This window comes from Streptomyces sp. MI02-7b, from assembly GCF_033793585.1.
GTDB lineage: Bacteria > Actinomycetota > Actinomycetes > Streptomycetales > Streptomycetaceae > Actinacidiphila.
Genome location: NZ_JARAWX010000001.1, coordinates 1 through 115,017 on the forward strand (window position 1 = coordinate 1; position 115,017 = coordinate 115,017).

Annotated in this window: 98 protein-coding genes, 2 pseudogenes and 3 riboswitches (1 of these 103 only partly in view); of the genes and pseudogenes, 64 read left to right on the forward strand and 36 right to left on the reverse strand. The window is 72.2% G+C overall.

Translation table 11 applies throughout. From position 1 onward, the window contains the following. Positions 1-255: 255 nt before the first annotated feature. The gene (locus PV364_RS00005) at positions 256-1,257 is read right to left on the reverse strand and encodes an acyl-CoA desaturase (protein ID WP_319657420.1); all 1,002 of its coding nucleotides are present in this window, start codon (positions 1,255-1,257) and stop codon (positions 256-258) included. 284 nt (positions 1,258-1,541) lie between these two features. Here PV364_RS00005 and ligA point away from each other — a divergent pair, with 284 nt between their 5' ends. From ligA to PV364_RS00050, 9 genes and pseudogenes are all read left to right on the forward strand, one after another. Continuing rightward, positions 1,542-3,560, forward strand: coding sequence for an NAD-dependent DNA ligase LigA (gene ligA / locus PV364_RS00010; protein ID WP_319657421.1), 2,019 nt, complete (start codon positions 1,542-1,544; stop codon positions 3,558-3,560). A 131-nt stretch (positions 3,561-3,691) separates the two neighbouring features. Then, complete coding sequence (locus PV364_RS00015) at positions 3,692-4,165, forward strand: carboxymuconolactone decarboxylase family protein (protein WP_319657422.1); 474 nt, start codon at positions 3,692-3,694, stop codon at positions 4,163-4,165. 202 nt (positions 4,166-4,367) lie between these two features. Next, entirely contained in the window at positions 4,368-4,898 is a 531-nt protein-coding gene (locus PV364_RS00020) for a hypothetical protein (RefSeq protein ID WP_319657423.1), read from the forward strand. A 135-nt stretch (positions 4,899-5,033) separates the two neighbouring features. Continuing rightward, positions 5,034-5,570 (forward strand): NUDIX hydrolase family protein, encoded by a 537-nt coding sequence (locus tag PV364_RS00025; protein WP_319657424.1) that lies wholly within the window; start codon positions 5,034-5,036, stop codon positions 5,568-5,570. A gap of 224 nt (positions 5,571-5,794) precedes the next feature. After that, complete coding sequence (locus PV364_RS00030; RefSeq protein WP_319657425.1) at positions 5,795-8,053, forward strand: PQQ-binding-like beta-propeller repeat protein; 2,259 nt, start codon at positions 5,795-5,797, stop codon at positions 8,051-8,053. Positions 8,054-8,267: 214 nt separating this feature from the next. Next, positions 8,268-8,812 (forward strand): annotated as a pseudogene (locus PV364_RS00035) (hypothetical protein); the annotation flags it as partial. Between the two features lie 41 nt (positions 8,813-8,853). After that, on the forward strand, positions 8,854-9,063 hold the full coding sequence (locus PV364_RS00040; RefSeq protein WP_319657426.1) for a ferredoxin: 210 nt from the start codon (positions 8,854-8,856) through the stop codon (positions 9,061-9,063). Further along, on the forward strand, positions 9,053-10,429 hold the full coding sequence (locus PV364_RS00045; RefSeq protein WP_319657427.1) for an FAD/NAD(P)-binding oxidoreductase: 1,377 nt from the start codon (positions 9,053-9,055) through the stop codon (positions 10,427-10,429). The genes PV364_RS00040 and PV364_RS00045 overlap by 11 nt, the downstream gene beginning before the upstream one ends. A 31-nt stretch (positions 10,430-10,460) precedes the next feature. Beyond that, positions 10,461-11,660 (forward strand): cytochrome P450, encoded by a 1,200-nt coding sequence (locus tag PV364_RS00050; RefSeq protein WP_319657428.1) that lies wholly within the window; start codon positions 10,461-10,463, stop codon positions 11,658-11,660. Here the strand turns inward: PV364_RS00050 and PV364_RS00055 are convergent. Next, positions 11,655-12,395, reverse strand: a complete 741-nt coding sequence (locus PV364_RS00055; protein ID WP_319657429.1) for an SOS response-associated peptidase — start codon at positions 12,393-12,395, stop codon at positions 11,655-11,657. The genes PV364_RS00050 and PV364_RS00055 overlap by 6 nt on opposite strands. 118 nt (positions 12,396-12,513) lie before the next feature. Then, a complete protein-coding gene (locus PV364_RS00060) occupies positions 12,514-12,642 on the reverse strand; it encodes an NPCBM/NEW2 domain-containing protein (RefSeq protein WP_319657856.1) in 129 nt (42 codons plus the stop codon). Between the two features lie 30 nt (positions 12,643-12,672). Here PV364_RS00060 and PV364_RS00065 point away from each other — a divergent pair. Beyond that, positions 12,673-12,825 (forward strand): annotated as a pseudogene (locus tag PV364_RS00065) (response regulator transcription factor); the annotation flags it as partial. Positions 12,826-12,862: 37 nt separating this feature from the next. Here PV364_RS00065 and PV364_RS00070 read toward each other — a convergent pair. Next, positions 12,863-13,543 (reverse strand): response regulator transcription factor, encoded by a 681-nt coding sequence (locus tag PV364_RS00070; protein ID WP_319657430.1) that lies wholly within the window; start codon positions 13,541-13,543, stop codon positions 12,863-12,865. A gap of 570 nt (positions 13,544-14,113) precedes the next feature. On the opposite strand from PV364_RS00070, the gene PV364_RS00075 reads away from it, so the two are divergent. From PV364_RS00075 to PV364_RS00090, 4 genes are all read left to right on the forward strand, one after another. Next, positions 14,114-15,220 carry a ricin-type beta-trefoil lectin domain protein gene (locus PV364_RS00075; protein WP_319657431.1) on the forward strand — a complete coding sequence of 369 codons (1,107 nt, stop codon included), beginning with the start codon at positions 14,114-14,116 and terminating at the stop codon, positions 15,218-15,220. Between the two features lie 391 nt (positions 15,221-15,611). After that, a complete protein-coding gene (locus tag PV364_RS00080; RefSeq protein ID WP_319657432.1) occupies positions 15,612-17,039 on the forward strand; it encodes a DEAD/DEAH box helicase in 1,428 nt (475 codons plus the stop codon). A gap of 124 nt (positions 17,040-17,163) precedes the next feature. Continuing rightward, positions 17,164-17,243: riboswitch (cobalamin riboswitch) on the forward strand. 60 nt (positions 17,244-17,303) lie between these two features. Next, on the forward strand, positions 17,304-17,525 hold the full coding sequence (locus PV364_RS00085; RefSeq protein WP_319657433.1) for a CbtB domain-containing protein: 222 nt from the start codon (positions 17,304-17,306) through the stop codon (positions 17,523-17,525). Between the two features lie 18 nt (positions 17,526-17,543). Further along, positions 17,544-18,302 (forward strand): CbtA family protein, encoded by a 759-nt coding sequence (locus PV364_RS00090; protein ID WP_319657434.1) that lies wholly within the window; start codon positions 17,544-17,546, stop codon positions 18,300-18,302. A gap of 284 nt (positions 18,303-18,586) precedes the next feature. Here PV364_RS00090 and PV364_RS00095 read toward each other — a convergent pair whose 3' ends face one another. After that, positions 18,587-18,931: a hypothetical protein gene (locus tag PV364_RS00095; RefSeq protein ID WP_319657435.1), complete on the reverse strand. Its 345-nt coding sequence runs from the start codon at positions 18,929-18,931 to the stop codon at positions 18,587-18,589. 307 nt (positions 18,932-19,238) lie between these two features. Here PV364_RS00095 and PV364_RS00100 point away from each other — a divergent pair, with 307 nt between their 5' ends. Next, complete coding sequence (locus tag PV364_RS00100) at positions 19,239-20,192, forward strand: hypothetical protein (protein ID WP_319657436.1); 954 nt, start codon at positions 19,239-19,241, stop codon at positions 20,190-20,192. Positions 20,193-20,207: 15 nt separating this feature from the next. Here PV364_RS00100 and PV364_RS00105 read toward each other — a convergent pair whose 3' ends face one another. From PV364_RS00105 to PV364_RS00140, 9 genes are all read right to left on the reverse strand, one after another. Continuing rightward, positions 20,208-21,335, reverse strand: coding sequence for an LLM class flavin-dependent oxidoreductase (locus PV364_RS00105; protein ID WP_319657437.1), 1,128 nt, complete (start codon positions 21,333-21,335; stop codon positions 20,208-20,210). Positions 21,336-21,349: 14 nt separating this feature from the next. Continuing rightward, positions 21,350-22,444 carry an LLM class flavin-dependent oxidoreductase gene (locus PV364_RS00110; protein ID WP_319657439.1) on the reverse strand — a complete coding sequence of 365 codons (1,095 nt, stop codon included), beginning with the start codon at positions 22,442-22,444 and terminating at the stop codon, positions 21,350-21,352. Continuing rightward, positions 22,441-23,814 (reverse strand): NtaA/DmoA family FMN-dependent monooxygenase, encoded by a 1,374-nt coding sequence (locus tag PV364_RS00115; RefSeq protein ID WP_319657440.1) that lies wholly within the window; start codon positions 23,812-23,814, stop codon positions 22,441-22,443. Before PV364_RS00115 ends, PV364_RS00110 begins: the two co-directional genes overlap by 4 nt. An 18-nt stretch (positions 23,815-23,832) precedes the next feature. Further along, the gene (locus PV364_RS00120; RefSeq protein WP_415924511.1) at positions 23,833-25,119 is read right to left on the reverse strand and encodes an LLM class flavin-dependent oxidoreductase; all 1,287 of its coding nucleotides are present in this window, start codon (positions 25,117-25,119) and stop codon (positions 23,833-23,835) included. 44 nt (positions 25,120-25,163) lie between these two features. Next, positions 25,164-25,298 (reverse strand): putative leader peptide, encoded by a 135-nt coding sequence (locus PV364_RS41180; RefSeq protein ID WP_401973586.1) that lies wholly within the window; start codon positions 25,296-25,298, stop codon positions 25,164-25,166. A gap of 68 nt (positions 25,299-25,366) precedes the next feature. After that, positions 25,367-26,104 (reverse strand): GNAT family N-acetyltransferase, encoded by a 738-nt coding sequence (locus PV364_RS00125; protein WP_319657442.1) that lies wholly within the window; start codon positions 26,102-26,104, stop codon positions 25,367-25,369. Between the two features lie 40 nt (positions 26,105-26,144). Next, positions 26,145-27,176, reverse strand: a complete 1,032-nt coding sequence (locus tag PV364_RS00130) for an ABC transporter substrate-binding protein (RefSeq protein ID WP_319657443.1) — start codon at positions 27,174-27,176, stop codon at positions 26,145-26,147. 88 nt (positions 27,177-27,264) lie between these two features. Then, entirely contained in the window at positions 27,265-28,041 is a 777-nt protein-coding gene (locus PV364_RS00135) for an amino acid ABC transporter ATP-binding protein (RefSeq protein ID WP_319657444.1), read from the reverse strand. Then, positions 28,038-29,039 carry an amino acid ABC transporter permease gene (locus PV364_RS00140; protein ID WP_319657445.1) on the reverse strand — a complete coding sequence of 334 codons (1,002 nt, stop codon included), beginning with the start codon at positions 29,037-29,039 and terminating at the stop codon, positions 28,038-28,040. Before PV364_RS00140 ends, PV364_RS00135 begins: the two co-directional genes overlap by 4 nt. A gap of 578 nt (positions 29,040-29,617) precedes the next feature. Further along, positions 29,618-29,760: riboswitch (SAM riboswitch) on the forward strand. Between the two features lie 242 nt (positions 29,761-30,002). Here PV364_RS00140 and PV364_RS00145 point away from each other — a divergent pair. Then, positions 30,003-30,812, forward strand: a complete 810-nt coding sequence (locus PV364_RS00145) for a glutathione S-transferase C-terminal domain-containing protein (protein ID WP_319657446.1) — start codon at positions 30,003-30,005, stop codon at positions 30,810-30,812. Between the two features lie 18 nt (positions 30,813-30,830). On the opposite strand, the gene PV364_RS00150 is transcribed toward PV364_RS00145, so the two are convergent. Beyond that, on the reverse strand, positions 30,831-31,337 hold the full coding sequence (locus PV364_RS00150; protein WP_319657447.1) for a cupin domain-containing protein: 507 nt from the start codon (positions 31,335-31,337) through the stop codon (positions 30,831-30,833). 136 nt (positions 31,338-31,473) lie between these two features. Between PV364_RS00150 and PV364_RS00155 the strand changes: the two genes are divergently transcribed. The 11 genes from PV364_RS00155 to ssuE all read left to right on the forward strand — a co-directional run bounded on the left by PV364_RS00155 (position 31,474) and on the right by ssuE (position 42,452). Beyond that, positions 31,474-31,908 carry an Rrf2 family transcriptional regulator gene (locus PV364_RS00155; protein WP_319657448.1) on the forward strand — a complete coding sequence of 145 codons (435 nt, stop codon included), beginning with the start codon at positions 31,474-31,476 and terminating at the stop codon, positions 31,906-31,908. Then, the gene (locus PV364_RS00160) at positions 31,905-32,822 is read left to right on the forward strand and encodes a DsbA family protein (RefSeq protein WP_319657449.1); all 918 of its coding nucleotides are present in this window, start codon (positions 31,905-31,907) and stop codon (positions 32,820-32,822) included. The genes PV364_RS00155 and PV364_RS00160 overlap by 4 nt, the downstream gene beginning before the upstream one ends. A 491-nt stretch (positions 32,823-33,313) precedes the next feature. After that, positions 33,314-34,891: an ABC transporter substrate-binding protein gene (locus PV364_RS00165; RefSeq protein ID WP_319657450.1), complete on the forward strand. Its 1,578-nt coding sequence runs from the start codon at positions 33,314-33,316 to the stop codon at positions 34,889-34,891. Between the two features lie 31 nt (positions 34,892-34,922). After that, entirely contained in the window at positions 34,923-35,951 is a 1,029-nt protein-coding gene (locus tag PV364_RS00170) for an ABC transporter permease (protein ID WP_319657451.1), read from the forward strand. Positions 35,952-35,953: 2 nt separating this feature from the next. After that, on the forward strand, positions 35,954-36,829 hold the full coding sequence (locus PV364_RS00175; protein ID WP_319657452.1) for an ABC transporter permease: 876 nt from the start codon (positions 35,954-35,956) through the stop codon (positions 36,827-36,829). Next, entirely contained in the window at positions 36,826-37,725 is a 900-nt protein-coding gene (locus PV364_RS00180; RefSeq protein WP_319657453.1) for an ABC transporter ATP-binding protein, read from the forward strand. Before PV364_RS00175 ends, PV364_RS00180 begins: the two co-directional genes overlap by 4 nt. Then, on the forward strand, positions 37,722-38,567 hold the full coding sequence (locus tag PV364_RS00185; protein ID WP_319657454.1) for an ABC transporter ATP-binding protein: 846 nt from the start codon (positions 37,722-37,724) through the stop codon (positions 38,565-38,567). The genes PV364_RS00180 and PV364_RS00185 overlap by 4 nt, the downstream gene beginning before the upstream one ends. Before the next feature lie 27 nt (positions 38,568-38,594). Continuing rightward, complete coding sequence (locus PV364_RS00190; RefSeq protein WP_319657455.1) at positions 38,595-39,959, forward strand: NtaA/DmoA family FMN-dependent monooxygenase; 1,365 nt, start codon at positions 38,595-38,597, stop codon at positions 39,957-39,959. Between the two features lie 10 nt (positions 39,960-39,969). Beyond that, on the forward strand, positions 39,970-41,010 hold the full coding sequence (locus PV364_RS00195) for an LLM class flavin-dependent oxidoreductase (protein ID WP_319657456.1): 1,041 nt from the start codon (positions 39,970-39,972) through the stop codon (positions 41,008-41,010). A 1-nt stretch (position 41,011) separates the two neighbouring features. Further along, positions 41,012-41,779, forward strand: a complete 768-nt coding sequence (locus PV364_RS00200) for an alpha/beta hydrolase (RefSeq protein WP_319657457.1) — start codon at positions 41,012-41,014, stop codon at positions 41,777-41,779. 115 nt (positions 41,780-41,894) lie between these two features. Beyond that, the gene (gene ssuE / locus PV364_RS00205; protein WP_319657458.1) at positions 41,895-42,452 is read left to right on the forward strand and encodes an NADPH-dependent FMN reductase; all 558 of its coding nucleotides are present in this window, start codon (positions 41,895-41,897) and stop codon (positions 42,450-42,452) included. Between the two features lie 52 nt (positions 42,453-42,504). Here the strand turns inward: ssuE and PV364_RS00210 are convergent, their stop codons facing one another. The 3 genes from PV364_RS00210 to PV364_RS00220 are packed head-to-tail and all read right to left on the reverse strand — an operon-like array spanning position 42,505 to position 46,416. Then, entirely contained in the window at positions 42,505-44,571 is a 2,067-nt protein-coding gene (locus PV364_RS00210) for an iron ABC transporter permease (RefSeq protein WP_319657459.1), read from the reverse strand. Positions 44,572-44,575: 4 nt separating this feature from the next. Continuing rightward, complete coding sequence (locus tag PV364_RS00215) at positions 44,576-45,547, reverse strand: iron-siderophore ABC transporter substrate-binding protein (protein WP_319657460.1); 972 nt, start codon at positions 45,545-45,547, stop codon at positions 44,576-44,578. Beyond that, entirely contained in the window at positions 45,544-46,416 is an 873-nt protein-coding gene (locus PV364_RS00220; RefSeq protein WP_319657461.1) for an ABC transporter ATP-binding protein, read from the reverse strand. The genes PV364_RS00215 and PV364_RS00220 overlap by 4 nt, the downstream gene beginning before the upstream one ends. Positions 46,417-46,492: 76 nt before the next feature. Between PV364_RS00220 and PV364_RS00225 the strand changes: the two genes are divergently transcribed. The 3 genes from PV364_RS00225 to PV364_RS00235 all read left to right on the forward strand — a co-directional run bounded on the left by PV364_RS00225 (position 46,493) and on the right by PV364_RS00235 (position 48,493). Next, positions 46,493-47,311, forward strand: coding sequence for a siderophore-interacting protein (locus tag PV364_RS00225; RefSeq protein ID WP_319657462.1), 819 nt, complete (start codon positions 46,493-46,495; stop codon positions 47,309-47,311). 91 nt (positions 47,312-47,402) lie between these two features. Then, the gene (locus PV364_RS00230; protein WP_319657463.1) at positions 47,403-47,960 is read left to right on the forward strand and encodes a hypothetical protein; all 558 of its coding nucleotides are present in this window, start codon (positions 47,403-47,405) and stop codon (positions 47,958-47,960) included. Between the two features lie 50 nt (positions 47,961-48,010). Further along, complete coding sequence (locus tag PV364_RS00235) at positions 48,011-48,493, forward strand: hypothetical protein (RefSeq protein ID WP_319657464.1); 483 nt, start codon at positions 48,011-48,013, stop codon at positions 48,491-48,493. Between the two features lie 70 nt (positions 48,494-48,563). On the opposite strand, the gene PV364_RS00240 is transcribed toward PV364_RS00235, so the two are convergent. Next, positions 48,564-49,079: a hypothetical protein gene (locus PV364_RS00240; RefSeq protein ID WP_319657465.1), complete on the reverse strand. Its 516-nt coding sequence runs from the start codon at positions 49,077-49,079 to the stop codon at positions 48,564-48,566. A gap of 110 nt (positions 49,080-49,189) precedes the next feature. Between PV364_RS00240 and PV364_RS00245 the strand changes: the two genes are divergently transcribed. Then, positions 49,190-49,426 (forward strand): hypothetical protein, encoded by a 237-nt coding sequence (locus PV364_RS00245; RefSeq protein WP_319657466.1) that lies wholly within the window; start codon positions 49,190-49,192, stop codon positions 49,424-49,426. Then, on the forward strand, positions 49,426-49,800 hold the full coding sequence (locus tag PV364_RS00250) for a fic family toxin-antitoxin system, toxin component (RefSeq protein WP_319657467.1): 375 nt from the start codon (positions 49,426-49,428) through the stop codon (positions 49,798-49,800). Before PV364_RS00245 ends, PV364_RS00250 begins: the two co-directional genes overlap by 1 nt. 50 nt (positions 49,801-49,850) lie before the next feature. Here the strand turns inward: PV364_RS00250 and PV364_RS00255 are convergent, their stop codons facing one another. Next, positions 49,851-52,043, reverse strand: coding sequence for a SpoIIE family protein phosphatase (locus PV364_RS00255; RefSeq protein WP_319657468.1), 2,193 nt, complete (start codon positions 52,041-52,043; stop codon positions 49,851-49,853). A 138-nt stretch (positions 52,044-52,181) separates the two neighbouring features. Here PV364_RS00255 and PV364_RS00260 point away from each other — a divergent pair, with 138 nt between their 5' ends. From PV364_RS00260 to PV364_RS00280, 5 genes are all read left to right on the forward strand, one after another. Then, positions 52,182-53,069, forward strand: coding sequence for an SAM-dependent methyltransferase (locus PV364_RS00260; RefSeq protein WP_319657469.1), 888 nt, complete (start codon positions 52,182-52,184; stop codon positions 53,067-53,069). Continuing rightward, complete coding sequence (locus PV364_RS00265; RefSeq protein ID WP_319657470.1) at positions 53,069-53,674, forward strand: TetR/AcrR family transcriptional regulator; 606 nt, start codon at positions 53,069-53,071, stop codon at positions 53,672-53,674. Before PV364_RS00260 ends, PV364_RS00265 begins: the two co-directional genes overlap by 1 nt. A gap of 114 nt (positions 53,675-53,788) precedes the next feature. Further along, positions 53,789-54,895 carry a PP2C family protein-serine/threonine phosphatase gene (locus PV364_RS00270; protein WP_319657471.1) on the forward strand — a complete coding sequence of 369 codons (1,107 nt, stop codon included), beginning with the start codon at positions 53,789-53,791 and terminating at the stop codon, positions 54,893-54,895. Positions 54,896-55,232: 337 nt separating this feature from the next. Continuing rightward, positions 55,233-56,396, forward strand: a complete 1,164-nt coding sequence (locus PV364_RS00275; protein WP_319657472.1) for a bifunctional class I SAM-dependent methyltransferase/NUDIX hydrolase — start codon at positions 55,233-55,235, stop codon at positions 56,394-56,396. 583 nt (positions 56,397-56,979) lie between these two features. Continuing rightward, the gene (locus PV364_RS00280) at positions 56,980-61,098 is read left to right on the forward strand and encodes a carboxypeptidase regulatory-like domain-containing protein (protein ID WP_319657473.1); all 4,119 of its coding nucleotides are present in this window, start codon (positions 56,980-56,982) and stop codon (positions 61,096-61,098) included. Between the two features lie 133 nt (positions 61,099-61,231). Here PV364_RS00280 and PV364_RS00285 read toward each other — a convergent pair whose 3' ends face one another. The 4 genes from PV364_RS00285 to PV364_RS00300 form a co-directional block, all read right to left on the reverse strand. Further along, positions 61,232-62,008: an SDR family oxidoreductase gene (locus tag PV364_RS00285; RefSeq protein ID WP_319657474.1), complete on the reverse strand. Its 777-nt coding sequence runs from the start codon at positions 62,006-62,008 to the stop codon at positions 61,232-61,234. A gap of 131 nt (positions 62,009-62,139) precedes the next feature. Next, the gene (locus tag PV364_RS00290; protein ID WP_319657475.1) at positions 62,140-63,036 is read right to left on the reverse strand and encodes an RNA polymerase sigma-70 factor; all 897 of its coding nucleotides are present in this window, start codon (positions 63,034-63,036) and stop codon (positions 62,140-62,142) included. 98 nt (positions 63,037-63,134) lie between these two features. After that, the gene (locus PV364_RS00295; protein ID WP_319657476.1) at positions 63,135-63,872 is read right to left on the reverse strand and encodes an SDR family oxidoreductase; all 738 of its coding nucleotides are present in this window, start codon (positions 63,870-63,872) and stop codon (positions 63,135-63,137) included. Positions 63,873-64,021: 149 nt separating this feature from the next. Further along, complete coding sequence (locus PV364_RS00300) at positions 64,022-64,396, reverse strand: cupin domain-containing protein (RefSeq protein ID WP_319657837.1); 375 nt, start codon at positions 64,394-64,396, stop codon at positions 64,022-64,024. A 289-nt stretch (positions 64,397-64,685) separates the two neighbouring features. Between PV364_RS00300 and PV364_RS00305 the strand changes: the two genes are divergently transcribed. The 8 genes from PV364_RS00305 (at position 64,686) to thiE (ending at position 73,061) form a co-directional block, all read left to right on the forward strand. Further along, positions 64,686-65,168 (forward strand): cupin domain-containing protein, encoded by a 483-nt coding sequence (locus tag PV364_RS00305; RefSeq protein ID WP_319657477.1) that lies wholly within the window; start codon positions 64,686-64,688, stop codon positions 65,166-65,168. A 109-nt stretch (positions 65,169-65,277) separates the two neighbouring features. Beyond that, the gene (locus PV364_RS00310) at positions 65,278-66,510 is read left to right on the forward strand and encodes an NAD(P)/FAD-dependent oxidoreductase (protein ID WP_319657478.1); all 1,233 of its coding nucleotides are present in this window, start codon (positions 65,278-65,280) and stop codon (positions 66,508-66,510) included. 112 nt (positions 66,511-66,622) lie between these two features. Beyond that, positions 66,623-68,323 (forward strand): L-aspartate oxidase, encoded by a 1,701-nt coding sequence (locus PV364_RS00315; protein WP_319657838.1) that lies wholly within the window; start codon positions 66,623-66,625, stop codon positions 68,321-68,323. A 106-nt stretch (positions 68,324-68,429) separates the two neighbouring features. Beyond that, positions 68,430-69,176: an SDR family oxidoreductase gene (locus PV364_RS00320; protein WP_319657479.1), complete on the forward strand. Its 747-nt coding sequence runs from the start codon at positions 68,430-68,432 to the stop codon at positions 69,174-69,176. A gap of 158 nt (positions 69,177-69,334) precedes the next feature. Next, the gene (locus PV364_RS00325; protein ID WP_319657480.1) at positions 69,335-69,919 is read left to right on the forward strand and encodes a YceI family protein; all 585 of its coding nucleotides are present in this window, start codon (positions 69,335-69,337) and stop codon (positions 69,917-69,919) included. Between the two features lie 128 nt (positions 69,920-70,047). Next, positions 70,048-70,142: riboswitch (TPP riboswitch) on the forward strand. Beyond that, positions 70,134-71,534 carry a purine-cytosine permease family protein gene (locus tag PV364_RS00330; protein ID WP_319657481.1) on the forward strand — a complete coding sequence of 467 codons (1,401 nt, stop codon included), beginning with the start codon at positions 70,134-70,136 and terminating at the stop codon, positions 71,532-71,534. Its footprint overlaps the riboswitch before it by 9 nt. A gap of 58 nt (positions 71,535-71,592) precedes the next feature. Next, on the forward strand, positions 71,593-72,402 hold the full coding sequence (gene thiM / locus PV364_RS00335) for a hydroxyethylthiazole kinase (RefSeq protein WP_319657482.1): 810 nt from the start codon (positions 71,593-71,595) through the stop codon (positions 72,400-72,402). Beyond that, the gene (gene thiE / locus PV364_RS00340; RefSeq protein ID WP_319657483.1) at positions 72,399-73,061 is read left to right on the forward strand and encodes a thiamine phosphate synthase; all 663 of its coding nucleotides are present in this window, start codon (positions 72,399-72,401) and stop codon (positions 73,059-73,061) included. Before thiM ends, thiE begins: the two co-directional genes overlap by 4 nt. Here the strand turns inward: thiE and PV364_RS00345 are convergent. Further along, entirely contained in the window at positions 73,058-74,641 is a 1,584-nt protein-coding gene (locus PV364_RS00345) for a cytochrome b (protein ID WP_319657484.1), read from the reverse strand. The two genes, thiE and PV364_RS00345, sit on opposite strands and share 4 nt — an antisense overlap. Before the next feature lie 249 nt (positions 74,642-74,890). Here PV364_RS00345 and PV364_RS00350 point away from each other — a divergent pair, with 249 nt between their 5' ends. Beyond that, positions 74,891-75,667, forward strand: a complete 777-nt coding sequence (locus PV364_RS00350; RefSeq protein WP_319657485.1) for a sigma factor — start codon at positions 74,891-74,893, stop codon at positions 75,665-75,667. Between the two features lie 47 nt (positions 75,668-75,714). On the opposite strand, the gene PV364_RS00355 is transcribed toward PV364_RS00350, so the two are convergent. From PV364_RS00355 to PV364_RS00375, 5 genes are all read right to left on the reverse strand, one after another. Then, complete coding sequence (locus PV364_RS00355) at positions 75,715-76,620, reverse strand: sigma-70 family RNA polymerase sigma factor (RefSeq protein WP_319657486.1); 906 nt, start codon at positions 76,618-76,620, stop codon at positions 75,715-75,717. 114 nt (positions 76,621-76,734) lie between these two features. Next, positions 76,735-78,093, reverse strand: coding sequence for an NAD(P)/FAD-dependent oxidoreductase (locus PV364_RS00360; RefSeq protein WP_319657487.1), 1,359 nt, complete (start codon positions 78,091-78,093; stop codon positions 76,735-76,737). Between the two features lie 72 nt (positions 78,094-78,165). Next, positions 78,166-79,167, reverse strand: a complete 1,002-nt coding sequence (locus tag PV364_RS00365) for an ABC transporter ATP-binding protein (RefSeq protein WP_319657488.1) — start codon at positions 79,165-79,167, stop codon at positions 78,166-78,168. Next, complete coding sequence (locus PV364_RS00370; RefSeq protein WP_319657490.1) at positions 79,164-81,938, reverse strand: FtsX-like permease family protein; 2,775 nt, start codon at positions 81,936-81,938, stop codon at positions 79,164-79,166. The genes PV364_RS00365 and PV364_RS00370 overlap by 4 nt, the downstream gene beginning before the upstream one ends. 1 nt (position 81,939) lies before the next feature. Continuing rightward, a complete protein-coding gene (locus PV364_RS00375; protein WP_319657491.1) occupies positions 81,940-85,281 on the reverse strand; it encodes an FtsX-like permease family protein in 3,342 nt (1,113 codons plus the stop codon). A 340-nt stretch (positions 85,282-85,621) separates the two neighbouring features. On the opposite strand from PV364_RS00375, the gene PV364_RS00380 reads away from it, so the two are divergent. The 6 genes from PV364_RS00380 (at position 85,622) to PV364_RS00405 (ending at position 91,196) form a co-directional block, all read left to right on the forward strand. Continuing rightward, positions 85,622-86,317, forward strand: a complete 696-nt coding sequence (locus tag PV364_RS00380) for an ABC transporter ATP-binding protein (RefSeq protein WP_319657839.1) — start codon at positions 85,622-85,624, stop codon at positions 86,315-86,317. A gap of 176 nt (positions 86,318-86,493) precedes the next feature. Beyond that, complete coding sequence (locus PV364_RS00385; protein ID WP_319657492.1) at positions 86,494-86,715, forward strand: hypothetical protein; 222 nt, start codon at positions 86,494-86,496, stop codon at positions 86,713-86,715. Positions 86,716-86,930: 215 nt separating this feature from the next. After that, positions 86,931-87,320, forward strand: coding sequence for a hypothetical protein (locus PV364_RS00390; RefSeq protein WP_319657493.1), 390 nt, complete (start codon positions 86,931-86,933; stop codon positions 87,318-87,320). Positions 87,321-87,575: 255 nt separating this feature from the next. Continuing rightward, entirely contained in the window at positions 87,576-88,148 is a 573-nt protein-coding gene (locus tag PV364_RS00395) for a dihydrofolate reductase family protein (RefSeq protein WP_319657495.1), read from the forward strand. Between the two features lie 317 nt (positions 88,149-88,465). Continuing rightward, on the forward strand, positions 88,466-89,284 hold the full coding sequence (locus tag PV364_RS00400) for a siderophore-interacting protein (protein WP_319657496.1): 819 nt from the start codon (positions 88,466-88,468) through the stop codon (positions 89,282-89,284). Between the two features lie 547 nt (positions 89,285-89,831). Further along, positions 89,832-91,196 (forward strand): lamin tail domain-containing protein, encoded by a 1,365-nt coding sequence (locus PV364_RS00405; protein ID WP_319657840.1) that lies wholly within the window; start codon positions 89,832-89,834, stop codon positions 91,194-91,196. A 65-nt stretch (positions 91,197-91,261) separates the two neighbouring features. Here PV364_RS00405 and PV364_RS00410 read toward each other — a convergent pair whose 3' ends face one another. Then, positions 91,262-92,257, reverse strand: a complete 996-nt coding sequence (locus tag PV364_RS00410; protein WP_319657497.1) for a LysR family transcriptional regulator — start codon at positions 92,255-92,257, stop codon at positions 91,262-91,264. Positions 92,258-92,287: 30 nt separating this feature from the next. Here PV364_RS00410 and PV364_RS00415 point away from each other — a divergent pair, with 30 nt between their 5' ends. The 7 genes from PV364_RS00415 to PV364_RS00445 all read left to right on the forward strand — a co-directional run bounded on the left by PV364_RS00415 (position 92,288) and on the right by PV364_RS00445 (position 99,415). Then, a complete protein-coding gene (locus PV364_RS00415) occupies positions 92,288-93,184 on the forward strand; it encodes a serine hydrolase (RefSeq protein WP_319657498.1) in 897 nt (298 codons plus the stop codon). 84 nt (positions 93,185-93,268) lie between these two features. Next, a complete protein-coding gene (locus PV364_RS00420) occupies positions 93,269-94,240 on the forward strand; it encodes an MBL fold metallo-hydrolase (protein WP_319657499.1) in 972 nt (323 codons plus the stop codon). 81 nt (positions 94,241-94,321) lie between these two features. Continuing rightward, positions 94,322-95,269, forward strand: a complete 948-nt coding sequence (locus PV364_RS00425) for a GlxA family transcriptional regulator (protein WP_319657500.1) — start codon at positions 94,322-94,324, stop codon at positions 95,267-95,269. Between the two features lie 147 nt (positions 95,270-95,416). Continuing rightward, entirely contained in the window at positions 95,417-96,415 is a 999-nt protein-coding gene (gene gap, locus PV364_RS00430; RefSeq protein ID WP_319657501.1) for a type I glyceraldehyde-3-phosphate dehydrogenase, read from the forward strand. A gap of 700 nt (positions 96,416-97,115) precedes the next feature. Then, complete coding sequence (locus tag PV364_RS00435) at positions 97,116-98,486, forward strand: molybdopterin-dependent oxidoreductase (RefSeq protein WP_319657502.1); 1,371 nt, start codon at positions 97,116-97,118, stop codon at positions 98,484-98,486. Between the two features lie 2 nt (positions 98,487-98,488). Beyond that, positions 98,489-98,968, forward strand: coding sequence for a hypothetical protein (locus PV364_RS00440; RefSeq protein WP_319657841.1), 480 nt, complete (start codon positions 98,489-98,491; stop codon positions 98,966-98,968). Between the two features lie 78 nt (positions 98,969-99,046). Continuing rightward, entirely contained in the window at positions 99,047-99,415 is a 369-nt protein-coding gene (locus PV364_RS00445; protein ID WP_319657503.1) for a VOC family protein, read from the forward strand. A 52-nt stretch (positions 99,416-99,467) separates the two neighbouring features. Here PV364_RS00445 and PV364_RS00450 read toward each other — a convergent pair whose 3' ends face one another. From PV364_RS00450 to PV364_RS00460, 3 genes are all read right to left on the reverse strand, one after another. Then, positions 99,468-102,905: a phosphocholine-specific phospholipase C gene (locus tag PV364_RS00450; protein ID WP_319657504.1), complete on the reverse strand. Its 3,438-nt coding sequence runs from the start codon at positions 102,903-102,905 to the stop codon at positions 99,468-99,470. Positions 102,906-103,094: 189 nt separating this feature from the next. Then, positions 103,095-103,946, reverse strand: coding sequence for a formate/nitrite transporter family protein (locus PV364_RS00455; protein ID WP_319657505.1), 852 nt, complete (start codon positions 103,944-103,946; stop codon positions 103,095-103,097). Positions 103,947-104,113: 167 nt separating this feature from the next. Further along, the gene (locus PV364_RS00460) at positions 104,114-105,301 is read right to left on the reverse strand and encodes an FAD-dependent monooxygenase (RefSeq protein ID WP_319657842.1); all 1,188 of its coding nucleotides are present in this window, start codon (positions 105,299-105,301) and stop codon (positions 104,114-104,116) included. 233 nt (positions 105,302-105,534) lie between these two features. On the opposite strand from PV364_RS00460, the gene PV364_RS00465 reads away from it, so the two are divergent. Continuing rightward, positions 105,535-106,857: an epoxide hydrolase family protein gene (locus PV364_RS00465; RefSeq protein ID WP_319657506.1), complete on the forward strand. Its 1,323-nt coding sequence runs from the start codon at positions 105,535-105,537 to the stop codon at positions 106,855-106,857. A 509-nt stretch (positions 106,858-107,366) separates the two neighbouring features. After that, positions 107,367-110,771 (forward strand): S8 family serine peptidase, encoded by a 3,405-nt coding sequence (locus PV364_RS00470; protein WP_319657507.1) that lies wholly within the window; start codon positions 107,367-107,369, stop codon positions 110,769-110,771. A gap of 82 nt (positions 110,772-110,853) precedes the next feature. Here PV364_RS00470 and PV364_RS00475 read toward each other — a convergent pair whose 3' ends face one another. Further along, the gene (locus tag PV364_RS00475) at positions 110,854-111,759 is read right to left on the reverse strand and encodes an AraC family transcriptional regulator (protein WP_319657508.1); all 906 of its coding nucleotides are present in this window, start codon (positions 111,757-111,759) and stop codon (positions 110,854-110,856) included. A 198-nt stretch (positions 111,760-111,957) separates the two neighbouring features. Here PV364_RS00475 and PV364_RS00480 point away from each other — a divergent pair, with 198 nt between their 5' ends. Both PV364_RS00480 and PV364_RS00485 read left to right on the forward strand, forming a co-directional pair. After that, a complete protein-coding gene (locus tag PV364_RS00480; protein WP_319657509.1) occupies positions 111,958-112,275 on the forward strand; it encodes a putative quinol monooxygenase in 318 nt (105 codons plus the stop codon). Positions 112,276-112,329: 54 nt separating this feature from the next. Further along, a complete protein-coding gene (locus PV364_RS00485; protein ID WP_319657510.1) occupies positions 112,330-113,304 on the forward strand; it encodes an alpha/beta hydrolase in 975 nt (324 codons plus the stop codon). Positions 113,305-113,337: 33 nt separating this feature from the next. Here the strand turns inward: PV364_RS00485 and PV364_RS00490 are convergent, their stop codons facing one another. Next, positions 113,338-114,393: an alpha/beta hydrolase gene (locus PV364_RS00490; RefSeq protein ID WP_319657511.1), complete on the reverse strand. Its 1,056-nt coding sequence runs from the start codon at positions 114,391-114,393 to the stop codon at positions 113,338-113,340. A gap of 234 nt (positions 114,394-114,627) precedes the next feature. Here PV364_RS00490 and PV364_RS00495 point away from each other — a divergent pair, with 234 nt between their 5' ends. Next, on the forward strand, positions 114,628-115,017 hold the 5' portion of the coding sequence (locus tag PV364_RS00495) for a carboxymuconolactone decarboxylase family protein (protein WP_319657512.1). It continues 84 nt past the right edge of the window; the window shows 390 of its 474 coding nt (coding positions 1-390); it begins with the start codon at positions 114,628-114,630; the stop codon falls past the right edge of the window.

The following is a 115,017-nucleotide window of genomic DNA, read 5'->3' on the forward strand; positions in this document are numbered from 1 at the left end:
ACGTAGAGTGCAGTCGCGAGGGTGTCTATCTCGGTCGTCACACACTGAGAGTGGACACCCTCGCCTTATCTCGTGGCCGAACCCTTGGAATCGATCATCTAGGCCACGCACGCTGGGTTGCCCCGGGGCGGCGGCAACGAGTACGGCACACCCGCAGCGCCCGAGCGTCGTCAAACGCCCGTTCCTCTGATGGAACGTCAATGCCTCCCGGTGGCCCGGAATCCGGCTGCCGGGGGCACGCGACGCGTGATCGCGTCAGGCCGCGGGCTCGTGCGAGCCGGCCGGTCCGGACAGCAACCGGGCGTTCACCCGGTCCGGCCTCGGCCAGCGCACGTCGTGCACCCAGCCCAGCTTCTCGAACATCCGGATGAGGCGTGCCGACGGGTCGATCTGGCCCGGCAGAACGCCGTGGCGGGCGCCCGTGGGATCGGCGTGGTGCGAGTTGTGCCAGCTCTCACCGAAGGACAGCAGGGCGAGCGGCCAGAAGTTGGTGGCCTTGTCCCGGCTGATGAAGGGGCGGTTGCCCGCGACGTGGCAGACCGAGTTCACCGACCATGTGACGTGGTGCAGCAGCGCCATCCGGATCACACCGGCCCAGAAGAACCCGGTCAGCGCACCGGTCCAGGTGCCGGTGACGAGCCCGCCGACGAGTGCCGGGACCAGGAGCGAGACGGCGGTCAGCAGCCCGAAGAGCCGGCCGACGACCCGCAGGTCGGGATCGGCGGCGATGTCGGGCGCGAACCTCGCGCGGTTGCTCAGCTCACGCTTCAGCATCCAGCCGATGTGGGCGTGCAGAAGCCCCTTGAGGAGAGCGCGGGTGTCGGAGCCGTAGCGCCAGGGCGAGTGCGGGTCGCCCTCGCGGTCGGCGAAGGCGTGGTGGCGACGGTGGTTCGCCACCCACTGGACCGGCGAGCCCTCGACCCCCAGCGACCCCGCGACGGCCAGGGCGATCCGCAGGCCGCGCCGCGCCTTGAACGAGCGGTGCGTGAAGAGACGGTGGTAGCCGACCGTGAGGCCGAAGCCGGACACCAGGTAGGCGACCACCGCCATGCCGAGGTCCAGCGTGGACAGGCCCCATCCCCACACGAACGGCACCGCGGCGAGCAGGGCGAGCGGCGGGCCGACAACGAAGATCCACATCGCCACTCCCGCAGCGGCTGTCTGCGGGGCGTCGAGCAGCGGTCTGGCCTCGGCCGCGGTTTCGGCGTCGCGCTCGGCGACGACCTGTTCGGCACGGTCAGCGTCGCTCGGGTTCATGGGTTCCTCGCCGTTGCTCGAGCCATCACGGAGGTGGTGCCGGACCGACCGGGATCATGCGCACCTGTGCGCGCGTTGAAACGCACGTGCCCGCCCACGGCGCAGGATCGCACCGGACGGCATCGGCGCAGGTCGTCGCCGATGTCCAGGGTGTGAACGGCGCGGTACCTGTATGCGCTTGACACGCCTCACGGCACTCCGTCCGTCTCACCCCGCCCACCCGCGCCGCCGCTCACCTCCCGCACACGGACCGAGTGTCAGACCCCCGCGACATGATGCGGCGCATGACGACAGTGATCGCCGCACCGCCGGCCTCCCGCGACGACTACGACTCCGCCGTGGACACCGCCCTGGGGGCGTGCGCCGCCTACTACCGTGACGGGACCAGCCCTCTCGACGACGCGGCCTACGACCTGCTGGCGGCCGGGATCCGCGCCTACGAGCTGGAGCACCCGGACCATCTGCGGGCGGACTCCCCCACGGGCAAGGTGGGCGGCGGGGCGGCCCCCACCGGCGATGTCGCACATGTGGTGCCCATGCTCTCCCTGGACAACGTCTTCAGCGCCGAGGACCTCGTCAAGTGGGGCGCCTCCGTGGAACGCCGGCTCGGCGGCCCGGTGCAGGGCGGCTACGTCACCGAACCCAAGCTCGACGGGGCGGCCATCGCCGCGCGCTACGTGGACGGGCGGCTGACGCGGCTGGTCACCCGTGGCGACGGAACGCACGGCGAGGACATCTCCCATGCGATCGGCTCCGTCGTGGGTCTGCCCGCACGGCTCACCTCGCCGCTGTCGATCGAAGTGCGCGGCGAAGTCCTGCTCACACGGGCGCAGTTCGACAGGGCCAATGCCCTCCGCCAGGCGCACGGCGCGAAGGTCTTCTCCAACCCGCGCAACGGCACCGCCGGGACACTTCGCGCGAAGGACCGTCCGTATGTGATCGAGACGACCTTCTACGCCTACGGTGTGGTCGGCCTGGCAGGTGACACGCACGAGGCGATGATGGCCGCGGTGGAGGCGGCGGGGGTGCAGACCACGTCCGCGACGCCGGTGGGGCTCCAGGTGTGCGGGACGCTGGAAGAGGTGCGGCGCCGCGTCGAGCAGATCGCCGCCCTGCGTGCCGAGCTGCCGTTCGGTATCGACGGCGTCGTCGTCAAGGCCAACGCCGTCGCCGAGCAGGACAAGGCCGGTCTCGCCACGCGCCACCCCCACTGGGCCACGGCGTACAAGCTCCCGGCCATGGAGCGCCGGACGAAGCTGCTGGCCGTCGAGTGGAACGTCGGCCGCACCGGCATCATCGCGCCGCGTGCCGAGCTCGAACCCGTGGAGGTGGACGGCAGCGTCGTCCGCTACGCCACGCTGCACAATCCCCGGTTCATCCGCGACAGCGGGCTGATGATCGGCGACACCGTCAGCGTCTTCAAGGCGGGAGACATCATCCCGCGCGTCGAGGCCCCGGTGGTGGACCTCCGCACGGGCGCGGAGACGCCGATCGAGCTGCCCGAGGCGTGCCCGAAGTGCGGCGGCGACATCGACGCCTCCGGCGAGCGCTGGGAATGCGCCGGCGGCACGGGCGGGGGCTGCGGGCTGCTCGCCGCTCTGCGGTACGCCGTGGGCCGCGACCAGCTCGACATCGACGGTCTCGGCACCACCTTCATCGAGGCCCTGGCCGACAGCGGCGCCGTCGCCGACGTCGGCGACCTGTTCACCCTCAGCCGCGGGCAACTGGTCGAGGCGACCAGGAGCGAGAAGCGTGCCGACACCGTGCTGGCCCAGATCGAGGCGGCCAAGGCCAAGCCCCTCAGCCGCGTCTTCTGCGCGCTCGGAGTGGTCCGCACCGGCCGCACGCTCTCCCGTGAGATCGCTCGGTACTTCGGCACAATGGAGGCGATACGCGCCGCGGACGCCGACACGCTGGCCAGGGTGCCGAAGCTTCCGGCCGCCAACGCGCCGAAGATCGCCGCGCACATCGCCGCACTCGGTCCGGTCGTCGACAAGCTCGTCGCCGCCGGTGTCACCATGACCGAGCCGCCCGCCCCGGTCGTGGCGGGAGGCCCCCTGACGGGTGAGACCGTGGTGGTCACCGGGGGGATGACGGGGGCACTCGCCGGAAAGAACCGGACCGAGGTGAGCGAGGTGATCATCGCGGCCGGCGGTACGGCGTCGGGCACCGTCTCCCGGAAGACCACGCTGCTCGTCGCCGGGGAGAAGGCCGGCTCGAAGCTCGCCAAGGCCAGGGAACTGGACGTCAAGGTGCTCACCGAGGAGGAGTTCGCCCGACTTCTCGCCGACTTCCTGCCCTGACCCGCCGTCGGCCGCCGCGTCCGCCGGCCGCCGCCTCGTGCTGAGACGCGCATCACACGCGTCCGTGTCACAACGTGCCGGGCCGGTCCGTCCAAGAGACGTAACCGCCAGCAACGACACAGGAGTGCACCATGGAAGCACGGTTGAACGTCATGGCCAGCCCGGTCGCGGCCAAGGCCATCAAGCACCTCATCGCCGCGGGCCAGGCGCTCGCCGAGTCGACCCTGCCCGCCGCGACGCGCGAACTGGTGAACATCCGCGCCAGCCAGATCAACGGCTGCGCCGGATGCATCGACATGCACACCAAGGACGCGGCGGCGGCGGGCGAGAGCGCCGTACGCCTCAACCTGGTCGCGGTCTGGCGCGAAGCCACGGTCTTCACCGACGCCGAGCGCGCCGCGCTGGAGCTCACCGAGCAGGGCACCCGCATCGCCGACGCGGCCGGCGGCGTCCCGGACGAGGTGTGGGCCAACGCCGCCAAGCACTACGACGAGGACGAACTCGCCGCCTTGGTCACCCAGATCGCCGTCATCAACGCCTTCAACCGCGGCAACGTCATCACCCAGCAGCCCGCGGGCGACTACCAGGTCGGGCAGTACCACTGACGGCACGCCAGTGACCGCCGCCGGAGCCCGACTCGGCGGCGGCACACACCCCGGGTACCGCTCCGCGGAGCGGTACCCGGGGTGTCACAGCTGTCGTGATCGGCGGCCCGCGGGCATGGACACCGCGGGGAGGGGCTCGTCACACTACCGGGACGATCATGCGCGGTCGCGGCCGCGCAGCGAGCAGGCGGGGGTTGTGCCGATGGGACGCTTGCGGGACGAGGCGGTGCCTGCGGAGCGCATCCGCTACCGGTCGACGGCGCTCCAGCGCGTCCTGCCGGTCCTGCCCGTGGCCCTGGTCGACGCACTGTCGCACCTCTGGTTCTGGTGGAACGGGGGGCCGGCAGGTGCGGCATCGGGCGCGGTCGTGCTGCCGTTGGTCGTGCTGATCGCCTCGCACCCGTTCGGCGTCACCCTCACCCCGTCCGGGGCCGTTGTGCACAACCTGACCCGCCGGACCATCGCCTGGGCCGACGTGCAGGCGATCGGGACCGAGTCGGTCCTCGGCGCCCGGTTCGTCGTCATCCAGGAGGCGGGCGGCCGGCGTACGCGCCTGCGGGCACCGCTCACCGGATTCCTCAGCTGGGACCGTGCCTTCGACGAGAAGCTCGCCACCATCGGCAGATGGTGGCTGGACCACAGAGGGCCGCACTGGGCTCCCGCCCCGCCCCCGCCGGTGTGGCGGAGCGGCCCGCCGTCGCCCAGTGGGGATCCGTTCGCCCCTCCCCGGTGAGCGGCGACCGGGGACAGGCCCGGGGAACCGCCCGTCCGGCGTGGGGACGCACCTGACGCGAGCAGCCAGTACACGGGGCACCGCGGCACGCCGACGGTCTCCCCGATCGGCCGGTTCTCCACGTACGATCACCCGATGGCCGACAAGACCGAAACCACGCCCGGCTGGTTGTCTCCCGAGGATCTGGAGCTGACCCGCGCACGTATGCCGATCCTGTACGTCGACGCCGTGCCCGTCCGGGTCGACGACAGCGGAGAAGTCACGCACGTCGGTCTCCTGCTGCGCATCGGACCGGACGGGACCGTCAGCCGCGCCCTCGTCTCCGGCCGGGTCCTCCACCACGAGCGCGTCCGTGAGGCGCTCATCCGCCATCTGGAGAAGGACCTCGGGCCGATGGCGCTGCCCCGCATCCCGGCCTCCCCGCAGCCTTTCACCATCGCCGAGTACTTCCCGACGCACGGGGTGACCCACTTTCACGACCCCCGGCAGCACGCGGTCTCGCTGGCCTACGTGGTCCCGGTGGTGGGCGACTGCCACCCGCGGCAGGACGCTCTCGACCTGGTCTGGTTCACTCCCCAGGAGGCGTCGTCGCCCCACCTGCAGCAGGAGATGCCGGGCGGTCAGGGCGTCCTGCTCAAGCAGGCCCTCGCGCACGTGGGCTGCCTGTCCTGACGTCCGCGGCGGTCCGGGCGGGGTCCGGGAGCACCGGGGGCGGCGGCTTCGTCGCCCCCTGATGCCCGCCCCGTCGCGGCAATCGGCCGGACCGGTGCGGACGTCAGGACATCCGATGTTCCTTGTAAGGACCATTTACATCAAGTGCGGTGTTGCCAGGACGGACCAGCGTGTCTCCGATCTTGCACCTTGGCGCGTAGACGCCTCGCACCCTCGGGACTTACATGTCTGATCTGCCTGAGTCGTCCGGCTCCACGCACGACGCCTGCCACCACGCCGGCGTCGGCCGCCGCGGGTTCCTCGGTCTCGCCGGGGGCACGCTCGCCTCGGCCGGACTCGCCTCCCTGCTGGGCGCCGCCCCGGCGAACGCCGCACCGGCCGTCCAGCCGGACGCGCCCCTGCGCTTCGCGCTGGTGACGGACACACACGTGAACGTCGACACACCGCAGTCGACCGTGTACCTGACCCAGGTGTGGGCCTCGATAGCCGCCCGCACCCCGGACCTCGTGCTGCACTGCGGCGACATCACCGACACCGGCCGTCCCGACGAGTTCGACCGGTACGCCGAGGTACTGCCCGCCGCCCTCCACGGCCGGATGCACTACTCGCCCGGCAACCACGACGTGCGGTGGGACCCGTCCGCCAAGGAGCAGTACCACTCCCACTTCGGCCCGGGGCCCTACTCGTTCGACGCCGGTGGCGTGCACTTCATCGGCTTCGACCCCACCCAGGTGCTCCAGGAGCCCGGGCACTTCGGCCCCGGCGGCCTGGAGTGGCTGGAGGCCGACCTCGAGGGCCTGCGCCCGGGAACGCCCGCGGTGCTCTTCCAGCACTTCCCGATGGGCAACACCTTCTACTACGTCGACGACCAGCCGGCCGTCCTGGACCTCCTGGCCGACTACGACGTCCGCGGCATCTTCGCCGGCCACATCCACAAGGAGGTCGTGAGCCGGTTCAACGGCCTCACCCAGATCGGTCTCAACGCGGTCCGCAACGGCGCCCTCTACTACTGGGTGGAGCGCACCGTCGCCTCCGACGGCACGCCCGTGCTGCGGGTCAGCCGGGTCAACGTGGCCGCCGACGGGACCGAGACCGAGGTGCCGGTCGCGGACATGCCGCTGGCCGGCGACGGCCTCGGCCGCCCGCAGCGCCCGCGCGGCGTCCGCCTCGGCACGGTCGCCGACGGTGTGCTGCCGGTCTCCGTCCGGCTGGACGGCAACGCCGCCCCGGTCCAGGTCGCCGTGGACCTCTACCCGCAGTCGGTCTTCGGCGGTGCCGCCACCCCGGTCTGGAAGCCCCTTGCCCCCGAGGCGGGTTCGGACCGGCGATGGGAGGGCGGCGTCGACGTCTCCTCCGTGGTCCCCGGAACGCAGCGCCTTCGCCTGCAGGTCACCGCGGCCGACGGCACCTGGTGGGAGGACACCGCCCTGTTCGAGGTGGCGCGCGGCGCCGCCGACCCGAAGCCCCGCTGGGAGTACCAGCTGCCCGGTTCGGTCCAGGGCGGCATCGCCACGGTCGGCTCGGGCGACGGGCAGACCGCCGTCATCGCGTCCAGCAGCGGCGACGTGGTCGCCCTGCGTCCCCGCCACCGCTCCTCCGCGGACCGCGTGTGGCACACGCGGATCGGACCGGTCTACCGCCTGCCCGCGGTCGACGCCGGCTCCCGTACGGTCTTCGTCCCGTCCGCGGACCACCGGCTCTACGCCCTCGACGCCGCCGACGGCCGCCAGAAGTGGGCCTTCGACGCCGGGGCGCCGGTGCTGAGCGCTCCGCTGGTGACCGAGGTCGCCGGCCAGGAGCGGCTGTTCGTCTCGGCCGGCCGCACGCTGTTCGCGCTGGACGCCGCGAACGGGAACGCCCTCTGGTCGGTGCCCGGCCGCGGTTTCTCCTCCGGCCGGGCCGCGAGCGACGGCCTCCGCGTCTACACCGCGGCGGACGACGGCTGGGCCCGCGCCCACGACGCGGTGACCGGTGCCCCGCTGTGGTCGTTCTCCATGGCCACCGGCACCGAGAACCACATCGCCCTGTACAGCGGTTGGGACAACGTTGTCGCCGTCGGCGACGGCGTCGTGGTCGTCGGCTCGGTCTCCAGTTCCTGGGGCCTGGACGCGGCCACCGGCGCGCTGCGCTGGAAACTGGCGGGCAGCGCCATGTACGCGCCGACCCTCGTCCTCGGCGACGGCACCGCGCTGTTCACGACGGAGGTCGGCGTCATGTCGCGGGTCGAGCTGGCAACCGGCACGGTGCGCTGGAAGACCGACCTGGCGGTCCGCGTCTTCAACGCCGGTGTGGTCATCGCCGACGGCGTGGCCTGGGCCCAGTCGGCGGACGGCAAGCTGCTCGGAGTGAACCTGGCCGACGGCTCCCGGCAGGGCCGGCTGCAGCACAGCCTGGTGTACTGCTTCAGCACTCCGGCGGTCGTGGGCGACGTCCTGGTCGTCGGCAACCAGAACGGCCTGGTGACCGGCATCGACCTGCCGTAGCCCGGTCGACCGTCCGGGCCCGCCGCCGCCAGGGCGGGCCCGGACACGCCGGGCCGACTCCCACGGTGCGAACGAGCCATCACGCCCGGTGCCCTGTGGCACGACCCGGTGCAGCGGCCGCCGGCGACGAAGGCCCCGGCGGGAACGGCCGCCCGGGCGGAAGGTGATGTGCAGGTACGGTGCCGTGGGCCGCAAACGCGGTTGCCGACAGCGGCTGAGCCCGCGGGAGCGCGAGCGCACGGCAGCCTCCGACGAAGGGCTCCGGGCGTGGAGCCGGAACGTCAGGGGTACGCGGACATCCAGTCGACCCGGCCGCAGACGCCGGCGCCGTACGCCCTCGCCGAGGCGCCGGTCGGCCAATTGGCCTGGATCGCGGAGAGGTTCGAGGAGTGGACCGACTCGCGGGACCGTCCGGAGGACGCCGTCGACCGCGACCTGATGCTGTCCTGGCTGACCGGCACGGCACGCCGCCCGAACCGTCCACGGCGCCGACCGCCCAGGCCGACTTCCCGCGCCACACCTTCGTCCCTCTGCGCACATCGCGGAGCGGACGAACACCACCGTGCGGTGGACGAGCTTCGACCGCGGTGGCCACTGCTGGTGGGCGAGATCCGGACGTTCTTCCGGCGACTGCGTGAGCCCGGCCCCGAGCGCGATCCCCGCGTAGCCGCCGACGAATGCCGGGGAACACGAAGGGTGCCCGCTCGATCACCTGTCGCCACAGGCGTGCGGCGCGCGCCGGATCCGGCACGGGCGTAGAAAAGAAGGGGGGCCCGGTACGACTCAGGGAGTGACGGGCCATGCAGATGGTGGTGGACCTCACGCGCTGCCAGGGCTACGCGCAGTGCGTGTTCCTCGCGCCGAAGGTGTTCGAGCTGCACGGGGAAGAGGGCTTGCTGTACTCCCCGGCCGTCCCGGACGACCAGGCCGAACGCGTGCGCCAGGCCGCGGCCGCGTGCCCGGTCCAGGCCATCCTCACGGGCGAGGGGGTGGGCGCCGGTGCCCGGTGAGCCGCAGGAGGACGGCCGGATCGTCGTCGTCGGCGCGTCGCTCGCCGGGCTGAGGGCCGCGGAGGCGCTGCGCGAGGAGGGCTTCACCGGCTCACTGACCGTGGTGGGGGACGAACCGTGTCCGCCCTACGACCGGCCGCCGCTGTCCAAGCAGGTGCTGCTGGGGAGAGCAGCGGCGGACAGTACCGGGCTGCCGATGCGCCGGGACCCGGACGCCGACTGGCGGCTGGGCGTGCGCGCCACCGGCCTGGACCCCCTCGGGAAACGGGTGCTGCTGGCCGACGGCGACTCCCTGCCGTACGACCGGCTGCTGATCGCCACCGGGACCCGGGCCCGGCCCTGGCCGAACCCCGAGGAGGCGTCCCTGGACGGGGTGTGCACCCTGCGTACCCGCGAGGACGCGGGGGCGCTGGCCGAGCGGCTGGCCGCCGGACCGGAACGGGTGCTGGTGATCGGCGGCGGCTTCACCGGTTCGGAGATCGCCTCGGCCTGCCGGGAACGCGGACTGGACGTGACGGTCGCCGAACGCGGCGTCGCGCCCCTGGTGGGCGCGCTCGGCGGGACGCTGGCGAAGCTCGCGGCCGTCATGCACCGCAACCACGGTGTGGACCTGCGCTGCGGAGTGACGGTCACCGCCCTGCACGGGGACGGAGACGGCCGGTTCACCGGTGCGGACCTGTCCGACGGCAGCCGTGTCGACGCGGACGTGTGCGTCGTGGCGCTGGGGGCCGTCCGCAACGTCGAATGGCTGGCGGAGTCGGGGCTGGCGGCCGGCCCGCGCGGCATCGCCTGCGACGCCGGGTGCCGGGCCTTCACCAGGTACGGCATCGTCACCGACGACGTCTTCGTGGCGGGAGACGTCTCCCGCTTCCCCCACCCGCTGTTCGGGTACCAGATGCTCTCCTTGGAGCACTGGGGCAACGCGGTCGAGCAGGCCGGGATCGCCGCCCACAACATGGTCTGCCCGGGCCCGCTGCGGCGCCCGCACCTCGCCGTCCCGACGTTCTGGTCGACCCAGTTCGGGCTCAACATCAAGTCGGTGGGCGTGCCGATGTACTCCGACCACATCGTCATCGCCCAGGGGTCCTTGGAGGCGCGCCGTCTGGCGGTGGTCTACGGCTACCGGGGGCGGGTCACCGCCGCGGTCACGGTCGACATGGCCAAGTCGCTCGACTACTACCGGCACCTGATCGAGACGGCCGCCGCGTTCCCGCCCCCGCCCGGCGCCGCGGACCGCGCGCTCGCCGCCGACGTCCCGATCCCGTCCGACGTACCGGACCCGAAGGGGCTGTCCCACGGCCCCACGGTCACGCTCACCGGTCATCTGCCCGATCGCCGGCTGACAGTGGTGGCACCCACCGGCTGACCCACGTCCCGTCCGACCACGAGGGGCCATCATGGACTCCGCCACACTGCTGGCACGGATCACCGACTACGCGAACCGCCCCGACCCCTTCCCGCTGTACGCGGAACTGCGCGAGGCCGGCCCTGTGGTGCGGCAGGCGGACGGCAGTTACCTCGTCGGCGGCTACCACGAGATCGCCGCTCTGCTCCACGACCCCCGGATGAGCGCCGATCCGCGCTCCCGCCTCACCCCGTCCGCGCCCGAGGAGACACGGAAACCGCCGTTCCTGCGGCTCGACGACCCCGAACACCAGAGGCTGCGCGACTCGGCCATGCGGCCGTTCGGCCCGCCGCACAGCCCGGACCGGATCGACGCCCTGCGCGGCGACATCGCCCGGCTCACCGAGGAGCTGGCGGAGGCCTTCCGGCCGGGCCGGCGGATCGATCTCGTCGACGACTTCGCCTACCCGCTGCCCGTCACGGTGATCTGCCGTCTGCTCGGCGTTCCGCACGAGGACGAGCCGCTGCTCCAGACCTGGACCGACGCGATCGTCGCGTCCGCCGACATCGGTCCCGGGGGTGACACCGCCGAGCGGGACCGGACGGGCCGCCGGGCCCGGCAGGAGATGGGCGCGTATCTGATCGGCCTCGCCGAGCAGCGCCGCGACAACCCCACCGGGGACATGCTCTCCGGCTTCGTGAGCGAACCCGACCCCGCACTGCGGCTCACCACCGAGGAACTGGCGGAGACCACCGTGCTGTTGTTCATCGCCGGACACGAGACCACGGTGAACCTGATCACCAACGGCGTCCTCACCCTGCTGCGCCGGCCCGACCAGCTGGACCTCCTGCGCCGCGAACCCGGGCTGCTGCCGCGGGCGGTGGAGGAGCTGTTGCGCTACGAGCCACCGGTCCACATGCGCGAGCGGATCCCGCTCGCCGATCTCGACGTCGCCGGCACGAGGATCCCCCGCGGCACGTCCGTCATCCTGGCGCTGGCTTCGGGCAGCCGGGACCCCAAGCGGTTCCACGAGCCCGACCGGTTCGACCCGACGCGCCCGGACAACGAGCACTTCGGCTTCGGCAGCGGCATCCACCTGTGCTACGGCGCACCCCTGGCGCGCATCGAGGCCGAGGCCGCGCTGGCCGCTCTGCTCCCCCACCTGGGCTCCGCCCACCTGGTCGAGGACCCGCCCCCCTACCGGCAGAACGCCATGCTCCGCGGGCCCCGCCACCTGCCCGTCCAGCTATGACGAAGCGGGGTCCAGCAGGTGGGGGCCGTTGTTGCGGACACTGTTGACGGCGGTGGACACAGGGCGGGTGACCAGGTGGCCTTCGGCGGGGGCGGTGAGGAGGGCGCGGAGTTCGTCGAGGTCCTGGTGCTCGGGGTCGAGCCAGGCGTCGTAGTCGGCGGCGCCGATGGTCAGCGGCATCCGCGGGTGGACGCGGCCGGCGGCGTCGGTGGCCTCCGTGGTGATGATCGTGCACGTCGTCCACCACGCGCCCGGCTCGTCATCGCCGACGACCTCGCGGTCGCGCCAGAACTCGTACAGCCCGGCGAAGGCCATGCCCTGCCCGTGGCCGCCTTCGGGGCTGATGAAGTACGGCTGCTTGTGGGCCTTGCTCTCCTCGGTCGCCGCGACGGCCTGCCACTCGTAGAAGCCGTCGGCGGGCAGCAGGCAGCGGCGCTTGGCGAAGGCCCGGCGGTAGGCGGGCTTCTCGTGCACCGTCTCCACCCGGGCGTTGATCATCTTTGAGCCCACGCTCAGGCTCTTCGCCCACGACGGCACCAGCCCCCACCGCAGCGGCCGCAACTGCCGCTCCAGCGCGCCGGTCGCCCGGTCGACGCCTTCCAGGACGGCCCACACGTCATCGGTCGGCGCGACGTTCCAGCTCGGCGCCACCAGGGCTTCGGGGTTCCACTCGGTGACCCGGAACTGCTGGACCAGGTCTTCGGGACGTCGAGTCGAGACGTAGCGGCCGCACATGCCCCCACCCTGCCATGACGCTGTGACAGCCGCAGCAGCCGCGCCACGGTGTCCCGCGGACTGCGCAGCCCGGCGGGCGCGCCCGGGTGAGGTGTCGCCCGGGCGCGGCCGAGGCGGTTCAGCAGGTGGCGTTCAGGCCGGCCCAGTCGGCGCGGTCGTTGTAGCCGCCGTCGCCGACCACGAGGTCGAGCACCCGGACGCCGGTCAGGTCGACGTCGGCCTGGAGGACGTCGTCGCGGGTGACCACGCCGCTGCCGGAGCCCGTCCTTGGGGGCCGGGCGGCCCGGAGAGCGCCGAGGCGCTGCTCGTCCGGGACGAGAACGCCGATCCCGTCACCGACACGGTGACGGTGACCGTCGGACGGCCGCGCCGCACGCTCTGCGGGCGGCCGGTGGCCACCATCCCCGGCGTCGGCTACCGCATCGTGTGAGGCGTCACACGGCACGACACCTCGCACGAGAGGGAGTTCATCTCTGGAACTTGTAGCCGACCCCTCGCACGGTGAGGAGATGACGCGGCCTTCCCGGGTCCGACTCGATCTTGATGCGCAGGCGCCGCATGTGCACGTCGACGGTCTTGCCGTCGCCGAAATGGTCCGCACCCCACACCTGGTCCAGGATCTGCTGCTTGGTGAGAACCCGACCGACGTTCTGCAACAGAAAACGCAGCAGCTCGAATTCCTTCAACGGAAAGTAGACCTCCTTTCCGTTGACCAGGGTGAGGTGCTCTTCGACGTCCATCCGGACGGGCCCCGCCTCGAGTATGTTCAAGGGGACCTGCTCCAGACTGCCTCGGCCGCGCAGCACCGCACGGATGCGGGCGATGAGTTCCCGGCTGGAGAACGGCTTGGTCACGTAGTCGTCCGCGCCCATTTCCAGTGCCACCACCTTGTCGATCTCACTGTCCTTGGCGGTGACCATGATCACTGGCACATTCGACGTCTGACGGAGTCTGCGGCAGACCTCGAGTCCCGGCAATTCCGGGAGAATCCAGTCCAGCAGGACCATATCGGCGCCGTCGCTGCCGAACTGACTCAGCGCGTCGGGGCCGGTGTCCGCGACGGCGACTTCGTATCCCTCCGAGCGCAACACGAGGCACAGGGCTTGGCTGATCGCCCGATCGTCCTCGACGACGAGAATCCTGGTCACGGGGACCTCCGGAACCGGCGCAGGTCGCCGTGTGCGCCGGAAGCGGAACGCCGCCACGCCCGCGCCGGCGCGTCGTCCACCACGCTGCCCCTGACGCCCCGGCGACCTGTGACACGCTCGACCGCCCGGCAGCGGCGCCACTCACCGGAACCGCCCCGGACGGGAAGCACCCTTCCTGCCGCCCTCGCACCGTCGGCGCGACGCGCGCCGTGACCCACCTCGCCGCCCCGCGCGCTTGCTCTGCCGGCCCCATCGGGACCCCCGCGCCACCGCCCCTGACCGCACCACGCGGCCCGGCCCCCTCGCGCCCCCACTACGACGCCCCCGTTCCATCCTCGTACGGCAATCATTCATTTATCCGTAAGAATAGGTTCATCTAGTGAGGCTACCGAAGGGCAATCGCCCAGGCCCCCCGCCCCGTTGACACGTCTCAGTGGCACGGATCCCCATGCCGCGGACGCACAGGTTCCAGGCATTGACAGGTATGCGTCAGTAAGGTTTCCTTTCAATCCGGTGGCCACCCCTGTCCCACACGTTCGGACGTTCTCCAACGATCGGAAGAGGTGACCCATGACGCGTACTCGCTTTCGCCTGGGCCTCGCTGCCCTCGGCGTCGCCGCCGCCACGCTGACCGCGACGGTCGGCATCGGCGCGACCACATCGAATGCCGCCGGAGCCACGCAGGCCGCGGCGGCCGCGGGGCCGACCGCGGCTCAGCTGCTGGCCAAGGCGCAGAGCTGTACACCGGCCTCGAACGGCAAATACGCGACCGACGACGGCGAAGCGGCGACCGTGCAGATCTGCAAGAACGGTTCCGCGTACACCTGGACGTCGGACATGGACATCGACTGCGACGGCGTGGGTACGACGCACTGCAATGCCGCCACCGACCCCTGGTACCAGCCGCAGACGTCCTTCGAGACCTCCACCGGACAGCCCTTCACCTCCGAGACGACGCACTACTACGTCATCCCGCTGCCGAGCAGCCGCTTCAACTACCAGTCCGCAGGCATCTCCCCGGGCAGCGTGGCGGCCGTGGTCTACAACGGCAACGTGGTGTACGCCACCTTCGCCGACGAGGGCCCGGACAACATCATCGGCGAGGGCTCTTACGCGCTGGCCACCGCGCTCGGCATCGACCCCAACCCCGCCACCGGCGGCACCGAGGGCCCGGTCACGTTCATCGTCTTCCCGGGCAAGGTGGCCAGCCCGATCGAGAGCAACACCGCCATCGACAACGTCGGGGCGTCCGCGGCCACCACCTGGGTCGGCGGTACCACCACGCCCCCGGGCGGCACGGGGCCGATCCGCTCCGGGTACTCGGGCAAGTGCGTGGACATCGCCGGCGCGGCCAGCACCAACGGCACCGCGGTCCAGCTCTACGACTGCAACGGCACCGACGCCCAGAAGTGGACCGTCGGCAGCGACGGCACCCTGCGGGCGCTCGGCAAGTGCATGGACGTCGTCGCCGCCGGCACCGCCAACGGCACCAAGGTGGACCTGTACGACTGCAACGGAACCGGCTCACAGGTCTGGCAGAAGTCCGGCAGCACGCTGGTCAACCCGCAGTCCGGCAAGTGCCTCGACGCCACCGGGCCGAGCTCGGCCAACGGCACCCGGCTGCAGATCTGGACCTGTGCCGGCTCCACCAACCAGCAGTGGACGCTGCCCTCCTGACGCAAAGGCAGTTTCCGTCGGACACGCGTGACAGCAGGGCCTCTCGTGCAGCTCGGGGTCGTCGGGGACCATCGAGCACCCGGGAGGCCCTGCCTGCGCGGGCGGCCGCCCGCCCGCGGCGGCGGGAGCGGGCGCGGCGGCCCACGTCACACGGCTCACGCCGGCCCGCCCGGCGAATCGGACCCAGCGGGTAAACTCGCGGGGAGCAGCGCCGTCGCCCGGGCGTCGGCGCCCGGCGCCGGCACGCACGACGCACCTGGGACCCGCGCCGAAGGTGCGGGACCGCCCGCTGCTGATCACTGTCCAGTCTTCGGCTCGTTCTGGCGACTTTCCGGCCGCACCGCTCCACCGGGAATCCCTCGATGCGAAGCCCCGTCGAGGAAGGTTCCGCATGAACCGTTCGCCCCGTAACGACCACCGCTCGGGCGGCAGGGGCCGCCCCACGGCACCACAGGGCGAATTCGCGGCACCCCGGACGGTCACCCCCGGCCTCCCGCCGGTCGCGGCGTTCGCGGAGCTGGAGCTGCCGTCGCCCCTGTTGAGGACCCTGACCGAGCTCGGAGTGGACGAGCCGTTCCCCATCCAGGCGGCCACGCTGCCGAACGCGCTGGCCGGCCGGGACGTCCTGGGCCGGGGGCGCACCGGCTCCGGCAAGACCCTGGCCTTCGGCCTGGCGCTGCTGGCCCGTACCGCCGGGCAACGGGCCGAGCCCAAGCGGCCCAGGGCCCTGGTCCTGGTGCCCACGCGGGAGCTGGCCCAGCAGGTCACGGAGGCCCTCACCCCGTACGCCCGGTCGCTGGACCTCAGGCTCGCGACCGTGGTCGGCGGGCTGTCGATCGGCCGGCAGGTCGGGGCGATCCGGGCCGGGGCGGAGGTCGTGGTCGCCACGCCCGGGCGGCTGAGCGACCTCGTCGCGCGCCGTGACTGCCATCTGGACCACGTGCGGATCACGGTGCTCGACGAGGCCGACCAGATGGCCGACCTGGGCTTCATGCCGCAGGTGACCGAGCTCCTGGACCAGGTGCGCCCCGGTGGCCAGCGGATGCTGTTCTCCGCGACCCTGGACCGGAACATCGATGCCCTGGTCGACCGCTACCTGACCGATCCGGTGGTCCACTCCGTCGACCCCGCGGCCGCGGCCGTCGTGGCCATGGAACACCACGTGCTGTACGTCCACGCCGCCGACAAGTTCGCCGCCGCCACGGAGATCGCCGCCCGGGACGGCCGAGTGATCATGTTCCTGGACACCAAGCACGCGGTCGACCAGTTCACCCGGCACCTGGAGGGGTCCGGGGTGCCGGCGGCGGGGCTGCACAGCGGAAAGTCCCAGCCGCAGCGCACCCGGACCCTCGCCCGGTTCAAGGCCGGCGAGGTGACGACCCTGGTGGCGACCGACGTCGCCGCCCGCGGCATCCACATCGACGACCTGGACCTCGTGGTGAACGTCGATCCCCCCGCCGACGCCAAGGACTACCTGCACCGCGGCGGGCGGACCGCGCGGGCCGGCCGGTCCGGCACGGTGGTGACCCTGGTCACCTCCCACCAGCGCGGGGCCGTGACGCGGCTCATGTCCGACGCGGGCATCCGCCCCACGATCACCCAGGTGCGCTCCGGTGAGGCGGCGCTGAGCCGGATCACCGGGGCTCAGGCCCCGTCCGGGGTCCCCGTCGCCGGCGCCGCGCCCGTGAGCGCTCCGGCGCGTGGCGGTGCCCCGTTCCGCGGCCTGGGCTCGCGGCCCGGGCGGGAGTCGCGCAAGGCGGCCGAGGCCCGCCAGATGGCCGCGGCGCGCGAGGCCGCCCGGATCCGCCGGGGCAAGTGACCGCGGTCCCGCGGTGACGTGCACATCGGGCCCGGCGCGCTGACGGCGACTCCCCGCAGACGGTGCGGTCTTGGCCGCGGACGCGCGGCGCGATACGGTTTGGCGGATACGACGACGGCATGGCGGAAGCCGGTGAGAACCCGGCACGGTCGCGCCACTGTGAACCAGGCAGCCCCCAGATGCGGGACGCCCGGTGAGTCAGACCCGCAGCCGCCGTCCTGTGCACCACCGAGATGGGACGCGAACTCCCGAGGAGGACCTGCCATGGCGCAGCCTGTCGCCCAGCCGCCAGTCACCACCCCCGTCATCCCGGTCAAGCTGCCGCTGAAGGACATAGCCCCCTGGGCGGTCTTCATCGGCGTCCTCATGCTGATCCTCCTGTACTTCGTCGGCGCCGAGCAGGGCGCCACCTCCGTGGTCAACGGCGCGGACGTCCACGAGTGGGTGCACGACGCCCGTCACCTGCTCGGCTTCCCCTGCCACTGACGAGGACTCCGTACCCCCATGAACTCGGCAACCGTGAGGAACCTCCTCGTCCGCGGCATGCTCGCGGGCCTCGCCGCGGGCGTGTTCGCCCTGCTCGTCGCCTACTTCCTCGGTGAGCCCGGCGTCGACGACGCCATCGGCTTCGAGGAGGCGCACGCCCCGGCGCACGAGCACGAGGTCGAACTCGTCAGCCGCCACCTCCAGTCCACCGCCGGCCTGGCCACCGGCGTCCTCCTCTACGGCGTCGCCTTCGGCGGGATCGCCGCACTGGCCTACTGCTTCGCGCTCGGCCGCGTCGGCCGCTTCTCGGTGCGCGCGACCGCGCTCCTGCTGTCGGGCTGCGCGCTGCTGGCGGTGTACGTCGTTCCGTTCCTCAAGTACCCGGCCAATCCGCCGTCGGTGGGCGACCCCGACACCATCGGCAAGCGCACCACCTTGTACTTCCTGATGATGGTGCTCAGCGTCCTGCTGGCGATCGGCGCCGTGATCCTCGGCAAGCGCCTCGCGCCCCGTGTGGGCAACTGGTACGCCACCGTGGTCGCGGTCGCGGCGTTCGTCGTCGCCGTCGGGCTGGCCTACGCCTTCCTGCCGGTCGTCAACGAGGTGCCGGCGGACTTCCCGGCCGCCCTGCTGTGGCGGTTCCGACTGTCCGCCCTGGCCATCCAGGTCACGCTGTGGGGCGGCTTCGGACTCCTCTTCGGCGAACTGGCCCACCGGCTGCTGTCGCCCCGTCCCGCTCCGTCCGCGTCCGGCCGTGCGGTACCGGCGGCCAACTGAGCCACCACCGGTCGAACAGGGCCCGCGGCACCGTCCGTCCGCGGGCCCTTTCGCGTGTCCGCGGGCCGGCCGGGGTGACCGGGCCCAGTGCGTATGACGGCGGTCATTCCCATTCGTCGCCTGCGGAGCAGTCCCGGATTCCCACCAGGTTCCCTCTGACGACGCGTCCCGCCCGGCGGACGGGGCGAACCAGCTGCGTCGGTCACCTTGCGGGTCCTCGCGGCTGATGGGCGGCGACGCCGACATCCCGGGAGCGCGTTTCCTCCGCACGCCGATCGGCAACGTCAGCGGCGGAGCAGCCGCTGCCTGCGCAACACCCGTTCGGCGAGCACGACGTTGACGATCGCGGCAGCCGTCAGAACCACCACGTTCAGCACCGCGCTCCCGACGCTCAACCAAGCGGCTTCCTCGCCGTCCGGCCCGGCAACGGGCAGCCAGAGCGCGCCGATCGCCGAAATCGCCGCATAGCCTCCGTACATCGCCGGCAGCGCCACGGCACCCGAGGGCAGGGCCAGAGCGACCGCCACCAGGTAGTAGACCGCTCGTTCCTGGACGGCCCCCGCCACGGCAAGGCACCCGATCAGCGCCACGTACGCCGCTGCCGCAGCTCTCCCGACCATGCGCTTCATCTTCCGCCCCCACCGTGCGCGCCTCGGCCCCGGACCATGGTAAGGCGGGCATCCCTCCGAGCAGGAGGGAACGGGCGACGGCCCGCCCGCGCGACCGGTTCCCACCACCTCGGCGACGCGGCAGGGTGGCGTCAACATCCGCGCGCCGGGCGACACAAACGCGTAGCGAAGGGCCGTGGTGGCCCGAGGGGGGCACCGGCGGTGACATGATGGCTACGCGGTGCCCCGATGCGCAGGTCACCGCCCCTGGCAACCGCCCCGGGCAGGGGCCGGGGTGAACGGTCCTGACCCGGGAACGGAAAGGCTCGTGGTGCGGGAAGATCGTGGGAAGCGGCAGGCGGCGGTCCTCGATGTCGGCTGCCACAGCGCCCTGTTGACGGTGGTGCGACGGTCGGAGGACAGCGAGCTGGAGCCGGTGCTCTCCCGCAAGGTGCGGTTGGGACTGCACCAGAGCCTCGGCCCGGAGGGCCGGTTGCGCAGGTCGGGCGTCAGGACCGTGCAGGAGGCCGTGGCCGAGGTGGTCGCCGCACACCCCAGGCTCCGGCTGCCCGAGGTCTTCGCGTTCGCCACCTCCGTCATCCGGGACGCGCCCAACTGCGACGACGTCATCGAACGGGTCGCGGACAGCACCGGCGTGCGCCTGCGGGTGCTGTCCGGCGAGGAGGAGGCCCGGCTCGCCTATGCGGCGGCCCGCCGCTGGGCGGCCCCCGCCGACGGTCCGCTTCTCGTGCTGGACATCGGCGGCGGCACCGTGGAGATCGCCTCCGGCAGCGGCGCCCGTCCCCGCACGGTGCACTCGCTGCCGCTGGGCGCCCGCGCCGTCACCCGAAGGCATCTGCCCGGCGGCACCGCTTCTTCCAAGAAGCACCTGGCCGAGGTCCGCAAGCAACTGCGCCGGTCCCTGAGCGCGGTGTCCGGGCTGCCCCGCGCCGAGCCGGACGGCCGGATCCTGGCCTGCTCCAAGACCTTCACCCAGCTCGCCCGGCTCGCCGCCGCGACCCGCGACAAGCCCACGCGCACGCCCGAGCGGCTGACCCTGCCCGCGCTGCGGGACGCCCTCGACCTGCTGGCCGCCGTGCCCCCGGAAAGCCGCGACAAACTCCCCGGCATCTCCGCGCACCGCGCCGAGCAGTCCCTGGCCGGGGCGCTGGTGGCCGAGGCCCTGATGGAGGCGTGCGATGCGCACAGCGTGACGATCTGCCCCTGGTCCACCCGCGAGGGGCTCCTGCTCGAACGCCTCGGCAACTCGACCGGCCGCTGACACGGCGTGCCCCGTTCAGCGGCGATGCCACTCCTCGGCCAGGAGCCGGAAGGAACGCACCCGGTCGTCGTGGCCGTGGGTGATGGTGGTGACGATCAACTCGTCGGCGCCGGTGGCCTCCTGGAGGTGTTCGAGCTGGTCGGCGACGCGCCCCGGGGTGCCGACGAACCGGGTCTCCAGCCGGTCGGCCACCAGGGCGCGGTCCTCCTCCGTCCAGGTGTGCGCGCGGGCCTGTTCGGGGGTGGGGAATTCGATGGCGCCCTCGGCGGTGCGGATGCTGCGGACCCAGAGGCCGTACCCGGTGGCGAGCTCGCGGGCGGTCGCGTCGTCCTCGGCGACGACCACGTCGGCGGAGACGCTCACGTACGGCTTGTCCAGCACCTCGGACGGCTGGAAGGCGGCGCGGTAACCGTCGGCGGCCTCCAGCACGGTGCCCGGGCTGACGTGGTAGTTCGCGGCGAAGCGCAGCCCGTTGCGGCCGGCGACCTCGGCGCTCTGGCCGCCGCTGCTGCCGAGGATCCACACCTGGAGGTCGGCGCCCTCGCCGGGCACGGCATGTGCCTCGATGCCGTCCGGGGAACGGTACGTGCCGCGCAGCAGCGCCAGGATGTCGTCGATCTGCTCCCCGTAGTCCTGGGACCGGGCGTCGGGCTGCTGGAGCAGCCGCCGCTGGAGCGCGATGCGGGGTGAGCCGAGCAGATGCTCGAACGAGAACCTCGGCGGGATCCGCAGGCCGTTCGGCGTGCGTCCGTCGACGACCGGTGTCGTGGTGGGCACCGCGCTCTGCGGGCTCGCCGGCGGCCGGCCGCCGGAGCGGCCCAGTCCCAGGTCGAGGCGCCCGGGGTGCAGGGCGTCGATGAGACCGAACTCCTCCACGGTGGACAGGGCCGTACGGTGGCCGAGTTGCACGGCTCCCGAGCCGAGCCGGATCGTGGAGGTCGCGGCCGCCGTGAGGGCCAGGACCACGGCGGGTGAGGTGCCCGCGACACCGGGGTTCAGGTGGTGCTCGGCGAACCAGTAGCGGGCGTAGCCGAATTCCTCGGCTCTCCGGGCGAGGTCGATGCTGTTGCGCAGGGCCTTCGCGGCGGTGGAGCCGGAGGATATGTGGACGAGGTCGAGGACCCCTAGCGGTGTGCGGGACACGGTGGGCTTTCTCCTCAACGGTGCGCGGGCGACGGGCGGGCGGGTTCGGACGAGGACGGGGCGGGGCCCCAGGGGAACGGCGGGTCGGGAATGTCGCGCCGCAGCACCGGGGCGACGCCGGACTGGAAGAGTTCCAGCGAGTCGCGGTGCCGGTCGCCGCTCAGGCCGCTCGCGTCGGCGTGGATGTGCAGGACCGTGTGGCCGAACTCCTCGTGGTAGCGGTGCACCTTGTCGATGACCTGCTGCGGGCTGCCGACCAGCGCCGAGCTGCGCGCCACGAAGTCCTCCAGCGTCGGGAAGACGGGCTCGAGGCCGAGCCGCTTCTGGAACGCCAGGTGCCCCTCGAACACGGGCCGGTAGCCGCTGAGCGCCTCCTGGGAGGTACGCGCGACGTACAGGCCGGCCGTCCCGGCACCCACCGCGATGTCCGCGGGGTCGTGGCCGTGGTGCTCCCAGCGTTCGCGGTAGTGGCGGATCAGCTCCGCGTACGGCTCGATCGGGTGGGTGACGTTCGCGGAGAACAGGGGGTCCCCGTACCGGGCGGCGAGGTCCACCGACTCCTTGCTGGTGGCGCTGCCGTGCCAGACCCGGATCGGCTGCTGCAGCGGCCTCGGCCAGACCTCCGCGTCCTTCAGCGGCGGACGGAAGCGCGTGTCGGCGGTCACCCTCTCCTCCCGCCACAGTCGGCGGAAGACCTCATATCCCTCGGCGTTGCGGTCCCACTGGTCCTCGGGGGTCACGTGGAACAGGTCGCGCTGCGCCGTGCCGTTCCCCTTGCCGATGATCAGCTCCAGACGGCCCCCGGACAGGTGGTCCAGCGTCGCGTAGTCCTCGAACGCCCGCACCGGGTCCAGCAGGCTGAGCGTGGTCACGGCGGTGAAGAGCCGGATCCGCGAGGTCAGCGCGGCGATGTGGCTGAGGACGACCGGCGGTGAGGAGGAGATGAACGGGCGCTCGTGCCGCTCCCCCACACCGAACCCGTCGAAGCCCAGCTCCTCGGCGAGCAGCGCGTTGTCCAGGACCTCGCGGAACCGGGCGCTGGTCGGCTTGACCACCCCCGTCACCGGGTCCGGGGCGTGCACGATCAGGGTGATGGCCAGGAACCTCATGACGCCGCCCGCTCGGCCGGAGGGGCGTCGGGGTGCGCGAGACCGAGGTGGTCGCGGAGCGTGGTGCCCTCGTAGTCGGTACGGAACACGCCCTGCTCCTGCAACAGGGGGACGACGGTGTCGGCGAAGGCGTCCAGGCCGCCCGGGGTGATGTGCGGGACGAGGATGAAGCCGTCGGAGGCGTCCGCCTGCACGAAGGCGTTGATGGTCGTGGCGACCGTGGCCGGGGAGCCCACGAAGGACTGACGGTTGCCGGTCTCGATGACCAGGTCGCGGATCGACCACTTGTTGGCGGCGGCCAGTTCCCGCCATTCCCGCACGGTGGCCAGCGGGTCGCGGTACATGCGGACCTGGGCGCGCCCGCGGGCGACGGTGTGCTCGCCGAGGTCCGGGTCGATGTCCGGCAGCGGGCCGTCGGGGTCGTAGCCGGACAGGTCGCGGTTCCAGACGAATTCCAGGTGCTTGATCGCGGTGGCCCCGCTGACCTGCCGGCGTCGCACCTCGTGGGCGATCTCCTTCGCCTCGGCGTCGGTGTCGCCGAGCACGAAGGTCGCGGCGGGCAGGATCAGCAACTGCTCCGGCTCGCGGCCGTACTTGGCCAGGCGGCGCTTCACGTCCTGGTAGAAGGCCTGGCCTTCCTTCAGCGTGCTGTACCGGCTGAAGATCGCGTCCGCGTCGGCGGCGGCGAACTCGCGGCCCTCCTCCGAGTCGCCGGCCTGGAAGATCACGGGGCGCCCCTGGGGGCTGCGGGGGACGTTGAACTGCCCGTGGATGTCGAAGTGCTGCCCCTTGTGCACGAAGGCACCGGCCCTGGCGTCGCTCAGGAACGCGCCGGTCGCATGGTCGGCGAGGATCTCGTCGCCGTGCCAGGAGTCGAAGAGCTCGCGGGTGGTGGCGAGGAACTCCCTGGCGCGCGAGTAGCGCTCGTCCTGCGGGAGGAAGCCGCCCCGGCGGAAGTTCTCGCCGGTGAAGGCGTCCCAGGAGGTGACGACGTTCCAGGCGGCGCGCCCGCCGGACAGGTGGTCGAGGCTGGCGAACTGCCGTGCCACCTCGTACGGCTCGTTGAAGGTGGAGTTGATCGTGCCCGTCAGACCGAGGCGTTCGGTGACGGCCGCGAGCGCGGTGAGGACGGTGAAGGTGTCGGGGCGGCCGACCACATCGAGGTCGTAGATCCTCCCGCCCTGTTCGCGCAGGCGCAGCCCCTCGGCGAGGAACAGGAAGTCGAACTTGGCCCGTTCGGCGGTCTGCGCGAAGTGCGTGAAGGAGCTGAACTCGATGTGGCTGCCGGCCTCCGGGTCGCTCCACACGGTGGTGTTGTTGACGCCGGGGAAATGGGCGGCCAGATGGATCTGCTTCAGCGGCTTGCTCATGTCGTACGGTCCTCCGGCTCAGGCGTGCGCGGTCGTGGCCGCGGCGGCGTAGCGGTTGGCGGGACGGGCAAGGCCGAGCAGGCCGCGCAGGGTGTCCGCCTCGTACGCGCCGCGGAACGCCCCGCGGCGCTGCAGTTCTGGAACGAGGCCGCGGGTGATCGCCGGAAGGTCGTGGCCGATCACGGCGGGGCGCAGCCGGTAGCCGGTGAGCCCGGCGCGTTGCCACTCCAGTAGGAGGTCCGCCAGCTCGGCGGGAGTGCCCGTGAAGATCTTCGCGTCGCTGGTGTAGGGGGATCCGGCCAGGCCGTCCAGGCGTTCCCGGCGGGCCCGCGCCGCGGCGGGATCGTCGTCGAGGAGGACCACGAGGTCGCCGAAGACGTGCAGGAGCTCGCCCGCCCGGCCGGCCGCGTCCTGTTCGGCACGGATCTCGGCGACGACGGCCCTGACCTGGTCGCCGTCGTGAGGGGTCACGTATCCGATGTCCGCCGAGCGCGCCACGAGACGGAACGGCACGGTGCGGTGGGCGAGAGCGCTGACGACGGGCTGGCCCTGGGGCGGCCGGGGGGTGATGGAAGGGCCCTTGACGCTGAAGTGCCGGCCCTCGAAGTCGATGTAGTGCAGTTTGTCGCTGTCGATGAAGCGGCCGGTGGCCACGTCGCGGATCTCCGCGTCGTCCTCCCAGCTGTCCCAGAGGCGGCGCACCACCTCGACGTAGTCGGCCGCCTCGTCGAACAGGTCGGCGACCAGTTCTTCGACGGCCGGGGTGCCGAGGTCGTCGATCCCGAAAGCCGGGATCGTCCGCCGGCCGAAGTGCGCGGCCTCGTTCGGTCGCGCCGAGACCTGGACGCGCAGACCGGCGCGGCCGGAGCTCACGTAGTCGAGCGTGGCGATGGCCTTGGAGAGGTGGAAGGGCTCGGTGTGGGTGGTGACCACGGTCGGCACGAGGCCGATGTGCCGGGTCACCGGGGCGACGCGGGCGGCGACCAGGACGGCGTCCAGGCGGCCGCGCACCTGGTCGGTGCGTGCGTCGGGCTCGGTGAAGTGGGAGGACTGCGGGCCGAGGGAGTCCTCGATCGTCACGAAGTCGAGCAGTCCGCGCTCGGCCTCGGTGACGACGTCCTGCCAGTAGCGGGCGGTGAGCAGTTCCCGGGGGCGGGCTTCGGGCTCACGCCAGGCGGCCGGGTGCCAGCCGGCGCCGTCGAGGGCGACGGCGAGATGCAGGGGGTTGTCGGGCGAGAGGGAGGAAGCGGGGTACGGCGAGGAGAAGTCCGATGACACGGAGGGAGCCTTCCTGATCGACCACATGTCTCACCGACCCTCGTCCGGAGGGCCGGCGGCGGGAACGGGGGTCAGGAACTACAGAGAGAGCCGGCGACGCGCTGCAGGTCGATGTGCGGCCGGGAGTACAGGTGGACCTGGCGGGGCGAAGCGAGGACCGCGAAGGACGCGCGGGGCACGAGGGACACCGTCGGCACGACCCTCACCTCCGCTCTCCGCGCGATCCGGCGGGCTGCGCTCCGCCGAGAACTCTCCCACCAACGCAACAGCGTTCCTACCCCGTCTGTTCCCGCGGGACGCCCGGGGTCCGCACCAGCAGGAACGTCGTGCGGCGTCGCAGGGTGAACCCGAGGGACTCGTAGAGCCGGATGGCACCGGAGTTGACGGCCGCGGCGTGCAGGAACGGGGTGTCCCCGCGGTCCCTGATCCCCGCGGCGACGGCCCGCACCAGGCGGGTCGCCAGGCCTCGGCCGCGGCGGTCCGGGTGGGTGCACACCGCGCTGATCTCGGTCCATCCGGGCGTCCGCAGCCGTTCGCCGGCCAGCGCGACCAGCCGGCCGCCCTCCCGGATGCCGAGGTAGGCCCCGAGTTCGACGGTCCTGGGGAGGAAGGGGCCCGGCTTGGTCAGGTCGATCAGGTCCAGGATCTCGGGCACGTCGGCGAGGCCGAGGCGTACCGCATCCGGTGCGTGCTCGGCGCGCAGCGAGGTGTCGACGAGCTGGACCCCCTCGCCGCCCGCGACGAGTTCCCATCCGTCCGGGGGCGTCCGCGCGCCGGTCACCGCGACGGCGGCACCCGGCCCGGCCAGCGCGGCCAGGTCGTCCCAGGCCCGGGGATCGCCCGGGTCGGACAGCGCGGTGAACGGGGAGACGTCGACGGGGTAGCGGGCGGCCAGGCCGACGCGCTCGGCGAACCGGGCGTGCGGACCGGTCAGCGCCGCCCAGGCGGGGTTGTCGAGGACGTGCGGTGCGGCCGGACTGTGGGTGCGGTCCACGGGGATGCTGAGGGACATGGCTGCCGGATCTCCGTACGGTCGTGCGGCGGACGGGACGTCAGGAGTTGTCGAGCGGCAGCCCGGGCGGATTGACCTCCGAGGTGGCGACGGCCTCGTTGGACAGGTTCCAGGCGCTCAGCCACTTGGCGTACTGGCCGTCGTCGATCAGGTGGTTGATCGCGGCGGCGACGGGCTTGGCGAGCCCGCTGTCCTTCTTCGCGGTCGCGGCGATCAGGCCCTGCAGACTCGCGCCCGCGCCGGAGTACTTGCCCGCGTTCCGGGTGGGGTTGGGGGTCGTCGCGTCCTGCGTGATGTGGTACGCGATGCCGGGGTTGGGACCGAAGTAGGCGTCGATCTTCTTGCCGGTGAGCGCCAGATAGGTGCTGTTGTTGTCAGGGAAGTACTTGACGGTCAGCTTCTTGCCCTCCCCCTGGAGCTTCTTCCGCCACTCCAGGAGGATCTTCTCCTGGTTGGTGCCGGCTCCGACCGCGACGGTCTTCCCGGCGAGGGTCCGGTAGTCGTCCGCGAAGTTCCAGGTGCTGTCCTTCAGCACCTCGAAGGCCAGGTTGTCCTGACGGTAGGAGGCGAACTCGTACGTGCGCTTGCGTTCCTCGGTGTCCGTCACGTTGGAGAAGGCCACGTCGACCTTGCCGCTGTCGATGCCGACGAAGAGGTTCTCCCACGTCGAGTTCTTCACGACGGGCTTGAGCCCGAGTACCGCGGCCACCAGCCGGCCGAGGTCCGGTTCCGCTCCGGTGAGGGTCTTCTGGTCGCTGCCGACGTAGGCCAGCGGCGGGAAGCCGGCAGGCAGCGCGCCGAGGCCGATGACCAACTCCCCCTTCGCGGCGATGTCCTTGGGCAGGCCCGCGCTGATGGCCTTCACCTCCGGCACCTTCAAGGTGGTCTCCTGGGCGGCGCCGTTGGACAGGCTGCCCACGGTCACCGTGCCGGAGGACGAGGGGCCGGCTCCGGTGGCGGTGGACGCGCTGCTGTCACCCCCGCAGGCGGCCAGGCCGCCGGCGAGGAGGACGAGGGCGGTGGTGGCCGTGAGGGTGCGGATGATCCTGACGCGGAAATGAAGGGTGGGCATGGCCGTCCTTGTTCGTGGGTGTACGCGGGTGTACGCGGGTGTACGTGCGTGTACGTGGGTGCGGGTGTACCGGGGTGCCGGGGAGCGTTCAGAGCACCTTGCTCAGGAACTCCCTGGTCCGCTCGTGCCGGGGGTGGTTCAGCACCTGCTCGGGCGGGCCCTGCTCGACGATCCGGCCGTCGTCGATGAAGACGATCCGGTCCGCGACCTCCCGGGCGAAACCGATCTCGTGCGTGACGATGACGAGGGTGGTACCGCCGGTGGCCAGGTCCTTGATGACGGACAGCACCTCGCCGACCAGTTCGGGGTCCAGCGCGGAGGTGGGCTCGTCGAAGAGGATGACGCCGGGGCGCAGGGCCAGGGCCCGGGCGATGGCCACCCGCTGCTGCTGTCCGCCCGACAACTGCCGAGGGTAGGCACCCGACTTGTCGGCCAGTCCCACCCGGCCGAGCAGGGTGCGGGCCAGGTCCCGGGCCTCCGGCTTGCGCAGTCGGCCGGTCGCCACCGGCGCCGCGGCCACGTTGTCCAGCACCGTCAGATGCGGGAAGAGGTTGAAGTTCTGGAACACGAAGCCGATCCGGCCGCGCTGGGTGAGGAGGACGCGCTCGCTCAGTTCCTTGAGACGTTCGCCGTGCCTGCGGACGCCGATCGGCTCGCCGTTCAGGCTGACATGACCGATCTCGGGCTTCTCCAGGTGGTTGATCACCCGCAGCAGGGTGGACTTGCCGGAGCCGGACGGCCCGATGATCACCGTGACCTCTCCCGGCCGGACGGTCAGGCTCACCCCGTCCAGCACCCGGTGGGTGCCGTACCACTTGTGCACGTCGTGGACCTCCACCGCGGCGGGCTGTACGTCGGTGGTCATGGCGTGGCCTCCGTCCGGATCCGGGCCCGCAGGTCGCGCAGCGCGGCCCGCAGCTTCTGTGCGGGGGTGGGCGGGACGGTCCGCAGCGCGCCGCGCGAGTAGTACCGCTCCACGTAGAACTGGACGACGGAGACGACGCTGGTGAGGATCACGTACCAGACCGTGGCGACCAGCAGCAGCGGCACGATGTCGCCGGGATAGGTGCTGCCCATGCTCTGCACCGAGCCGAACAGGTCGAGCAGTGAGACGTAGAAGACCAGCGAGGTGCCCTTGATCAGGCCGATCAGCTGGTTGACGTAGTTCGGGACGACGGACCGCAGGGCCTGGGGAAGGATGATCCTGGCGAACTGGTAGCGCTTCGGCAGGCCGAGCGCCGCGGCCGCCTCGTGCTGGCCCTGGTCCACCGAGAGGATGCCCGCGCGCACCACCTCGGACGCGTAGGCCGCCTCGTTGAGGCTCAGACCGATGACGGCGACCACCATGTCGGTGGCGAGCCTGGACTCGTCGAAGGTGAGGAAGGCCGGCCCGAAGGGCACTCCGAGGCTCAACGTCCGGTACAGCGCGCTGAAGTTGTACAGGAACAGCAGCACGACGATGAGCGGTGTCGAACGGAACAGCCAGGTGTAGGTCCAGCTGACGGCACGCAGCACAGGGCTGCCGGAGAGCCTGGCCAACGCGAGCGCGATGCCGCCGAGGAAACCGAGCACCGCGCTGTACGCCGCCACCTCGAGGGTGATGAGCAGTCCGTCGAGGATCACCGGGCGCACGAACCAGTACCCGAAGCGGTCCCACTGGAAGAACGGGTTGGTCAGCAGGCCGTGCCCGATCTGGGCGACCAGCACCAGCACGATCGCCGTGGCGATCCACCGGCCGGGACGGCGCAGGGGCAGGACCCGCTGTGCGGAACGGGGTGGCGGACCGGGTTCGGGCCCCTTGGCCGGCTCCTGGGCCGGGGGTGCCGGGCGGGAGGACACAGCGGTGCCGGGGGGTTCACTCATCGGGACTCCAGCGAATGGGTGCGCCCCGGTCGCGCGGGCGACGGGGGACCGGCCGGGCGACGACGGCACGGCGGCACGGGGCACAGGGGGCGAGCGGAACGGGGCCGAACAGGCGGGCGCTCCCGCCGCGTCAGGGGGAGGTGCCGGCGTTCAGGGGGTTGCCGTCAGGCCTGACAGCGCCCGCGACAGAGCGCCGAACAGGCGTGACACAGCGCGCTGTTGACGCGGAGCAGACCGACGGGCCGCCGCGTGTACGCCTGGAGCAGGCCGTGGCGCCGCCACGCTGCCGTCCCCGGGGTTGCGTACATCGCCGTCACCGTCACCGTTCCGCCCCGCGGGGGGGCCTCGTGTCCAGCGGAGGTCGTGGGGTCCGGCGGTCACCCGGGTCGGCCACCGTCATACGGGAGTTGACGCCGGGCGGCCGGGCCCGCAGCTGACGCTCAGGACCGTTCTGCGGCGTAAGTTAGGCACGGGCCGAAGAGAATGTCAACGACGTCGTCCCACATGCCGGACGCCACCGTGAGACGCGCATCGCCTTCTTGACGCGCCGGGTTTGCCGGGCCAACACTGATGGGAACGGTCACGATTGTCAGCGCCCGCGGTGCCGTTTCCGGCTCCGTGGGTCATCGGCCCCGGCCCGCTGACAGGCAACCCTCACATCGCGGTGGGGTGCCCCGGGTGACGACCGGGTCCCGCCGGCGCGGCGGGTCAAGCGCGGTCCCGCGTCCCGCGGGCCCCGAGCCGGGGAGGCGGACATGTCCAGGGCACGATCCGCGCTCCTCACCCGTCGGCTGCACATCGACTTCCTGCGCGTCTGCAGCGCGTTCGGCACGGCCGGCTGACCCGGAGGAGTCCCCCGCCGTACCGACTCAGGGGCCATGTGCGACCGGGCACAGGGCCTTCAGCCGTTCCGCCCGCCGGTGCCCGAGGGCAACCGGGGGCCCACCGTGCCCTGGAGAGTGCATGCCCGAGACGATCCCGCGCGATTCCGGCCCCGCCGGCCCCGCGCCGCTCAGTGACCTCAGCTTCCGCTCGACCTGTACCACGCTGCCGCGCACGTCCCGTCCGGAGCGTTTCCGCAGCCGGATCGGTGTCGACGTCGCCGGCGGCTTCTACCCGGCCCCGCGCCGCTACGAGGTGTTCCTCACGGCGGCGCGGTGCCCGCAGTCGCGGCGGGTCGCCGTCACCCTCGACCTGCTCGGGCTCCGGGACTCCGTCGTCACCACGGTCGTTCCGGCGGCGTCCCCCGATGCCGCCGAAGCCGCCGCGCTCGCGCCGTTGCGCAGGGCGTACGAGGCCACCTGGCACGGCTACGACGGACCGCTCACCGTACCGGCCCTGTGCGACCGGTGGACCGGACGGGTCGTCAGCAACCACACCGCCGACATCCTCCGCGACCTCGCGGGCCGTCTCGGCGACGCGGCATGCGGTCCCGTGACCGACCTGTGCCCGCCGGCCCTGCTGAAGGAGATCGAGGCCGTCCAGGATCTGGTGGAGGGCTGCGTCACGCGCGCCGCGGAGCGGGCCGCCGCGGCGCAGGCACCGGCCGACCGCGCGAAGGCCCTCGACGGGCTGCTGAGCACGCTCGGGATGCTGGACCGCCGGCTGGCCGACGGGCGCTGCGTCCTGGGCGGGAGGCTGACCGCGGCGGACGTCGATCTGTGGGTGGCCCTGTCCGGCCTCGCGGGTGGCGTGCTCTCCCGGTACGAGCACCTCACGGCCTACGTCCGCCGTCTCGCAGGGCAGTACGCGGCCTTCGGCGCCCCGCGCTGAAGGCCGCGTGCCGGCGCCTCAGGCTTCTTCGGCCGGAAGGGCGTACAGCCCGGGAAGGTTGACCACGATCGCCTCCTGAGTGCTGCGGGCGATGACGACCACGGCCTCCTCCGCGGGGTCGGGGTTCTCCTCCCGGTGCGGCACGAACGGGGGCACGAAGATGTAGTCGCCCGGTGAGGTGCGCAGCCGCACCTCACCGGGCCCCTCGCCGGAGTCGTCGAGGAAGACGAACTCGGGGTGCCCGCTCACCACGTAGATGGCGGTCTCGGACTCGCCGTGGTGGTGGTCGGAGGACGATGTCGCGGGGGCCACATGGGTCTGACCCATCCACAGTTTCTCGGAACCCACGGTCCGCCCGCTGACGGCGGCGAACCTGCGCATCCCGCCGGTCTGCGCCGTCCCGTCGTCCAGGGAGTCCGCGCGGACGTGGTGGAGCCGGGTGCGCAGGGGCGCGGCCCCGTGCCCGGGAGTGTCGTGGAGATGGGGGTGAAAGCCCTCACCCGGGGTCGTCGACGGCTCGCTCATGCCGGGACGGTAGAGCGGCCCCGAAAAGGATGTCAAGAAGTGTCCATTGCCCTTCACCTGCGGCAATACTCCCGCAATGTGGAGAGCGGGCAGCGCGGGCCCTGGTCGCGGGGGCCGGGTCGGGCATGATGTGACCATGCATATCTCCGCGAAGGCGGACTACGCCGCACGGGCCCTCCTGGAGCTCGCCTGTGAACCCGCCCGCCCACTGACGTGCGAAGCCATCGCCTCCTCGCAGCAGATCCCGTTCCGGTTCCTGAAGTCCGTCGTGGGCGAGCTGCGCAAGGCCGGGCTGGTGCGCAGTCAGCGCGGCTGCGAGGGCGGCTACTGGCTCGGCCGCCCTGCCGAGGAGATCACCCTCCTGGACATCGCGCTCGCCGTCGACGGCGAATTGATCACCTTGCGGGGCGAACCGCCGGCCGGGCTCGACTACCCCGGCGCCGCCTCGGGACTGCCCGGTGTGTGGCGCCAGGTCGAGGCGAGCGCGGCGGCGATCCTCGGTGCAGTCACCCTGCTGTCGCTGCTGCCGGCGGGCGCCCGGGAACAGCCGGCCCGGAAGGGAGCCGCGTGACGGACGGAGCGCCCTGGCCCGCGCTGGAGGTGGTCGAGTACACCGATCCGCTGTGTCCGTGGGCCTGGGGTTCGGAGCCCGTCTTCCGCAAGCTGCGGGCGGCGCTGGCCGGCCGGGTCCGGTGGCGCCGGGTCTACTGCCTCCTGTTCGACCTCGACGACGACCCGGCGCCCGACTCCGCCGCCGAGACCGCCTGGTACGCGGGCTACATCGAAGGGATCAGTGCCCACACCCGGGCGCCGCGGGCGCTCCGGCTGAGCCGCGTGGCGGCGAGTTCCTGGCCGTCCTCGCTGGCGGCCAAGGCCGCCGAACTCCAGGGCCGGGACGTGGCGGACGGGGTGCTGCGCCGGCTTCGGGAGACCGTCTTCGTCCTGGGCGAACCGGCCGACACGCCCGCGCTGGCACTGTCCGCCGTACGCGGCGTGCCGGGTCTCGACCTGGAGCGGCTCACGGCCGACGCGGCGTCCGCCGAGGTGCTGGAGCAGGTGCGCGCCGACCGGGCCGAGGCGCGTCGCCCGGTGCGCGAGGTCCTGTCGGTTGCGGACCGGTCGCCGCACCCGGGCACCGCCAAGGAGACCGGCGACGGCGGGTACCGGTACGCGCTGCCGACGCTGCTCGTCCGCGCCCCGGCGGGACATCGCGTGGTGCCGGGCTGGCGGACCTACGAGGAGTACGCGGCAGCCGTGGCGGAGCTGTGCCCCGGACTGCCGGACGTGCCGCGCCCGCTCTCGCCGGCCCGGGCGCTGCGGCACTACCGGAGCCTCACCGGTCCGGAGCGGGAACTGCTGGCGGAAGGCCCGTGGCCGCCGCGGGAGGCGGTCCGGGTGGAGACCGGGAACGGCCCCTTGTGGCTGCATCCCGACGAGGCCGCGGTGCACCCGGCGACCTGCGGAGGCGCACGCGGCGCGCCCTGACCTGCCGCTGAGGCGCAGTCAGGACGCCGTCCCGACCAATGAGACACCAATTGGTGTCTATTGACAGCCGTTCGCGACGGTCGCCAGGATGTGCAGCATGCTCACGACGCACCCCGGTGTGGTGTGCCGCTACGTGGACCTGCGGCGCACCTCCAGCGCTCTCTGTCGCTGACCGGCCGACGCCCACGGCCCACAGGCGCCTGACCGTTCCCGTCAGCGCCGGCCGTCCCGCCGCTCAGCCGTCGCGGGCGCCCGCCGCCCGCGCCGCCGCCTTCGCGCTTCGCCGCCTCTCCCCATCCACCTCCTGGTGAGCCCCCGCGTACCCGCCGCCGCCCTGCCCCGAGCGCGGCGTGCCCGACGTGTGTCTCAAGAGCCTGCGTCGGCACGTCCGTAAGGGCACGGGCCGGCGTCCGGCGCGGGTGCGAACCGCGCCCGCCGCCGCGCCCCGCCCGCCCAGAGACGGGCCGGGGCCCCTCGCAGAAAGCCGTGACATGCCCCGACGACTCACGCCCCGCCGCCGCCCAGGACCCGACCCGCGATCCCCCCGAACGGCGGGCCGGCTGCGTGCCGCCGCCCTCGGCACCGCCCTCGTCTGCGTGCTCGCCCCCGGCCTCAGCGCATGCGGCGACGGCGCGGGCGCCGCGACCGGCGGCGCCACGCTGAAGTGGGCCTCCTCCTACTTCCCCGCCCACTGGGACCCGGTGGTCTCGGGCAGCGGTGCCCAGTTCCGCGAACTCGCGCTCGTCTACGCCTCGTTGACGCGCACCGACGAGAACGGCAAGGCCGTCCCGGACCTCGCCAGAAGCTGGGAGTACAACGACAAGGGCGACGAGATCACCTTCCATCTACGCCCCGGCCTGACCTTCAGCGACGGCCAACCGGTCGACGCCGCCGCGGTCAAGGCGGCTGTCGAGCGGGCCAAGAAGCAGCAGAACTCGGCACTGTTCGGCGACCTGACCTCGATCAAGTCGGTGGACGCCCGGAGTCTGGACGCGATCGTCCACCTCACCCAGGTCGACTACCAGATCCCCCAGCTGCTCGGTCAGCGCGTCCTGCAGATCGCCAGCCCCAAGGCGGCCGCGCATCCGGAGAAACTGGACCAGGACCCCGTCGGCGCCGGGCCCTTCGTCGTCGAGCAGCTGATCCCCGGCACCAAGGTCCTCCTGAAGAAGAACCCGGACTACTGGGACGCGAAGAACATCCACATCGACGACGTGGAGCTGGTCTCGGCCCCCGACGCGTCGACGGTCGTCTCCGGGCTGCAGACCGGCGTCTACAACTTCGCCGACATCAAGCCGAGTCAGGCCGACGCCGCCAAGAAGGCCGGACTCGACGTGTTCGTCCAGCCCGGCTTCAACGCCTCGAACATCAGCCTCAACATCAACAAGCCGCCGTTCGACAACGACAAGGTCGTCGACGCCGTGCGCCACGCCATCAACCGCAAGGAGTTCGTGGACAAGCTGACCTTCGGCTACGGCGAGGCGACCGACCAGCCGTTCCCCAAGGGCTACGTGGCCTACGACCCGCGGTCGGAGAACGCCTACCCGTACGACCCGGCGAAGTCGAAACAGCTCCTCGCCGAAGCGGGCCGCAAGCCCGGCGACATCAAGCTCGACCTGGTCATCCCGGCGGAGGACCCGCAGGCCGAGATCGTCCAGTCGCAGCTGGCGGCCGTCGGCATCGCCGTCACCATCAAGATCGACAAGAATTGGGCCACCCCGTTCTTCGCCAAGGACCTGACGTTCTCGCTCTACGGCACCACGGGACGCGACTCCGCGGCGCAGACCCTCACCGCCCACTTCGGCCCCGACGGCCCGCTGAACCTCAGCTCGCCCTACGAGCCGTCCGGTTTCGAGGCGGCCATCGCCAAGGTGCGCCGGACCCCGCTGAACGCACCGGACTACGCGCAGATCCTGCAAGCGGCGACCCGGGCGGGGCTGCGGACCAAGGCGCTGGTCTTCACCTACTCCTCCCCGAACCTCTTCGCCAAGAGCAGGTCGATATCGGACCTGCCGAAGAACCCGGCCCACCTGGACTGGACCGGCGTGACCATCTCCGGCCGCGACTGACCTCCGTCCACCACCCGAAGGGGGCACCCTCATGACGACCACCGCGGTACCGGTCACCTCTGCCCGCCGTCGCGGGGTCGCCGCGATCAGGGTGCGGCAGGCCGTGAGCCGCATCCTGATCACCCTCACCCGCTCGATCGCGATCTTCGTGCCCGTGTTCCTGGTCGCGACGTTCGTGACGTTCGCACTGCGGTCGCTGAGCGGCCTCAGTCCGGCGCGGATCCAGCTGGGCGAGGAGGCGACTCCCGAGGCGATCGCCAGGGTCGAGGCACACTGGGGGCTCGACCGGCCCTTCCTCACCCAGTACTGGGACTGGTTCACCGGCATCCTGCACGGCCGGCTCGGCACCAGTTGGACCAACGGCGCCGACATCTCCACCCTCATCGGCCTCGGCCTCGGCGTCAGCCTCTCGGTCGCGACCTTCGCGCTGATCATCGGTGTGACCGTGGGGTTCACCCTCGGCACGGTGGCGGCACTGCGCAGCACCACCTGGATCGACCGCGCCATCACGGGCTTCGTCACGGTCATCTCGGTGATGCCCGCCTTCGTGGTGGGCATCGTGCTGGTCACCGTCTTCGCGGTCGGACTGCACCTGTTCCCCTCCGCCGGGTACATCCCGGCGGCGCAGGGCGTCGGCCCGTGGCTCGCGCACATCACCCTGCCCGCCGTCGCCCTGAGCTTCGACGTCGTCGCCGATGTCGCCCGCCAACTGCGCAGCAGCCTCATCGCCGCCTACCGCGAGAACTACGTGACGGGCGCGGTGGTCAGGGGACTGGGCCCCAGGCGCATCTTCTTCGGCCACGTCCTGCGCAACGGCATCGGGCCGGCGCTCGCCACCCTGGGCCTGAAGTTCCCCGCGCTGGTCGGTGCCTCCGTCGTCACGGAGTGGATCTTCGGCCTGCAGGGCTTCGGCAGGTTCGCCAACGACTCCGCCCAGGCGGGCGACGTGCCCGCCGTGCAGGGAGTCCTCGTGGTGTCGATCGTCCTGGTCGTCGCCTTCAACCTGATCGTCAACCTGGTGCTGGCGCGTGTGACGCCGGCCTCCCAGCGGGGGGTATGACCATGGTGCGCCGCGTCCTCGCTCTCACCTCCGGCCGGATCGCCGTGGCCGTCCTCGCCGTGATCGCAGCTCTGGCGGTCCTCGGCCCCGTCCTCGCTCCCGACAATCCCCTGGCCACCAGCGACAACACGCTCGCCGGCGCCTCGTTCGCCCACTGGCTGGGCACCGACTACCTCGGCCGCGACGTGCTGAGCCGGCTCCTCGACGGCTCCCGCGTCAGCGTGCTCGGCTCACTGGAGGTCGCGCTCACGGCCCTGGTGGTCGGCGCGATCCCCGGCATCCTGTCGGTCTACCTCGGCCGGGTCTTCGAGTGGATCACCCTGCGCCTGGCCGACACGCTCGTCGCCCTGCCGTTCCTGCTGTTCGCCGTCGCGGTGATCGCCCTCCTCGGCAACGGCATCACCCAGGCCATGCTGGTCACCGGCGCTCTGGTGTCGCCGCTGTTCTACCGGGTGTCCCGCGCCGCCACCCTCGCCGTGGCCCGCTCGCCGTACGTGGAGGCGGCGCTCGTCTCCGGCGCCTCCGTCGGCTGGATCGTCCGCCGCCACGTCTGGGTCAAGGTCCTCCCGCCCCTCGCGGTCGCGCTCGCCCAGACCGTCGGCCTCGGCTTCGTCATCGTGTCGAGCCTGACGTTCCTCGGCATCGGCGTCCAGCCACCCGCGCCCACCTGGGGCGGGCTGCTCGCCTACGACTTGGGCTACCTCAGCCACCAGCCGTGGGCGCCACTGGCACCCGCCCTGCTGATCATGGTCGCCGTCTGGGCCGGCAACCAGCTCGCCGACGCGATCCGTGACGTCTCGGGCGAGGCGGGCCGCGCGCTGGTCAACAGCCGCAAGGCCCGCGCCAACCGACTGGGCGCCACCGGAGGTGCGCGATGACGACCGTGTCAGAAAACCTCGTCCCCGGGCAGGCCGGCAGTGCCGCGCCCGGTGACACGGGCGGGGAAGCGGCCGCCCCGGCATCGCCGGTGCTGTCCGTGCGCGACGTACGCATCAGGGACCAGGCCGGCGACCGCGAGATCGTCCGCGGAGTGAGCTTCGAGCTCACCCCCGGCAGGGCGGTCGGCATCGTCGGCGAGTCCGGCAGCGGAAAGACCCTCACCTGCCGCGCCGCACTGGGCATCCTGCCCCCGCACTTCGAGGTGACCGGCGGATCGATCGAGATCCTCGGCACCGACATCGCGACCCTGACGTCCCCGCAGTGGACGGCCCTTCGGGGCGCCACGATCAGCGCGGTCTTCCAGGACCCCGCCTCCTACCTCAATCCCTCGATCCGGGTCGGTCCCCAGATCGCCGAGGTCGTCCGGGCCAAGAAGGGTCTGAAGCGGCGCGAGGCACGCCACCGCGCCGTCGAGCTGCTGCGGGCGGTGCGACTGCGTGACCCGGAACTCGTGTACAGCCAGTACGCCCACGAGCTCTCCGGAGGCATGCTCCAACGCGTCCTGATCGCGACGGCGATCGCCGCGGACCCGCGGATCCTCATCGCCGACGAGGCGACGACCGCCCTCGACGTCACCGTCCAGGCCGAGATCCTCGACCTCCTCGCCGAACTGCGCGAACGGACAGGACTGGCCCTCGTCCTGGTCTCCCACGACCTGGCCGTCGTCGCCCAGCTGTGCGACGAGGTACTGGTCCTGCGCGACGGCCGGGTCGTGGAACACGGCCCGACGCACACGGTGCTCCACGACCCGCAGCACGACTACACCCGGCTGCTCATCGCCGAGCACGAGCAGTACGGCCTGGACACGTTCCGCACGCCCGAGGAGGACGCGTGACCACCGCACCCGCCGACACCCGGAACCCCGTCTTGGAGGTCACCGGGCTCCAGGTCCACTACGGCCTCCGCCGCAGGCGCCGACGGGCCCTGCACGACGTCTCGTTGAGCGTGGCGCCCGGCGAGACCGTCGGCGTCATCGGCGAGACCGGATCGGGCAAGACCACCCTCGCCCGGGCCGTGCTCGGCCTGGTGCACGCCTCGGCGGGCTCCGTCGTCGTCGACGGCGAGGACGTCAGGACCTACGGCCGGCGGCAATGGCGCGACCTGCGCCGCCGAGGCGTCGTCCAGTACGTCTTCCAGGACCCGCTGCGCAGCCTCGACCCGGACGTCACCATCGAGGACTCCCTGACCGAACCCCTGCTCCTGCAGGGGGTCGCCCGCGAAGCCGCGGCCGAGCGGGTGCGCGCCTTCCTGCCCCGCGTCCGCCTGGACGAGGAGCTCCTGGACCGGTTGCCCGGCGAACTCTCCGGGGGCCAGCGCCAGCGGGTCGCGATCGCCCGCGCCCTGGTCACCGGCCCACGCCTGGTCATCCTGGACGAACCGGTCAGTGCCCTGGACTCGGCCAACCGCGTGCAGGTCCTGGAGATCCTGAAGGAACTGCGCGCGTCCGGCGTGGCCCTGGTCTTCATCTCCCACGACCTCGGCTCGGTGGCCGGCATCTGCGACCGCATCGCCGTGCTCCACCAGGGCGAACTGGTCGAGGCCGGCGCCGCCCGCGACGTCATCGGCCGCCCGCGGCACCCCTACACGCGCCTGCTCGTCGGCTCCGCGCCCACCCTGCGCTCCTCCCCCGCGGACCGTGCCGAACGCGAAGCCCTGCGCGCCCTGCTCAACGCCTGAGACCACGACAGACAGGAAGAAGCCACCATGTCCCGCAGGATCCACCTCGCACTGCACCCCTACGGCGTCGGCGGCCCCGGCCAGCACGGCCTGTGGAGGGACGCGCGCGTCGCCAAGAACGCCAGCATCGACATCAATTACTACATCGCACAGGCCAGGGCGGCGGAACACGCGCTCTTCGACGCGCTGTTCGTCGTCGACAGCCAGTTCATCAACGCCACCTACCCGGCCCACTACCTCAACCGGCTGGAACCGCTCACCCTGCTGTCGGCGGTCGCCACGCACACCCAGCACATCGGCCTGGTCGGCACCGCGAGCTCGACCTACAACTCCCCCTTCAACCTCGCCCGCCGCTTCGCCTCCCTCGACCACATCAGCGGCGGCCGCGCCGGCTGGAACGTCGTGACCAGCTTCGACACCGGCACCTCCCGGAACTTCGGGTTCGACGAGCACCTCGACTACGCCACCCGGTACGGTCGCGCCCTGGAGTTCGTCCAGGTGGCCCGCGGGCTGTGGGACTCCTACGAGGACGACGCGTTCCCGGCCGACGTGGACCGCAACGTCTTCCTCGACCCGTCGAAACTGCACGCGCTCGACCACGTCGGCGAGCATTTCAAGGTCGCCGGCCCGCTCAACCTCTCCCGGTCGCCGCAGGGCCAGCCCGTGATCTTCCAGGCCGGGGTCTCCGAGGAGGGCCGCGACCTCGCCGCGCGGGTGGCCGAGGGCATCTACGCGCCCGGCGGCTCATTGGAGCAGGCCCACGACTACTACACCGACATCAAGCGGCGCACCGCGTCCTACGGCCGCGACCCCGAGCACATCAAGATCTTCATCCACGGAAGCCCCGTCGTCGCCGCCACCGACGAGGCAGCCCGGCGCCGCGAGCGGGAGATCTTCGAGGAGGACAACGACTTCGACCGCAACCTCGCGCTGCTCGGCCGGGCTTTCGGCGCCTACGACTTCAGCGGGCACGACCTGGACGCGCCGTTCCCCGACGTCGCCCACCTCGCCGAGAAGGGCGGCAGGACCGGCGCCGCCCGGATCATCGAGCGGGCCAGGGCCGGGAACCTCACTCTGCGTCAAGTGGCGAACTCGGCGAACGAGTTCCGCACCTCGCCCTTCGTCGGCGCACCGGAGACCGTCGCCGACACCATCGAGCGGTGGTTCCGGGCCGACACCTTCGACGGCATCAACCTGGCCTTCCGCACCACCGACGAACTCGCCCTCTTCGTCGACGGCGTCGTGCCGGTCCTGCAGAAGCGGGGCCTGTTCCGCACCGAGTACGAGGCCGACACGCTGCGCGGCAATCTGGGCCTGCCGATCCCGGCCAACCGCCACTCCGCCGAAGGCCGGCTCGCGGGCGGCCTCCTCGACGACCTCGTCACCTCCTGAGGGCCGCCCCATGACCTCCGCGACACCGCGCTTCCGGCTCGGCTTCCTCACCCATGTCCAAAGCCGCGACGACAACCCGGCCCGGACCTACCGCAACGCCCAGGAACTCTTCGTCGCCGCCGACGAACTCGGCTTCGACGTCGGCTGGGTGGCCCAGCACCACGTCCCCGCCGGCGGGGGCGGACTGTCCTCGCCGTGGACCTTCCTCGCCCACGCCGCGGCCAGGACCAGCCGCATCCGGCTCGGTACCGCCATCACCGTCCTCCCCCTGGAGGACCCGGTGCGCCTCGCCGAGGACATCGCCACCGTCGACACGCTCAGCGGCGGCCGCGTCGAGATCGGCGTGGGCAGCGGCTACAACGCCCTGGAGTACGCCGCGTTCGGCAAGGACGTCGCCCGCAAGCGCGAACTGACCAGCGAACACCTCGACCTCCTGCGCCGGGCCCTGGCCGACGAGGAGGTACGGGCACCCGGCTTCCGGGTGCAGCCGGCCGCCGGCGATTTCACCGACCGCCTGTGGCAGGGCGTCTTCAGCGCGCAGGGAGCCGCGTACGCCGCGGCCGCCGGCTCGAACCTGCTGCTGAACCGGGCCGCGTACGGGTTCGACGCCCCGACCGACACCGTGCAGCGCCCGTGGGCGGACGCCTTCCTCGCCGCCTGGGACCGGCCGCGCCGCCCGCGCGTCGGCCTCTCCCGGTTCGTGTTCCCGGCGAAGGACAAGCGCACCGCGCTCCGGCAGATCGGCGACGACGTCCACCGGGCGGCGTCGCGCATGGCGGACAGCGGCGCCTTCCCCAAGGGCCTGGACGTGGACGAGGCCTTGCGCCGCTTCCACGCGTTCCACGGCGCTCCCGAGGAGATCGTCGCCGCGCTGCGGCAGGAGCGGGTGCTGCCGGTCGCGACCGATCTGATCACCCAGTTCAATCCCGCCGTCCCGGACCACGACGCGGCGCTGCGCGCCCTCGAACTCATCGCGACGCAGGTCGCGCCCGCCCTGGGGTGGCAGCGCGCCGGCGCACCCCGGACCGAGCCAGAGCCCGCGGGAGTCTGACATGACCGAGTACACCGACCATCACGCCCCGGAGGGCCTGCGCACACGCGGCACGATCATCGTGGTGCCCGGCCGCGGGGAGACACGGGCGACCTACACCCGGTTCGGCAGGCGTCTGGCCGCCGACGCCTATCGCGTCCGGGTGATCGACGCGCCGGACGTGAGCGCCGACGACCCGGCGGGCCCAGGAGCCGCCTTCGGCGGGCTCCTCACCGAAGCCGTCGAGAGCGCCGCCGCCGAGGACGGCGTCATCCGTCCGCTCGTCCTGGTGGGAGCCGACTCGGGCGCCCTCGCGATCGCCGCGTTCCTCGGCCGCGCCGGCCAGGCGGGCGTCCGGCAGCCCGACGCCGTCGTCCTGGCAGGGTTGCCGGGCCGGGCCGCCACGGCCCCCGGCACGTGGGAGGACGAGCTGGACGTCCGCACCTCCTGCCCCACGCACCGGGGCACGCTCACGCGGGATCCGCGGGTGCGCCGGGGCTCACTCGGCGATCCGATTCCGGACGCCCTGCTCACCGCCGCCCACGAGAACGAAGCCGCCGTCCCGGCGCTGCTCCTCGTCGGCGACGCCGATCCGCTCGCGGACCGCGGCGCACTCGGACGGGCCGCCAAGTCCCTGCCGCGGGCCCGTCTGGCGGTGGTGCGCGGCGCCCACCACGACGTCCTCAACGACCTCCAGCACCGGTCGGTCGCGGCCGAGGTCGTCACGTTCCTGGAGGCGCTCCGCGACGGCCTGACCCCCGTGGTCACGGTGGAGGCGAGCGCCTGGTGAACGTCGCCGGCGCGACTCCTCCCGCCCCGCGGACACCGTAGAGCCCGGCTTCCCCCATCCGCCGGCGAAGTACCCAGCCCCCGGTACGTCCGTACCCCGAACCCGGAAGGTCCGCATGGCCGTCATCCTGTCCGTCTCCGGAAGCCCCTCCGCCACCTCCCGCACCGCACGACTGCTCCGCCATCTGGACGACCGGCTGCGGCTCCAGGGCCACGACGTGGTCTCCCTGGAGGTGCGCACCCTGCCGGCCGAGGCACTGCTCGGCGCCGACTTCGGGCACCCCGCCATCACCGGGGCCGCGGCGCTGTTCCAGCAGGCCGACGGCGTGGTGATCGGCACGCCCGTCTACAAGGCCGCCTATTCGGGGCTCCTCAAGTCGCTGCTCGACCTGCTCCCGCAGTACGCGCTGACCGACAAGACCGTGCTGCCCCTGGCCACGGGCGGCACCACGGCCCATGTCCTGGCCATCGACTACGCGCTGCGTCCGGTGCTGAGTTCCATGGGCGCGGCGCACATCGTGCCGGGCTGGTTCACGCTGGACAAGGACATCGCCGTGGCCGACGACGGCACGCTGACCGTGGCACCGGCGGCCGCCGAGGCCCTGGTCCAGGTCACCGACCGCTTCTCCGCCGCGCTGGGAGGACGCACGACCGTCCTGGCGCCCACGGGATGACCGGCGGGCGGCGGGCGGTGACCCGCCCGCCGCCCGGTCCTGACGCCTGGTCCTACCGCCGGGTGCGCAGCAGCAGCCACAGGAAGTACGGCGTGCCGATGACGGCCGTCATCAGGCCGGCGCCGAGCTGCGCCGGTGCGATGACCGTACGTCCGAGGACGTCGGCGGTACAGACGAGCACGGCACCGATGAGGACCGCGACCGGCACGACCCGCACGTGCCGGCGGCCCACGAGGGCCCGGGCCGCGTGCGGGGCGACGAGCCCGACGAAGCCGATCGTGCCCGCGGCGGCCACGGCGGTGGCGGTCAGCAGCACGCTCGTCACGAGGAACACGAGCCGGGCCCGCGCCGGTCGCAGACCGAGCAGGCGGGGGGTGTCCTCGTCGACGGACAGCAGGTCCAGCTCGGCGCGCCGCACCACGGCCACCACGAGGCCCAGGGCGAGGGCGGCCGTGACGGGCAGCGTGTCGGGCACGGTCCGCCCGTAGGTCGAACCGGACAGCCAGGTCAGGGCCTTCGTCGCGTTGAAGGGGTCGGTCAGGACAATGAGCAGGCTGATGAGGGCCGTTGTCGCCGCGGAGACGCCGACGCCGACGAGCACCAGGCGGGTGTGCCGGAAGCCGCCCCGCGCCGCGAGCCCGAAGACGACGAGGGCGGTCGCCGCGGCGCCCGCGAAGGCGGCGCCCGCCACGCTCCACGCCCCCGCCGCGGACACCGTCGTCACGAACAGGACGGCGCCCAGCGCGGCGCCGCCCGAGACCCCGAGGATGCCCGGATCCGCCAGCGGGTTGCGGGTGACGGCCTGCACCAGTGTCCCGGACAGGGCCAGCGCCGCCCCCGCCAGGAGCGCCGCCAGCACCCGCGGCAGGCGTGTGTCCAGGACGAAGGAGACGGTCTGGCCGGCCCTGCCCTGCGCCCAGTTGGCCACGTCGCCGAGCAGCAGTTCGGAGTCGCCCAGCAGAACGCCGGCGACGGTCACCGCCACGAGGGCGGCGACGAGGACGGCCACCGTCACCACGAACGCCGTCCGGCCCGGGATGCGCGGCCGCTCCGGCTCGCTCACCCCGGCGGTCTCCCTCACCCGCAGTGCCATCACGACGAGGAACACCGCACCGACGAGGCCGGTGACGACCCCGGTGGGCACGGCGACGGCGAGTTGGGCCTTCACCACCGCGCGCAGCAGGACGTCCGCGCCGAGCACCAGGCCGGCACCGGCCAGGCCCGTGACCGGCATCCTCACCCGGCTTCTGGCCAACGGCCGCGACATCCGGGTGAGGGGCCGTACGAGGGCGGGCGCGCACAGGCCGACGAAACCGATCGGCCCGGCGAGCGTCACCGCCGCGGCCGAAAGCAGCGAGGCGAGCACGACCACCGTGATCCGGGTGCCCCGGACGGGAACACCGAGGCCGCGGGCCGCGTCGTCGCCGAGCGCCAGGGCATCCACCCGGCGGGCCGTCAGCAGCAGCCCGGCGAGACCGGCGACGGCCACGGGTGCCATCTGCACGACGCCGTCGAAGCCGTTCTGGCTGATACTGCCCTGGCTCCACTGGTAGAGGCCGTTGGTCCGCTGGGGGAAGAGCAGGATCAGCCCCTCGGTGAGGGAGGACAGACCGAGGGTCAGCGCGCTGCCGGCCAGGACCAGCCGCACGGTCCCCGCGCCCGGCCCGCCCAGTGCCAGGACGGCGGCCGCGGCGGCGAGGCCCCCGAGGAAGGCCACGCCGGAGGAGGCGAGCAGGGGGAGCGACACGCCGGTGACCGTGAGGAGGCCGAGGGCGAACCAGGAGCCGGCGTTCACGGCGAGTGTGTCGGGCGCGGCGAGCACGTTGCGGCTCACGGCCTGAAGGGCGGCCCCGGCCACGCCCAGTGCGGCCCCGACCAGGAGGCCCGCGGCCGCCCGGGGCAGACGGGAGGCGATCACGACGGAGGCGTCGGCGGGGTCGGACCGCCCGAGGAGCGCCTTCGCCACCTCGGCCGGTCCGACGGATGCCGTGCCCTGGGTGATGTCGACGACCGCGAGGATCGCGACCAGGAGCACGAGCACGGCCGTCACCGCGGCTGCGCCCGTCCTGGAGGTGACCGTGTGCGGACGGATGGCGGGGGACGTTGCGGTGACGGCCACGGCGTTACTCGGTCAGGGCGCCGACGACGGCGTCGATGTACGACTCCATCGCCCGCGGGCCGCCGAACATCCAGACGCCGTCGGGCAGTCGGTGCACGTTGCCCTTCTTCACGAACGGCAGGGACTTCCACACGGCGTTCTCGGCGAGGTCGTCGGCGAACACGTCGCTGGGCTCGCTGTCACTGCCGATGTACGCGAACCGGACGTCGCCGAGGCCGGTCAGGCCCTCGACGTCGGTGGCGGCCAGACCGTAGTCCTTGTCGCCCTTCATGGTCCAGGCGTTCTTCAGGCCGAGTGCCTCGTTGACGCCGCCGATGAGCGAGCCGCTGGTGTAGGGGCGCACGGAGACCTGGTGGGAGGCGACCCAGCCGTCGGCGAAGGCGATCCTCGTGCCCTTCAGGCCGGCGTCCGCCAGCACCTTGGCGCCCTCGGCGACCTTGGTGTCGAACGCCTTCTTCGCCTGGTCCGCCCGGGCCGCGGTGCCGGTCGCCTCGGCGATGAGGTCGAGGTTCTCCTTCATCCGCCCGACCGGGTCGGCGGCGTCGGCGGGCCGGACCTCCAGGACCGGGGCGATCTTCCTCAACTGCTCGACGGCGGAGGCCTGAAGGTCGGTGGTGGCGACGATCAGATCGGGGGACAGCGAGGCGATGGTGTCCATGCTGGGCTCACCACGGGTGCCGATGTCCTTGGGCGTGTTCCTCAGCGGGGCCGAGGTGTCCCAGGTGGTGTAGCCCTTGACGTCTGCGACGCCGACGGGGTCCACCCCGAGCGTCACGAGGCTTTCCACGACGTTCCATTCGGTGCCGACGACCTTCTTGGCGGGCCTGTCGAGCGTGACCTCGGCACCGGTCGCGTCGGTGAGGGTGATGCCCTCGGCGGCCTTGTCGGCTCCGGTGGCGGCGGGCTCGGTGGTCCCGCAGCCGGCGAGGGCGAGGGCCGCGGCAGCGGCGGCCGTGACGAGCAGGTGGCGTCTCATGAGGTGGTGCTGAGCCTTTCGGGTCGTGCGTGGTGGCGGCCGACGGCGCGGGTGCGCGGCAGGCCGGTCAGGGGGTCGATGTCGACATCGACCCGGATGCCGTAGGTGTGGGTGAGGCGTTCCGGTGTCAGCACGTCCTCGGGACGGCCCTCGGCGACGATCCGGCCCGCGCACAGCAGCGCGATCCGGTCGGCCACGGCCGCCGCCTGGTCCAGGTCGTGCAGGACGACCCCGACCGCGATGCCGTGGCTGTCGGCCAGATCCCGGATCAGGTCCAGGAGTTCGACCTGGTAGCGCAGATCGAGATAGGTCGTGGGCTCGTCGAGCAGCAGCACGCCGGTCTGCTGGGCGAGGCAGCTCGCCAGCCAGACCCGCTGGAGCTGCCCGCCGGAGAGCTGCTCGGCGGCACGGCCCGCCAGGTCCTCGACGCCGGTCATGGCCAACGCACGCCGGACCGCCGCCGGTCCTTCGGGGTCGGGCCGGCCCCAGCGCCCCCGGTGGGGGTAGCGGCCGAACTCCACGAGATCCCGCACGGTCAGACCGCCCGGCGTGGGGCGCCCCTGGGTCAGCAGGGCCACCCGGCGGGAGAACTCACGGGTCGTCAGGGCAAGCCCGTCGGTGGCGCCCCCGTCCGCCGTGCCGATCGTCAATGTGGCACTGCGGGCCCGCTGGAGGCGGGCCACCGTGCGCAGAAGCGTCGACTTGCCGCTGCCGTTGGGACCTACGAGGGCGGTCACCTCACCAGGCCGGAGCGTGATCGCCGCGCTGTGCACGACGTCTGCTCCGCCGTACGACACGGTCACATCGCGCGCCGCCAGTCGGTGACCGCGCACGCCGGAGGCCGCGGTCGTCTCTTCACCAGAACTCACGAACGAAGGTTAGCCTAACCTAACCACCACCTCACACCACCCCCGCGACTCACTAAACTTAGGCTAACCTTCCTTCATGGCGAAGATCCCACGGCTCATGCCCCAGAACCCCCGAATGTTCCGCGCCGAGGTGGCCCGCACCGAGCGGATCTCCCCCTCCATGCACCGCGTGACCGTGACGGGCGCGGATCTCGCCGAGTTCCCGTGGATGGGCTACGACCACTGGTTCCGCCTCTTCATGCAGCTGCCCCACCAGTCCGCCCTGCGGCTGCCGGAGTTCACCGGCGACCGGTGGTGGCACGCCTACCTCGACCTCCCCGAGGACGAGCGGCCGCACTGCGCGAACTACACCGTGGCCGGTTTCCGTCCCGAAGCCGCCGAGATGGACATCGACTTCGTCGTCCACCGCGGCCCCACCGGCGAACTCGAAGGCCGCGCCGCGGTCTGGGCCTGCGCCGCCCGCCCCGGCGACGGACTCGCGGTGCTCGACCAGGGCGTCATGTTCGACCGTCCGGCGGACGCCTCCGAGGTCATCGTGGTGGCCGAGGAGACCGGGCTGCCCGCCACCGCGGGCATCCTGCGCTCACTCCCCCGCGACACCGTCGGCCGGGTGATCCAGGAGATCCCCTCCGAGGGCGACCGCCGCGACCTCGACGCCCCCGCCGCGATGACCGTCACCTGGGTCGTCCGCGACAACCCCCACTCCGTCCCCGGTCACGCGGCACTGGACGAACTCCGCCGGCTCACCACCGTCGACACCGCCGCCTACGCCTTCGTCGTCGGCGAGTCCGGCCTCTCCACCAAGGGCCGCAGACACCTCCACCGCGCCGGCCTGCCCAAGCACCGCATCACCTTCTCGGGCTTCTGGAGGCACGAGGCGCACCAGCCCGCCTGACGCGCACCCGTTGAGGTGGTGTTTCAAGCGGAAGGCTGAGGGCAGGGGTCGGACGAGGGGGGTTCCCGGAGTCGCAAGGGAGTCCGGCCCCATGTCGACAGACACACTTCTGGCGATCATCATTCCCATCGTGGTGGTACTGGCCATCATCGCGGTGGTGGCCGCGCTGATCGTGCGCCGCCGCCGCTTGCGCCGGCAGTTCGGTCCCGAGTACGAACGGACCGTCGAGGGCACCGGCAGCCGCAGGGAAGCCGAACGGGACCTCAACGCCCGTACGAAACGGCACGACTCCCTGGACATCAAGCCGCTGCAAAGCGGCGTCCGCGACCGCTACGCGCGGGACTGGACCAGTGTCCAGGAGGAGTTCGTGGACCGCCCGGAAGATGCCGTGCACGATGCGGACAGCCTGGTGACCTCGCTCATGCACGAGCGCGGTTACCCGACCGAGGACTTCGACCAGCAGATCAAGGACCTCTCGGTGGAGCACGGCCACACGCTGGAGCACTACCGGGAGGCTCACGAGGTCAACGCCCTCAGCTCCCGGCACCAGGCCACGACCGAGCAACTGCGCGGCGCCATGGTGCACTACCGCGCCCTGTTCGACGACCTCCTCACCGACGGCGGCGAGTCCCGCCACGTCCGGGCCTGACCAGGGTTCCGGTCCACGACGCCGCCACCACGACAAGAGGCGGAGGAAAAATGGAACGCGACCGCGCACGACCCTCCCGCGAGACCGCTATGACCACCGAGGAACTCGCCCAGCCACGCGAGCAGTTCGACGCTCCCCCCGGCCGGTCGGACACGCCCCGGGCCCCCGCCTATCCCGGCGAGGGCACCGAATCGGTCCGCAAACCGTCCGAACCCCCGGCGGAGATGCCCGGAGCACCCGCGCAGAACACCTCCGCGGACCAGTCTCCGCAGTTGCTGACCTCGCAGGACGAGGAGAGCTTCCGCGCCCGCTGGCAGGAGATCCAGAGCGAGTTCGTCGACGATCCCCGCGACGCCGTGCACACCGCCGACGCCCTGGTCGCCGACGTGATGCAGAAGCTCGCGGCGACGTTCGCCCACCACAAGCAGGAGCTGGAGGGGCAGTGGGACCGCGGGGAGCAGGTGGACACCGAGGACCTGCGTACGGCTCTGCGCCAGTACCGGTCGTTCTTCAACCGGCTGCTGACCACCTGAGCCCAGGGGTCCCGCGCACGGCGTGCGCGGGACCCCTGCCTGCCCGGTGCCGGGCGACCCGAGTCACGAGTCACGGCGGAGGGTCTTCCACGGTGACGGTGACCGTCGCGGGCCGCCCGCCCTCGTCGTGTTCGGGTCGGGCCCGGTTCTGCGCACCGGTGATCAGCAGCCAGGCCCAGCGCGTCCGCGTGTCGGGATTCAGCACGCCCTGGGCGGTCACGGCCAGCCGGAACCACATGAGGGCCGAGCGGTTCGTGAGGCCGATCGAGATCAACCGCAGCCATCGCACCAGGCCCGTGTTCTCCCCCACTTCGGCGGGGAGAACGCCGAACAGCCCGACGGCATCGCCCTCCCTCAGCAGCCGCAGCCCTCTCGCGGCGGCCTCGGCGGGCGTCTGGTCCTCGCCCGCGCGGTAGGCACTGAACAGGGCGATGGCGACAAGGGCTCGCACGCTTCGCAGGAAGGCCGGGAAGTCCCAGCCCCATGCGGAGCCGCTGTCCATCAACCGCCGGCGATACGCCGCGTCCCGCAGGCACTCCCCGAGAATCGCGCCCGCCTCCTGTTCGCACCTGGCAAACGTGACCACGTCCTGCCTCCCCCGGCCCTCGCCCGTCGGTGTCCACGATGCCCCCGGTCGCCGCCATCCGTTACGGGTAGCGGCTCGCGAGTTTTGGTAACAGCTGTTACCATCCAGGCATGGCCAAGACACAGCTCGGAGCACGCGTCGACGACGAGGTCGCGGAGATCGCCCGGAAGCGGGCCGCCGACCGCGGTCTGTCGATCGGCGACTACCTCGCCCAGCTCGTCCTGGAGGACGCCAGCGGGCTGCGGGCCCGCGCCATGGGCGCCGCGGAGCGGTTCCTCGCCGAGCACCAGGCGGCCTTCGACGAGGCCGAGCAGGGCCAGGGCGGGACAGGGGCGCACGCCGCGTAATGGATCTGCACATCGATGTCCCCTGGATCCTGCAAGTGGCCGAACTCGCCGGGGCCGGCGATCCGGCTCCCGACGACTACGGCGTCCCCGTGGCGGCCTGCGCGCGGCATCAGGCCGAGCTGATGGAGCAGCCCGTCTACGACGGCCCGTACGCGCGGGCCGGGGCGCTGGTGCACACCCTGGGCCGGTGCCGCTGGCTGGAGCGCTCCAACCTCGCCGTCGCCGCGGCCACCGGCGTGATGTACCTGGAGGCCTCGGGGATCTCCGTCAAACCCTCGCACCAGGACGCCGTCGCCCTGCGCGACCTCCTCCTCGACCCCACGTGCACCGCGGGCGGCATCGCCGCGGTCCTGCGCACCTGGCCCGCCACGTGAGCTCCGCCGGGCGGAGCGTGTGAGCCACCGGGCGCGGGTGGTTCCCCCCGCTACCCGGTGACGCGGGCGACGAGCAGCGCCATGTCGTCGGTGCCGGGGGTGGTCCGCAGGGCGTGGTCCACGAGGCCGTCGGCGAGTTCGTCCAGGCTCTGGTCGCCGGCCGGCACGAGGTGGTACGCGAGGTCGGCGATGCTGTGCCCGATGTCGAGCCGTGGGGCCTCGACCAGGCCGTCGGTGTACAGCACCAGCACCGTTCCCGCCGAGAGCGGGATCTGGATCATGGGGTAGTCACCGCCCGGGGCGACCCCGAGCAGGAGACCGGGGACCATGTGCAGCACCTCGGTGCGCCCGTCGGGATGGCGGACCAGCGGCGGGGGGTGTCCCGCGGTGGCCAGGCGCGCGCGCCGGCGGCCGAGGTCGAGGTGCGCGTACAGGCAGCTGGTGAACAGTCCCGGATTGAGATCCATCAGGAGCCGGTTGGTGCGGGTGAGGGCCTTGCTGGGGGACGCGTGGGCGGTGGCGTGGGCATGGACGGCCGTGCGGACCTGCCCCATGAGGGCGGCGGCCTGGACATTGTGCCCCTGCACGTCGCCGATGGCCACGGCGGCGCAGGTGGGGCCGCAGTGGATGAGGTCGTAGAAGTCCCCGCCGGCGTCCTGGCCGTGACCGGCGGGGAGGTAACGTGCGGCGACCTCGAGGCCGGGGACCTGGGGAAGTTCCTTGGGGAGCAGGCCGGTCTGCAGGGTGCGGGCGAGGTGGCGCGTGGCGTCGTAGAGGTGGGCGCGGTCCAGCGCTTGTCCGATCAGCCCGGCCAGTGAGGTGAGGATGGCGCGTTCCGCGAGAGGGAAGGGGCGCGGGCGGTCGTAGGACAGGGCGAGGAGCCCGACGGGCCGGCCCGAGGCGATCAGCGGGAGGAAGGCCCAGGCGTCCCGGTCGCCGTAGCGGGGGGCCTCGGGATAGGCGCGCTGGAAGTCGCTGAAACTGCTGTAGAACTTGGGGGTCGCCGTGGCCAGGGCCTGGGTGGGCGGAGTGGGGGCACTGAGCGGGACACCGTTGAACCGGGCCATGAACTCGGCCGTGTAGCCGCGGTGCGCGGCGACGCGCAGGCGGCCCTCCTCGGCCGTCAGCAGGGCCAGCCCCTGCGCCTCGAATGCGGGGAGGAGCTGGTCCGCGACCTGGTCGACGACGTCCTTGACACCGACGGCCTCGCTCAACGTCGCCGCGAGGTGCATCAGTTGGTAGAGGGTCGAGGCACCCATCGGGCCCTGGCCGCGCGCCGGTTCCACCCTGCGTTCCCCGCCTCTCGCCTCGGTGACCGGTGCGATACGGACACTGATTCCGCTGGCGGCGGGCTGCAGCTGGAAGGACAGCCGCCGGTCCGGTGGCCGGGAGGCGATGAACGCGGTCGGCTGGCGGCTGATCACGGCGGCCCGGTAGCGGTCCTCGAAGGTGGGGTCGTCGAGCCACGGCAGCCGGTCCCAGGGCCGGGTTCCGAGCAGGTCGGCGGTCCCGGCTCCCAGGAGGTCGGCGGCCGCGCTGTTGAGAAAGGTGATCCTGCCGTCCAGGTCCAGCGAGGCGCATCCGGTCGGAAGGCGCTCCGCGAAGTCGTACGCGGCCAGTGCCTCGGCCGGGTCGGGGGTGCGGGTGCGGACGGCCGGCAGCACCAGGGCCTCGGGGCCGGGCAGCAGCGGCTGACCGCGGCGGGCCGCCTCGTCCAGCAGCCGGCCGGCCCGCCGGCAGAAGGTGCTGATCGTCTCGCGTTCGCCGGGATCCAGCTGGGGCGGGTGCCAGACCGGCCACACCATGCAGACCGCGCCCCACGTCGCGTCCTCGGTCATGAGGGGCGCGGCGGCCAGGAGGATGTCGTACGGGGCCATGAGCCCGATCCGGGGGAAGCGGCGGGCCAGCTCGGTCGGGCTGTTCACCCACACCAGGTGGCGCTCGCGCACCGCCTCGGCCACCGGTACCTGATCGCCCACGCCGACCCGCACCCAGGGGGCGGCGATCCGCCGGGACGTCCCCGACATGGCCAGCAACTGCAGGACCCGCTCCCCCGGCGGCAGTACGTACAGCATGGCCACCGACACGTCGGTGTCCCGCCCCAGGCGGCCGAAGAGCCCGACGAGGGGCCCCATGCCCGTGGCGATCCGCACGTCGTCGCGGTGCACCAGGGATCGCCCACCGCACCGCGCCGGAGCGGCTGCCCGGGCCTGCCACGCCTGATCGCGCCGCATGTCACCCATAAACGGACCATACGTCCGACGGGAGACAACGGCACCCACACCGGGAGCGCCGGTGGCGCCAGGGCCGGGGCGGCGATCGGCCGGAGGGACGCCGGGCGGCGATAAAAAATGGACGGCCATTCATTTATGATGACCGCCATGCAGAACGCGCCCAGCCGTACCGCGCAGCACGTCGCACTCTTCCGGGCCCTGGAATCCGTGCGCCGGGGACCGCGCCTGTTCACCGATCCCTACGCGGCGTCGTCCCTCGGCCCCGGCCACCGCCTCGCCGTCGCGCTCGCCCGGCACTCGGGGCTCACGAACGCCCTCGAGCGCCGGATAGACCGTTCCTGGCCCGCGGGTCCCCGCGCGTCGGCCGTGGTCCGCACGCGACTCATCGACGACCTGGTGCGGGACGCCCTCACCGGCGACGCCCGGCAGCTGGTGCTGCTGGGTGCGGGATACGACAGCCGGGCGTTCCGGCTGGAGGCGGCGCGGACCGCCACCGTGTTCGAGGTCGACCATCCGGCGACCCAGGCGGCCAAACGCGTGCTGGCCGCCTCGTGGAACCGCACCGGGACCGGCCGCCTCCACGACGACGTCCGCTTCGTGCCGGCCGACCTGATGCACCAGGACCTCGGCGAGGCCCTGCGCCGGGCCGGTCTGCGGAACGAGCCCACGGTGGTGGTGTGGGAGGGCGTGACGAACTACCTCGACGCCTCCTCGGTGCACACCACGCTCACCGCACTCGCCACCACGACCGCTCCCCGGAGCAGGATCGTCTTCACCTACATGGACCGGCGCGCCCTGGAGGGCACGGGCGACTTCGCAGGAGTGGAGGAGTGGGCGGCCCGCGTGCGCGCGGCGGGCGAACCCTTCACCTTCGGATTCCTCCCGGACGAGCTCCCGGACTACCTCGCGGCGCGGGGACTCGGCCTCACCCTGGACCTCTCGGCGCGCGACGCCGCCGCCCGCTACCTCGAGCCCCTGGGGCGCCGCGAGCCCGCCGCCCCCTTCTACCGGATCGCCCAGGCGGAGGTGAGGTGATGCCCAAGGTCAGCGAGGAACACCTCCGCGCGCGGCGCGCCGGCATCCTCGACGCCGCCGCCCGCTGTTTCGCCCGTGCGGGTTTCCACCGCACCACCATCCAGGACATCGCGAGGGAATCCGGTCTCAGCGCGGGCCTGATCTACCGCTACTTCGCCGACAAGGACGACATGGTCGTCGCCATCTCGGAGCAGTGGCACGAACGCCAGACCCGGCAACTGCACTTGGACGACTCCAGCGACCGCACGCCCGCCGCCTTCGGCCGGGTCGCCTCCGGGTACCTGGACCTGCTGCGTTCGCTCGCCGGCCCGGCCGAACGGCAGCGCGTGCAACTCGGGGTCCAGATCTGGGCGGAGGCGCTGCGCGCCCCCGAGGTCCACGCGGTGGCTCGCAGGGGCGTCGACCTGCCCCGCGCGGCCATCACCGACCTCGTCCACGCCGCGCAGGAACGCGGAGACCTGCCACCGGCCGTGCCGGCCGACGGGCTCGCCCGGGTCTTCATCGCCATCTACCAGGGCCTGGCGCTGCAAACCGCCTGGGATCCTGAGATCGACAACGCGGCCTGCGTGGAAGCGGTCCGGGCACTCCTGGACGCGCTGAGCTGATCCGCCACCGCGCCGGACGCCACCACACGGTCCCGGGCGCGCTTCCGGGTGCGCTCCCGGCGATACCGCAGTGCGCGCCCGGGAAGCCGGTCACCGATCCCGTACGATCCGCCCATGCATGTTCTGAGACGGTTGAGGATGCATTGCGGCCTCTACGGGCGGCGCGACCCGGTGCTCCTGTCTCCCGTGCTCCTGACGTTGGTGATCGGCCTCCTGGCGGTGTTCACCCCGCAGGACGTCCCCTTCACCCGGCTGCTGCCGGCCGCGCCCGCGCTCGCCGCGTCGGTCTGGTCGGTGAGGGCGACCCTCACCCTCGGGGTCGTCTGCCTGCTCCCGGTCATCGGCTTCGCCCTCGCCTTCTCCGACATGTCCGCCCTGTACACCGCGGGCGCGATCGGTGCCGTCACGCTCGCGGCCGCCTACGCCAGCCACCTGCGCCTCCAGCGCGAACACACCCTCGCCCAGGTCCGCGCCGTCGCCGACGCCACCCAGGAGGTCCTGCTGCGGCCCGTGCCCCGCCGCATCCGGAATCTGGAGATCGCGACGCTCTACCTCGCGGCGGCACCCCAGGCCCGCGTCGGCGGGGACTTCTACGCCGCCGCGGACACCGCGCACGGGCTGCGCCTCATCCTCGGCGACGTCCGGGGAAAGGGGCTGCCCGCGGTCGGCGTCTCGGCCGCCGTCCTCGGCTCCTTCCACGAAGCCGCCTACGACGCCCCCGACCTGGGCCGGCTCGCGCGTCGACTGGACACCTCCCTCGCGCGCTACAACGTCGACGTGCCCTCCCCCGACGGCTCCGAGCGCTTCGCCACGGCCGTCATCGTCGAGATCCCGCCCACCGGCACCCAGGTCTCCGTGCTCAGCTGCGGGCACCCTCCGGCCGTGCTGGTCCACCGGAACACCACCCGGAGCATCGAGGCCGCCGCCCCGTCCCCGCCGATCAACCTCGCCGAGCTCGTCGGCTCCGACTACCACGTCCAACGGATCCCCTTCGCCCCCGGCGACCTGCTGCTCCTCTACACCGACGGTGTCACCGAGACCCGCGACGACCAAGGCGTCTTCTTCCCCCTCACCGCCTGGACCCGCGCGACCGACACCACCTCGCCCCCCGCGGTCCTCGAACTCCTCCACCAGGCCCTCCTCCGTCACAGCAACGGCCGCCTCACCGACGACATCGCCTGCGTCGCCATCCGCAACACCCCGCGGCAGGAACCCTGGTGAGACCTCCGAGCTGGTCGGCGGGACCGTCATGGGCCAGAATCAGCGCCGTGGCCGACGACATCACTCCGCCCCCGCCAAAGCGGCACGCACCGCCGTCCGACTGGCCCGGACGGCTCATCGCCGCCGCCTTCGTCATCACCGAATCTTCCGCATGTCGTCCGAGCAGCACATGACGTGGTCCGACAAGGCCCTCGTCCTCGCCGGCTGCGTCGCCCTGGGATCCGCCGGCCTCCAAGAAGTGCGACGAGCCGTCAGGCACCGGCGGACCCGCGGCCATACGACCTGAGGGTCTCTGCTCCTCACGGGCAGCCGCCCGTCGACCGATCGGAGGCAGCGCTTGGATTCCGAGCAGACCAACATCGCCGCATGGACGGCGTACGGCGACCACCACCTCCGCAGGGACACCGATGTACCCGATGTCGATCGCCTGACGTGGGGGTTCTGGCCGACCGGGCCCGGCGACGAGATCCTGGGCGATCTCAGTGGCCGCCGGGTCCTGGACCTCGGCTCGGGCATGGGCAGGTACGCGGCGTACCTCGCCCGCGAACGAGGCGCCCTGGTCGACGCCGTTGACGCATCGCCCTCACAGCACCGGCGGGCCACCGAACGGTACAGCCTCCAGCCGGGCCTGAACCTGATCCTCGCCGACGCCGTCGAACACCTGCGGCGCGCCGAGCCGTACGACGTCATCTACTCGATTCACGGGTGCGCCTTCATCGATCCCCTCCGTCTCGTACCTGCCCTCGCCGCGGCGCTCGCGCCCGGCGGCCGCCTGGCGTTCTCCGTCCTGCACACCAACTCCCAGGGCCATGGGCCCTCCACGACCGTCACCCCGCGACCCGAGATCCTGCCGCTGGCCGGCGGCGACCGCCTCACCGTCCGGATGTGGGTGCTCGACTCCGCAGCCTGGACGGCCCTGTTCGCCCAGAACGGACTTGTGGTCGAGCAGGTGCACACCCTCAGGGCCCCGGAGCAGGACAACCCGCTCACCTGCTCGCTCTTCCGGGTCCGTCACCGCGCCCGCGCGACCAGCCGGCCGCGCACCGGTCGGCCTCCGGAGCCGCACGCGGCCATCGGCGTGGGCGCGGTCCTCCACGGCCCGCAGGGCGTGCTCCTCGGCCTCCATGACAGGGGCACACGAGAACTGCCGGGCGGCAGACTCGAGCCGGGCGAGTCGCTGCAGCAGGCCGTCGTGCGGGAACTCGCCGAGGAGACCGGCTGCATCGCCCGCGAGGAGGACGTGGTCCTCATGGGAACCCTCGTGGACCGCGTCGGCAACGTGCCCAGGATGACGATCGGCGCGGTCGTCAGCGCTTGGTCGGGCGAGCCCGCGGACCAACCGGGCGAGCCAGTGAGCGACTGGCGATGGTTCCCGCTCGACCGGCTTCCCGACGGCCTCTTCGTCCCCAGCGCCCACGTACTGACCGCATGGCGTCCCGGTCTGCCGATCGAGCACCCGCCCGTCCACTACGCGCCGTTCGCGCCCAGCGGACGGCACTGACGGCCTCGGCCGCCGGCCGCGACAGAAGGTCTCCTTCGCAGCCGTCGTCACCACCGGCCGCACATGGGTGACCTGTCATCGTCACCGACCGGAATCCACCGAAAAGACAAAGGGAATACCGGTCCGGTTGCACGGAGGGTCAATCCCGAACTCCCCCACAGGGCGATTTCCCGCGTCCCGGTGAGCAGGAAAAGAAGTCCGGGACGGCAATGCCGTCGAATGCCGGCGCCCTTCCTGGAGGCGGCCGCAGGCTCGCCCTCAACACCAGTGCGCCGAGCCGGACATCGGGTGATCCGCACCTCAACACCACGCATGGTGCGGCCTGTCACGCCTGGCGCCGTTACCTCCACGTCGGCTCTCCGGATTCCGGACACATCCACGCCCGGCTCACCGCAGAGCGCAAATCGGTGGCCGCTTTGGGCGTTTACGGCGTTGACATGAACACAAGATCTCTCCGCTAATGGACTCCCGGCGACCGCGGATGATCGCCCGTTGCACCTTCATGAGTCGACGTTTCATGTGATGACTGGGGAGTCGAACGTTGCGCGCACCACACATATCCGGTCCGCCACTCCGGAGACCGGTGTCCACCGTGCTGGCGGTTCTCAGCGCGGCCGCGATGGCCGTCCTGGGTGTGCAGACGCCGTCCCAGGCCGCGGCGCCCACCGCCGCCGCCAGGACGACGCCCGCCGCCGCGGGCGGCCACGTGCCCTACGAGGCCGCCTGCGACGCCGCGAAGAGGGGCGAGGCGACCTGCTACGCCCTGCGCCGCACCGATGTCACCGCGGGCAAGGGCCTGCGGACCGCCGCGGCTCCCGGCGGGTTCGGGCCGGACGACCTGCGTGCGGCCTACAACCTCCCGGCCGGCGGCGGCGCCGGGCAGACCATCGCCGTCGTCGACGCCTTCGACGACCCCACCGCCGAGGAGGACCTGGCGGTCTACCGCGAGCAGTACGGCCTGCCGGCCTGCACCACGGACAACGGCTGCTTCACGAAGGTGGACCAGCGCGGCGGCACCGACTACCCGCAGCCGGACCCGGGTTGGGCCGGGGAGATCTCCCTCGACCTCGACATGGTCTCCGCGATCGCGCCCAACGCCCGCATCCTGCTCGTCGAGGCCGACACCCCGAACTTCGACGACCTCGGCGCCTCCGTCGACCAGGCGGTCGCGATGGGTGCCAAGTTCGTCTCCAACTCCTACGGCACCGACTACCGTTTCGGCAGCGGCGAGGACCCCTCCGGAACCGTGGGACTGGACGTCCACTACAACCACCCCGGCGTCGCGATGGTCGCCTCGTCGGGTGACTTCGGGTACGGCGTGTCCTACCCCGCCGCCTCACCGTACGTGACCGCGGTGGGAGGCACCTCCCTGACCGCCGACGGCACCGCCGCCCGCGGCTGGTCCGAGACCGCCTGGGACGGCGCCGGGTCGGGCTGCTCGCTCTACGAGCCCAAGCCCGCGTTCCAGACGGACACCGGCTGCGCGAACCGCTCGGTCGCCGACGTCTCGGCCGTGGCCGACCCCGCCACCCCGGTCGCCGTGTACCAGACCTACGGCGGCGGCGGCTGGGCGCAGTTCGGCGGCACCAGCGCCGGCTCCCCCATCATCGCCGCGGTCTACGCCAACGCCGGCGTCCCCGTCGCGGGCACCTACCCCAACTCGTACCCCTACGCCGCGGGCGGGGGCCTGTACGACGTCACCGGCGGCAGCAACGGCGCCTGCGCACCGGCCTACCTGTGCACCGGCACCGCCGGCTACGACGGTCCGACCGGTCTGGGCACCCCCAACGGCCTGCGGGCCTTCCGCACCGGCCCGCACGGGACGCTGTCCGGCACCGTCACCGACCGGGCCACCGGCAAGCCCCTCGCCGGCGCCACCGTCAGCGCGGGGACCGACAACGTCACGCACAGCGGGGCGGACGGCCGCTACTCCCTGGGCCTCCCGGTGGACACCTACGACGTCACGGTCGACGCCTACGGGTACGCCACCGGCAGCGCCAAGGACGTGGACGTCACCGAGGACGGCGCTCTCACCCGGGACTTCGCGCTGGACAGCGTCCCCAGCCAGACCGTCTCGGGCAAGGTCACCGACGGCTCCGGCCACGGCTGGCCGCTGTACGCCAGGATCACCGCCGACGGGGTCCCCGGCGGACCGGTGTGGACCGACCCCGCCACCGGCGCCTTCACCCTCTCCCTCCCCCAGGGCCGCGACTACACGCTGCACGTCGAGGCCGCACTGCCCGGCTACACGCGCGCCACCAGGTCCGTCACCGTCACCGACGCCCCGCAGACGCTGAAGGTGTCGCTGCCGGCCGACCCGTGGAAGGCGACCGCACCCGGCTACGCCGTGCACCCGACCGGCCCCACCGAGCACTTCGCCGCCACCGACTCGGCTCCCGAGGGCTGGCGCGTCGTCAGCGCCGACGGCACCCAGGGCGGCTGGGCCTTCGACGACCCGGCCGGGCGCGGCAACCAGACCGGCGGTGACGGCGCCTTCGCCATCGCGGACAACCCCACGATCGGGGAGCCCCTCGACTCCCAGCTGATCAGCCCCGCCTTCGACCTCACCGGCGCCTCCGACCCCGAACTCGCCTTCGACGCCATGTACTTCGCGTTCGGCGACCAGGCGGTCCAGGTCGACGCCAGTTCCGACGACGGCGCCACCTGGAAGTCGCTGTGGACGGCGACGGCGGGCTTCGCGGACCACGCGAAGGTCGAGATCCCGCTCACCGGGTTCGCCGGCGAGCAGGACGTCCGGGTGCGCTTCCACTTCGTCACCGAGTTCGCCTGGTGGTGGGGCGTCGACGACGTGTTCGTCGGCAACCGCGACTACACGGCCGTCCCCGGCGGCCTGGTCACCGGCACGGTGACCGACGCCAACACCGGCCAGGGCCTGGTCGGCGCCGCCGTCACCGCCGACGACGACCCGAAGGTGGCCGCGACCACCGTGGCCACCCCCGAGGACCCCGCCCTCGGTGACGGCCTCTACCTGCTGTTCTCGCCCCACCTCGGCCAGCACGACCTGACCGCGGCCAGGCCCCGCTACACGGAGCTGACCAAGACGGTCGACGTCGGTGCCGACAGTGCCGTATCGGCCTCGTACCAGCTCAAGGCCGGCCGGCTGACCGTGACTCCGGACCCCGTGGCCGCCACCGTCGGCTGGGGCGGCTCGGCCACCCGGAACCTGACGGTCAAGAACACCGGCGGCGCGCCCACCACCGTCGCCCTGGGCGAGCGGGCGGGCGGCTTCCGGATCCAGGCCCTCGGCAGCGGCGCACCGCTGCAGACCGTCAAGGGGCACTTCTCCCCGCACGCGAGCAAGACCGGCCGGCCCGCGGTCGCGCCGAGGCCCGCCGCGGCCTCGCCGTCGGGCGCCGCCTGGCAGACCGCCCCCAGCCTCCCGGAGGCGGCACTCGGCAACGCGGTGGGCACGTATCAGGGCAAGGTCTACTCCGGCTTCGGCTTCACCGGCCTCGACGTCACCAACGCGATGTACGTCCTGGACCCGGTCGTCGGCAGCTGGACCCGGGCCGCCGACGCGGCCGACCGCCGCGAGGCCCCCTCGGCCCAGTTCGTCGACGGGAAGTTCTATGTCGTCGGCGGATGGACCCCCGACAACAAGACGGACCCCAAGCTGGAGATCTACGACCCCGTCACCGACGTCTGGACCACCGGCGCGCCGGCCCCCGTGCCCTACGCGGGCCAGGGCAACGCCGCCCTCGACGGGAAGTTCTACACGGTCGGCGGCTGCGACGACCGTTGCGGCACCGCCGAGGCGTACGCCTACGACCCCGACGCCGACAGCTGGTCGCGCATCGCCGACTACCCGGAGAAGACCTCCTGGGAGTCGTGCGCCGGTGTCAACGGCAAGCTGTACTGCGCCGGAGGCGACGCCGACTCCCTCGGGGAGAGCAAGCACGCCTACGTCTACGACCCGGTCACCAATGCCTGGACCTCGCTTCCCGACCTGCCGGTCCCGCTGTGGGGCTCGTCCTACACCGCGGCCGACGACCAGCTCGTGATCTCGAGCGGTATCACCGGCGAGGCCATCACCAACCGGGGCTTCGCCTACGACCCCGAGGCCGGCGGCTGGTCCGCGCTGCCCAATGCCGACGTCGCGACCTACCGTGGAGGCGCGGGCCTCGGAATGTACAAGGTCGGCGGCGGCAGCGAGCCCTACACCCCCACCACCGCCGTGGAGTTCCTGCCCGGGTACGACCAGGGCGGATCGACCGATGTCACCTGGCTGAGGACGAGCACCCAGCACTTCACCCTGCAGCCCGGGGCGAGCACCACCGTCACCGTCACGCTGGACGCCTCGGTGCCCGAGATCACACAACCGGGGGACTTCACCGCGCAGTTGGCGCTGGACAACGACAGCCCGTACGGGATGCGGAAGGTCGCGGTGTCCCTGCACGTCGACCCGCCGAAGACCTGGGGCAAGATCACCGGAACCGTCCGGGGCGTCCAGAGCGACGGCACGACCAAGGCGCTGGCCGGCGCCACCGTCGAGATCGACAGCTGGGCGGCGGGCTACTCGCTGCGGACGGCCGCGGACGGCACGTACTCGCTGTGGCTCGACTCCCGCAACAACCCGCTCAGTGTCATCGTCGCCAAGGACGGCTACCGGCCGGTGGCCACCACCATGAAGATCAAGAAGGGGGCCACCGTCACCGGCGACTTCACGCTCAAGAAGCAGTAGCCGCCGATCGGCGGAAGCGGCGCGGGCAAGGCGGGGCGGCCCCTCGGGGCCGGCCCGCCTTGCCCGTCCCCGGCCACGTGCGGTGGACTCGCCGCGAGGGGCGGTGCGGTGCGGGTCCCCCGGCCCGTGCCGGTCAGACGAGCTCCAGGCCTCCGTCGACCGTGATGACCTGACCGGTGAGGTGCGTCACCGCCGGATCGGCGACGCGGAGGATCCACTCCGCGATGTCCCCGGGGTCGGCGAGGCGGCCCGCCGGGATGCGGTCGCGCTCGTACGCGAGCATCGAGTTGACGGCCTCAGGGGCGAGTCCCGCGGCGACCAGGACGTCCGTCGCGGTGGGCCCGGGGGCGACGGCGTTCACCCGCACGCCGTCGGCGGCGACTTCGAGGGCCCAGCTCCGTGTCAGCTGTTCCACGGCGCTCTTGGTCGCGGCGTAGTGGGCTCCGCCCGCCAGGGGGCGGTGGCCGTAGGTGCTCGAGACGTTGACGACGGAGCCCGAGGACTCCCGCAGGTACGGGAGTGCCGCGTGGGCGAGCATGCTCGGCGCCGTCACGTTGAGCTCGAACAGCTCGGTGATCACCGAACGGTCCGTCTCCGCCAGGGGCATGACGGCCGTGGCGCCCGCGTTGTTCACGAGGACGTCGAGCCGCCCCCACCGCTCCACGGCCGCGGCGACGACCGTCTGCGCGGCGTCGTCCCCACGGATGTCGAGCGGCAGGATCGCGATACGCGAGTGCGCGCGAGCGGTCTCCTGCAGCGCCTCCTTGCGACGCCCGACGCCGAGCACCCGCGCGCCCGACGCCGCCAGGGCGACGGCCGTGGCACGGCCGATGCCCGATCCCGCCCCCGTGACGATCGCGACGCGACCGGAGAAACGCAGATCGGTGGAGCTGGTCGCAGAGTTGGTCATGGCAAGGCCCTTCATTCGATGTTCGCCGTACGTCGAACATAACAGGAGGACGCCGGGCTCACGCCGGACCCTTGCTGTGGCCCTGCACACGTGACCGCACGAATGGCGGACCGTCACCGCGAAAGCGCCGCTCAGGCCGCCAAGGCAGCCAGTTTCGACGGGTTCATCATCCACATCAGCCGGTCGATGCCGTCGGGGGCGACGTGCAGGGAGAGGGCGGCGAACACGACGCCGTCCCGGGTCAGACGCACCCCGGCCCGGCCGTTGATCTCGACGGGGTCCACCGTCACGCCCGCCCAGAAGCGGTCGGCGAAGGCGTGGCAGTACTTCGCCACGCGGTGGCGGCCCACGACGGGGTACTTCGACGCCCGGACGACTCCTCCGCCGTCGGCGTACGAGATGACGTCGGCCGCGAACAACTCCTCCAGCACGGCCACGTTCCCCGACTGCGCGGCCGCGACGAACGCCGTCAGGAAGCGCCGGTGCTCGGCCGTCTCGACGCTGGCGCGTTTCTCCGCGGCGAGGTGCTTGCGCGCCCGGCTCACCAACTGCCGCACATTGGCCTGCGTCTGGTCGATGATCTCCGCGATCTGCGCGTACGGGTAGTCGAACGCCTCGCGCAGCACATACGCCGCGCGTTCCGTGGGCGTGAGCTTCTCCAGCAGCATCAGCGCCGCGATTTCCAGCGCTTCCCCGTTCACGGCGCCCAGCTCCGGATCGCTGCTGGTGTCGACCGGTTCCGGCAGCCACGGACCGACGTACGTCTCACGGCGGACCCGGGCCGACTGCAGGACGTTGATCGCGAGCCTGGTCACGGTCGTCGCGAGGAACGCCTGCGGGTTCTCCACCTTCGACCGGTCGTAGGTCTGCCAGCGGATCCAGGCCTCCTGGACCACGTCCTCCGCGTCGCCGGCACTGCCGAGGATCCGGTACGCGATGCCGAACATACAGCCGCGGGCTTCACGGAACGCGTCCTCCGCCTCCTGAAGACCTCGGGAGTCGTCCGCTGGATTGCTCTTCGACGGCATTCCTTGCCTTGCCTATCCTCGCTGCTCGGCGAGTCCGCCGCCCAAGGCGGCGGCATCTCGCCGATCCGTACGGACCGCCACCGGACCTGGCGGCCGGCTCAGGCCCGGGACAGCCAGTCGGTGTAGTGGGTGGGGGCGATGCGGGCACCGGCGGGGGCGATGATGGCGTCACCCTCGACGAGCGCGAACATGCCGGCGGTGTCATCGGTCACGACCGAGCGCCCGTCACCCTTGGCGGTGACCGTCAGCCGGCCGATCTCGTCGAGCGGGTAGACGTCCGGCCCCGCCACGTTGAGGACTCCGCCGAGCGGGCTGCCGACGGCGACGTCGGCGACGGCGCCCGCGACCTCCGCGGCGGTGATCGGCTGGATCGGCGTGCTGGGCAGCCGGACGGTGCCGCCTTCCGTCGTCCACGCCATGGTCGCCTCCATGAACTCCATGAACTGCGTGGCGCGGACGATGGAGTACGGGACCGAGCCGGCCTTGAGGATGTCCTCCTGGAGCACCTTGGCCCGGTAGTAGTCCAGGGCGGGCACCTTGTCCACGCCGACGATGGACAGGACGACGAAGTGCCCGACGCCGGCGCGCTCGCTCGCGGCGACGAGGTTGTCCATCGACTGCCGGAAGAAAGCCTCCGAGGCCTCGTCGAAGGTCGGCGAATTCGTCAGGTTGATCACGACGTCCGCGCCGGTCACGGCCTCGTCGACGCCCTTGCCGCTCAGCAGGTCCACACCCGTGGACAGCGAGTGCGGGATGGCTTCGTGACCGGCCGCGTCGAGCTTCTCGACGACCTGCGACCCGATCAGTCCGGTACCACCGACAACCGCGAGCTTCATGGCACGACCCGTCTTTCGATAGCTGTGTCCGGAATGCCCTTATGGCACCGAAGTTACCCCCGGAGAAGTCGGCGCGCCTGGGCAGCATCCCAATCAAGGACGTTACATATCCTGGATATTCGGTGTCAAGATTGCCTCGCGCGGTACGGTCACGCCCCGGCGGGGCGCGGGGCACGCAGGTGGGTCCGCTGCGCCAGCTCCTCCTGGTCGACCAGCGTGAGCATCGGCCGGCCCGGCGCGCACAGCATGGTCACGACGAAGCGCGTCCGCGCGTCCGTGAGGGCATTGCCGTCCTGGTAGTGGATGACGTCGCCGCCCGGCTCCCAGAAGGTCTCACCGGCCCTGACCACGCGTTCGGGCTCGCCTTCCAGCTCGAAACGCACCGCGCCCTCGATCACGTACCCGAAGGCCGGGCCCGTGTGGCGGTGCGGAGGCGTCCCCGGGTCCCCGGGCGGCCACTCGACGAGGATGGTCATCCCCGAGGCCCCCTCCGGGATGTGGGGCGGGGTGACGTCCTGAAGCATCGTGATCGCCGTCTGCCACGTCCCGGACTGCGCCTGCCCACCGGCGTTGCCCGCCGTGTCCTTGTCCGACATTGCGCTGCACCTCCGTAGATCGGTCCGCCTCACGCTTGCATGAGTGCTCCACAGGTACGACCGGGGACGCACCGCTCGTGTGACAGGTGCCGGGTACGGGCGCCGGCACGGCTCCGTGTCACACACGGGGGTCGTACTCGGTCTGGCATGCGGGGGCGGTCTCGCACACGTCCCCTCCACGCATCGTTGCGCCGAGCACACGTAGGGAATGGTGTACATGTCGTATCCGCAGCAGGTGTACTTCGGGCAGGGCGGCGAGGTCAGCGCGCGGTTCCGGCCGGAGAGCGCGGGACCGGACCTCGGCGAGGCCGGCAAGGACGCCTTCCACTATCTGGCGACCACCGCCACCACACGGGGCGAATTCGGCCTCTACCGGGTCGAGATGAGCCCAAGGGCGGGCGGCCCCAAGACGCATTTCCACCGGTCGATCTCGGAGTCCTTCTTCATCCTCGACGGCACCGTCCGCCTGTTCAACGGCGAGGAGTGGGTCGACGCACGCAAGGGCGACTTCCTGCACGTGCCGCAGGGCGGACTCCACGCCTACCGCAACGACTCCGACGCGCCGGCCCAGATGCTGCTGCTGTTCGCACCGGGCGCACCGCGCGAGAAGTACTTCGAGGGGCTGTCCCACCTGGCCGATGCCACGGACGAGGAGCGCGCCCGGTTCCTCGACGAGCACGACTCGTACTTCGTGGAATAGCCGGCGGATCCCGCCGGAGCCGCCGGGCGCGGTCCCCGCACGACAGCGCCCGGCGGCTCCTCGCCGGGGCCCGGATCGCCGTGTGTCCATTCGAGAAATGAGGAACATCTTGTCCCCTGAGAACACCTTCGTGATCGTCGGAGGCGGCCTGGCCGCGGGCAGGGCGGCGGAGGCGCTGCGCGAGCACGGCCACACCGGCCGGCTCGTCGTCATCGGCGACGAACCGCAGCGGCCCTACACCCGTCCGCCGCTCTCCAAGGGCTACCTGCTCGGCACGGAGGCCCGCGAGTCGCTCGAGGTGCATCCCGAGGACTGGTACGCCGAGCACGACGTCGACCTCCTGCTGGACACCAGCGTCACGGCGCTCGACTGGAGGGCCCGCGCGGTCGAGGTCGACGGTGGGCACCGGCTGTCCTACGCCAAGCTGCTCCTGGCCACCGGCTCGTCACCGCGCCGGCTGTCCGTGCCCGGTGCGGACCTGGACAACGTCCTGTACCTGCGCCGGGTGGGTGACAGCGACCGGCTCAAGGCCGCCTTCACCCCGGGCGCCAGGATCGTCGTGATCGGCGCCGGGTGGATCGGCCTGGAGACCGCGGCGGCCGCCCGGACGGCCGGGGCGCAGGTCACGGTGCTGGAGCACTCGGAGCTGCCGCTGCTGCAGGTGCTCGGACGTGAGGCGGCCGAGGTGTTCGCCGGTCTCCACATCGACCACGGCGTCGATCTGCGCCCGAACGTGCAGGTGGAGCGCATCACCGGGACGCAGGGCCGGGCGGACGGGGTCCGGCTCGCCGACGGCGGTCACGTCGCCGCGGACGCGGTGGTCGTGGGCATCGGCATCACGCCCAATGTGCACCTCGCACAGGACGCCGGCCTGGAGGTGCGCGACGGCATCGTCACCGACGCGCACCTGCGGACCTCGGTACCCGACGTGTATGCCGCGGGTGATGTCGCCAACGCCTACCACCCGTTCCTCGACCGCCACATCCGCGTCGAGCACTGGGCCAACGCACTGCACCAGCCCTACACGGCCGCGCGGGCCATGCTCGGTGCCGACGCCGTCCACGACCGGCTGCCGTACTTCTACACCGATCAGTACGACCTCGGCATGGAGTACACCGGGTACGCCGAGCCCGGCGGCTACGACCGCGTCGTCTTCCGGGGGGACGTCGCCGAGCGGCGGTTCATCGCCTTCTGGACGGCCGGGAACCGCGTGCTGGCCGGCATGAGCGTCAACGTGTGGGACGTCATGGATCCCATCCGGTCCCTGATCACCTCCCGGTCGAAGGTGGACCCTGCGCTGCTGGCCGACCCCGGCGTGCCCCTGGACCAGGTCGTTTCCTGACGGCTCGTCGTCACCGGGGGTGTCACAGATGACCCGATCGCCCGGTCCTAGCTGACAACGACCCAGACAATCGGAGCAGACCGTGGCTATCACCGAACGACGTCTTTCCACCATGGTGCTGGTGATCGGTACCGGAGGAGCCGGGCTGCGAGCGGCAATCGAACTGGCCGAGGCCGGTGTCGACGTCCTCGCCGTCGGCAAGCGGCCCAAGGGGGACGCCCACACGGCACTCGCCGCGGGAGGCATCAACGCGGCCCTGGCCACGATGGACCCCGAGGACAGCTGGCAGCAGCACGCCGCCGACACCCTCAAGGAGAGCTATCTGCTCGCCGATCCCCGCACCGTGCGGACCGTCACCCAGGGTGCCGCCCTGGGCATCGACGACCTCGAGCGGTACGGCATGGCGTTCGCCAGGGAGGAGGACGGCCGGATCTCCCAACGCTTCTTCGGCGCGCACAAGTTCCGGCGCACCGCCTTCGCCGGCGACTACACCGGTCTGGAGATCCAGCGCACCCTGATCAGGCGGGCGGAGCAGCTCGACGTCCCGGTGCTCGACGGTGTCTACATCACCCGGCTCCTGGTGCACGACGGCGCCGTCTTCGGTGCGTACGGCTTCGACGTCGCGAACGGGACGCGGTACCTCATCCATGCCGACGCCGTCATCCTCGCGGCCGGCGGTCACACGCGTATCTGGCGCCGCACGTCCTCGCGGCGCGACGAGAACACCGGTGACGCGTTCCGCCTGGCCGTGGACGCCGGCGCGCGCCTGCGGGACGCCGAACTGGTGCAGTTCCACCCGTCCGGCATCATCGAGCCGGAGAACGCCGCCGGCACGCTCGTCAGCGAGGCCGCGCGCGGCGAGGGCGGCGTCCTCCGCAACGCGCTCGGCGAGCGCTTCATGACCCGCTACGACCCCGAGCGCATGGAGCTGTCCACGCGCGACCGCGTGGCGCTCGCCTCCTACACGGAGATCAAGGAAGGCCGCGGCACCCCCAAGGGAGGCGTGTGGCTCGACGTCTCGCATCTGCCGCGGCAGACGATCATGACGCGGCTCCCCCGGGTCTACCAGACCCTCATGGACCTGCAGATGCTGGACATCACCCGCGAACCGATCGAGATCGCGCCCACCGCGCACTACTCGATGGGCGGTGTCTGGGTGCGGCCCGAGGACCACAGCACGGACGTCCGCGGCCTGTACGCCATCGGCGAGGCCTCCAGCGGGCTGCACGGGGCCAATCGGCTCGGCGGCAACAGCCTCATCGAGTTGCTGGTCTTCGGCCGCCTCACGGGGCAGGCGGCCGCCGCCTACTCCCGGGCGCTGACCTCGCAGCCGCGGTCGGCCTCCGCCGTGGCGCGGGCCCGCGCCGAGATCGACGACCTCCTCGCGGCGGACGGCCCCGAGAACGTCCGCGCCCTCCAGCGCGCCATCCGCAACACCATGACCGAGCACGCGGGTGTCGTCCGCGACGAACAGGGGCTGCGCACCGGGCTGGAGGAACTCTCCGCCGTCGAGAAGCGGATGGAGAACGTCGGTGTCCACCCCGACATCGCCGGCTTCCAGGACCTCGCCCACGCCTTCGACCTCAAGGGCGCGGCCCTGGCTGCGCGGGCCACGCTCGAATCGGCGCTGGAACGTCGCGAGACCCGTGGCTGCCACAACCGCGGCGACTACCCGGACCTGGACCCCGCGCTGCAGGTCAATCTCGTCTGGTCCCCGACGACGGGAATCACCCACGAGAGCATTCCGGCCATACCCGAGGCGATCGCCTCCCTGATGGAGGACGTCTCGACCGAGGGAAAGCTCGCCGAGTGACGCCCCGGCCCGGGCGCGATGCCGCGCGGGCCGCCGGGTCCTGTCACACACCGGATCGCCATCCGGTCTATCCCCGTACTGCAGAATCCCCAGAGAGGATCCCCCCATGAAGGTCGTAGTCGTCGGCGGAACCGGGCTGATCGGCTCGAAGGTCGTCCGCAATCTCAGCGACCACGGGCACGAGGCCGTCGCTGCCTCGCCCAACACGGGCGTCAACACACTGACCGGAGAGGGCGTCGCCGAGGTGCTCCAGGGCGCGCAGGTCGTGGTCGACGTCTCCAACTCACCCTCGTTCGAGGACGAGGCCGTGATGCACTTCTTCCGCACCTGCACCACCAACCTCCTGAAGGCGGCTGCGGATGCCGGAGTCAGGCATTACGTCGCGCTCTCCATCGTCGGTACCGACCGGCTCCCGGAGAACGGCTACTTCCGTGCCAAGCTGGCCCAGGAGGAGCTGATCAAGGAGTCGGGCCTGCCCTACTCCGTCGTCCACGCCACGCAGTTCTTCGAGTTCATGAACGGGATCGCGGACTCGGCGACCGACGGGGACACGGTGCGCATCGCTCCCGTCAAGTTCCAGCCCATCCACTCCGACGACGTGGCCGCCGTCGTCGCCCGCACCGCGGCCGGTACCCCCCTCGACGGCACGGTGGAGATCGCCGGCCCCGACACGTTCCGGTTCGACGAGCTGGTCCGCGACGTGCTCACCGCCCAGAACGACCCGCGCACGGTCGTCGCGGACCCGCGCGCCCCGTACTTCGGGTCCGAGTTGGAGGAGAACTCGCTCGTGCCCGGTGCCGGCGCGCAGCTCGCCGGGACCCGGTTCGCCGACTGGTTCGCGCGGCAGCAGTGAGGTCCGCGGGTGGCCCCTGCCCGCCGGGGGGCAGGGGCCATCGGCATGGGGGACGTCGGTGCGTCCCGCACCCGTACGCCGCCACGGGCCGCTGCGGGCGGCACGCCGACCCGGCGGCCACGGCACGAAGGAACCGGCCGCCTGCGCCCGGGAATGTCGTGGCGACCGGCTTCGCGGGCGACGGCCCCCGTGCCGCACTGACCGGCGTCTACCTCCTCGACCCCTTGAAGAGCACGATCGGCTTCTCTGTCCGGCACGCGATGCTCGCGCACGTGCGCGGAAGGTTCACCGACTTCGAGGGGCTCCTGCACCTCGACGGACGCCGTCCCACCCGGTCGAGTGCCCATCTGAGCGTCCAGACCGGCAGCCTGCGCACGGGTCTGCCCGGGCGGGACGCGCGCCTGACCGGTCCCGGCTTCCTCGACGCGGCGGCGTTCCCCCTCATGGCCTTCCGTTCCACCGGCATCGTCGCCATCGGTGAGGACCGGTTCCGCATGTCCGGCAGCCTGCGGATCAAGGACGTCGACCTGCCCCTGCGGATCGACCTCGCGACGGGCGGGGTCCGCCGGGACGCCCATGGCACGTACCGCGTGGGCTTCAAGGGCACGGCCACCCTGCGGCGTTCCGACTGGGGACTCGGCCGGAACACGGCACCCGGCGTTCGGGACGTTCTGGTCAGCGCCACCGTGAAGCTGGCGTTCGACATCTCGGCGGTGCGGCCCGGGCGGCCGGACGTCCCCTGACGGGGAGCACCGCCGCTCGCCACGCGGTGGACCTTTGACGGCATTTGACCCCGTCGCCCGCCGACCAGGTGGTGGTCATGCCCTCCCGTCGACCCGCTGAGCGAAGCGCTCGGGTTAGTCTGTCCGTCGTACCGGACACGGGGTGCCCCTGCGAGGGGCTGAGATCACACCCGTCGAACCTGAACCAGTTCGTACTGGCGGAGGGATGTCTTTCATGCCTTGGACGCATGTTTCCGGCGGTCTGCCCGCCGACGGCCGGCAGACCGTCTTCGACGGGCGCATGCCTGCCGCCGCAGGCGATCTCCGCATCGAAGCGCACGGCATCCGGCCGGTCCCCGAGAGCAACCGCTACGGCGGCCCGGGGCGGCTGTTCACCGTGTGGTTCGCCCCCAACCTCACCATGACCGGCGTGTTCACCGGCACCATCGGCATCGCGCTCGGCCTGGACTTCGCCACCGCGCTCGTGGCCGTCGTGCTCGGCACCGTGGTCGGCGCGATACCCACCGCCTACCTCGGCACCTGGGGTAGCCGGACCGGCGCAGGGCAGCTGCCGCTGGCCCGGCTCGCCTTCGGCCGGGCGGTCGCGCTGCCGGGCATCCTGCAATGGCTGTCGTCGGTCGCCTGGGACGCGCTGATCGGCCTCTTCGGCGGCGACGCGCTGGCCCGGCTGTGCGGCCTGCCCTTCTGGCTCGGTGTCCTGATCATGATGCTCGCCCAGGGCGCTCTCGGCGTCCTCGGTTACGAGGCCATCCACCGGCTCCAGATCATCATGACCTTCGTGCTCGCCGCCGCGTTCGCGCTGATCGCCTGGAAGCTGCTCGACGGTGTGCACCCCGCGGCCACCGGCGCGGCCCACGGCGCCGACCGGGGCGGCGCGTTCGTCCTGACCAGCACCATCGCGCTGAGCCTGTCGCTGTCCTGGGCTCCGTACGCCAGCGACTTCAGCCGCTACCTGCCTCGGACCGCCTCGCGCTCGCGCATGTTCTGGTTCACCCTGGCCGGCTTGGTGGTGTCCTTCGCGGCCGTCCAGGCCCTCGGGCTGTGGGGCGCGTCCGTCCTGACCGACCAGACCGCCGCGGGTGTGGCGGACCTGCTGGGCGGTGGGCCGCTGGGCGCGTTCGGACTGCTCGCCGTGGCCCTGGCCGCCCTGTGCAGCAACGCCATGAACGACTACAGCGGATCCCTCGCCCTGCAGACCTCAGGTGTGCGCGTCCCGCGCCCGGTGGCGGCCGCTTTCGCCGCCGCCCTCGGCTTCCCCCTGGTGCTGTGGATGCACGCCGCCGACACCACCGCCCGCTTCCAGAACGTGCTGCTGTTCGTCGGCTACTGGATTCCCGGGTTCGTGGCGATCGTCGTCGTCGACTGGCTGGCCCGGGCGCGGGCCCGGGCAGGTGCCGAGATCGACCTCGCCGCGGAGACCGACCGGCTCCAGCCCGGCCTGCCCGCCGTCCTCGCGTTCGTCACCGCCTTCGCCGCGGCCGTGCCGTTCATGGACACCAGCCTGTACGTGGGCCCGGTGGCGTCCGCCCTGCACGGCGCGGACCTCTCGTACTACGTGGCGTTCCTCGTGGCCCTCGCGGTGTACGCCCCGCTGCGGCTGCGCCGGCGCCCCTGAGCGCGGCGCACCGGCCGCAGGCACGCCCGGACACCTCCACCCCGAAGGAGCGACACCCATGCCCCCGACATCCGCCGACCACACCGCCTTCGCCGCGCAGGCGCTCGCACGCGTACGGGCGGACTCCCCGCTGGTCCAGTGCCTGACCAACGCGGTGGTCACGGGGTTCACCGCCAACGTGCTGCTGGCGCTGGGCGCCGCACCGGCCATGGTCGACATCCCGGACGAGGCCGGCCCGTTCGCCGGGATCGCCTCGGGCGTCCTGGTCAATCTCGGCACCCCGCACGCCGAGCAGCGCACCGCCATGGTCGAGGCCGCGCGGGCGGCTGTCTCCGCCGGCACCCCCTGGGTGCTCGACCCGGTGGCCGTCGGCGCGCTGCCGGTGCGCACCGCGCTGGCACGCGAACTCCTGGAACTGCGGCCGACGATCGTACGGGGCAACGCCTCGGAGATCATCGCGCTCGCGGGAGCGGGCGGCGGCGGCCGCGGAGTGGACTCCTCCCACGGCGTCGAGGCCGCGGAGGAGACGGCGCACCGGCTGGCGCGGGAGACCGGCGGGGTGGTCGCCGTCTCCGGCCCCGTGGACTTCCTCACCGACGGGGAGCGCACCGCCCGCGTCGCCAACGGGGACGTCCTGCTGACCCGGGTCACGGGCGGGGGCTGCGCGCTGGGGGCCGTGATGGCCGCCTTCGCGGCGGTGGACGGGGACCGGTTCTCCTCGACGGTGGCCGCCGTCACGGTGTACACGGTCGCCGCCGAGCTGGCCGCGAAGTCGTCGTCCGGGCCCGGCAGTTTCGCCGTGGCGTTCCTGGACGCGCTCGCCGCACTGCGGGAGTCCGACATCGCCGAGCGGGCCTCCGTGTCGTGACGCGGGCACCGGTCGATCTGTCGGTCTACCTGGTCACGGACGCGGCCCAGTGCCGGGCCCGGGGCCGCGGCGTGGCCGAGACCGTCGCCGCGGCGGTGGCGGGGGGCGTCACCGCGGTGCAGATCCGTGAGAAGCACGCCGACGGCGGGGATTTCCTGCGCACGGTCACGGCGGTGGCCGCCGTCCTCCCGGAACGCGTGGCGCTGATCGTCAACGACCGGGTGGACGTGTTCCTGGCCGCACGCTCCGCCGGCGTGCGCGTGACGGGCGTCCACATCGGCCAGTCGGACCTGCCTCCGGCCACCGTCCGCGAACTGATCGGGCGGGACGCGGTACTGGGGCTGAGCGCCGCCACCCCCGGCGAACTGCGCGCCGCCGCCGAGGACCCGGCGGACGTCCACCACGTCGGCATCGGCGCGCTGCACGCGACCCGGACCAAGCACGACGCCCCGCCCTCGCTCGGCCACGACGGCTTCGCCCGTCTCGTCCGGCTCAGCACGCTGCCCGCCGTGGCCATCGGCGGCGTCACCCCGGCCGACCTGCCGCTGCTGCGGGAGGCCGGGGCAGCCGGAGCGGCCGTCGTGTCCGGCATCTGCGCCGCCGCGGACCCGTGTGCCTCGGCGCGCGAGTACGCCCTCGCGTGGGGCCCGCCCCACTAGTCCGCGATCTCCTCGTGCTCGCGGACGACGGGCTTGGGGATCTGCGTGCCCTCGCCGTACAGACCCCGGCTGAGCCTGGCCCGCAGCCGCTGCGTGCGGTCCGTCGTGTCGACGCTGATCGGCAGGTACTGCTCGTGCTCGGTCAGGGCACGAAGCCGTTCCGGGCTGAGGGCCTGGTGGACCTCGACGTACTCGCCGTTCGGCATGCGCTTGATGACGCCGGTCTCGCGGCCGTGCACCACCTTGTCGCGGTCACTGAGCTGGAGGCCGAGCGCCCAGCGCTTCGTGACCGCGAAGACGACGAGGGGCATGACGAAGAGCCCGACGCGAACGGCCCAGGTCACCGCGTTGACCGAGATGTGGAAGCGGGTGGCGATCACATCGTTGGCCGCGCCGAGCAGTGCCACGGCGTAGACGCTGATCCACGCCGCGCCCAGTGCCGTGCGCACCGGCCGGTTCCGCGGCCGGTCCAGGAGATGGTGGTCCCGGTCGTCGTCGGTGACCCAGGCCTCGATGAAGGGGTAGGCGCCCATGAGCAGGAAGAGACCGGTGCCCACCCCCAGCGGTATCAGGTTGTCGAGGGCGAGGGTGTGTCCCCACAGGACGACCTCCCAGCCGGGCATGACCCGCAGGAGCCCGTCGGCCACGCCCATGTACCAGTCGGGTTGCGATCCCGCCGTGACCTGGTCGGGGCGGTAGGGGCCGTACAGCCAGACGGGGTTGATCTGCGCGATCGAGGCGATGATGAGGATGACCCCGGTGACCAGGGAGAAGTATCCGGCCGCCCGCACGGCGTAGGACCGCAGGGGGATGCCGACGACATTCCTCTCCGTGCGCCCGGGTCCCGGGTACTGCGCGCGATTGTGACGGAACGTCAGAAACACCAGACCGGCGAACAGCGCCGTCATCAGCGCGGGGAGCACCACGACGTGGATCGTGTTGAAGCGCGAGACCAGGTCGTTCCCCGGGAACTCGCCGCCGAAGAGGAACATCGACAGGTACGTGCCGACGATCGGTACCGACAGGATAGTGCCGTTCACGACCATGAGCCCGGTCCCGGAGAGCAGGTCGTCCGGGAGGTCGTATCCCGTCAGCCCCTCGAACATGCCGAGCACCAGCAGCAGGAAGCCGAGCACCCAGCTGAGCTCCCGCGGTTTACGGAAGGCACCGGTGAAGAACATCCGCATCATGTGGGCGAGAAGGCTGGCGACGAAGATCAGCGCCGCCCAGTGGTGGGCCTGCCGGATCAGCAGTCCGCCGCGAACGTCGAAGGATATGTGCAGGGTCGAGTCGAACGCCTCCGACACCGTCTGCCCCCGCAACGGCGCGTAGCTGCCGTGGTACTGGACCTGCTCCATCGACGGGTGGAAGTAGAACGTCAGATACACGCCCGTGAGGACGAGCACGATGAAGCTGTAGAGGGATATCTCCCCCAGCATGAAGGACCAGTGGTCCGGGAACACCTTGCGCCTGCCGTCCCGGCGCGGGCCGCTGACCCCCAGCCGCCCGCGGGCCCATGCGGCGAAGGTGTTCCCCCTGGGATCTCGTCCCGATTCGTCCGTCCGGCTGCCGCTGTCCATTTCGTACCACCATCTTCCGAGACGCTGCCTTCACCACTAGGACCGGAAAAACGGCTCAGATGTGACATCAGCAGGTGGGAGCGGGCGCGGGAGCGCCGTGTCACAAGCGGGGCGCCTGCCCGGTCTCATGTTCGGAGCCGAAGAGTGCGAGCAGGTGCGCGATGCACCTGTGAGCAGACCTCCTGCACTTCGACGAGGTCGAGCCTGCGGCCGCACTGTGTGGTGCCGTTGCTCGAGGGAGGATGCGGTATGGACTACACCGGTGACGCGGTGTCGATCGCGGAGCTGCTCGACGAGCGCCGGCAGCTGCTCGACGTCGCGTACCGGATGGTGGGCGACGGCGACGAGGCGGAGGGCGTCGTCGCCGAGACCTACCGCCGGTGGTACGCGCTGTCCGACACGGCACGCGCGGACATCGCGGCCCCTCGTTCCTGGCTCGTGACGACCGCCAGAGGCATCTGCCTGGCCCGGCCGGCTTTCCCCGACCGGGACCGCGAGCGGGCCTCGGCGCCGGTCACGCACGGCGAGGTCGTCGGGACGGCGCCTGCCGCGGTCCCGCGCGCCGTGCGGCCTGCGGAGCCGGAGTACGCCGCACTCGCCGCCCGCGCGCGTCGGTGGCTTCGCGCGCGGCGTTCACGCCCGGGGATACTCGTGCGGCACGACGCGCTGGCCCGCGCCGTCCACGCGGCCTGCGCGGCGGAGGATCTCGGACGGCTGAGGTCCTTGCTGTCCCCCGATGCCACGGCGGTCTTCGACGGTGGCGGCAAGGTCCGGGCGATGATGCGCCCGGTGCGCGGAAGTGAGCAGGTCGCGCGCAGCCTGCTCGTACTCCTGGCCAGACGGCCGCACACCACGCTGCGGGCCCAGTCCGTGAACGGCCGGACCGGCCTCGTGGTGCGCTACGACCGCCAGGTCGCCGCGATCATCAGTCTCGGTGTCACGGGCGACCGGGTCGGACACCTCTGGGTGGTCCTCAATCCCGACAAGCTCCGGCTCTGGAACCGGCCGCCCGCCTCCGCACCGTGACGACCTCTGTCTGTGCGGCCGGAGCCTGAGGGAGCGGACCCACCGGGTCAGGCCCGGCGGAAGCGCGAGTCGAGGAACGTGGCGATCTTTCCGGGGTTCCACACCCACATCAGTGTGTGGATGCCGGCGGGTGAAGCGGCGATCGTCAGCAGCGTGGTCGGCGCGCCGTCCCGGTGCATCATGACGGCGGTGCGTCCGTTGGCCTCGACGCGCCGCGGGTCCGCGTCCCGCCAGAAACCCGGGCGCCCCATCGCCAGGTTCGCCACCCGCGTCCGGCCGAGCACGGGAATCCGCGCGGCACCCCGGACACCGTTGCCGTCGGACAGACTGACGGCATCCGGGGTGAGGAGGGCCTCCAGAGAGGCGACGTCACCTGTACGGGCCGCCGAGACGAAGGCCTCGACGAGGCGTCGGTGCTCCGTCCTGTCCACGGTGTCCCGCCGCTCGGCCAGGAGATGCGCGCGAGCGCGGCTCACGATCTTCCGTACGTTGACGACGCTGAGTCGGAGGATCCCGGCGATCTCCGGATAGCCGTAGTCGAACGCCTCGCGCAGCACGTAGGCCGCGCGCTCGGTGGGACCCAGCTTCTCCAGCACCAGCAGCAGCGCCAGCTCCACGGCCTCGGCGCGCTGCGCGCCCACCTCGGGGTCCACGCCGGTGTCGATGGGCTCGGGCAGCCACGGACCGATGTACGTCTCCCGGCGCACCCGGGCGGACTGTGCGACGTTGATGGCCAGACGGGTCGTCGTGGTCGCGAGGAAGCCCGCGGGGCTGACCACCGCGGAGCGGTCGGTGCGCTGCCAGCGCAGCCACACCTCCTGGACCACGTCCTCGGCCTCGGCCGCGCTGCCGAGCACGCGGTACGCGATGCCGAAAAGACGGGGCCGCAACTCCACGAAGACGGAAGCCGCCTGGTCGAGGTCGTTTGCCGCAGGGCACGGCTCGAAATGCATGAGTGGGGGGTCTCCGATCCTCTGACCCGATGTCCTCACCGGGCCCGTCCCGTCCGCCGTACCGGCCCGGGATCGACCCGGGATCAACCCGGGCCGGGTCCGGACCGGTCGCGCTCAGACGCCGGTTCGCTCGCCCGCCGGGCGCTCCTCGGGGCGCCGGGTCCTGCCGCCCGCGACGAACGCGTACCGCGGGTGCTGCACGGAGGCCAGGGAGACGAGATCCCGGCCGAAGGCGGCCGCGGTGAGCCAGACGGTGAGCACCCGGACCTTCCGCTCCCAGGTGGGCACGGCCAGTACGTGGTAACCCCGGTGCATCAGCCAGGCGAGGAGTCCCTTGATGACGATCCCCTTGTACTGGAAGATGCCCCGGCCCAGACCGAGGGTGGCCACCACTCCGAGGCTGCTGTGCCGGTAGTCGCGGACCGTGCCCCCGCGCAGTTCCGCCCGGATGTTCTTGGCCAGGCGCCTGCCCTGCCGGACCGCGTGCTGTGCGTTGGGCACCGTCCGGGCACCCGGCACGGGCGACGCCAGGTCGGGTACGGAAGCGTCGTCCCCCGCCGCCCAGACGCCGGGCACCGGGGCGCCGTCTGTGCCCACCACCCGCAGGTCGGCGCCGACGACGAGCAGGCCGCGCTCGTCGACCGGCAGGTCCGTGTGGTTGTGCACGACGGGGTTGGAGGCGTTGCCCGCGGTCCAGACGATCAGCCCGGAGTCGAACTCCTCCCCGCTGGACAGCACGACGTGCCCGTCCGTGGCGGAGGTGAGCTGCGTGTTCAGGTGCACATGGGCGCCACGGCGTTCCAGGGAGCGCACGACCCAGGCACCCGGCTTGGCGGTCACCTCGGGCAGGATGCGGTCCCGGGCCTCGACCAGGTGGAAGGACAGCTCGTCGAAGCTCAGCTCCGGGTAGGACGTGAGCATCGCGGTGGCCAGTGAGAGCAGTTCGCCGAAGCCCTCGACACCGGAGAACCCGCCGCCGACGAACGTGACGGTCAGCAGTTTCCTCCGCTCGGGACCGGGTGGCAGGGACGCGGCCTGGTCGAACGCGGTCAGCAGCCGGTCGCGGATGGCCACCGCCTCCTCCACGTGCTTCAGGCCGATCGCGTGCTCCGTCAGGCCCGGTATGGGGAAGGTGCGGGTCACGGCACCGGCGGTGACCACCAGGACGTCGTAGCGCAGTTCGCGGTCGGCGCCGTTCACCGGCCGGACGGTCACGGCCCGGTCCGCACTGCGGATCTCGGTCACGCTTCCGGCGATCAGCCGGCTCTTGCGCAGGTGCCGGCGCAGCGACACGGCGGCGTGGCGGGCCTCGACCGAACCCGCCGTCACCTCCGGCAGGAACGGCTGGTAGGTCATGTACGGGCGCGGGTCGACAACCGTGATCCTCGCTTCCCCGGCCCGCAACGACTTCTCAAGTCCCCAGGCGGTGTAAAAGCCCGCATAGCCACCACCGACGATCAGGATCTCTCGCATGGTTCCCTCTGTTTTTGGTCCGACACGAGAAAGACCGGACAGAGCGGAACGGTGTGACAGCCGGACGCCGCCTCAGTTGTCGTCGTGGCGGTCGGGGCGCACCTCGATGTGGTCGGGTTCGAGGTCGAGAAGGACCCGGTGCTGGATGTCGAGCGCGGTGGCGAAGTCCCGGGGCAGCTGGAGACGGCCGGCACGGTCGACGGTGGCGTACTCGCGGGCGTGGGTGGTGGTGTTGCCCTGGTCGTCGACGGTGGTGTGGCGCAGCACCTCGGAAGCGGTGCGGCCGTCGCGGATGGCGACGGTGCGGTCGACGGCCTGGGCGACCGCCTGATCGTGGGTGACGATCACGACGGTGGTACCCAGTTCCTGGTTGATGGCGCGGAAGGCGCCGAAGACCTGGTCGGCGGTGGCGGAGTCGAGTTGGCCGGTGGGCTCGTCGGCCAGGACGAGCGCGGGGTGGTTGGCCAGCGCGACGGCGATGGCGGTGCGCTGCTGTTCGCCGCCGGACATCTGCTGGGGCCGGCGGTCGGCGCAGTGGGCGACGCCGACGAGTTCCAGGAGTTCGGCGGCACGGGTGGCGCGTTCCTTGCGGCCCTTGACGCCTCCGGCGAGCTGCATGGGCAGGACGACGTTCTGCAGGGCGGTGAGATAGGGCAGCAGGTTGCGGGAGGTCTGCTGCCAGACAAAGCCGACGACCTCGCGCTGGTAGCGCAGGCGGCTGCGGCCGTCCAGGTCGAGCAGGTCGAAGCCGGCGACGGTGGCGGCTCCGGCGGTGGGCGTGTCCAGGCCGGCCAGGATGTTCAGCAGGGTGGACTTGCCGGAGCCGGACGCGCCGACCAGGGCCATGAGTTCGCCGCGTGCGACCAGCAGGTCCAGTCCTTGCAGGGCCTGGACCTCGACGCCCTGGGCGGTGAAGATGCGCACCAGGCGGTCGCAGGCGATGAGGGCGTCCTGTCCGTAGGCGGGACGATCGCGGTGCGCGGTGGCGCGCCGTTCGAGTTCCGCCAGGGACACGCCGCCCCCGGCCGTGTCCGCGACCGCGCTCGTGCCGGTCTGGGTCGTGTTGTCGGTCATGCTCGGTCCCCGATCCGCAGTTCCGTTCCTTCGCCGCGTCGTCCGGTGGCCCATGCCTGTACTGCCAGGACCGCGCAGGCCAGCGCGACGAGCGCGGCCGACGGCAGGAGCAGGGAGGCGGGGTCGGTGCGCAGCACCGCTGCCGAGACGTCGGTGGCGGGTGTGCTGGTGCTGAAGGCCAGTGCCGTCAGGTCGACGCCCGGCCGCAGCAGCGGCACGGTGGCGACGCTGACCAGGATGCCGCCGACCGCGCCGAGCAGGACCTGCGGCAGCATCTCCAGCACCGCCAGGGTCTGCCGCTGCCGGCCGGTCATGCCCATGGTGCGCAGCCGGGCGAGCAGGGCCCGCCGCTGCGGCGCGTTGTGCATCAAGGAGAGCAGCAACGCCAGCACGCTGTAGCCCGCACCGGCGGCCACCGCCGCCAGATACACACCGCGCGCACCGGACTGCAGCGCGGTCGTGCTCCACGCGGACCGCTCCTCCGAGCGGAGCAGGACCCGCGCCCCGGGCGCGGCGGCGCGAACGGCCGCGCGCAATGCCGCGCCGTCGACGTCGGCACCGGTGATCAGAAGCGTCGTCGGCCCGGCATCCACGGCATCCGCCACGGGACGCGCCCGGCGCACGGAAGCCTCGGAGACGATGACGAACTCGCTGCCGTAGACGGCCGGTGACGTGGCCACCGTGCCCACCACGTGGGCGGGGACGGGATGCATGGAGACGTTGACGTTGACCGTGCCGTCCCCGAGCGCACCTGCGAGCCGCGGCGAAGCGATGACCGGAACCGGCCCCTGCCCGTCGTCGGCCAGCGCACGCGACGGGAACGGGCCGCCCATGCCGGTGTACTGGATCAGGCGCGCATAGCTCTCGGGATCCACGATCAGCGTGTCGTACGTGATACCGCTCCCGGTCACCACCTGTCCCGACTCCACCTGGACACCCACGGTGTCGCGCACCCCGCGAAGGTGCCGGACGCGGGCGTCCAGCCCCGCCGGCAACGGGGCGTCGTACGACTGCACCCGGGCGTCCGCGCCCACGTCGACGATCGCCGCGTGGTCGCGTCCCGCGGCGACGCCGGCGAGGACGGAGCCGCCGAACGACGTCACGGTGAGGGCGACGAGCACCGCCAGCAACGGCAGCGCCGCGGTGGAGGGGGCACGGCCCGCGCGGGCCACGCCGATGTGGAGCACGGCGCTGTTCAGCCGGGCGGCGGGCCGGGCCAGGAGGCGTACGGGCAGCGGGTACACGCGCAGGAGCACCAGTGCGGCGAGCACCGCGACCAGGACGGGGGCCGCGGCCGTCAGCACGTCCGCGCCGTCGTCCGCGGTGCCGCGTACCCGCAGCGCTGTCACGGCGCCCGCCACGACGACGGCGACCGTCAGTTCGGCGACGTTGCGGCGCCGCGAAGGTCGTGCCGCGACGAGGTCCTCACGTTGTTCCAGGCGTGGCCTGCGGGCGACGGCGGCGCCGCGCAGCGGCAGCCCCAGGCAGGCCGTGACCGCCACGGCGGCCGCCGCGACGGCCGCCGGCGCCCAGCGTTCGGTGGGTACGACGAGCAGCGCGAGTCCCAGCCCGAGAGCCGCGGACGGCACCGCGACCACCGCGCTCTCGGCGAGCAGGCGTGCGGCCAGGGCGGGCAGCGCGATGCCACGGGCGCGCAGCAGCGTCAGCTCCGCCCGGCGCCGTGCCGTCTGGAGCCCGGCGGCCATGAGCAGCACGACGAAGGCGACGGTGCCGACTCCCACCACCGCGATCAAGACGAGTGGTTGTGCCGCGGCGCGCTCGTCCAGGAACGGCGTCAGCAACCCGGCGAGTCCGTCCTCCTCGACGGTGAGCCCGTCCAGCTGGGTCAGCGCTTGCAGCCTGGTGGCGTCCGGTCCCGAGTTGAGCGCGAAGACCCGGTCCCGGACAGCGGGGACGTCACGGGCGGTGAAGGCGTCGATGTCCGCCACGTGGTGCCAGTACGCCAGCGCTCCGTTGCGGAGGTCGAGCAGGGGTGCCGTGGCGGCCGGGTCAATGAGCGCGCTGAAGTGCCAGTAGGTCGGCGGGGTTTCGCCCGACCTCACCGGCATTTCGACCAGCTTGGGCGCGCGCAGATCCGGCTCGGCGTTCCAGTACGTGCCGCCGGGATCCTGGGGCTCGACAATCCCGGTGATCCGCAGGGTCAAACGCGTTTCGGCATAGGTGGGCAGGTGGAGCCGTGCCCCGACGTCGAGTCGCATGGTCTTGGCGGTGCGATCGGTGATCACCGCTTCGATGACGCCGTCCTGCCCGCCGGGCCTGGGCAGTCGTCCGGTGATGACCCGGCTGTGGGCGGCGAGGTCGGCCTGGGCGATGAGCGTGGTCCGCGGATCCCGGTTCGCGGTGGGTCGCGGCAACCTGGGATCGGGGAGCGGAGTCGCCTCGGCGTTGCGCACGCCGAGGACCGTCTGCTTCCAGTCCAGCGCCAGCGGTGGACGCACCACGTGCCGAAACGCCTCCTCGGTCGCGGCCAGGGCCTGCGGGGTCAGCAGCCCTTCGGCATCCTGCGCCACGGCCTGCTGCGACACCGGCAGCGAGATGGTGACGGTGCGGCCGGTCAGCGGTGCCTGCCGCAGGGTGTCGCGCAACGCGCCGTTCTCGTAGGTGTCGACGGCCCGGGGCAGCGCGGCCGCCAGGAACGCCGTCACCAGCACCAGCGCGGCCAGGGCCACGGCCCCGCCGGGGGCGGTCCTCAGCCGGGCGCGGATCCAGGACACGTCGCCGTGACGGCTCGGGGTCGGCTGTACGGTCACGTCACTCACCTCCTTGGCGGCGCAGCGTCTGAGCGGAGTCCGCCGACCGCAGCACCGTCAGCGCGACGACGACCAGCGGCAGCACGGCCACGGCGCACAGCACTTGGACGAGCGAAGCGGCCGGCAACTCCACCCGCACCGCGGGTACCGGGGCGTCCGCCCCGGCGGTCAGCACGATCACCGGGACGACCAGGCGGGTCAGCAGCCCGCCGAGCACCGCACCCACCGCCACCGCCACGAGCACCAGCAGTCCTTGCTCGACAGCCGCCATACGGGCCAGCGAACGCCTCGGGGCACCCAGCGCGGACAGGATCGCGACCTCCTGCGCCCGCTCGCGCATGGCGCCGAGTGCCGCGACAGCGAAGCCGACCGCCGCCAGCAAGGCCACCGACACCACCGCGGCGGGCAGCGCGGACAGGGGGCCGGCGCCTAGCGGGTCGCTGCGCAATTCGGTCCGTTGCTCGTCGCGGACCTGCAGAGAAGTGATGTCGCCCCGGGCACGCAGCGCGGACGCCACGCGCGAACCGGCGCCCGGCTCCGTGGCGAGCCACCATTCTCCCGGCTGCAGTCCGCTCGCGCCCAGGTCGGCCAGGGCGCTGTCCACGGTCCGCAGGTCCAGCAGGAGCGCGCCGCCGTCGGTGCCCGGATCGGATGTCGCGGCGCCGGTGGTGGGCAGGGCACGTACCGAACCGGTGATGCGAGCGGTCATCTTCACACCCTGCACTTCGACGCTGACCCTGTCGCCGACCTGGGCGCTGACGGCCCGTAGGAACGCATCGGTGACCACCGCGGGGACATCGCCCTTGAACGGCTCACCGGCCCGAACGGTCACCGTGGCACCGTTGGAGCCGTTCGGGACGCTGTCCGCGAAGGGAATCTCGCCGGTGTCGTAGCGCAGCGTCAGAGGGGTGCGGTGATCGGAGTGCGGCGTCTTCGCCGACGTGGTGGGGCCGCCGGGGCCCCTATTGGGTGCCTCGGTCCGCGCGCGGGCACTCCAGGTGGCGCCGTCGGGCACGGACACGGCCTTCGTGGCTCCGTCCGCGGTCACGGCGGTCAGTGCGGTCAGGGACAGCCGGTGGGCCTCGGCCCGGCCGGGCACCAGGAAATCGGCCTTGAGACCGCTGAGCCGCAGCGGCCCCGCGGGCCCGGCGCCGGCCGTCCGCCCCGCGTCGGTGGCGAAGTCCGCCTCCAGGACGTGCCGCCGGCCGTCGGCGGGAAGCTTGCCCAGGACAAAGGTGTAGGGCGCGCCGTAGCGGTCGGCGAAGGTCGCCGTGATCCGGTCGGTGACGGCACTATCGGTGACCGCGTGGTCGCGGGAATCCAGGGCTTCGAGGCTCATGGTCAGCCGCAGCCGCGCCACGTGCTCCGGCAGTACGAAACCGCCCGCCCGGGCGAGGGTGTCGTGCCGGGGCCGCAGACCCGTCAGCAGTTGCCTCAGCGGCTGGTCCGCCAGGTCCTCGCGCAACCGCATCACGTCGGCCGCGGCCGCGCTGTCCACGGCGAGCGCGGTCGCCTCCCGGTTCCCCGGCAGTGGCGCCAGGGAACGGGCGACCGGCGTGACGGCGGTGACGCCGGGCACGTCGTCGTATACGGCGCCCTGTCCGAAAACCGGGGTGGACGTCCCGGTCACCCGGATGTCCGCGCCCACGGCGAAGTCCGCCTGGTCGTTCTGCGAACGCGTCCAGCTCGCGTTCTCCCCGATCGCGAAGATGCCGATCGACATCGCGAAGACCAGGAGCAGCGCGGGGGTGGTCCCGCGGCCGGCGCGCCGGGAGAGCTGCCACCCGGTCAGCGCCGCGCCGAGGCCTCGGACGCGTGCCGCGCGTCGTTCGCCGAGCCGGGCGACCAGCGGCAGCAGGCGCAGCGTGAGCACGGCGCCGGCCAGCAGGCAGAGCGCCGGTGCGACGACCAGGATCGGGTCGACGCCCAGGGCACCGCCGCCGTCGACCGTGAGCACGCCCGATCCGCCGCCGCGCCGCGAGAGCTGCCAGTACGCAAGGACCGCCACGGCGAGCAGGCCGATGTCGGCCCCTGCCTTCGCTACACCGGGCAGGGCCGCCCGCCGGCCGCCGGCCGCCGTCTGCTCGCCCGCGTACGTGCCCGGGCGGCGCAGCGCGGGAGCCAGCACGATGCAGGCGCACACCAGCGCGGTCAGAAGGGCCGACCACCAAACGGTGGCAACGGGCGCCTCCAGTGCAACCCCGGCGCGGGCCAGCGCGCCATGTGCGGCGAGCAGGTGCACGAGCGGGTCGGCGAGCAGGGGCGCGGCCACCGCGGCGGGCACCGCGAGCAGCAGTGCCTCAGTGGCGGCGAGCCCGACGATGCGGCCGCGGGAGCCACCGCGGGCACGCAGCCACGCCGTCTCAACGGAGCGTTCGGCCGCCAGCAGCCCGGAGACCAGGAACAGCGCGAGCCCGGCCAGCAGCCCCAGTTGCAGCGCGACGACGAGGAGCGTGGAACGGGTCACGAACAGGGTGCGGTGCAGCTCGTCGAGCAGGTCCGGCAGCTCACTGGTAGCCACCACGTCGCCGTCGGGCGACAGATGGCCGAGCCGCGCCGTGGCCTGCCGGACGTTCTTCCCGAGGGCGTCCATGCCGCCCGCGGTGACGGCGGCGAAATCCGCGCGCCCCTGCCAGACCTTCTCGGCGGCCCGGACGTGGCCGGGCGCGAAGGCGGCCGGATCGACGAGCATCGGCCCGTACGTGGTGAACGACAGGGTCTGCGTCCCGCGGCCGCCCAACGGGTCCAGCCGCCAATAGGAGGACTCCGGGTCGGTCGGCCGGTAGGTACCGGTGAGCCTGACCTTCAAGGTCCCGCCGCCGAGCCGGTCGGCCAGCATGACCTCGTCGCCCGGCCGCAACTTCAGGGCGGCGGCCGCCGACTCGGGCAGGGCCACCGGAACGGGCCCCTCACCCGGCGGCGGTCCGGGAAGCGCTCCGCCGACCACCGTCACCCGTGACGGGTCGAGCGTGGCGAGGACGGTCAGGTCCGGGTCGTCCGAGTGCGGCGAGCCCGCTGGACGCAGGCTCTCCGGAAGACCGTACGGGCCGGAGCGGGTGCTCGTCGCCACCTTCACCGGCAATCCGCCGAACGCGCCGACGACGGTCTTCCGCACGGTGTCGTCCGTACCCGGCCGCCCGTCCTGCTTGGCGTCCGTGGTCACCTCGACGACCGTCCGGCCGGACGACGGATCCTGCAGTGCGCGCCGCAGTCCCGCGTCACCGACCGACGCACCGAAGGCCGCGAGCGCCGCGACCGTGCACGTTGTCAGCACGATCGACAGCAAGGCGGCACCCAGGAGCAGCCGGTGGGCACGCAGCCGCAGCAGTACAAACCTCGGCAACTGTCCCCAACCCCTGTCTTCCGCAACCGCGGAAGCGACTTCGGCTCCGTTCACTGCGTCGGCAGTGTGGTTGCTGCGGAGGTCCGGACGGTACAGCCACGAGTCGTAGCGCGGGTGACGCGCGACATCGCCGCAGTCCGTTCGAACGCGGGGTGATCATCTCATTCGGACGCACTCTTGCCAATGATTGTCGCGAAATCCCACTGTGCCCATCATCACGTTGCGATATGCAGTCACGCCGTAGCTGTCCTGGTGTGCTCTCAATAGGGTGGCCGCCATGAGTAGCGGAGTGCTGGACCGACAGGGAGACCCGGCCGGGGGCGGCACGGTTTCCGACGCGATGGTCGTCGTCGAGGACCTGGTGCGCACCTACGGCAGCGGGGACCCGGCCGTGCACGCGGTGCGGGGTGTGTCCTTCACCGTGGGGCGTGGCGAACTGGTCGCCCTGAAGGGCCGGTCGGGGTCCGGCAAGACGACGCTGCTCAATCTCATCGGCGGGCTGGACCGGCCCGACTCCGGCACCGTCCGCATCGACGGCACCGAACTCGCCGGGCTCGGCGAACGCGAACTGCTCGCCCTGCGCCGGGACCGCATCGGCTTCGTCTTCCAGTCCTTCGGCCTGCTGCCGATCCTCACCGCCGCCGAGAACGTCGGCGTCCCGCTGCGGCTGCGCAAGGCCGACCGCGCCGAGCGCGAGGAGCGCGTCGCCCTCCTGCTCACCCTCGTCGGCCTGGACGGACACGCCGCCCAGCGCCCCGGAGAGCTCTCCGGCGGCCAGCAGCAGCGCGTGGCCATCGCCCGCGCCCTGGCCAACCGCCCGGCCCTGATCATCGCCGACGAACCGACGGGCCAACTCGACGCCGACACCGGCCGTGCCGTCATGGAGCTCCTGCGCGCCGTCGTGCGCAGCGAGGGCGTCGCCGCCCTCGTGGCCACCCACGACCCCCAGCTCCTCGCCCTCGCCGACCGCGTCATCGAACTGCGCGACGGCTCCCTCCTGAACGGCGCACCCGCCGGTGAGGGCGCATCGTCCTGACCATGTGACGTGCCCGGGGCGGGGCCGCCGCGCCGCCCGCGGGCGACGGCATCGAGCCCGCCGCGCCCCACCGGCCACCGGTGTCACAATCTTCTCGCCTGCCCTGTCAACGGCATGTGTCCCCCGCTTCCCCTGCCCCGGGTCACGTCCGCGCCGAACCGTCAGGAAGGGCAACCATGTTCCGAAAGAGCGACGACACCTCTCGCGTGCGGGTGGCCGTCATGTCCTTGACCGCGGAAGCGCAGTTCCTCGAGGTGCGCATCCGCCACCTGCGCGAGGAGATCGCCGAGGTCGACACGCAACTCGACGCGCTCGGGGAGTCCCTTCGCGGACTCCTGGGCTCCGCGCGCTCGAACGCCGACCCGGGCTCCGGGACCGGGGGCCCGCCGGGCATCTGAAGCGTGAGCGGACGCTTCCCCGGGCGGGCGTGCGCCAGGCCGTGACACACCTTGGGAAAGGTGTGAACGCCTCTGCCGGCCGGCCCTGTCCGATGTCACGAACGGCCGTGCCACCCGGTCTGGAGAGTACAGGAACATTTCGGACAATCTCGACACCGGGCGGGGGGTTCACCACCCGGCGCGGTCGCCGGAACCGAGAAGGGAGAGAAGAGGCCATGCTGCTCGAGATGACCGGATGCGACCCCCGGGAGATCTTCACACAAGACCCCGCCGCCGAGGCAGGGTCCCGCACGCCGCGTCCGGCTCCCGGCGAGGACCGCTTCCCTCGCACACGCGGCGCCGAGACCCGCGCACCCGCGGCCGGCCACGGCAAGTGGCTCGTGGGACTGCAGACCCGGGCCGAAGGCCCCCGCGACATCTGGCTGTTCTACATCGTGGACCGGGCATGCGACGCCGGCCACGCCGTGCACCTTGCACTCAACCGGGCGAACAGCGCACCGGAGCGTGCCGCCCGGGCGGGGGTCTTCGTCGAAGGAGGCCGCGTGGAGGTGCACCGGATCCACCGGGACCCGCTGGGGCACCTCTCCCTGGTGCGGTACATCTGACCCCCCGCCCACCGAACCCGCACAGCCCCCGGCACCCAGCGGCCCCTGCGCCGCCGAGCGCCGGGGGCTGCCGCACGTCACGGGCAGCAGAGCCCCGGCCGTCAAAAACCGACAACCGACAACTTCCCCCTCCTTGACAAATATTTTTGTCGGTCACATCCTGGAACGGTGCCGGACACCGGCACCTCGGGGCACGAGCGCCGCGTCCCGAGCCGTCGCACCACACCTGCCACCGGACACGGAGGAGGACCTCTCATGCGCACGGTCATCAGCACGGCCTTCATCTCGCTCGACGGAGTCATGGAGGCGCCGGGCGGCGAACCGGGCTACCGGAACTCCGGATGGACCTTCAAGGAGGTCGAGTTCGTTCCCGAGGCGTACGAGATCAAGGGACGGGAACAGCAGGAGTCCACCGCGATCCTGATGGGCCGGGTCAGCTACGAGGCGTTCAGCCCGGTGTGGCCGGACATGGCGGAGTTCGCGCACTACAAGACGCTGCCCAAGTACGTGGTCTCCACGACCCTCACCGAGGACCACCTGGTCTCCAACTGGGGCGAGACCACCATCCTGCGCTCCCTCGACGAGGTCGCGGCCCTCAAGCACACCGACGGCGGCCCGATCATCGTCCACGGCAGCGCCTCGCTGAACCACGGCCTCTCGGACGCGGGCCTGATCGACCGCTACCACCTGCTCGTCTTCCCACTGCTGCTCGGCGCCGGCAAGCGCCTGTTCAGCACCACCGACAAGGACACCCAGAAGCTGCGGCCGGTCGAGCACGAGGTCTACGCCAACGGTGTGCAGAAGCAGGTCTTCGACGTCGTCCGCTGACGACGCCCGGGGAGCCCCTGCGCCCACGTGGGTCCGGTCCCGGCGCCCGGAGAACGCGCGGCGCTGCTCCATCGCATGACGGCAGGCGCGCAGCCGCGTACCGAGGAGATCACGGCGGAGATCGGCGCAGTCGGGCAACGGACGGGAGACGGGCCGGGCCGGACTCGTGGAGTTCCTGGAGACCAGGGCCATCACCCGCTGACCGCCACGCGATCCCTGCCCCGTGTCGCGGTGTCAGGTCACCTCGACACGGGGCGGATTCCGTTCAGGACGCGGGGGCGATGGGCCCCGCGGATAACTTAGGCTAGCCTTCCCTCATGGCGAAGATCCCGCGGCTCCCACCGAAGAACCCCCGGTTGTTCCGCGCCGAGGTGGTCCGCGCCGAACGGGTCTCCCCCTCCATCCAGCGCGTGACCGTGACGGGCGCGGATCTCGCCGAGTTCCCGTGGATGGGCTACGACCACTGGTTCCGCCTCTTCATGACGCTGCCCCACCAATCCGTGCTGCGGATGCCGGAGTTCACCGGCGCCCGGTGGTGGTATCCCTACCTCGCCATCCCCGAGATCGAACGGCCGCACTGCGCGAACTACACCGTGGCCGGTTTCCGTCCCGAAGCCGCCGAGATGGACATCGACTTCGTCGTCCACCGCGGCCCCACCGGCGAGGTCGAGGGCCGCGCCGCGGTCTGGGCGTGCACCGCCCGCCCCGGCGGCGAACTGGCCTTGCTGGACCAGGGCATCACCTTCGACTGCCCGCCCGACGCCTCCGAGGTCATCGTCGTGGCCGACGAGAGCGGGCTGCCCGCGATCACGGGCATCCTGCGCTCACTCCCCCGCGACACCGTCGGCCGGCTCATCCAGGAAGTCCCCACCGAGGGCGACCGCCGCGACCTCGACGCCCCCGCCGCGATGGACATCACCTGGGTCGTCCGCGGCAACCCCCACTCCGTCCCCGGCCATGCCGCACTGGACGAACTCCGCCGGCTCACCACCGTCGACACCTCCGCCTACGCCTTCGTCGTCGGCGAGTCCGGCCTCTCCACCAAGGGCCGCAGACACCTCCACCGCGCCGGCCTCCCCAAGGACCGCATCACGTTCACCGGATTCTGGAAGCACGAACCCCACCACCCCGCCTGAGGGGCCTGTCCCGTGGCCCCCCTGACCGCCGCCGCGGGCGCGACCGGACAGGCCGCCCCCCTCTCCGGCGCGCTCGGCACTATCCGTTGTGCAGGAAGCCCGGCCGAGAGGGCCGGCCGATGTCCGACCTGGTCTCGACGGCGCTGGGCAACTGATGCGGGCCCGGCAGTTCCCGACCTGCTGCGATCAGTCGTGGGAGCGGGGCGGTCACGGGCCACTCGGCTGAGTCAACCGGCGCGCCGGACGCGGCGCCTGCCACCCGGGTCTGACGGAGAGTGGGCGCCGGGCAGGCGCGGCCCTCCGGTGCGCCGCTGTCTGCCCCGCACCGGTCAGGCAGCCGCGCGAACCCCAAGGTCGCCACCGCTCACGCCAGTTGTCCCACCGTTCACACGGCACACTTCTCACGGACGGCACCCGTTCGGACCACGTCGGAAGCCTCACTCCGGCCTGTCAGAACGACCCCAGGACGGACTTCGTGATCGCATCGCGTACGCCCCGGCGACGCCGCACCCTGCGTCGCCTTCTCGTCGGCCTCGCCGGCCCGGCGATGGTGGCCGGCACTCTGGTCGCCACGCCGGCCCATGCGGCCCCGGCCGACGACATCCGGATCAACGAGGTCGTGACCACCGGAGACGTCAACGACTCGATCGAGCTCTACAACAAGGGCACCGGCACCGTCGACATCTCGGGCTGGATCCTCAAGGACGACAACAAGAGCTCGAAGTACAAGATCGCGTCCGGGACTTCGCTGGCCCCCGGCGGGTTCCGGGCCTTCGACGTGCACGACGCGTTCGGCCTGGGCTCCGACGACCAGGCGCGGCTCTACCTCGCCGACGGCAGCACTCTGGTCGACAGCTTCAGCTGGGACGACCACTCCGACCCGTCGTGGTCGCGCTGCCCCGACGGCACCGGCGCGTTCGGCGAGGCCGAGCTGACCCTGGGTGCGGCGAACGACTGCGGCACGGGCGGCGGGGGCGGCGAAGGCGGCACCTCGCCGGTCGCGTGGCCGGGCAGCGGCTCGGTGGCGACGGCCGACGCCTCGAACGTCTTCGGTTCCGACCTCAGCGGTCTGTACCAGGAGGGCGGCGTCCTGTGGGGAGCCCAGAACTCCGGGACGCTGTGGCGACTGCTCCCGAACGGCTCCGGCGGCTGGAAGCCCGACACCGCGAACGGCTGGACCACCGGCAAGAAGCTGCGCTTCCCGGGCGGCTCCGGCACCCCTGACAGCGAGGGGGTGACGGTCACCGGCGCCGGTGCCGCCGGCGGTGTGTTCGTGGCGAGCGAGCGCAACGGCGACTCGTCCGGCACGAGCCGCCTCTCCGTCCTGCGGTACGACGTGAGCGGGACGTCCACCACGCTGACCGCCACGAAGGAGTGGAACCTGACCTCCGGTCTGCCCTCCGTCGGCTCCAACCTCGGCTTCGAGGCGGTCACCTGGGTCCCGGACACCACCTTGACGGCGGCGGGCTTCAAGGACGAGTCGACCGGCGCGGCCTACGACCCGAACCGCTACGGCACGCACTCGGGCGGAGTGTTCTTCGTCGGCGTCGAGGGTACCGGAATGATCTACGGTTACGTCCTCCAGGACGCGGGCACCTTCACCCGTGTGGCGTCCGTCAGCAGTGGCATGGCGGGCGTCATGGAGCTGCAGTGGGAGCCGCAGGCCTCGCGCCTGTGGGTCGTGTGCGACGACACCTGTGGCGGCCGGCACCGGACCATGCGGGTCGACGCGTCCGGCGTCTTCGCCACCACGGCGGTCTACAACCGGCCCAGCGGCATGGCCGACATCAACAACGAGGGCTTCTCGGTGGCCCCGGCCGCTGAGTGTGTCTCCGGTTCCAAGCCCGTCTACTGGGCCGACGACAGCAACACCAGCGGCCACGCGCTCCGCAGGGGCACCATCACCTGCTGACACCCGCCCGTCCCCGTGCACGCCCGCGGGCCCTGTCCACCCGGGACAGGGCCCGCTGCGCTCCCTCAGCCGAACACCACCGACCACGGGCGGGGCGGCCCGTCCGGGCTGTCCGGCGGGTCCGGCGGGTCCGGCGGGTCAGTGCCGTCGTCCTGGCGCACGGCGCCCGTACGGTCCGCCGCCAGTACGCCGGCGGCGAGTTCGGCGAAGCGGGCGGCCGCCGGGTGCGCCGAGGGGCCCGCCGGCCAGGCACCGCCGATCCGGCGGACGAGGGGACGGCCGGACAGGGGGCGCCAGACCACGCGGGGCTCCTTGCGCGCCGTGTGCCCCTGGTCGAAGGCGACGCCGTGGCCGGCCGCGACCAGGGCCAGCAGGAACTCGGGGCTCGAGGCGTGCCGCACCTCGCCCGGAACGAAGCCCGCGGCGCGGCAGCTCTCGAGAAGCCGGTCGTACCATCCGGGCGCGTCGTCCCGGGGGAACAGCAGCAGGTCCTGCCCGGACAGCTCGGCGAGTGCCACCTGGGCCTGCCGGGCCCGCGGCGAGGTGCGGGGCAGCACCACGCCCAGGTCGAAAACGGTCTCCGGTCCGAACCGCAGTCCCGTCCCGGCCACCGGCCGGTGCACGAGACCGACGTCGAGGCCGCCGGAGCCGAGCGATCGCATCTGTTCCCCGGTGGTGGCCTCGCGCAGATCGACCCGCAGCCGCGGGGAGTCGGCCGCGCAGGCGGCGAGCAGCGCGGAGATCACCGCCGCGGTGGTGCCGGGCGGCACGCCCGCCCGCAGGGTGCCCGGACCGCCGTCGGCCGCACGTCGCGCGACCGCCCGCAGGCGGTCCTCCCGGGCCAGGAGTTCCCGCGCCTCCTCCAGCAGCACCGTGCCCGCCGCGGTGAGCGCCGTCCGGCGGCGCGAGCGGTCGAACAGCTCGGTGCCGAGCTCCTTCTCCAGCCCGCGCACCGCCCGGCTGACCGGCGGCTGGGCCGTGCCCAGCCGTTCCGCGGCCCGGCCGAAGTGCAGTTCTTCCGCGACGGCGACGAAAATGCGCAGGTGTCGCAAGAGATCCACGGGCAAGGACCCTACGGGAGGGAGCTGTTGATGGTCGAGCGGAAGATCCGGGAGGTCTTCGCGGCGGCGGGCGCCGAAGCCATGCTGCATGCCGTCCCCGTCGGCGCGGGGCCGGGAGACGCGCCGGAGGTCGCGGTGGGCGCGGACGAGTCCGTGGTCCTCGCCTCCGTCCTGAAGATCCTCGTGGTGCTGGAGTTCGCCCGGCAGGCCGCGGCCGGCCAGCTCGACCCCCGTGAACGCGTCCGGGTGACCGCGGCGGACCGCCTCGGCGGCTGGGGAACCGCCGGATGCGCGGACGACATCGAAATCTCGCTGCGCGATCTCGCGTACTTCGCCATGGCGGTCAGCGACAACACCGCCGCGGATCTGCTGCTGGCGCGGATCGGCCTGGACACCGTGCGGTTGCTGGCCGAGGAGCTCGGGCTCCCTGGGATCCGGGTCGTGGGCGGTCCCCGGGACGTGCTGGAGTCGATGCTCACCGATGTCGGGGCGCGCACCGAGGAGGATTTCGCGGCCCGTTGGCCCACGCTGCCGGACGAGCACAAGCGGCGACTGTCCGTACTGGACCCGGAGCGGACCAACGCCGGCACTCCCCGGGACATCACCCGATTGCTGCGCCTCATCTGGCGCGACGAGGCGGGACCGGCCCAAGCCTGCCACCAGGTACGGGAACTGATGGGCCGGCAGGTCTTCCGGCACCGCCTGGTGTCCGGTTTCCCGGACGAGGTGACGGTGGCGGCCAAGACCGGCACCCTGCCGGGCCTTCACGCCGAGGCGGGAGTGGTCCGCCACCCCGACGGAGCCCGCTACGCGGTGGCCGTCTTCACGCGCACCCGGGAACTGACGGCCTCGCGCCCCGCCGTGGATGCGGCGATCGGCGCCGCGGCACGGATCGCCGTCGACTTCCTCCGGACCGAGGGCGTCTGACCTGCCCTCATATCCGATCACTGATGACAGGTGCGGGATTTTGGTCTTGGACGCGGCCGGTTCGGCCCTGATCTTCTGGGCCCCATGAGTGACGACAGTGACGCACGACGGCAGCAGGGGTTCAGGCGGCGCACGATGCTGCGCGGGGCCGCGGTCTCCGCGGCCGCACCACTGGCACCGGGTACGGTCCCCTCCTCCCGGAGCCAGGCGCCGCCGCATGCCGGCACGGCATCGTTCCGCTGGCTGGGCACCGCCGGCTGGCGCATCGACGTGGCCGGCCGGACCGTGCTGTTCGACCCGTACCTCACGCGGTTCCCGACCGGTCTCTTCACCGGCGCCTTCGACCCGCAGACCCGGCTGCGGACCGACGAGGACGAGGTGCGGACACACATCGGCCGCCCCGAACTCGTCCTGGTCAGCCACTCGCACTGGGACCACCTCGCGGACGTGCCCCACATCGCCAAGTCCACCGGGGCCCGCGTCGTCGGCACGGAGACGACGTACCACCTGCTGGTCGCGCTCGGCGTCGACGCGTCGCAGATCTCCGTGGTCAGGGGCGGCGAGGTGCTGGATTTCGACGGCATCACGGTGGAGGTCGTCCCGAGCCTGCACAGCCGCAACCGGCAGCACGCGTACTTCGCGCCCGGCACCCTCTCCGCCCTGCCCGCGGCGCCCCCGAGCACCATCGCCGACCTGCCGGAAGGGGACACCCTCGCCTTCCAGGTGACGGCCGGCGGCGGGCCGTCCGCGTTCCTCATGGGTGCCAGTGACTTCAGCGAGCGCGCGGCCGACGGGCTCCGCCCGGACCTGGCGATGATCGCGGTGCCGACCAGCGCCTCGACGTACCGCTACGTCCCCCGGCTGCTGGGGGCACTCGGCGCCCCCGGCGTCGTCGTACCCGTGCACTGGGACAACTTCGAGCGGCCGCTGAGCGGGCCCCCGCTCCGCGACCCGGCGGCGGACGTCGACGCCTTCGTCGCCCAGGTGCGCCACGCGTGCCCGGCGACACGGGTCGTCGTCCCCGACTACCGATCCGCCTGGACCGCCGGGCGGTGACCCTCGCGGCCCCGGGCGCCCGCTCCCCGATGGCAGGATGCTTGCGACAGAGGTCGTCCGCGTCATGGGAAAGGAGGCCCGATGAGCCGCGAGAACCACCGTGTCGCCGTGCTCGTGCTCGACGGGGCGAAGCCGCTCGACGTCGGCATCCCCGCCCAGGTGTTCTCCAACCGGCCGAGCATGCCGTACGAGGTGCGGGTGTGCGGCGCGACTCCGGGGCCGGTGACCGGCGGCGACGGCCTGTCGTACCACGTGGCCGAGGGCCTCGAGGCGTTGGCGCACGCCGACACCGTCTTCATCCCCGGCTACCGGGAGCCGGCGACCACCCGCCCGCCGGCCGCGGTCGTCGACGCGCTCATGGCCGCCCACGAGCGGGGGACCCGGCTCGCCGCCATCTCCACCGGAGCGTTCGCGCTGGCGGCCACGGGCCTGCTCGACGGCAAGCGGGCGACGACCCACTGGCACTACACCAGGGCCCTCGCCGAGCGGCATCCGCGGGTGCGGGTGGACGAGAACGTGCTCTTCGTGGACGAGGGCGACGTGCTCACGTCGGCGGGCGCGGCATCGGGCATCGACCTGTGCCTGCACCTGGTGCGGCGCGACCACGGCGTCGCCCTCTCCAACCACGTGGCCAGACGGCTGGTGGCCGCGCCGTACCGCAGCGGAGGGCAGGCGCAGTACGTCCCCCGGAGCGTGCCGGAGCCGCTCGGCGACCTCTTCGCGAGCACCCGTGAGTGGGCGCTCGGGCATCTCGCCGAACCGCTGACCATCGAGACCCTGGCCCGCAACGCGCGGGTGTCGGCACGGACCTTCTCGCGCCGGTTCGTGGAGGACACCGGCTACACGCCCATGCAGTGGGTGCTCAGGGCGCGGGTGGACCTGGCACGCGAACTGCTGGAACGCACCGATCTGGGCGTGGAGCAGATCGCCGGCCGCGTCGGGCTCGGCACCGGGGCGAACCTGCGGCTGCACTTCCAGCGCATCCTCGGCACCTCCCCGACCGAGTACCGGCACACCTTCTCGGCCTGACCCGCCCCCGGCCCGCCCCGAGGCGAGGCCGCGCGCCCGTCCGGCACGCGTGGCGAGATCCTTGCGCACGGTGTCATTCGGGCCACTGTCGGCCCTTCGCACGGATACCGACGATGGAGGCGACAGGACGACACGAAAGGCACCTTCATGACCCGCATCGCCGTCAACGGATTCGGCCGCATCGGACGCAACACCCTCCGCGCCCTGCTGGAGCGCGAGACCGACCTCGAAGTCGTCGCCATCAACGACCTCACCGCCCCCGACACGCTCGCGCACCTGCTCGCGTTCGACAGCGCCCTCGGCCGCTTCGGCCGTTCGGTCGAGGTCGACGGAACCGACCTGCTGGTCGACGGGCGCCGCATCAAGGTGCTCGCCGAACGTGAGCCCGCCAAGCTGCCGTGGGCCGAACTCGGCGTCGACATCGTGCTCGAGTCCACGGGCCGCTTCACCAAGGCGGACGCCGCCCGTGCCCACATCGACGCCGGTGCCCGGCGCGTGCTGGTCAGCGCCCCCTCCGACGGCGCCGACGTCACGCTCGCCTACGGCGTGAACACCGAGGTCTACGACCCCGCCGCGCACGTGATCGTCTCGAACGCCTCGTGCACGACGAACGCCCTGGCCCCCCTGGCATCCGTGCTGGACGACCTGGCCGGCATCGAGCACGGCTTCATGACCACGGTGCACGCCTACACCCAGGAGCAGAACCTCCAGGACGGCCCCCACCGCGACCTGCGCCGCGCCCGCGCGGCCGGCGTGAACATCGTGCCCACCACCACGGGGGCCGCCAAGGCCATCGGCCTGGTGCTGCCGAACCTCGCGGGCAAGCTGTCGGGGGACTCCATCCGCGTCCCGGTCCCGGTGGGCTCGATCGTGGAGCTGAACACCACGGTCTCGCGCGAGGTCACCCGCGACGACGTGCTCGCGGCCTACCGCGCGGCCGCCGACGGCAGGCTCAAGGGCATCCTCGACTACACCGACAAGCCGCTGGTCTCCAGCGACATCACCGGCCAGCCGGCGTCGGCCGTCTTCGACTCCGCCCTCACCCGCGTCGACGGCAGGCACGTGAAGGTGGTGGCCTGGTACGACAACGAGTGGGGCTTCTCCAACCGCGTCGTCGACACGCTCGAACTGCTCGCCCGGGGCTGACCGCGAACCGCACCCCCGACCGCGCCTGATGACCCGTCAGGGGCCGGGATGCGACCGGCCCCTGACCGCCTCGCGGACGACCGCCTCGTGCGCGACCGGGGGCACGGCGACGGGTCGCACCGGCGGTCGTGCCGTGCCGCGCGGTCGTACCCGTCCGTGCTGACCAGGACCTCGTCTGCCCTGGTGCGTGCGACCAGCCCCGCGAGCGCCGCCCCGGCCCCAGCGGCGGGAACTCCCCGTGGCCGCGGGAGGCCACGGCTGACCGGGCCTCGGAGACCAGCAGCCCGCCTGCCGCCTCGGCGGTGGCGGTGGCGGCGACGGCGACGGCGACGGCGACGGCGTGGAGACCACCACGTACGGCCGTTCCGGTCCGCGACCCGGCCAAGCCGCAGGAAGGCCCTCACCGAGGACGGGGCTCGCCCGCCGTCGCCCTGGACACGCCGCCGCACGTCGGCCGACGAGCATCGCCGACGCGAGCGGCACCACCGCACCCGCACTCCCCTCTCCCCCGGGGACTCCTGCGGCGGATCCGGGAATGGGCCACCCGGGTGGGGTCGTGTGCGGTGTTCGCGGTACGTGCCGGGATCCGTGGTGGTGGTGCGGCCTCCCGCCGGTCGCGTTGGTCTATGTGTAGCGAAGCGTGATCGAGGCCGCTCGCTCCCCCGCCCAGGGCACGGCCCGGAGGCGGAGGAGACGGTTGATGAGCGGTGACGGACAGCGCCCGGCCCCCGGTCCGGCCGGCGGACCGGGGCGGTCGAGGCGCGGCAGGACGCACCCGTGGCGGAACCTGCGGCGGGCCCGTGAGGCATCTGCGCCCCCGGGACCCTTCCGTCCCGGGTTCTGGCGCAGCCCGATCCGCGGGCCGTGGCTGACGTCGGTGTTCGCGCTGGTGCTGCTCCTCGGCATCCCGGTGCTGTTCGTGACCGGGGCCCTGTCCTACGCCGCGTACAACCCGGACCTGGGCCCGCTCAACGACCAGACCCCCGGCAAGGGCCTGCTCGGCTTCTACCTGTTCGACTGGCCCACCCACCCGTACTGGCTCTACCGGCTGACCCAGGGCGTCCACGTGACCCTCGGCGTGGTCCTGCTGCCCGTCCTGCTGGCCAAACTGTGGTCGGTCATCCCGAAACTCTTCTCGTGGCCGCCGCTGCGGTCGCTCGCGCACGGACTCGAGCGGCTGTCCCTGCTCTTCCTGGTGGGCGGAGCCGTCTTCGAGTTCGTCACCGGGCTCCTCAACATCCAGCTCCTCTACGTTTTTCCCGGCTCCTTCTACACCCTGCACTTCTACGGCGCGTGGGTGTTCATCGCCGCCTTCGTCGTCCATGTGTGCCTGAAGTTCGGGCGCATGAGACACGCGCTGCGCTCCCGCGGGCTGAGGGCCGAACTGCGCACCGGTCGCTCCCGCACCCGCCCCGAGCCGCCCGACCCGGACGGTCTGGTGCCGGTCGCGCCGGCGGCCCCCACGATCTCGCGGCGCGGGGCGGTGGGGATGGTGGGAGCCGGGTCGCTGGCCCTGTTGGTGGTCACCGCCGGACAGAGCATCGGCGGCGTGCTGCGCGGCACCGCTCTGCTCGCCCCGCACAACCGGAATCCGGGCAGCGGTCCGAACGGGTTCCAGATCAACAAGACGGCCGCCTCCGTCGGCGTCACCCGGACTCTCACCGGCCCCGCCTGGCGGCTGGAGGTCCACGGCCGGGGTGAGGCCCTGGTCTTCACCCGCGAACAGCTCCTCGCGATGCGCCGGCACGCGGCCGCGCTGCCGATCGCCTGCGTCGAGGGCTGGTCCACCGAGGACCAGCACTGGAGCGGCCTGCGGCTCACCGACCTCGCCGCCATGGCGGGCCTCCCCGCTGCCGGGAGTGTGCTGGTGGAGTCGGTGCAACCGCCGGGCCCCTACAGCTCGGTGATGCTGCGCGGCAACCAGATCCACGACCCGCGTGCCCTGCTCGCCCTGCGGGTCAACGGGGCGGACCTCTCGCTCGACCACGGCTACCCGGCGCGCATCATCGTCCCGGCCAACCCCGGTGTGAACAACACCAAGTGGGTGCACCGGCTCACCTTCAGGACGTGACCATGGCACGGGCCCTGCGCTGGTACGGCGCCAACCCCCTGCACCTGCTGGTGCTGCTCTGCTCCTTCGCGCTCACCGCGTACGCCTGCGTGCGGCTGTTCGCGGTACGGCCGGTCGAAGTGGCGATCTGGCTGGTGGGAGCGGCGATCCTGCACGACCTGATCCTGCTGCCCCTGTACTCCCTCGCCGACCTGTCGGCCCTGTCCGTACTGCGGCACCGCCAGGACACCGTGCCGAGGGCGCCGTGGATCAACCACCTGCGGGTACCGGCGTTCCTGTCCGGCCTGCTCCTGCTGGTGTGGTTCCCCCTCGTCCTCGGCATCTCCCGCCCCTACCCGGACGCGACAGCGCTCACCCTGGACGTCTACCTCCCCCGCTGGCTGATCATCACCGCGGTCCTGTTCGGCGTCTCGGCAGTGGCCTTCGCCCTCAAGCTGCGCCGCCTCCGCAAAGCCGCCCGCGCCGGGGAGGACGGGGGGTGATCCACCGGCGGGCCGAGGCCACTACAGTGTGAGCCGCACGGGTTCGCACCCGCGGACGACGGCTCTTGCGGAGGTGCCATGACACTGCCGATGAGACTGACGGCGGTCACACTCGACTGCGCCGATCCCGAGGCGCTCGCCGCGTTCTACCAGCGGGCCACCGGGTTCGCACTCCATCCCGACTCCGACGGTGACTTCGCCGGCCTCACCCGCGAGGACGGGTTCTTCATCGGCTTCCAGCGGGTCGACGGCTACCGGGCGCCGAGCTGGCCCGGCCCGTTGGTCCCCCAGCAGGGGCACTTCGACTTCGCGGTCGACGACCTCGCGGAAGCCGAGGCCGAACTCCTGGGGTTGGGCGCGACGGCACCGGAACACCAGCCGGGCGGCGACCGATGGCGGGTGCTCCTCGATCCCGCCGGGCATCCCTTCTGCCTGGCCAGGCGCTGACGTACCGCGCGCCTGCGCGGGGACGGAGGTGTCCCCGCGCAGGCGGGTGGGATCAGGCGTCGGCGATCGGGCCGGTGCCCAGGCGCACGTTGTCGATGGCCCAGAACCAGTTGTTGCCGGCGTTGAAGATGCGGAAGTTCACCGTGACCGAGGTCGCCCCGGACGGGACGGCGACGGGCAGGTCGACCAGTCGGTTCTGCTGGTCCTGGCCGCGGTTGGTGTTCCCGGAGGTGGCACTGGAGTAGTACAGCACCCGGGACTTCTGGCCGGTGTCGAACTCGACGGTGACCTCGGCCTCCTGCGGACTCTCCTGGCGGTAGTGGGAGTCGAAGCCGAGGTGCAGCGTCGAGGTGCCCGCCGGGATGGCGACCGCGGGGGTCGTCAGCGTCGAGTCGAACCGTCCGCGGCCGGACGGGCTGCCGGTGTCGTCCCAGTCGTCCGGGTCGGCCACGGCGACGATGCCCAGCCCGCGGGTGAAGTTCGTGCGGTCCTGCGCGGCCGGGAACCAGAACTGCTTGGAGAGGAACGACCAGCCCTGGAGCTCCCGGGTCCCCTGCGGCATGCCCGGGGCATTGGTGATCGTCCAGCCCTCGGGCGTGGTCCGGGTCCAGCCCACCAGGCCGGGCCGGCTGAGGTCGGCGGCCGGGGCCAGGGCGGGGGCGACGGACTCGAAGTCCTCCGCGAGCAGCAGACCGGTCATGACGGGGCCGACCTTCGCGGCCAGCGACGCGGTCTGCTCCTTGGTCCGTCCGGCCAGGACGGCCGTCACGGTGGCCTGGAGCGTGGCGGAGGCGCGCGCCGCCGCGGCCGGGGCGACGACGTCCCAGGTGAGTGCCACCGACGAACGCGCCGGCACCGAGGCCGGCGCGCCGTCCGCCGGGGTGGCCCGCCATCCGCTCGGCAGGGCGAGCGAGGACGCCAGGCCGGTGAGCGGGGTGCTCCCGGCGTTCGTGACGGTCGCGGTGACGGTGAGCGGCCGGTCCGGGGAGAGCACGGTGCCGTCGGTCTTCGGCGAGGTGGCCGGTCCGGACAGGGCGACGCTCATCGCCGGCGCGACCTTGGTCCTGACGCGCGCGTCGGCGACCTTCAGCAGTCCACTGCCGTCCGCGTGCGCGGCGACGACCAGGCTGCCCGCCGTGGCGTCCGCGGCCGGGGTGACGGTGAAGCGGACCTCGGCGGAGGCTCCGGAGGCGAGCGACGCGGGCGCGGCGTCCGGCTGCTGGAGCGTCCAGCCGGCGGGCGCGAGCAGCGCGACCGCGAGGCCGGTCAGCGTGGCCGTGCCCTGGTTGGTCACGGTGACGACGACGTCGGCCGGACTGCCCTGCGCGAGCGGGGTGTCCAGGGAGGGCAGCGGCTCAGGGAGGGTGATCGCCGCGCTCAGCGCCGGGACCGTTCCGGTGGCCGGGTCGGTGACACCGTCCTTGCCGTCGGCCTGGTGGCCGGTGATGCGGCGCAGGAAGCGCGGGTCGTCCAGGTCCACGACCACGATGTCGTACCAGCCGTGGTGGGAGGGGTGGACCGACACGGTCCGCGTCTGGCCCGGCTCGAGGGTGACGCTCCGGATCTCGTCATTGGCGTTGCGCGGGTAGACCGACTCCCCCACAAGCAGCGTGCGGGTCGTCGAGGAGGGGTTGCTGCACTGGACCAGGACCGGTCCGGTGCCGGTCTCGTCCACCACGCACGCCTCGGCGCCCACGCCGGCGCCGCGCAACTCCCACAGGGCCCAGCCGGGACCGCGCACCTGCAGGTCGTAGCCGTCGGCGCCGTAGGCGACCGTGCCGTCGGCGGTCGCGCCACCGGCCACCGTCCAGGTCTGCGGGGCCGCACCGTCGCCGGGGTACGCGGTGAGGGCGGCGGCCCTGCCGCCGGTGTTCCCGAGGCTCAGCCGCACCTGGTCCCCGGCCACCTCGGCGCGCAGCGACAGGCGGTACGGAGAGGGACGGGTGGGCCGGGTGCCCTCCTCCTGCTCGGGGAGCGCCTGCTCCTTCGGCGGGACGGGGTTCCAGCGGCCGATCGGCGCCGGCACCGCGCCCGGCTGCTCCACGTCGGGCTGGTTGCGTCCGTGGCTGAAGTCGAAGGCGGAGGTGAGGTCGCCGAAGACGCTGCGGCGCCAGGCGCTGATGTTGGGCTCCCGCACTCCGGTCCAGCGCTCCAGGAAGCGGATCACGGAGGTGTGGTCGAACGCCTCGGAGCAGACGAAGCCGCCCAGCGTCCACGGTGAGACGACGGTCATCGGCACACGCGGGCCGGGGCCGACCGGGCGGCCGCCGAACCAGTCGTCGCTGTTGCCGGACTCCGGCTTGGGCGCGACGGGGGCGGGCACGTGGTCGAAGTAGCCGTCGTTCTCGTCGAAGTTGATGAACACCGCCGTCTTCGACCAGGTCTCGCGGTCGCTCGCGATGGCGTCGAGCAGGTCGTAGATGAGGTTGGCGCTGCCGACCGGGGTGGAGGAGCCGGGGTGCTCGGAGAGCGCCGCCGTGGGCACGATCCAACTGACCTTGGGCAGGGTGCCGTTGCGGATGTCCTCCGTCATCCGGGTGATCAGGGTGTCCGGCTCGGAGCGGTAGGCGCCGCGCAGGAAGAGCCGGCGCTCGGCCTCGTTCAGGGCGTCGACGCCCTGCTGGAACTGGGCGAGGGCCGCCTGGCGGTCCGCGGGGGTCCGGTCCCAGAGGCTGTCGTAGAACTGCTCGGTGGTGGCGAACCCTCCGCTGACCCTGGTGAGGATCTTGCGGCCGATCTCCTTCCACGGCCGGAAGTACTCGACGGCGTTGTCGGTGAAGTTGTCCCACTCCTGGTAGATCTGCCACGAGATCCCGGCCGCCTCCAGGCGCTCGGGGTAGGTCGTCCAGTCGTAGCCGCCGTGGTCGTAGTCGTAGGCGGCGTTGGTGACGGCCCTGTTGACGCCGTCCGGCTCGTAGCCCGTCGTACCGGTCCACAGGTAGTTGCGGTTGGGGTTGGTCGAGCCGTACACGGAGCAGAAGTAGGAGTCGCAGATGGTGAAGCGGTCGGCCAGCTCGTACTGGAGGGGAATGTCCCGCCGGTCGTAGTGCGCCATGGTGCTCTGCCCCTTGGCGGCGACCCAGTCGTTCCACCAGCCGTTCGCCCGCGCCTGGTTGGCGTCGGAGAAGCCGTGCGGGAGCGAGCCGAGGTACTGGATGTCGCTCTCGGGACGGCCGGCGTCGCGCGCGGCCTGCCGGGCGGAGAACGGCAGGACGGCACCGCCGGCGGCCCGGGGCTGCCCGAAGACACTGGCACCGCCGGGCAGACGCAGCGGGGTGCGGTCGCCGAAGCCGCGAACGCCCTTGAGGGCGCCGTAGTAGTTGTCGAAGGAGCGGTTCTCCTGCATCAGCACGATGACGTGCTCGATCGCGTCCATGCCGCCCGGCGCCATCGGCGCGGCCATGGCCTCGAGGAGCGACGGGGGAAGGAAGGAGAGCGCGGTACCACCGGCGAGAGCGCCGAGGAGCTTGCGGCGGGAGATGTCGGACATGGTGGGGAGGCTAAATTGCAGGCGGCGCGGCCGGTAAGCCTCCGCGACAGAGCTTCGTTCACCGTTCACGAGGGAGCGCCGGGTGTTCAACTGCCCGCATGAAAGGTGATCAGTCGGCGTGCGGCGAACCTGACATGAGCCGGCGTGCGCCCCGCCCGCCGACGGGAGCACGCCGCAGCGTTCGCCCGCTCAGGCGGGGACGGTCGCGGGTGTCTCGCTCTCCGAGGATTCACCGGCACTCTTCGCCCCCGGGCCGCGGCCGAGGAAGGCGTAGGCCGCCCCGACGAGCAGACCGCCGCCGACGAGGTTGCCCAGGCCCACCAGGAGCAGGTTCCGGGCGAAGGCGGCCGCGTTCGCACCGGGCACGTGCTCGAAGAGGCCGAGCGCGTAGTACGTCATGTTCGCCACGACGTGTTCGAAGCCCGAACCGACGAACGCCAGCAGGCACCAGAAGATCACGGTCAGCTTGGCGCCCTCCGACCGGGTCCGCGCCGCCATCCACACGGCGAGGCAGACCAGGAAGTTGCAGAGCACTCCGCGGAAGAACAGCGCCGCTCCCGACTCGGCGGCCTTCGCCTTGATCAGGCTCGCCAGCAGGGCGAGTGCCGGGGCGGTGTGCCCGGGGGCGCCACCGGAGGTGATCACGCCACTGCCGTGGACGAGCCAGGCGAACAGCACCGACCCGACGAGGTTGCCGACGAACGATCCGAGAATCAGCGCCGCCGCGTCGGCCGCGGTGATGCGACGGACGATCGCCCCCTGAACCGCGGTCATCATGGTGCCGGTGGCCAGTTCGGCACCGGCGAAGACCGCCAGGGTCAGCCCGACCCCGAAGACCAGGCCCTCGACGAGTTTCGTGTACGGGGACGAAGCGGCCAGCAGCGGCCCGGCGACCGCGAGCAGCAGGACCGCCGCAACCCCGATGAACGCCCCGGCCAGCATGGAGCCGACCAGGAACCGGCCCGGCCTGCGGAGCCCGGCGGCCTTCTCGGCAGCCGCCTGCCCCTGTTCTTCGAGGGCCTGGGACACGGGAATGGGCATGCTGTCACCTCAAACTGGCTATAACGGGAATAACGCCTCACTTTTCTCGATGCTATGCCGCACGAAACACGTCCTGAAGAAAGGTGTCGCACATCACAGACCTGGACTTGTCGGCCGATAAAAGGCGCGAAAAGGTGAGGTCATGGTGAATTCCTGAATCGGCAAAATCACGGCACAGGGGACGCGAAGAACGTGTCCCCCGTCCCCGCGCCCAGCGAGGCTTTCGCGGCCTGCTCCCGCCCCGCCACGGACAGCGTGACCAGGTGGTCGAGGCGTCGCACCTCCCAGTACTCCAGTGCGACGGCGGGCAGCGGCTGCACGGGGGTCCATCCGAGCAGAGCGGTCGCCAGACCCGCGGCGTCACCGAACGCCCTGGACGCGCCCGCGGCGATATGGGGCCTGACCGTGCCCGCCGCATCGCCGATGAGCGCCGCGTGGTCGGCCACCATGCGCCACGGGGGGACGTCATGGACCGGCTGCATGAAGAGATCCGACAGCCCCACCAGTTCCGCGAGGGCCGGCGGGAGCGAGGCCTCGGCCTGCCCACGGACCCGCTCGACGGTCTCCGGCAGCGCTTCGCCCGGCGGCAGGAAGTGCGCGAAACGCCTTCCTGAGCGGCCCGTCAGGAGTCCGGGCAGATCCTGCTCGGCGACGTTGACATACCAGACCCAGTTGACGCGCCGCGAGCCCTTCTCCAGCTCTCCGTCGGGTCCCGGAACCAGGGAGCAGAGCATCTGCATGCCACTGGACGTGAAAAGCGTGAGACGGCCCGAGAAGAGCTCCAGGAGTTCACCGGAAAGCCGGGACTCGGGTTCCAGACCCCGCCAGGCGACGTAACCGGCGTAGGCCGGACGGGAAGAGGGGTCGAGCAGCCTGCGCGTCGCCGACCCGATTCCGTCCGCTCCCACCAGGAAGTTGCCGCGCGCGGCGCGGCCGCCGGAGAACTCCGCGGTGACCTCGTGGCCCTCCACCTGTACACGCCTCAGTGCGCCGTCGAGGCGGTGGCACACGTCGGCGAGGGGCTCGCGCAGCACGCGGTGGAGGGCGTCCCACGCCGTCATCAACCGCGGCGCCTCATGGCGCGCGGCCTTGCCCCGCACATCGAGTTGCTGGCGCTCGTGCAGTTCGACGCCGACCGCTTCCGCGGGAACGCCCAACCGGTTCAGCAGCGCCTCGATCTCCGGCTGCACGACGATGCCGGCGCCGCGTGCCGGCGTCGGGCCCACCGATCGCTCGTAGACGGAGACGTCTGCCCCGATGGCCCGCAGTTCGTGCGCGGCCGCCAGACCGCCCAGCGATCCGCCGATGACCAGTGCCGCGAAGTCGTTCGTCTCCGGGATGGCGCACCTCCACAGGCTCCGTTCCGGCCGAAACGCACTCCGGGACGAAGGAGCGTAAACACACCCTCCGGACGCCCGCAACTCGCTCACGTCCGCCGGGATTCACGTCATCAGCCGTTTGCGGGCACCGGGTTGCGGCCGTGCAGAGGCACACTTAGCGTGACACGCGGTCACTTTGATTCGCCTCGAGAACACCGGCCCTCTTGGTCGCCGCAGGAAATGCTCGGAACGGCCCAAGGAGATCTGTCGTGCCTGAAATTCCCCACTGGCATTCTCGGCGGAAGGTGCTCTTCGCCTCTGCCGCCGCGATGACCGCGGCAACCACAGGAGCCTTCGGCCTGCTCTCCGGGAAGCCGGTCGCCAAGAAGACCGGCGCGAGCCCGGGCACGAGCGTTCGCCCCTTCCGCATCGACATTCCGGAACGGGATCTCGACGAACTCCGCCGGCGCATCGTCGCCACCCGGTGGCCCGACCGCGAAACGGTCCACGACCAGTCACAGGGTGTCCAGCTCGCGACGATGCAGGAACTCACCCGCTATTGGGAAAGTTCCTACAACTGGCGGAAGATCGAGGCGAGGCTCAATTCGCTGCCGCAGTTCATCACCGAGATCGACGGGCTCGACATCCACTTCCTCCACATCCGCTCGCGCCACGCGGACGCGCTGCCGATGATCCTGACCCACGGCTGGCCGGGATCCGTCCTGGAATTCCTCAAGGTGATCGCCCCGCTCACCGACCCGACGGCCCACGGAGGACGCGCGGAGGACGCCTTTCATCTCGTCATCCCGTCCATGCCGGGTTACGGCTTCTCGGAGCGGCCGACGACCACCGGCTGGGGCCCGGACCGCATCGCCCGCGCCTGGGCCGTACTGATGGAGCGCCTGGGATACCGGCACTACGTGTCCCAGGGCGGCGACTGGGGCGCGGTGATCTCGGACCGGATGGCGGTGCAGCGACCTGCGGGACTGCTCGGCATTCACGTCAACTTCCCGGCCACGGTTCCGCCGGACATCGCGAAGAGACTCGCCTGCGGCGACCCCGCCCCGGCGGGCCTGTCCGTGGACGAGAGGACCGCGTTCGACGAACTCGCCGCCTTCTACAAGACGGGCTCGGGCTACTCCGCCATGATGGTCACCCGCCCGCAGACCGAGGGATACGGACTGACGGACTCGCCGGCCGGACTCGCCGCCTGGATGTACGACAAGTTCGCGGCGTGGACGGACAGCGGCGGCCACCCCGAGCGTGTACTGACCCGGGACGAGATGCTCGACGACATCACGCTCTACTGGGTCACCAACACCGCGGTCTCCTCCGCCCGCCTCTACTGGGAGAACAACGCCAACAACTTCAACGCGGTGTCGGTCTCGCTGCCGGCGGCCATCACGGTGTTCCCGGGCGAGATCTACCAGGCGCCGCTGAGCTGGGCCAAGCAGGCGTATCACGATCTCATTTATTTCAACAAGGCCCGCAAGGGCGGTCACTTCGCCGCGTGGGAAGTGCCGGACATCTTCAGCAGGGAACTGCGCGCCGCGTTCGAGTCGCTGCGTCATCCGGGAGCCGCCGGCAAGTGAGGCCGCACCGCGCCCCGCTCCCCCACGGGTATCCGCGGGACGCGCTTCCCGTCGGCCATTCCACGGGCGGCGGTGAGGTGGCGCGCCGCATCGGCCGCCACGGCAGGACGGGGCGGGAAAGCCGTCCCGCTCAGCGCGGTCCCGCCACTGGTGCTCAAGACCACGGCCGCCCGGTCGTCCCCCCGGGACGCCGGGCGGCCGATCCGTGAACTCCCTTACTCACGCGCTTTCTTGGCCGAAGCGGTGGAACGGTTCCGGTACGGTGCCGCAGGACCGGGAGAAGTCGATTTTTCCCAAGCAAAGCCAGATCACTATGCAACCTTGATCAAGTGTGGTTCCCTCATCCCTCGTGACCAAGAACCAGGTCCGGAGTTCGAACTGAGCGGGACGTCCGACGTCCCCGTCACAGGGCTGCCCCGGCCCCGTTCCCGGGCGCCCGGAAACCGCCGGGTGCTCCACTGTCCGCCGCCCGTGTTATAGGTCTCCCGGGCGGCCAAGGGTAGTCGTACATGCGAATACAAGCCCGTTGGGCCCTGATCCCCGCGCTGGCCGGCCTCCTGGCGGGCGCCGTCCCCGGCGCCGCCCAGGCATCCCAGAGCCCCGCCACGGCCGCACCCGCCGTCGGCACCGCGGCGGCCGGGGTCAAGACCGTCCGGACCCTCACGCTGATCACCGGTGACAAGGTGACGGTCGTCCAAGGCGCCAGCGGCGTCCCCGCGGTGAGCGTGCAGCGTGGTCCCGGCCGCACCGGCATCGGCTTCCAGCTCTCGCACGAGTGGCACGGAACCGAGCACCACATCTCGGTCGTTCCCTCGGACGCGCAGGCCCTGCTGGCCGACGGGCGGCTCGACGCCCGCCTGTTCGACGTCACCGAGCAGGTGAACGCCGGCTACGACGACGCCTCGACGAGCACCTTCCCGCTGATCTACTCGAGCCGCAGCGGCAAGTCCGCCACGGCTCGCGCCGCGGTCCAGCAGCACGCTGCCCGCATCACCCGCACCCTGGACGTTCTGGGCGGCGGCAGCTTCGCCCCGGCCAAGCGCGACGCCGCCTCCTTCTGGAAGTTCGTCACCGGGACGCAGGGGCTGCGCGGCCCGCTGCGCGAACTGTGGCTCAACGGCCGCAGCCGGGTCGCCCTCGCCGAGAGCACCGGCATCATCGGCGCCCCCGAGGTCTGGGACAGCGTCGATGCCAACGGCGTGCACATCACCGGCAAGGGCGTCACCGTCGCGGATCTCGACACCGGCTACGACCCCACCCACCCGGACCTCAAGGACAAGGCCGCCGCCGGCCGGACCATGGACTTCACGGGCTCCGGCACGGTGGTCGACGGACACGGCCACGGCACCCACACCGCGTCCATCATCGCGGGCACCGGCGCGGCTTCGGCGGGCAAGTACAAGGGTGTCGCCCCCGACGCCACGCTCCTGGTGGGCAAGGTCTGCGACAACGACGGCTTCTGTCCCGACGACGCCGTCATCAACGGCATGACCTGGGCGTCGGAGGCCGGCGCGAAGGCCGTCAACCTCAGCCTGGGCTCGCCGCCGTACGCGCAGACCGACCCGCTCACCGAGGCGGTCGAGAAGCTGACCGCCGAGCACGGCACCCTGTTCGTGATCGCGGCGGGCAACGAGGGCGCCCCCGCGGCCGACTACTTCGGCGGCACGGTGGGCAGCCCCGGCATCGCCGACTCCGCGCTCACCGTGGGCAGTACCACCAAGCAGGACGCCCTCAGCGACTTCTCCAGCCGGGGACCGCGCATCGGCGACTTCGCCGTGAAGCCCGACATCGTCGCACCCGGCTCGGACATCACCGCGGCCCGCGCCGCGGGCACCACGATGGGCGACCCGGTCGGCACCTCGTACGTCACCGCGTCCGGCACCTCGATGGCGACCCCGCACGTCACCGGTGCGGTGGCGCTGCTCGCCCAGGAGCACCCGGACTGGAAGGCGGCCGACTTCAAGTCGGCCCTGACCAGCGCCGCCAAGGGCCTGCCCGGACTGACCGCCTACGACCAGGGCACGGGACGACTGGACGTGGCCCGCGCCGCGGTCCAGAGCGTGCGGGCCACCTCCGGCAACATCAGCTTCGGCAAGGCCGATTACCCGCACCAGAGCGTCACCCGGACCGGCACCGTCACCTACGCCAACGACGGCGCCACCGACGTCACGCTGCACCTGTCCGTCGACGCGAACGGGCCCCGGGGCCAGAAGGCGCCCGCCGGTGCCTTCGCCCTGTCCGCCGGCACCGTGACCGTCCCCGCGCACGGCACCGCGTCCGCCACGCTCACCGCCACCGTCGACGCCACGATGGTCGGCGCCTACGGCGGTTCGGTCGTCGCCACCACGGACGACGGCGCCACCACGGTCCGCGACGCCTTCGGCGTCTACGCCGAACCGCTCACCCACGCGATGTCGTTCACCGTCCTCGGCCTCGACGGCAAGCCGGTCGGCGAGGGCACGTACGTCAACGCCTTCGACGTCCGGACCGGCCTGCAGTACAGCGTCGTCACCGATGCCGACGGCACGGCGTCGATGCAGCTGCCGGAGAGCGAGTACGACGTCTCGGCGAACAAGTTCGACCCCGTGGCGCACACCTCGGTGCTGTTCTCCGAGCCGGGTGTGCACCTCACCGCCGACACCTCGCTCGACCTCGACGGCCGCACCGCCGAGCAGGTCAACCTCACCGTCGACAAGAGCCAGGCCGAGAACGAGGGCATCTTCGCCAGCGTCACGTCCGTCAGCGCGGACGGCCGCTACGGCACGCAGAAGTTCGTGATGGGCTTCCCCGGCGACCGCATCTACGCCACGCCGACCGCCCAGGTGACCAGCCACGCGTTCTGGTTCCTGACCAGCCAGCGGTGGACCGGCACGATCCCCGCGACCCGTACCGGCCCGGCGTCGAGCTATGCGTACAACCTCGCCGTCAACGCCAAGGGCGGCATCCCCTCCACCCTCACCCGCAGGCTCTCCGACCGCTCGCTCGGCCGGGTCGAGGAGACCTACGCCGGCCAGGGCGGCAAGCCGCTCGGCGTGCGGATCGACACCCCGGTCCCGACCTACGGCGCGGTCGCCTTCGTCGACGGCAACGAGATCCCGGTCCCGGGCAAGCAGACCCGCTACTACACCGACGACGCCGCGATCGTCTGGGACCGCACGCTCGGCATGCGCGCCCAGGGCACCGCCGGCTTCGACGAGATCCAGTTCGCGGACACCACACGATTCCGGCCGGCCGCGACCTACACCCGGCTGTGGAACCAGACCCCGCTGCGCGCCCGGTCGCTCGACGCCCTGCGCCTCGAGGACCAGCTCTACCTCACCCCCGGCCTGTTCTCCTCGGCCGCCGCGAACACGGCGACGTACTCCGGTGAGGCCCGGGGCACCACAGGCTCCTCGACCCTGTACCGCAACGGGGTGAAGGTCGCGTCGCTGGACTCCCTGGGCCAGTTGCAGACCGCTGTTCCGTACGAGAAGGCCACCTACACCCTGAAGTCCTCCGGCACCCGCTCGGTGGGCTGGTCGACCCTGGGCAGCAAGGCCTCGGCCACCTGGACGTTCACCTCGCAGCGGCCGGGCACCACGGCGATGACCCAGCAGCCGCTCATCAACGTTCGGCTCAACGGCCCGGTGAACACCTCGGGCAGCGTCGCCGGCGGCCGTACGTACGTCTTCCTCGTCACCGCCGAACGCGGCGGCAAGGCGGCCACCACGTCGCTGGGCCTGCGGATCTCCTTCGACGACGGCAAGACCTGGAAGACCCTGCCGGTCCGGCGCGCGGGCGATCTCGGTTATGTCGTCCTGTCCACCCCCAAGGCCGGTGGCTACGCGTCCATCCGCCTCACCGCCAAGGACGCGGCGGGCAACGCGGTCGACCAGACCGTCATCCGCTCCTTCCCGGTGACCCGCAAGAAGTAGCCGGACATCACGGCGCCACCGCGCGGCGCTGCAACGGCCCCCGCCGACGGCTTCCCAGCCGTCGGCGGGGGCCGCCGGGCGTTCAGGGCAGCGCCGTTGCCGCGGTGCCGGCACGTCCGTGCAGGTGGGCGGCGTCCTGGCTGGGGGGTACGCCGAACCGGCGGCGGTACTCGCGGCTGAACTGCGACGGGCTGTCGTAGCCGACCCGGTGACCCACCCCGGTGATGTCGTGGGGGTGGGCGGCCAGCAGCAGACGGGCCTCCTGGAGCCTGATCTGCTTCTGGAACTGAATGGGGCTCATCGCCGCCACCGCCTGGAAGTTGCGGTAGAAGGCCGAGGGGCTCATGCCGGTCCGCCGGGCCAGGTCCTCGACGCGGAACGGCTCCGCGTAGTGCTCGCGGATCCACCGCACGGCGCGTGCGATGTGGCTGAGGCTGCTGTCGGCCAGCCCGAGTTGGCGCACGACACCGCCCTGATCAGCGGTGATCAGCCGCCACAGGATCTCGCGGATGACCATCGGGGCCAGCACGCCCCGGTCCCGCGGCCGCTCGAGCAGCCGCACCAGCCGGATCAGGGCGTCGAGCAGCTCCGGCGACATCTCCCCGACGGCGATCCCCGGCGGAGCGGCCGGGGCGGGGCGCGGCAGGTCCCCCGGGCCGGCGCGCAGGAGGAGTTCGGCGATCGCGGTCGGTTCGAGGACGAGGGCGAGTCCCAGAGCCGGGTGGTCGGGGCCGATCTCGGTGAAGTGGCCGGTGACGGGGAGGTCGACCGAGGCGACGAAGTACGTGCCGGGGCGGTACTCGTACAGCCGGTCCCCCAGCGCCAGGCGTTTGGCGCCCTGTGCCAGGACGGCGAGCACCGTGCCGGACATCGACGTCGTCGGCGGTCCCGCACGGTCGGCCCTCGCGATGTGCAGACCGGCGATGTCGGTGGTGGCGTCATCGCGCACGTGCCGGGCCAGCAGGGCACGGAGCTCGTCGAATCCCATGGCCCCATTGCAGCACAGCCATCCGTCCCGCATTCCCGTGGACAGGAGGATCATGCAAGTGCGGACGAGCTTCGTTCTACCGTTGTCGCATGTCATCGCGGTGAAATGAGATCAGTGACTCCCCGACGGCAGAGAGCGGAATCTCCCGTCAGGAGAGGAACAGACATCCGTGCACCCCGTCGAAAGAGGAGTACCGCCATGACCGTCGGCTACGGATTCAACGCCACGCTGACCGCCCGGCCCGCGATGGGCGACCGGCTGGTCGACCTCCTGCTGACCGCGCTGGAGGAGGGCAACCCCGCCGCGAGCGAACACTGCCTGGTCTACCTCGTCTGCCGTTCGGCCGCCGACCGCGACGTCGTCCACGTCACCGAGGGCTGGACCACCGAGGACGACCACCACCGGGTCTTCGCCGGCGCGGCCGCACAGGCCATCGTGGCGCAGGTCCGGGAACTGGTCGCGGAGGGATCGCCCTACACCGACTACGTCCCGGTCGGCGGCAAGGCCGCCTTCTGAGCTCGCGAGTCCCGCAGACCGTCCCTCCTCCCCGCTGACCGAAAGGACCCGCCCGTGTCTCCCGCACGCCCCGGCCTCGACCCCGAGCTGCGCAGCCTTCTCGCCCCGATGCCGCTCGTCACGGAGCTGACTGCGGAACTCCTCGCGCAACTGCGCGAGATGCCGTCGCCGCCGGTCGAATCCCTGCTCGCGGGCCATGCGCTCACCCGGCGCGACGTCGCCGCCCCCGGCCCTGACGGCGCACGGATCCCGCTGTCCGTGCTCACCCCCGCGGCGGCCGACCGCACCACACCGGCACCGTGCGTGTACTGGATGCACGGCGGAGGAATGATCATGGGCGACCGGTTCGCGCAGATCGACATCCCGCTGGAGTGGCTGGACCGGTTCGGTGCCGTCGTGGTCTCCGTCGACTACCGGCTGGCACCGGAGGCCACCGGCACCACCGCGGTCGACGACTGCTACCACGGGCTGCTGTGGGTGGCCGAACACGCCGGCGAACTGGGCATCGACCCCGACCGCATCGTCATCGCGGGCGCCAGCGCCGGCGGCGGGCTCACCGCCGCGCTCGCCCTCCTGGCACGCGACCGCGGTACCCCCGCCGTCGCCGCGCAGATCCTGATCTGCCCCATGCTCGACCACCGCAACACCACCGTCTCGAGCCACCAGTACGCCGGCGAACCGGGTGTGTGGACCCGCGAGACCAATGCCTTCGCCTGGCAGTCCGTGCTCGGCGACCTCGCAGGGGGCGACGTTCCCGCCTACGTCTCACCCGCCCTGGCCGACGACCTGTCCGCCCTGCCGTCCGGCTACATCGACGCCGGCTCGGCCGAGGTCTTCCGGGACGAGGCCGTCGGCCACGCCTCCCGCATCTGGGCGGCCGGGGGCCAGGCCGAACTGCACATCTGGGCCGGGGGCTGCCACGGATTCGACGCACTGTTCCCCGACGCGCGGCTCTCCGCCCTCGCACGCCGCACCCGCACGGACTGGCTGGGCCGCGTCCTGGCACCCGCGCCCGACCCGGCGCCGTAGGCGGCGCGAGCCGCCTGTCCCGGCGGGCGGGCGTCACATGCGGTCGACGTCCCGCACCGCCTGCGCGAAGGCCGCGGGGGCTTCCTGCGGGACGTTGTGACCGATGCCGTCCAGAGTCCGGTGTGCGTACGGGCCGGTGAACTTGGCACGGTAGGAGGAGCCGTCGCCCGGCGGTGTGAAGGGATCCACGGCGCCGTCGAGGGTGACCGTGGGGACCGTGATCACGGGTGCGCGTGCCAGGCGCGCCTCGAGTGCGTCGTACCGCGGATCGCCGTCGACCAGGCCGAGCCGCCAGCGGTAGTTGCCGATCACCATGGCGACGTAGTCCGGATTGTCGAAGGCCGCCGCGGTGCGCTCGAAGGTGGCGTTGTCGAAGGCCCAGGTCGGGGAGTTGAACGTCCACACCAGCCGGGCGAGGTCACGCCGGTTGCGTTCCAGTCCGAGCCGGCCGCGCTCCGTGGAGAAGTAGTACTGGTACCACCACGCCCACTCGCTCTTCGGCGGCAGCGGCTGCTGGTTGGCCTTCCGGTTGGTGATCAGATACCCGGTCACGGAGACCAGCCCCTTGACCCGTTCCGGCCACAGCGCCGCGATGATGTCGGCGGTCCTCGACCCCCAGTCGTAGCCGCCGAGGATCGCCCTCTTGATCCCCAGGGCGTCCATCAGCGCGACGATGTCCAGGGCGAACGCCGACTGCTGCGGGGCACGCGGGGTGGAAGGGTCGAGGAACCGTGTCGTCCCGTGCCCACGCAGGTACGGCACGACGACCCGGTAGCCCTTCGCCGCCAGCAGGGGGGCGACGCCCACGTAGCTGTGGATGTCGTACGGCCAGCCGTGCAGGAGGACGACGGCGGGACCGTCGGCCGGGCCGGCCTCGGCGTAGCCGACGTTCAGGACGCCGGCGTCGATCTGCTTCAGCGGGCCGAACGAGGCCCCGCCGCCCGGGGATTCCTTGCCGCCCGCCGGGGCGGCCGGTGCGGCCTTGCTCGCGGCGGACGGGGACGTCGAGCACGCGGTCGACAGACCGGCCAGGACGAGGCCTGCCGTTCCCGAACCGACGATTCTTCCGAAGCTGCGCCTGTCGATCATCCTCGGCCTTCCCCGGGGTGCCGGCGGTGGAACCACGCGGGGGTTCATGCCCGGTGGAGCACGGTCCGTGGCGCCGCACCCGGGAATGTCAGCCCGTCGGCCCAACGCCGCCGCCAGTGGTGACACGCGCCGCGGACGACCCATGAGACCCACGTCACCTTCGGCCCGCTGTCACATTCCGCTCCGCTGTGCGGTCAGAGCTGCGTATCGGTTCCCACGGCACAGGAGAGCAGCATGCAAGCGCGCCTCAATTTCTTCGGCAACCCGACCGCGGGCAAGTTCCTCAAGCACATCAACTCCGCCGGCATGGTGGCGGCGGACTCCGCGCTGCCGCACGCGACGCAGGAGCTGGTGAAGATCCGCGCCAGCCAGATCAACGGCTGCGGCTTCTGCACCGACATGCACACCAAGGAGGCCGCGGCCGCGGGCGAGACCTCCGTGCGTCTCAACCTGGTCGCCGCCTGGCGCGAGGCCACCGTCTTCACCGACGCCGAGCGCGCCGCGCTGGAGGTGACCGAGCAGGCCACCCGCATCGCCGACGCGGCCGGCGGCGTCAGCGACGAGGCGTGGGCCAACGCCACCAAGTTCTACGACGAGGACCAGCTCGTCGCCCTGATCGGCCTG

Excerpts from the sequence above, each read along its gene's own strand:
- PV364_RS00090 (WP_319657434.1), top strand. The coding sequence starts at position 17,544 with ATGAACTCGGCAACCGTGAGGAACCTCCTCGTCCGCGGCATGCTCGCG.
- PV364_RS00385 (WP_319657492.1), top strand. The coding sequence starts at position 86,494 with ATGTTCCGAAAGAGCGACGACACCTCTCGCGTGCGGGTGGCCGTCATG.
- PV364_RS00330 (WP_319657481.1), top strand. The coding sequence starts at position 70,134 with ATGCCTTGGACGCATGTTTCCGGCGGTCTGCCCGCCGACGGCCGGCAG.
- PV364_RS00400 (WP_319657496.1), top strand. The coding sequence starts at position 88,466 with ATGGCGAAGATCCCGCGGCTCCCACCGAAGAACCCCCGGTTGTTCCGC.
- PV364_RS00050 (WP_319657428.1), top strand. The coding sequence starts at position 10,461 with ATGGACTCCGCCACACTGCTGGCACGGATCACCGACTACGCGAACCGC.
- PV364_RS00030 (WP_319657425.1), top strand. The coding sequence starts at position 5,795 with ATGTCTGATCTGCCTGAGTCGTCCGGCTCCACGCACGACGCCTGCCAC.
- PV364_RS00355 (WP_319657486.1), bottom strand. The coding sequence starts at position 76,620 with ATGCATTTCGAGCCGTGCCCTGCGGCAAACGACCTCGACCAGGCGGCT.
- PV364_RS00490 (WP_319657511.1), bottom strand. The coding sequence starts at position 114,393 with ATGATCGACAGGCGCAGCTTCGGAAGAATCGTCGGTTCGGGAACGGCA.
- PV364_RS00285 (WP_319657474.1), bottom strand. The coding sequence starts at position 62,008 with ATGACCAACTCTGCGACCAGCTCCACCGATCTGCGTTTCTCCGGTCGC.
- PV364_RS00315 (WP_319657838.1), top strand. The coding sequence starts at position 66,623 with ATGGTGCTGGTGATCGGTACCGGAGGAGCCGGGCTGCGAGCGGCAATC.
- PV364_RS00435 (WP_319657502.1), top strand. The coding sequence starts at position 97,116 with ATGAGCGGTGACGGACAGCGCCCGGCCCCCGGTCCGGCCGGCGGACCG.
- PV364_RS00475 (WP_319657508.1), bottom strand. The coding sequence starts at position 111,759 with ATGGGATTCGACGAGCTCCGTGCCCTGCTGGCCCGGCACGTGCGCGAT.
- PV364_RS00020 (WP_319657423.1), top strand. The coding sequence starts at position 4,368 with ATGGGACGCTTGCGGGACGAGGCGGTGCCTGCGGAGCGCATCCGCTAC.
- PV364_RS00300 (WP_319657837.1), bottom strand. The coding sequence starts at position 64,396 with ATGCTTCAGGACGTCACCCCGCCCCACATCCCGGAGGGGGCCTCGGGG.
- PV364_RS00445 (WP_319657503.1), top strand. The coding sequence starts at position 99,047 with ATGACACTGCCGATGAGACTGACGGCGGTCACACTCGACTGCGCCGAT.
- PV364_RS00190 (WP_319657455.1), top strand. The coding sequence starts at position 38,595 with ATGTCCCGCAGGATCCACCTCGCACTGCACCCCTACGGCGTCGGCGGC.
- PV364_RS00145 (WP_319657446.1), top strand. The coding sequence starts at position 30,003 with ATGCCCGAGACGATCCCGCGCGATTCCGGCCCCGCCGGCCCCGCGCCG.
- PV364_RS00380 (WP_319657839.1), top strand. The coding sequence starts at position 85,622 with ATGGTCGTCGTCGAGGACCTGGTGCGCACCTACGGCAGCGGGGACCCG.
- PV364_RS00350 (WP_319657485.1), top strand. The coding sequence starts at position 74,891 with ATGGACTACACCGGTGACGCGGTGTCGATCGCGGAGCTGCTCGACGAG.
- PV364_RS00395 (WP_319657495.1), top strand. The coding sequence starts at position 87,576 with ATGCGCACGGTCATCAGCACGGCCTTCATCTCGCTCGACGGAGTCATG.
- PV364_RS00450 (WP_319657504.1), bottom strand. The coding sequence starts at position 102,905 with ATGTCCGACATCTCCCGCCGCAAGCTCCTCGGCGCTCTCGCCGGTGGT.
- PV364_RS00250 (WP_319657467.1), top strand. The coding sequence starts at position 49,426 with ATGGATCTGCACATCGATGTCCCCTGGATCCTGCAAGTGGCCGAACTC.
- PV364_RS00230 (WP_319657463.1), top strand. The coding sequence starts at position 47,403 with ATGTCGACAGACACACTTCTGGCGATCATCATTCCCATCGTGGTGGTA.
- PV364_RS00150 (WP_319657447.1), bottom strand. The coding sequence starts at position 31,337 with ATGAGCGAGCCGTCGACGACCCCGGGTGAGGGCTTTCACCCCCATCTC.
- PV364_RS00170 (WP_319657451.1), top strand. The coding sequence starts at position 34,923 with ATGACGACCACCGCGGTACCGGTCACCTCTGCCCGCCGTCGCGGGGTC.
- PV364_RS00085 (WP_319657433.1), top strand. The coding sequence starts at position 17,304 with ATGGCGCAGCCTGTCGCCCAGCCGCCAGTCACCACCCCCGTCATCCCG.
- PV364_RS00425 (WP_319657500.1), top strand. The coding sequence starts at position 94,322 with ATGAGCCGCGAGAACCACCGTGTCGCCGTGCTCGTGCTCGACGGGGCG.
- PV364_RS00115 (WP_319657440.1), bottom strand. The coding sequence starts at position 23,814 with ATGAGCAAGCCGCTGAAGCAGATCCATCTGGCCGCCCATTTCCCCGGC.
- PV364_RS00175 (WP_319657452.1), top strand. The coding sequence starts at position 35,954 with ATGGTGCGCCGCGTCCTCGCTCTCACCTCCGGCCGGATCGCCGTGGCC.
- PV364_RS00420 (WP_319657499.1), top strand. The coding sequence starts at position 93,269 with ATGAGTGACGACAGTGACGCACGACGGCAGCAGGGGTTCAGGCGGCGC.
- PV364_RS00405 (WP_319657840.1), top strand. The coding sequence starts at position 89,832 with ATGGTGGCCGGCACTCTGGTCGCCACGCCGGCCCATGCGGCCCCGGCC.
- PV364_RS00245 (WP_319657466.1), top strand. The coding sequence starts at position 49,190 with ATGGCCAAGACACAGCTCGGAGCACGCGTCGACGACGAGGTCGCGGAG.
- PV364_RS00095 (WP_319657435.1), bottom strand. The coding sequence starts at position 18,931 with ATGAAGCGCATGGTCGGGAGAGCTGCGGCAGCGGCGTACGTGGCGCTG.
- PV364_RS00470 (WP_319657507.1), top strand. The coding sequence starts at position 107,367 with ATGCGAATACAAGCCCGTTGGGCCCTGATCCCCGCGCTGGCCGGCCTC.
- PV364_RS00195 (WP_319657456.1), top strand. The coding sequence starts at position 39,970 with ATGACCTCCGCGACACCGCGCTTCCGGCTCGGCTTCCTCACCCATGTC.
- PV364_RS00270 (WP_319657471.1), top strand. The coding sequence starts at position 53,789 with ATGCATGTTCTGAGACGGTTGAGGATGCATTGCGGCCTCTACGGGCGG.
- PV364_RS00260 (WP_319657469.1), top strand. The coding sequence starts at position 52,182 with ATGCAGAACGCGCCCAGCCGTACCGCGCAGCACGTCGCACTCTTCCGG.
- PV364_RS00255 (WP_319657468.1), bottom strand. The coding sequence starts at position 52,043 with ATGGGTGACATGCGGCGCGATCAGGCGTGGCAGGCCCGGGCAGCCGCT.
- PV364_RS00345 (WP_319657484.1), bottom strand. The coding sequence starts at position 74,641 with ATGGACAGCGGCAGCCGGACGGACGAATCGGGACGAGATCCCAGGGGG.
- PV364_RS00365 (WP_319657488.1), bottom strand. The coding sequence starts at position 79,167 with ATGACCGACAACACGACCCAGACCGGCACGAGCGCGGTCGCGGACACG.
- PV364_RS00265 (WP_319657470.1), top strand. The coding sequence starts at position 53,069 with ATGCCCAAGGTCAGCGAGGAACACCTCCGCGCGCGGCGCGCCGGCATC.
- PV364_RS00110 (WP_319657439.1), bottom strand. The coding sequence starts at position 22,444 with ATGAGGTTCCTGGCCATCACCCTGATCGTGCACGCCCCGGACCCGGTG.
- PV364_RS00200 (WP_319657457.1), top strand. The coding sequence starts at position 41,012 with ATGACCGAGTACACCGACCATCACGCCCCGGAGGGCCTGCGCACACGC.
- PV364_RS00075 (WP_319657431.1), top strand. The coding sequence starts at position 14,114 with ATGACGCGTACTCGCTTTCGCCTGGGCCTCGCTGCCCTCGGCGTCGCC.
- PV364_RS00165 (WP_319657450.1), top strand. The coding sequence starts at position 33,314 with ATGCCCCGACGACTCACGCCCCGCCGCCGCCCAGGACCCGACCCGCGA.
- PV364_RS00025 (WP_319657424.1), top strand. The coding sequence starts at position 5,034 with ATGGCCGACAAGACCGAAACCACGCCCGGCTGGTTGTCTCCCGAGGAT.
- gap (WP_319657501.1), top strand. The coding sequence starts at position 95,417 with ATGACCCGCATCGCCGTCAACGGATTCGGCCGCATCGGACGCAACACC.
- PV364_RS00290 (WP_319657475.1), bottom strand. The coding sequence starts at position 63,036 with ATGCCGTCGAAGAGCAATCCAGCGGACGACTCCCGAGGTCTTCAGGAG.
- PV364_RS00040 (WP_319657426.1), top strand. The coding sequence starts at position 8,854 with ATGCAGATGGTGGTGGACCTCACGCGCTGCCAGGGCTACGCGCAGTGC.
- thiM (WP_319657482.1), top strand. The coding sequence starts at position 71,593 with ATGCCCCCGACATCCGCCGACCACACCGCCTTCGCCGCGCAGGCGCTC.
- PV364_RS00015 (WP_319657422.1), top strand. The coding sequence starts at position 3,692 with ATGGAAGCACGGTTGAACGTCATGGCCAGCCCGGTCGCGGCCAAGGCC.
- PV364_RS00360 (WP_319657487.1), bottom strand. The coding sequence starts at position 78,093 with ATGCGAGAGATCCTGATCGTCGGTGGTGGCTATGCGGGCTTTTACACC.
- PV364_RS00320 (WP_319657479.1), top strand. The coding sequence starts at position 68,430 with ATGAAGGTCGTAGTCGTCGGCGGAACCGGGCTGATCGGCTCGAAGGTC.
- PV364_RS00135 (WP_319657444.1), bottom strand. The coding sequence starts at position 28,041 with ATGACCACCGACGTACAGCCCGCCGCGGTGGAGGTCCACGACGTGCAC.
- PV364_RS00215 (WP_319657460.1), bottom strand. The coding sequence starts at position 45,547 with ATGAGACGCCACCTGCTCGTCACGGCCGCCGCTGCCGCGGCCCTCGCC.
- PV364_RS00120 (WP_415924511.1), bottom strand. The coding sequence starts at position 25,119 with ATGTGGTCGATCAGGAAGGCTCCCTCCGTGTCATCGGACTTCTCCTCG.
- PV364_RS00140 (WP_319657445.1), bottom strand. The coding sequence starts at position 29,039 with ATGAGTGAACCCCCCGGCACCGCTGTGTCCTCCCGCCCGGCACCCCCG.
- PV364_RS00055 (WP_319657429.1), bottom strand. The coding sequence starts at position 12,395 with ATGTGCGGCCGCTACGTCTCGACTCGACGTCCCGAAGACCTGGTCCAG.
- PV364_RS00455 (WP_319657505.1), bottom strand. The coding sequence starts at position 103,946 with ATGCCCATTCCCGTGTCCCAGGCCCTCGAAGAACAGGGGCAGGCGGCT.
- PV364_RS00080 (WP_319657432.1), top strand. The coding sequence starts at position 15,612 with ATGAACCGTTCGCCCCGTAACGACCACCGCTCGGGCGGCAGGGGCCGC.
- PV364_RS00235 (WP_319657464.1), top strand. The coding sequence starts at position 48,011 with ATGGAACGCGACCGCGCACGACCCTCCCGCGAGACCGCTATGACCACC.
- PV364_RS00130 (WP_319657443.1), bottom strand. The coding sequence starts at position 27,176 with ATGCCCACCCTTCATTTCCGCGTCAGGATCATCCGCACCCTCACGGCC.
- PV364_RS00390 (WP_319657493.1), top strand. The coding sequence starts at position 86,931 with ATGCTGCTCGAGATGACCGGATGCGACCCCCGGGAGATCTTCACACAA.
- PV364_RS00180 (WP_319657453.1), top strand. The coding sequence starts at position 36,826 with ATGACGACCGTGTCAGAAAACCTCGTCCCCGGGCAGGCCGGCAGTGCC.
- PV364_RS00155 (WP_319657448.1), top strand. The coding sequence starts at position 31,474 with ATGCATATCTCCGCGAAGGCGGACTACGCCGCACGGGCCCTCCTGGAG.
- PV364_RS00440 (WP_319657841.1), top strand. The coding sequence starts at position 98,489 with ATGGCACGGGCCCTGCGCTGGTACGGCGCCAACCCCCTGCACCTGCTG.
- PV364_RS00480 (WP_319657509.1), top strand. The coding sequence starts at position 111,958 with ATGACCGTCGGCTACGGATTCAACGCCACGCTGACCGCCCGGCCCGCG.
- PV364_RS00415 (WP_319657498.1), top strand. The coding sequence starts at position 92,288 with ATGGTCGAGCGGAAGATCCGGGAGGTCTTCGCGGCGGCGGGCGCCGAA.
- ligA (WP_319657421.1), top strand. The coding sequence starts at position 1,542 with ATGACGACAGTGATCGCCGCACCGCCGGCCTCCCGCGACGACTACGAC.
- PV364_RS00295 (WP_319657476.1), bottom strand. The coding sequence starts at position 63,872 with ATGAAGCTCGCGGTTGTCGGTGGTACCGGACTGATCGGGTCGCAGGTC.
- PV364_RS00305 (WP_319657477.1), top strand. The coding sequence starts at position 64,686 with ATGTCGTATCCGCAGCAGGTGTACTTCGGGCAGGGCGGCGAGGTCAGC.
- PV364_RS00005 (WP_319657420.1), bottom strand. The coding sequence starts at position 1,257 with ATGAACCCGAGCGACGCTGACCGTGCCGAACAGGTCGTCGCCGAGCGC.
- ssuE (WP_319657458.1), top strand. The coding sequence starts at position 41,895 with ATGGCCGTCATCCTGTCCGTCTCCGGAAGCCCCTCCGCCACCTCCCGC.
- PV364_RS00125 (WP_319657442.1), bottom strand. The coding sequence starts at position 26,104 with ATGTCCCTCAGCATCCCCGTGGACCGCACCCACAGTCCGGCCGCACCG.
- PV364_RS00225 (WP_319657462.1), top strand. The coding sequence starts at position 46,493 with ATGGCGAAGATCCCACGGCTCATGCCCCAGAACCCCCGAATGTTCCGC.